Annotated in this window: 103 protein-coding genes, 1 tRNA gene and 4 pseudogenes (1 of these 108 running past the window's edge); 48 read left to right on the top strand and 60 right to left on the bottom strand. The window is 59.1% G+C overall.

Translation table 11 applies throughout. The annotated features are described in order from the left end of the window. Window positions 1-47 precede the first annotated feature (47 nt). Entirely contained in the window at window positions 48-863 is an 816-nt protein-coding gene (locus ACQAYK_RS12685) for an SDR family oxidoreductase (RefSeq protein ID WP_215872162.1), read from the top strand. A gap of 213 nt (window positions 864-1,076) precedes the next feature. Here the strand turns inward: ACQAYK_RS12685 and ACQAYK_RS12680 are convergent, their stop codons facing one another. Further along, a complete protein-coding gene (locus ACQAYK_RS12680; protein ID WP_215872163.1) occupies window positions 1,077-1,808 on the bottom strand; it encodes a hypothetical protein in 732 nt (243 codons plus the stop codon). A 62-nt stretch (window positions 1,809-1,870) separates the two neighbouring features. Here ACQAYK_RS12680 and thiD point away from each other — a divergent pair, with 62 nt between their 5' ends. Genes thiD through ACQAYK_RS12655 form a run of 5 tightly spaced genes read left to right on the top strand, consistent with a single transcriptional unit; the run spans window position 1,871 to window position 5,252 of the window. Next, window positions 1,871-2,656, top strand: a complete 786-nt coding sequence (gene thiD / locus ACQAYK_RS12675; RefSeq protein WP_215872164.1) for a bifunctional hydroxymethylpyrimidine kinase/phosphomethylpyrimidine kinase — start codon at window positions 1,871-1,873, stop codon at window positions 2,654-2,656. After that, window positions 2,653-3,306 (top strand): thiamine phosphate synthase, encoded by a 654-nt coding sequence (thiE, locus tag ACQAYK_RS12670; RefSeq protein WP_215872165.1) that lies wholly within the window; start codon window positions 2,653-2,655, stop codon window positions 3,304-3,306. The genes thiD and thiE overlap by 4 nt, the downstream gene beginning before the upstream one ends. Further along, window positions 3,296-4,573 carry a glutamate-1-semialdehyde 2,1-aminomutase gene (gene hemL / locus ACQAYK_RS12665; protein ID WP_215872166.1) on the top strand — a complete coding sequence of 426 codons (1,278 nt, stop codon included), beginning with the start codon at window positions 3,296-3,298 and terminating at the stop codon, window positions 4,571-4,573. The genes thiE and hemL overlap by 11 nt, the downstream gene beginning before the upstream one ends. 9 nt (window positions 4,574-4,582) lie before the next feature. Beyond that, window positions 4,583-4,972 carry an HIT family protein gene (locus tag ACQAYK_RS12660; RefSeq protein ID WP_215872167.1) on the top strand — a complete coding sequence of 130 codons (390 nt, stop codon included), beginning with the start codon at window positions 4,583-4,585 and terminating at the stop codon, window positions 4,970-4,972. Between the two features lie 7 nt (window positions 4,973-4,979). Continuing rightward, window positions 4,980-5,252: a ComEA family DNA-binding protein gene (locus ACQAYK_RS12655; protein ID WP_215872168.1), complete on the top strand. Its 273-nt coding sequence runs from the start codon at window positions 4,980-4,982 to the stop codon at window positions 5,250-5,252. On the opposite strand, the gene rng is transcribed toward ACQAYK_RS12655, so the two are convergent. Genes rng through nadD form a run of 7 tightly spaced genes read right to left on the bottom strand, consistent with a single transcriptional unit; the run spans window position 5,249 to window position 10,166 of the window. Beyond that, on the bottom strand, window positions 5,249-6,754 hold the full coding sequence (gene rng, locus ACQAYK_RS12650; RefSeq protein ID WP_215872169.1) for a ribonuclease G: 1,506 nt from the start codon (window positions 6,752-6,754) through the stop codon (window positions 5,249-5,251). The two genes, ACQAYK_RS12655 and rng, sit on opposite strands and share 4 nt — an antisense overlap. Beyond that, complete coding sequence (locus tag ACQAYK_RS12645; protein WP_483167679.1) at window positions 6,747-7,337, bottom strand: Maf family protein; 591 nt, start codon at window positions 7,335-7,337, stop codon at window positions 6,747-6,749. Before ACQAYK_RS12645 ends, rng begins: the two co-directional genes overlap by 8 nt. Before the next feature lie 4 nt (window positions 7,338-7,341). Further along, the gene (locus ACQAYK_RS12640) at window positions 7,342-8,235 is read right to left on the bottom strand and encodes a hypothetical protein (protein ID WP_483167678.1); all 894 of its coding nucleotides are present in this window, start codon (window positions 8,233-8,235) and stop codon (window positions 7,342-7,344) included. Then, window positions 8,232-8,666, bottom strand: coding sequence for a hypothetical protein (locus ACQAYK_RS12635; RefSeq protein ID WP_215872172.1), 435 nt, complete (start codon window positions 8,664-8,666; stop codon window positions 8,232-8,234). Before ACQAYK_RS12635 ends, ACQAYK_RS12640 begins: the two co-directional genes overlap by 4 nt. Beyond that, a complete protein-coding gene (rlmH, locus tag ACQAYK_RS12630) occupies window positions 8,660-9,142 on the bottom strand; it encodes a 23S rRNA (pseudouridine(1915)-N(3))-methyltransferase RlmH (RefSeq protein ID WP_483167677.1) in 483 nt (160 codons plus the stop codon). Before rlmH ends, ACQAYK_RS12635 begins: the two co-directional genes overlap by 7 nt. 1 nt (window position 9,143) lies before the next feature. Continuing rightward, entirely contained in the window at window positions 9,144-9,503 is a 360-nt protein-coding gene (gene rsfS / locus ACQAYK_RS12625; RefSeq protein WP_483167676.1) for a ribosome silencing factor, read from the bottom strand. Window positions 9,504-9,521: 18 nt separating this feature from the next. Next, window positions 9,522-10,166, bottom strand: a complete 645-nt coding sequence (gene nadD / locus ACQAYK_RS12620) for a nicotinate-nucleotide adenylyltransferase (RefSeq protein ID WP_483167675.1) — start codon at window positions 10,164-10,166, stop codon at window positions 9,522-9,524. 185 nt (window positions 10,167-10,351) lie between these two features. On the opposite strand from nadD, the gene ACQAYK_RS12615 reads away from it, so the two are divergent. The 6 genes from ACQAYK_RS12615 to ACQAYK_RS12590 all read left to right on the top strand — a co-directional run bounded on the left by ACQAYK_RS12615 (window position 10,352) and on the right by ACQAYK_RS12590 (window position 15,208). Further along, window positions 10,352-11,590: a carbohydrate porin gene (locus ACQAYK_RS12615; protein WP_483167674.1), complete on the top strand. Its 1,239-nt coding sequence runs from the start codon at window positions 10,352-10,354 to the stop codon at window positions 11,588-11,590. Next, a complete protein-coding gene (locus ACQAYK_RS12610; protein ID WP_483167673.1) occupies window positions 11,590-11,823 on the top strand; it encodes a hypothetical protein in 234 nt (77 codons plus the stop codon). Before ACQAYK_RS12615 ends, ACQAYK_RS12610 begins: the two co-directional genes overlap by 1 nt. Window positions 11,824-11,967: 144 nt before the next feature. Continuing rightward, window positions 11,968-12,888: a metal ABC transporter solute-binding protein, Zn/Mn family gene (locus ACQAYK_RS12605; protein ID WP_483167672.1), complete on the top strand. Its 921-nt coding sequence runs from the start codon at window positions 11,968-11,970 to the stop codon at window positions 12,886-12,888. Between the two features lie 77 nt (window positions 12,889-12,965). After that, entirely contained in the window at window positions 12,966-13,787 is an 822-nt protein-coding gene (locus ACQAYK_RS12600; RefSeq protein WP_215872178.1) for a mechanosensitive ion channel family protein, read from the top strand. Next, complete coding sequence (locus ACQAYK_RS12595) at window positions 13,787-14,686, top strand: lysophospholipid acyltransferase family protein (RefSeq protein WP_483167671.1); 900 nt, start codon at window positions 13,787-13,789, stop codon at window positions 14,684-14,686. Before ACQAYK_RS12600 ends, ACQAYK_RS12595 begins: the two co-directional genes overlap by 1 nt. A 78-nt stretch (window positions 14,687-14,764) precedes the next feature. Then, complete coding sequence (locus ACQAYK_RS12590; protein ID WP_215872180.1) at window positions 14,765-15,208, top strand: Hsp20/alpha crystallin family protein; 444 nt, start codon at window positions 14,765-14,767, stop codon at window positions 15,206-15,208. 48 nt (window positions 15,209-15,256) lie between these two features. Here the strand turns inward: ACQAYK_RS12590 and ACQAYK_RS12585 are convergent, their stop codons facing one another. From ACQAYK_RS12585 to ACQAYK_RS12540, 10 genes are all read right to left on the bottom strand, one after another. Beyond that, the gene (locus ACQAYK_RS12585) at window positions 15,257-15,595 is read right to left on the bottom strand and encodes a thiosulfate oxidation carrier complex protein SoxZ (RefSeq protein ID WP_483167670.1); all 339 of its coding nucleotides are present in this window, start codon (window positions 15,593-15,595) and stop codon (window positions 15,257-15,259) included. Further along, entirely contained in the window at window positions 15,592-16,089 is a 498-nt protein-coding gene (locus tag ACQAYK_RS12580; RefSeq protein ID WP_215872182.1) for a thiosulfate oxidation carrier protein SoxY, read from the bottom strand. Before ACQAYK_RS12580 ends, ACQAYK_RS12585 begins: the two co-directional genes overlap by 4 nt. Before the next feature lie 67 nt (window positions 16,090-16,156). Further along, on the bottom strand, window positions 16,157-17,521 hold the full coding sequence (gene mnmE / locus ACQAYK_RS12575) for a tRNA uridine-5-carboxymethylaminomethyl(34) synthesis GTPase MnmE (RefSeq protein WP_483167669.1): 1,365 nt from the start codon (window positions 17,519-17,521) through the stop codon (window positions 16,157-16,159). A 1-nt stretch (window position 17,522) separates the two neighbouring features. Continuing rightward, complete coding sequence (yidC, locus tag ACQAYK_RS12570) at window positions 17,523-19,130, bottom strand: membrane protein insertase YidC (RefSeq protein WP_483167668.1); 1,608 nt, start codon at window positions 19,128-19,130, stop codon at window positions 17,523-17,525. Between the two features lie 14 nt (window positions 19,131-19,144). Then, the gene (gene yidD / locus ACQAYK_RS12565; protein WP_483166279.1) at window positions 19,145-19,363 is read right to left on the bottom strand and encodes a membrane protein insertion efficiency factor YidD; all 219 of its coding nucleotides are present in this window, start codon (window positions 19,361-19,363) and stop codon (window positions 19,145-19,147) included. Further along, complete coding sequence (rnpA, locus tag ACQAYK_RS12560; RefSeq protein ID WP_215872186.1) at window positions 19,363-19,692, bottom strand: ribonuclease P protein component; 330 nt, start codon at window positions 19,690-19,692, stop codon at window positions 19,363-19,365. Before rnpA ends, yidD begins: the two co-directional genes overlap by 1 nt. A gap of 3 nt (window positions 19,693-19,695) precedes the next feature. Next, window positions 19,696-19,830, bottom strand: a complete 135-nt coding sequence (rpmH, locus tag ACQAYK_RS12555) for a 50S ribosomal protein L34 (protein WP_215872187.1) — start codon at window positions 19,828-19,830, stop codon at window positions 19,696-19,698. 89 nt (window positions 19,831-19,919) lie between these two features. After that, window positions 19,920-20,297, bottom strand: coding sequence for a hypothetical protein (locus ACQAYK_RS12550; protein WP_483167667.1), 378 nt, complete (start codon window positions 20,295-20,297; stop codon window positions 19,920-19,922). A gap of 4 nt (window positions 20,298-20,301) precedes the next feature. Further along, a complete protein-coding gene (locus ACQAYK_RS12545) occupies window positions 20,302-20,436 on the bottom strand; it encodes a hypothetical protein (protein WP_255789860.1) in 135 nt (44 codons plus the stop codon). Window positions 20,437-20,468: 32 nt separating this feature from the next. After that, window positions 20,469-22,094: an ABC-F family ATPase gene (locus ACQAYK_RS12540; protein WP_215872189.1), complete on the bottom strand. Its 1,626-nt coding sequence runs from the start codon at window positions 22,092-22,094 to the stop codon at window positions 20,469-20,471. A gap of 130 nt (window positions 22,095-22,224) precedes the next feature. Here ACQAYK_RS12540 and ACQAYK_RS12535 point away from each other — a divergent pair, with 130 nt between their 5' ends. The 3 genes from ACQAYK_RS12535 to ACQAYK_RS12525 all read left to right on the top strand — a co-directional run bounded on the left by ACQAYK_RS12535 (window position 22,225) and on the right by ACQAYK_RS12525 (window position 25,058). After that, complete coding sequence (locus ACQAYK_RS12535) at window positions 22,225-22,479, top strand: hypothetical protein (protein ID WP_215872190.1); 255 nt, start codon at window positions 22,225-22,227, stop codon at window positions 22,477-22,479. A gap of 181 nt (window positions 22,480-22,660) precedes the next feature. Continuing rightward, window positions 22,661-23,542: an OmpA family protein gene (locus ACQAYK_RS12530; RefSeq protein WP_483167666.1), complete on the top strand. Its 882-nt coding sequence runs from the start codon at window positions 22,661-22,663 to the stop codon at window positions 23,540-23,542. 55 nt (window positions 23,543-23,597) lie between these two features. Continuing rightward, on the top strand, window positions 23,598-25,058 hold the full coding sequence (locus ACQAYK_RS12525; protein WP_483167665.1) for a helicase HerA-like domain-containing protein: 1,461 nt from the start codon (window positions 23,598-23,600) through the stop codon (window positions 25,056-25,058). A gap of 23 nt (window positions 25,059-25,081) precedes the next feature. On the opposite strand, the gene ACQAYK_RS12520 is transcribed toward ACQAYK_RS12525, so the two are convergent. Continuing rightward, entirely contained in the window at window positions 25,082-27,148 is a 2,067-nt protein-coding gene (locus tag ACQAYK_RS12520; protein WP_215872193.1) for a flagellin N-terminal helical domain-containing protein, read from the bottom strand. Between the two features lie 1,380 nt (window positions 27,149-28,528). Here ACQAYK_RS12520 and ACQAYK_RS12515 point away from each other — a divergent pair. The 3 genes from ACQAYK_RS12515 to ACQAYK_RS12505 all read left to right on the top strand — a co-directional run bounded on the left by ACQAYK_RS12515 (window position 28,529) and on the right by ACQAYK_RS12505 (window position 31,498). Then, complete coding sequence (locus ACQAYK_RS12515) at window positions 28,529-29,425, top strand: toprim domain-containing protein (protein ID WP_483166616.1); 897 nt, start codon at window positions 28,529-28,531, stop codon at window positions 29,423-29,425. Next, window positions 29,418-30,797 carry an AAA family ATPase gene (locus tag ACQAYK_RS12510; RefSeq protein WP_483166617.1) on the top strand — a complete coding sequence of 460 codons (1,380 nt, stop codon included), beginning with the start codon at window positions 29,418-29,420 and terminating at the stop codon, window positions 30,795-30,797. The genes ACQAYK_RS12515 and ACQAYK_RS12510 overlap by 8 nt, the downstream gene beginning before the upstream one ends. A gap of 227 nt (window positions 30,798-31,024) precedes the next feature. Then, a complete protein-coding gene (locus ACQAYK_RS12505) occupies window positions 31,025-31,498 on the top strand; it encodes an AsnC family protein (RefSeq protein ID WP_483166618.1) in 474 nt (157 codons plus the stop codon). Window positions 31,499-31,567: 69 nt separating this feature from the next. On the opposite strand, the gene ACQAYK_RS12500 is transcribed toward ACQAYK_RS12505, so the two are convergent. The 3 genes from ACQAYK_RS12500 to ACQAYK_RS12490 are packed head-to-tail and all read right to left on the bottom strand — an operon-like array spanning window position 31,568 to window position 33,399. Then, window positions 31,568-32,353: a hypothetical protein gene (locus tag ACQAYK_RS12500; RefSeq protein ID WP_483167664.1), complete on the bottom strand. Its 786-nt coding sequence runs from the start codon at window positions 32,351-32,353 to the stop codon at window positions 31,568-31,570. A 3-nt stretch (window positions 32,354-32,356) separates the two neighbouring features. Beyond that, entirely contained in the window at window positions 32,357-33,073 is a 717-nt protein-coding gene (locus ACQAYK_RS12495; protein ID WP_483166620.1) for a hypothetical protein, read from the bottom strand. Between the two features lie 14 nt (window positions 33,074-33,087). After that, a complete protein-coding gene (locus tag ACQAYK_RS12490; protein ID WP_483166621.1) occupies window positions 33,088-33,399 on the bottom strand; it encodes a hypothetical protein in 312 nt (103 codons plus the stop codon). Window positions 33,400-33,761: 362 nt separating this feature from the next. Here ACQAYK_RS12490 and ACQAYK_RS12485 point away from each other — a divergent pair, with 362 nt between their 5' ends. Next, the gene (locus ACQAYK_RS12485; RefSeq protein WP_483166622.1) at window positions 33,762-34,877 is read left to right on the top strand and encodes a metallophosphoesterase family protein; all 1,116 of its coding nucleotides are present in this window, start codon (window positions 33,762-33,764) and stop codon (window positions 34,875-34,877) included. Next, complete coding sequence (locus ACQAYK_RS12480) at window positions 34,877-37,489, top strand: ATP-binding protein (RefSeq protein ID WP_483167663.1); 2,613 nt, start codon at window positions 34,877-34,879, stop codon at window positions 37,487-37,489. Before ACQAYK_RS12485 ends, ACQAYK_RS12480 begins: the two co-directional genes overlap by 1 nt. Window positions 37,490-37,864: 375 nt before the next feature. Here the strand turns inward: ACQAYK_RS12480 and ACQAYK_RS12475 are convergent, their stop codons facing one another. Then, window positions 37,865-38,476, bottom strand: a complete 612-nt coding sequence (locus tag ACQAYK_RS12475; RefSeq protein WP_483167662.1) for an SIR2 family protein — start codon at window positions 38,474-38,476, stop codon at window positions 37,865-37,867. A gap of 101 nt (window positions 38,477-38,577) precedes the next feature. On the opposite strand from ACQAYK_RS12475, the gene istA (ACQAYK_RS12470) reads away from it, so the two are divergent. Next, on the top strand, window positions 38,578-40,116 hold the full coding sequence (gene istA / locus ACQAYK_RS12470) for an IS21 family transposase (protein WP_483165846.1): 1,539 nt from the start codon (window positions 38,578-38,580) through the stop codon (window positions 40,114-40,116). A gap of 14 nt (window positions 40,117-40,130) precedes the next feature. Continuing rightward, window positions 40,131-40,886 (top strand): IS21-like element helper ATPase IstB, encoded by a 756-nt coding sequence (istB, locus tag ACQAYK_RS12465; protein WP_483167356.1) that lies wholly within the window; start codon window positions 40,131-40,133, stop codon window positions 40,884-40,886. A gap of 182 nt (window positions 40,887-41,068) precedes the next feature. On the opposite strand, the gene ACQAYK_RS12460 is transcribed toward istB (ACQAYK_RS12465), so the two are convergent. Next, window positions 41,069-41,392, bottom strand: coding sequence for an SIR2 family protein (locus ACQAYK_RS12460; RefSeq protein ID WP_483167661.1), 324 nt, complete (start codon window positions 41,390-41,392; stop codon window positions 41,069-41,071). Next, window positions 41,392-41,946: a non-canonical purine NTP pyrophosphatase gene (locus tag ACQAYK_RS12455; RefSeq protein WP_483167660.1), complete on the bottom strand. Its 555-nt coding sequence runs from the start codon at window positions 41,944-41,946 to the stop codon at window positions 41,392-41,394. Before ACQAYK_RS12455 ends, ACQAYK_RS12460 begins: the two co-directional genes overlap by 1 nt. Between ACQAYK_RS12455 and ACQAYK_RS12450 the strand changes: the two are divergent. Next, window positions 41,930-42,106: pseudogene (locus ACQAYK_RS12450) on the top strand (IS256 family transposase); the annotation flags it as partial. The gene ACQAYK_RS12455 and the pseudogene ACQAYK_RS12450 overlap by 17 nt on opposite strands. A gap of 11 nt (window positions 42,107-42,117) precedes the next feature. Here ACQAYK_RS12450 and ACQAYK_RS12445 read toward each other — a convergent pair. The 3 genes from ACQAYK_RS12445 to mobF all read right to left on the bottom strand — a co-directional run bounded on the left by ACQAYK_RS12445 (window position 42,118) and on the right by mobF (window position 47,741). Further along, a complete protein-coding gene (locus ACQAYK_RS12445) occupies window positions 42,118-43,254 on the bottom strand; it encodes a hypothetical protein (RefSeq protein ID WP_483167659.1) in 1,137 nt (378 codons plus the stop codon). A gap of 65 nt (window positions 43,255-43,319) precedes the next feature. Continuing rightward, window positions 43,320-44,339, bottom strand: a complete 1,020-nt coding sequence (locus ACQAYK_RS12440; RefSeq protein ID WP_483167658.1) for a nucleoid-associated protein — start codon at window positions 44,337-44,339, stop codon at window positions 43,320-43,322. Window positions 44,340-44,825: 486 nt separating this feature from the next. Further along, window positions 44,826-47,741 (bottom strand): MobF family relaxase, encoded by a 2,916-nt coding sequence (gene mobF, locus ACQAYK_RS12435; RefSeq protein ID WP_483167657.1) that lies wholly within the window; start codon window positions 47,739-47,741, stop codon window positions 44,826-44,828. A 147-nt stretch (window positions 47,742-47,888) separates the two neighbouring features. Here mobF and hsdR point away from each other — a divergent pair, with 147 nt between their 5' ends. The 6 genes from hsdR to ACQAYK_RS12405 all read left to right on the top strand — a co-directional run bounded on the left by hsdR (window position 47,889) and on the right by ACQAYK_RS12405 (window position 58,769). Next, on the top strand, window positions 47,889-50,282 hold the full coding sequence (gene hsdR / locus ACQAYK_RS12430) for an EcoAI/FtnUII family type I restriction enzme subunit R (protein WP_483168031.1): 2,394 nt from the start codon (window positions 47,889-47,891) through the stop codon (window positions 50,280-50,282). A gap of 15 nt (window positions 50,283-50,297) precedes the next feature. Further along, window positions 50,298-52,127: a class I SAM-dependent DNA methyltransferase gene (locus ACQAYK_RS12425; RefSeq protein WP_483166631.1), complete on the top strand. Its 1,830-nt coding sequence runs from the start codon at window positions 50,298-50,300 to the stop codon at window positions 52,125-52,127. After that, the gene (locus ACQAYK_RS12420) at window positions 52,124-53,239 is read left to right on the top strand and encodes a PDDEXK nuclease domain-containing protein (protein WP_483166632.1); all 1,116 of its coding nucleotides are present in this window, start codon (window positions 52,124-52,126) and stop codon (window positions 53,237-53,239) included. Before ACQAYK_RS12425 ends, ACQAYK_RS12420 begins: the two co-directional genes overlap by 4 nt. Further along, window positions 53,236-54,375, top strand: coding sequence for a restriction endonuclease subunit S (locus ACQAYK_RS12415; protein ID WP_483167656.1), 1,140 nt, complete (start codon window positions 53,236-53,238; stop codon window positions 54,373-54,375). Before ACQAYK_RS12420 ends, ACQAYK_RS12415 begins: the two co-directional genes overlap by 4 nt. Next, window positions 54,376-58,203, top strand: coding sequence for an anti-phage defense-associated sirtuin Dsr1 (gene dsr1 / locus ACQAYK_RS12410; RefSeq protein WP_483167655.1), 3,828 nt, complete (start codon window positions 54,376-54,378; stop codon window positions 58,201-58,203). 107 nt (window positions 58,204-58,310) lie between these two features. Further along, window positions 58,311-58,769: a transposase domain-containing protein gene (locus ACQAYK_RS12405; RefSeq protein WP_483166640.1), complete on the top strand. Its 459-nt coding sequence runs from the start codon at window positions 58,311-58,313 to the stop codon at window positions 58,767-58,769. Between the two features lie 115 nt (window positions 58,770-58,884). Here ACQAYK_RS12405 and ACQAYK_RS12400 read toward each other — a convergent pair. Next, a pseudogene (locus ACQAYK_RS12400) lies at window positions 58,885-59,547 on the bottom strand (aldolase); the annotation flags it as partial. Window positions 59,548-59,669: 122 nt separating this feature from the next. Between ACQAYK_RS12400 and istA (ACQAYK_RS12395) the strand changes: the two are divergent. Both istA (ACQAYK_RS12395) and istB (ACQAYK_RS12390) read left to right on the top strand, forming a co-directional pair. After that, window positions 59,670-61,154, top strand: a complete 1,485-nt coding sequence (istA, locus tag ACQAYK_RS12395; protein WP_483167654.1) for an IS21 family transposase — start codon at window positions 59,670-59,672, stop codon at window positions 61,152-61,154. Then, window positions 61,144-61,875 carry an IS21-like element helper ATPase IstB gene (gene istB / locus ACQAYK_RS12390; RefSeq protein WP_483167653.1) on the top strand — a complete coding sequence of 244 codons (732 nt, stop codon included), beginning with the start codon at window positions 61,144-61,146 and terminating at the stop codon, window positions 61,873-61,875. Before istA (ACQAYK_RS12395) ends, istB (ACQAYK_RS12390) begins: the two co-directional genes overlap by 11 nt. A 178-nt stretch (window positions 61,876-62,053) precedes the next feature. On the opposite strand, the gene ACQAYK_RS12385 is transcribed toward istB (ACQAYK_RS12390), so the two are convergent. From ACQAYK_RS12385 to ACQAYK_RS12370, 4 genes are all read right to left on the bottom strand, one after another. After that, window positions 62,054-62,692 carry a thermostable hemolysin gene (locus ACQAYK_RS12385; RefSeq protein WP_483166637.1) on the bottom strand — a complete coding sequence of 213 codons (639 nt, stop codon included), beginning with the start codon at window positions 62,690-62,692 and terminating at the stop codon, window positions 62,054-62,056. Between the two features lie 117 nt (window positions 62,693-62,809). After that, window positions 62,810-63,727, bottom strand: a complete 918-nt coding sequence (locus ACQAYK_RS12380) for a HesA/MoeB/ThiF family protein (protein WP_483166638.1) — start codon at window positions 63,725-63,727, stop codon at window positions 62,810-62,812. Next, window positions 63,724-64,545: a DNA-3-methyladenine glycosylase family protein gene (locus ACQAYK_RS12375; protein ID WP_483167652.1), complete on the bottom strand. Its 822-nt coding sequence runs from the start codon at window positions 64,543-64,545 to the stop codon at window positions 63,724-63,726. Before ACQAYK_RS12375 ends, ACQAYK_RS12380 begins: the two co-directional genes overlap by 4 nt. A gap of 136 nt (window positions 64,546-64,681) precedes the next feature. Next, complete coding sequence (locus tag ACQAYK_RS12370) at window positions 64,682-65,059, bottom strand: methylated-DNA--[protein]-cysteine S-methyltransferase (protein WP_483168030.1); 378 nt, start codon at window positions 65,057-65,059, stop codon at window positions 64,682-64,684. Between the two features lie 263 nt (window positions 65,060-65,322). Between ACQAYK_RS12370 and ACQAYK_RS12365 the strand changes: the two genes are divergently transcribed. After that, window positions 65,323-66,009 carry an ArsR/SmtB family transcription factor gene (locus tag ACQAYK_RS12365; protein ID WP_483165125.1) on the top strand — a complete coding sequence of 229 codons (687 nt, stop codon included), beginning with the start codon at window positions 65,323-65,325 and terminating at the stop codon, window positions 66,007-66,009. Here the strand turns inward: ACQAYK_RS12365 and ACQAYK_RS12360 are convergent. From ACQAYK_RS12360 to ACQAYK_RS12345, 4 genes and pseudogenes are all read right to left on the bottom strand, one after another. Beyond that, window positions 65,954-67,519 carry a DHA2 family efflux MFS transporter permease subunit gene (locus tag ACQAYK_RS12360; RefSeq protein ID WP_483165126.1) on the bottom strand — a complete coding sequence of 522 codons (1,566 nt, stop codon included), beginning with the start codon at window positions 67,517-67,519 and terminating at the stop codon, window positions 65,954-65,956. The genes ACQAYK_RS12365 and ACQAYK_RS12360 overlap by 56 nt on opposite strands. A 107-nt stretch (window positions 67,520-67,626) precedes the next feature. After that, complete coding sequence (locus ACQAYK_RS12355) at window positions 67,627-67,830, bottom strand: hypothetical protein (RefSeq protein WP_483165127.1); 204 nt, start codon at window positions 67,828-67,830, stop codon at window positions 67,627-67,629. Beyond that, on the bottom strand, window positions 67,827-68,621 hold the full coding sequence (locus ACQAYK_RS12350; protein ID WP_483165128.1) for an ExeA family protein: 795 nt from the start codon (window positions 68,619-68,621) through the stop codon (window positions 67,827-67,829). The genes ACQAYK_RS12355 and ACQAYK_RS12350 overlap by 4 nt, the downstream gene beginning before the upstream one ends. Further along, window positions 68,618-69,934, bottom strand: a pseudogene (locus tag ACQAYK_RS12345) (DDE-type integrase/transposase/recombinase). The gene ACQAYK_RS12350 and the pseudogene ACQAYK_RS12345 overlap by 4 nt, the downstream one beginning before the upstream one ends. An 868-nt stretch (window positions 69,935-70,802) precedes the next feature. Here ACQAYK_RS12345 and ACQAYK_RS12340 point away from each other — a divergent pair. Beyond that, window positions 70,803-71,507: pseudogene (locus tag ACQAYK_RS12340) on the top strand (IS4 family transposase); the annotation flags it as partial. A gap of 264 nt (window positions 71,508-71,771) precedes the next feature. Here the strand turns inward: ACQAYK_RS12340 and ACQAYK_RS12335 are convergent. The 3 genes from ACQAYK_RS12335 to rsmI all read right to left on the bottom strand — a co-directional run bounded on the left by ACQAYK_RS12335 (window position 71,772) and on the right by rsmI (window position 73,881). Then, the gene (locus tag ACQAYK_RS12335) at window positions 71,772-72,824 is read right to left on the bottom strand and encodes a site-specific integrase (RefSeq protein ID WP_483167651.1); all 1,053 of its coding nucleotides are present in this window, start codon (window positions 72,822-72,824) and stop codon (window positions 71,772-71,774) included. Between the two features lie 99 nt (window positions 72,825-72,923). After that, a tRNA-Phe gene (locus ACQAYK_RS12330) sits at window positions 72,924-72,999 on the bottom strand. 15 nt (window positions 73,000-73,014) lie between these two features. Beyond that, complete coding sequence (rsmI, locus tag ACQAYK_RS12325; protein ID WP_226827300.1) at window positions 73,015-73,881, bottom strand: 16S rRNA (cytidine(1402)-2'-O)-methyltransferase; 867 nt, start codon at window positions 73,879-73,881, stop codon at window positions 73,015-73,017. 139 nt (window positions 73,882-74,020) lie between these two features. Between rsmI and ACQAYK_RS12320 the strand changes: the two genes are divergently transcribed. The 7 genes from ACQAYK_RS12320 to ACQAYK_RS12290 are packed head-to-tail and all read left to right on the top strand — an operon-like array spanning window position 74,021 to window position 83,114. After that, entirely contained in the window at window positions 74,021-75,754 is a 1,734-nt protein-coding gene (locus ACQAYK_RS12320) for a penicillin-binding protein activator (RefSeq protein WP_215872195.1), read from the top strand. Between the two features lie 2 nt (window positions 75,755-75,756). Continuing rightward, window positions 75,757-76,122, top strand: coding sequence for a YraN family protein (locus ACQAYK_RS12315; RefSeq protein WP_215872196.1), 366 nt, complete (start codon window positions 75,757-75,759; stop codon window positions 76,120-76,122). Then, window positions 76,119-77,189 (top strand): D-glycero-beta-D-manno-heptose 1-phosphate adenylyltransferase, encoded by a 1,071-nt coding sequence (gene rfaE2, locus ACQAYK_RS12310; RefSeq protein ID WP_215872197.1) that lies wholly within the window; start codon window positions 76,119-76,121, stop codon window positions 77,187-77,189. Before ACQAYK_RS12315 ends, rfaE2 begins: the two co-directional genes overlap by 4 nt. Next, complete coding sequence (locus tag ACQAYK_RS12305) at window positions 77,186-78,568, top strand: FAD-binding oxidoreductase (protein ID WP_215872198.1); 1,383 nt, start codon at window positions 77,186-77,188, stop codon at window positions 78,566-78,568. Before rfaE2 ends, ACQAYK_RS12305 begins: the two co-directional genes overlap by 4 nt. Window positions 78,569-78,574: 6 nt before the next feature. Then, window positions 78,575-79,345 carry an RMD1 family protein gene (locus ACQAYK_RS12300; protein ID WP_215872199.1) on the top strand — a complete coding sequence of 257 codons (771 nt, stop codon included), beginning with the start codon at window positions 78,575-78,577 and terminating at the stop codon, window positions 79,343-79,345. Further along, on the top strand, window positions 79,339-80,418 hold the full coding sequence (gene waaF, locus ACQAYK_RS12295; RefSeq protein ID WP_255789778.1) for a lipopolysaccharide heptosyltransferase II: 1,080 nt from the start codon (window positions 79,339-79,341) through the stop codon (window positions 80,416-80,418). The genes ACQAYK_RS12300 and waaF overlap by 7 nt, the downstream gene beginning before the upstream one ends. 17 nt (window positions 80,419-80,435) lie before the next feature. Continuing rightward, a complete protein-coding gene (locus ACQAYK_RS12290; RefSeq protein ID WP_215872200.1) occupies window positions 80,436-83,114 on the top strand; it encodes a cation-translocating P-type ATPase in 2,679 nt (892 codons plus the stop codon). Between the two features lie 85 nt (window positions 83,115-83,199). Here the strand turns inward: ACQAYK_RS12290 and ACQAYK_RS12285 are convergent, their stop codons facing one another. From ACQAYK_RS12285 to ACQAYK_RS12270, 4 genes are all read right to left on the bottom strand, one after another. Further along, window positions 83,200-83,748 (bottom strand): OmpA family protein, encoded by a 549-nt coding sequence (locus ACQAYK_RS12285; RefSeq protein WP_215872201.1) that lies wholly within the window; start codon window positions 83,746-83,748, stop codon window positions 83,200-83,202. A gap of 51 nt (window positions 83,749-83,799) precedes the next feature. Further along, window positions 83,800-85,143: an OprD family outer membrane porin gene (locus ACQAYK_RS12280; RefSeq protein WP_215872202.1), complete on the bottom strand. Its 1,344-nt coding sequence runs from the start codon at window positions 85,141-85,143 to the stop codon at window positions 83,800-83,802. 142 nt (window positions 85,144-85,285) lie between these two features. Next, window positions 85,286-86,563, bottom strand: coding sequence for an esterase-like activity of phytase family protein (locus ACQAYK_RS12275; protein WP_215872203.1), 1,278 nt, complete (start codon window positions 86,561-86,563; stop codon window positions 85,286-85,288). Window positions 86,564-86,605: 42 nt separating this feature from the next. Beyond that, window positions 86,606-87,916 (bottom strand): OprO/OprP family phosphate-selective porin, encoded by a 1,311-nt coding sequence (locus ACQAYK_RS12270; protein ID WP_215872204.1) that lies wholly within the window; start codon window positions 87,914-87,916, stop codon window positions 86,606-86,608. Between the two features lie 244 nt (window positions 87,917-88,160). On the opposite strand from ACQAYK_RS12270, the gene ACQAYK_RS12265 reads away from it, so the two are divergent. Next, window positions 88,161-89,084 carry a LysR family transcriptional regulator gene (locus ACQAYK_RS12265; protein ID WP_215872205.1) on the top strand — a complete coding sequence of 308 codons (924 nt, stop codon included), beginning with the start codon at window positions 88,161-88,163 and terminating at the stop codon, window positions 89,082-89,084. A gap of 30 nt (window positions 89,085-89,114) precedes the next feature. Beyond that, window positions 89,115-90,497, top strand: a complete 1,383-nt coding sequence (hemN, locus tag ACQAYK_RS12260; protein WP_215872206.1) for an oxygen-independent coproporphyrinogen III oxidase — start codon at window positions 89,115-89,117, stop codon at window positions 90,495-90,497. Here hemN and ACQAYK_RS12255 read toward each other — a convergent pair. Beyond that, window positions 90,494-90,847 (bottom strand): Spx/MgsR family RNA polymerase-binding regulatory protein, encoded by a 354-nt coding sequence (locus ACQAYK_RS12255; RefSeq protein ID WP_215872207.1) that lies wholly within the window; start codon window positions 90,845-90,847, stop codon window positions 90,494-90,496. The two genes, hemN and ACQAYK_RS12255, sit on opposite strands and share 4 nt — an antisense overlap. Next, complete coding sequence (locus ACQAYK_RS12250; protein ID WP_215872208.1) at window positions 90,844-91,974, bottom strand: class I SAM-dependent methyltransferase; 1,131 nt, start codon at window positions 91,972-91,974, stop codon at window positions 90,844-90,846. The genes ACQAYK_RS12255 and ACQAYK_RS12250 overlap by 4 nt, the downstream gene beginning before the upstream one ends. Before the next feature lie 10 nt (window positions 91,975-91,984). Between ACQAYK_RS12250 and ACQAYK_RS12245 the strand changes: the two genes are divergently transcribed. From ACQAYK_RS12245 to ACQAYK_RS12220, 6 genes are all read left to right on the top strand, one after another. Next, on the top strand, window positions 91,985-92,725 hold the full coding sequence (locus tag ACQAYK_RS12245) for a pteridine reductase (protein WP_215872209.1): 741 nt from the start codon (window positions 91,985-91,987) through the stop codon (window positions 92,723-92,725). 13 nt (window positions 92,726-92,738) lie between these two features. Further along, window positions 92,739-93,113, top strand: a complete 375-nt coding sequence (locus ACQAYK_RS12240; protein WP_226826903.1) for a NifU family protein — start codon at window positions 92,739-92,741, stop codon at window positions 93,111-93,113. Then, entirely contained in the window at window positions 93,110-94,441 is a 1,332-nt protein-coding gene (gene rimO / locus ACQAYK_RS12235; protein WP_215872211.1) for a 30S ribosomal protein S12 methylthiotransferase RimO, read from the top strand. The genes ACQAYK_RS12240 and rimO overlap by 4 nt, the downstream gene beginning before the upstream one ends. Window positions 94,442-94,518: 77 nt before the next feature. Beyond that, on the top strand, window positions 94,519-94,788 hold the full coding sequence (locus ACQAYK_RS12230) for a FeoA family protein (protein ID WP_215872212.1): 270 nt from the start codon (window positions 94,519-94,521) through the stop codon (window positions 94,786-94,788). 3 nt (window positions 94,789-94,791) lie between these two features. Then, on the top strand, window positions 94,792-97,116 hold the full coding sequence (gene feoB, locus ACQAYK_RS12225; protein ID WP_215872213.1) for a Fe(2+) transporter permease subunit FeoB: 2,325 nt from the start codon (window positions 94,792-94,794) through the stop codon (window positions 97,114-97,116). Further along, window positions 97,113-97,406, top strand: coding sequence for a FeoC-like transcriptional regulator (locus ACQAYK_RS12220; RefSeq protein WP_215872214.1), 294 nt, complete (start codon window positions 97,113-97,115; stop codon window positions 97,404-97,406). The genes feoB and ACQAYK_RS12220 overlap by 4 nt, the downstream gene beginning before the upstream one ends. Before the next feature lie 85 nt (window positions 97,407-97,491). Here ACQAYK_RS12220 and ACQAYK_RS12215 read toward each other — a convergent pair whose 3' ends face one another. From ACQAYK_RS12215 to ACQAYK_RS12150, 14 genes are all read right to left on the bottom strand, one after another. Next, complete coding sequence (locus ACQAYK_RS12215) at window positions 97,492-98,016, bottom strand: hypothetical protein (RefSeq protein WP_215881473.1); 525 nt, start codon at window positions 98,014-98,016, stop codon at window positions 97,492-97,494. 56 nt (window positions 98,017-98,072) lie between these two features. Beyond that, window positions 98,073-98,690 (bottom strand): hypothetical protein, encoded by a 618-nt coding sequence (locus ACQAYK_RS12210; RefSeq protein WP_480082193.1) that lies wholly within the window; start codon window positions 98,688-98,690, stop codon window positions 98,073-98,075. A gap of 16 nt (window positions 98,691-98,706) precedes the next feature. Next, the gene (locus ACQAYK_RS12205; protein ID WP_480082199.1) at window positions 98,707-99,231 is read right to left on the bottom strand and encodes a hypothetical protein; all 525 of its coding nucleotides are present in this window, start codon (window positions 99,229-99,231) and stop codon (window positions 98,707-98,709) included. Window positions 99,232-99,308: 77 nt separating this feature from the next. Further along, window positions 99,309-99,833, bottom strand: a complete 525-nt coding sequence (locus ACQAYK_RS12200; protein WP_480082198.1) for a hypothetical protein — start codon at window positions 99,831-99,833, stop codon at window positions 99,309-99,311. 77 nt (window positions 99,834-99,910) lie between these two features. Beyond that, window positions 99,911-100,435 (bottom strand): hypothetical protein, encoded by a 525-nt coding sequence (locus tag ACQAYK_RS12195; protein WP_480082197.1) that lies wholly within the window; start codon window positions 100,433-100,435, stop codon window positions 99,911-99,913. Window positions 100,436-100,512: 77 nt separating this feature from the next. Then, window positions 100,513-101,034, bottom strand: a complete 522-nt coding sequence (locus tag ACQAYK_RS12190) for a hypothetical protein (protein WP_483167650.1) — start codon at window positions 101,032-101,034, stop codon at window positions 100,513-100,515. Between the two features lie 178 nt (window positions 101,035-101,212). Further along, a complete protein-coding gene (gene istB, locus ACQAYK_RS12185; RefSeq protein ID WP_483167356.1) occupies window positions 101,213-101,968 on the bottom strand; it encodes an IS21-like element helper ATPase IstB in 756 nt (251 codons plus the stop codon). A 14-nt stretch (window positions 101,969-101,982) separates the two neighbouring features. Next, on the bottom strand, window positions 101,983-103,521 hold the full coding sequence (gene istA, locus ACQAYK_RS12180; protein WP_483165846.1) for an IS21 family transposase: 1,539 nt from the start codon (window positions 103,519-103,521) through the stop codon (window positions 101,983-101,985). A 333-nt stretch (window positions 103,522-103,854) separates the two neighbouring features. Further along, entirely contained in the window at window positions 103,855-104,379 is a 525-nt protein-coding gene (locus ACQAYK_RS12175; RefSeq protein ID WP_480082195.1) for a hypothetical protein, read from the bottom strand. A 77-nt stretch (window positions 104,380-104,456) separates the two neighbouring features. Further along, window positions 104,457-104,981 carry a hypothetical protein gene (locus ACQAYK_RS12170; protein WP_483167649.1) on the bottom strand — a complete coding sequence of 175 codons (525 nt, stop codon included), beginning with the start codon at window positions 104,979-104,981 and terminating at the stop codon, window positions 104,457-104,459. A gap of 56 nt (window positions 104,982-105,037) precedes the next feature. Then, window positions 105,038-105,655 (bottom strand): hypothetical protein, encoded by a 618-nt coding sequence (locus ACQAYK_RS12165; protein WP_480082193.1) that lies wholly within the window; start codon window positions 105,653-105,655, stop codon window positions 105,038-105,040. Between the two features lie 16 nt (window positions 105,656-105,671). After that, window positions 105,672-106,196 carry a hypothetical protein gene (locus ACQAYK_RS12160; protein WP_215873476.1) on the bottom strand — a complete coding sequence of 175 codons (525 nt, stop codon included), beginning with the start codon at window positions 106,194-106,196 and terminating at the stop codon, window positions 105,672-105,674. 78 nt (window positions 106,197-106,274) lie between these two features. Continuing rightward, window positions 106,275-106,799, bottom strand: a complete 525-nt coding sequence (locus ACQAYK_RS12155; RefSeq protein ID WP_480082192.1) for a hypothetical protein — start codon at window positions 106,797-106,799, stop codon at window positions 106,275-106,277. A gap of 56 nt (window positions 106,800-106,855) precedes the next feature. Beyond that, on the bottom strand, window positions 106,856-106,868 hold the 3' portion of the coding sequence (locus tag ACQAYK_RS12150) for a hypothetical protein (protein ID WP_480082191.1). The gene runs 599 nt beyond the window's last position; the window shows 13 of its 612 coding nt (coding positions 600-612); its start codon lies beyond the right edge, outside the window — the gene reads right to left on this strand; the stop codon is at window positions 106,856-106,858.

Below are 106,868 nucleotides of genomic sequence, written 5' to 3'. Positions count from 1 at the left end.
TTGGCTGCCAGTGAAGCGCCGGAAGACCGCACTTAGGAGATTGTTTCATGAACCCTTTTTCTGCGTCCCGGCGACCTGACGGTGCCATCGTCATCAGTGGCGCCGGTAGCGGTATCGGCGCCGCGTTGGCACGCTGCTACGCCCAGCCTGGGCAACTATTTTTGCTTCTGGGCCGACGCCAGGCAGCGCTGGCGCAAGTCGCCAGCGAGCTGCGCCAGGCGGGAGCAGAGGTCGAGTTGGCAACGGTCGATGTGCGCGATAGCGCGGCCTTGCAGCGCATTGCCAGCGATTTTGCGCGGCGGCGTGGCCCCGTCGCGCTGCTGATCGCCAATGCCGGCATCAGTGTGGGGAGCGCCGCTGAGTTGCCGGAAGATTGCGCGATATTTGCCGAGGTCATTAGCACCAACCTTCTCGGCATGCACTACAGTATCAGCGCCTTTTTGCCGTATCTGCCTGCACTGGCGCAGGTGGTGGGCATCGGCAGCGTGGCGGGCTTTCGCGGCTTGCCCGGTGCTGCCGCGTATGCGGCGTCCAAGGCCGGGGTGGCGGTCTATCTGGAGAGCCTGCGCTTAGATTTGCGCGCGCGGCGGATTTCGGTCACTTGCATTGCGCCGGGCTTCATTGACACCCCGATGACCGCCGAAAATCCCTATCCCATGCCTTGGCTCATGGATGTACAACGCGCTGCACAACAGATGCGGCGCAGTATCGACCGGCGGCGGCGCTTCGTCGTGTTGCCTTGGCAGATGGCTTGCTTGAGCCTGCTCTTACGGATCATGCCGAGCTTCCTCTACGAGCGGCTATGGCCGCAGCGCCTGGCATCCAAGCCACGCCGTTCGGATTCGTTTTCCACAAAGGAATAATGGCTGGCTTGCGAAACATTCTTTGAGACATTTCTGCGAGATGTTTTATATCTAATTGTTATAAATAGAAATATTTATGACAAACTGGTAACATGAAGACGCTCGGTCAAAAAACCATCGTTGACAGCCTCTCCATACAGATTTCATCCACAAAGTTATCCACAAGAAAAAGCCCTCCCAGAGGAGGGCGAGGTAAGAAAGATACGTCGTGTGTCAGGCCGCAAGTCTGGGCTTGAGCAGCCAGAGCTGGATCAGGCTCAAGAACATCTCCAGCAGCGCGATGGGGCAGGAGAGAGCACCGCCTATCAATACCAACCAGACGAAAGCGGGGTTCTGATGGGTGAGAAACCAGCCGGCGAAATCGACGGTCATGGCAATGAAGGGCAGGATGATCAGCACGTATTTCGGTGCTGCCGGAAAACGGGCCTTGCTGAAGATCCAGCCGGCAATCCAGAAGATCACTCCCAGCATAGTGAGATGGATCATGCCGTTGAGCAGCATGGTATTGATGCTCATGCCGGTATCGACCTGCGCTACTTTCTTCACGTCGTCATAGCTCGCCAGCGGCGGGTTGTGCAGGACCTTACTCATCGCAACACTGTGGCATTTCAGGCAGTTGCCGTCGATCAGAGGCTTGACGCTGCTTACGTACTCCTGCTGGCTCTCGCCATTGGCAATCCAGTGATTGATGGCCTCAGTCATCTTCGGCTGTTCGCTGGCCGGCATCCCGGCAAAGCCCATCATCCGCGGTAAAACCGACTGTATGGTCGAAGAGCTGCGGTTGCCATAATAGTGCTGGGTCACCGCCTGGACGGTCAGTCCCTGCTTGCCACCTACCGTAACGTAGACGTAGGCCTCCGCTACCAGTAGTCCCAAACCGACCAAAAATATGAAGCCGGTATGGACCAATTTTTCTGCTATACTCAGTTCCGGCAATTGCCGCATCGTGAAACCCTCCCTTTTTTGCTTTTCACCAACGATGGCTAGCAAATATCCTGCCGAGGCCCATGTCCTGTCCAGCCCCTCCCTCTCGCCCCGTTGTCCTCAGTATTGCTGGCGCTGACCCGAGCTCGGGAGCAGGCTTGCAGGCAGACCTGCTGACGGGGGCGGCCCTGGGCGTGCACGTCTGTACCGCCCTGACAGCCTGGACGGTACAGGACTCGCACGGCGTGCTGCGGGTGCAGACCCTGGATGCTGCCGACACGCGTGCCCAACTGGAGACCCTGCTGGCAGACTTTTCTGTTGCCGTGGTCAAGATCGGCCTCATTGGCTCATTACCTATGGCGAAAATGCTGCGCGATTTTCTTCTCGTTCGGTGTGATCTGCCCCTGGTGATCGATCCGATCTGGCGTGCCGGTGGCGGCCAGGAGCTGGCCGACGCTGCCTTGCGGGATTTCCTGCGCGAAGAACTCCTGCCCTTGGCGCGGATTGCCACCCCCAACCTTCCCGAGGCATTGCAGTTGACCGGAGCGGACACGGCGGACGGGGCCGCGTGCGCATGGCCGGGCGACTGGCTTCTGATCAGCGATGGTCACGGTGCCGCCGCGCAGCTCGACAATCGCCTGTATCAGCGCGGCACGCTCGCCGGCCGCTACCCCCAGCCGCGACTGCCAGGTAGCTATCATGGCACGGGTTGCACCCTCTCTACCGCAATCGCTGCGGGCCTGGCCTACGGGCAGTCGGTACCCGACGCCGTGGCCAGCAGCCTCGCCTTTACCCATGCGGCGGTCGCAAAGGCCTATCGGGCAGGACACGGCCAATTCTTCCTCGACCGCTGGGCGGCGCGACCATGAAGCGGCAACGGGAGCGGATATGCGGCCTCTACGGCATTACCGATGGCCGTCTGCAGGGCGAAGCGCTACTGGAAACGACGGAGATCGCCCTGCGTGCGGGACTACGCCTGCTGCAGTATCGGGACAAGACGCAGGAGGATGGGCGGCGGGTACAGGAGGCTGCCGCCCTGCTGGCGCTTTGTCGCTCCTACGACGCATTGCTGGTCATCAATGACGATCCCGAGCTCACGCGAAAGATTGGCGCGAGCGCGATCCATGTGGGGGAGGAGGACCCAGGGATAAACGACTTGCGTACCTTGCTGGGGCCGGAGGTCCTGATTGGCGTGTCCTGTTACAACGATCTGGAGCGTGCTCGCAGGCTCGTTGCCGCCGGCGCCGACTATCTCGCCTTTGGCTCGGTGTATCCCTCTCCGACCAAGCCCAAGGCGCGCCGCGCCGATCTTTCTCTATTTCGTGCCGCGCGGCCCCTGGGCCTGCCCCTGGTAGCCATTGGCGGCATCACGCAGGATACTATGGCGGAGGTTGCGGCAGCCGGTGCCGATGCCGCCGCCGTCATCTCTGCCCTCTTTGGGGCAGGCGATGTTGCGGCCGCTACCCAGCGTCTGCAAGGCCTTTTCTCAGGCAAAGCGAGGAGACATCATGACCAGTAACGCCGAGCTTTTTTCCGCTTCGCAACGCCGCATCCCCGGCGGAGTCAATTCGCCCGTGCGCGCCTTTCGTGGCGTGGGTGGCGATCCCCTGTTCATCGAGCGCGCCGAAGGCGCCTACCTTTGGGACGTGGAGGGGCGGCGCTACATCGACTACGTCGGTTCGTGGGGACCGATGATCCATGGTCACGCGCACCCGGAAATCCTGGCTGCAGTGGCCGCAGAGATGCAGAAAGGCCTGAGTTTCGGGGCACCGACGGCGATCGAGCTGGAACTGGCGGAAACCGTCTGCACCCTGATGCCCAATATCGAGATGCTGCGCATGACCTGCAGCGGCACCGAGGCGGTGATGACGGCCATTCGTCTGGCACGCGGGTATACCGGACGGGAACGGATCATCAAGTTCGAGGGCAATTACCACGGGCACAGCGACAGTCTGTTGGTGAAGGCGGGATCCGGGGCCCTTACCCTGGGGCAACCCTCCAGCGCCGGCGTGCCGGTAGAGTTGACCCGCGCGACGCTGGTCCTGCCCTACAACGACCTCGATGCCGTCGCGGCGGTGATGCGCGAGCAGGGGGACCAGATTGCCACGATCATCGTCGAGCCGATTGCTGGCAACATGGGCTGTGTGCCGCCGCTGCCAGGTTTCCTGGAGGGTCTGCGCAGCCTCTGCGATACCCATGGTAGCCTGTTGATTCTGGATGAGGTAATGACGGGCTTCCGCGTCGCCCCCGGTGGCGCGCAGGAGCTCTACGGCATTCGGCCGGACATCACCACCCTTGGCAAGATCATCGGCGGCGGCTTGCCAGTAGGCGCCGTGGGTGGCAGTCGCAAGATCATGGAGACCTTGGCGCCCAATGGGCCGGTCTATCAGGCCGGGACCTTGGCTGGCAATCCGCTGGCGATGGCGGCCGGCTTGCGTACCCTGCAACTGCTGCAGGAGCCAGGTTTCCACCAGCGTCTGGCGCAGCAGACGGAAAAGTTCTGCAGTGGCTTGGCACGCGTGGCAGCGGAGGCGGAAGTCCCTCTTTTCATTACCCAGGTACCGGGTATGCTGGGACTGTTCTTTAGGGAAGGGCCAGTGCAATCTTTCCAAGATGTCATGGGTGCTGACAAGGAGCGCTATGGGCGTTTCTTCCACTTCCTCCTGGCGGAAGGCGTCTATCTTGCCCCCAGCGCCTACGAGGCGGGTTTTCTCTCCGCCGCGCATGACGACGCCATTATCGACACCACCATCAGCGCCGCACGCAAGGCGCTGCAGCAACTATAGGAGCCCTCCATGACCACCTTGTTTACCAAGATCATCCGTGGCGAGATTCCCGCCGAAAAAATCTTCGAAGACGATCAGTACCTGGCCTTTCTCGATATTCGTCCGATCCGTCCCGGCCATACCTTGGTGATTCCCAAGATCGAGCACGACTATATCTTCACTCTGGACGACGCCACCCTGGCCGGTCTTTTGCCGTTTGCCAAGCGGATTGTGCCGGCCCTGGAACAGGCTACCGGCTGTCTGCGCGTGGGGGTGATGGTGGCTGGTCTGGAGGTGCCGCATACGCATGTGCACCTGATCCCGATGACCGCCATCAGCGATCTCAACTTTGCCCTCGCGCGCGAGAGCAGCGCGGAAGAGCGTACCGCCATGGGGGCCAAGATCCGCGCCGCTCTCTGAGTTCGGCATGCGCTCGCCCTTCGTCTTTCTGCTCTTGAGCCTGTGCTTCCTCGGTTCTGCCGAGGCGCGGGAAAAACTGGACTGCCCAGAGCAGATCAACATCAACACGGCGGATTTCGATGGCTTCCGCTGCCTCAAGGGCGTGGGCAAGAAGCGCGCCGAGGCCCTGCTCCAATACCGCGCGGAGCATGGCCCTTTCGTCAGTCCCATGGGCGTTGCGGCAGTGCTGGGCGAAAAGCTGGCGCTACGGTTGCGTTACCGTTTGCAAGTCGGCAACTAGAGAAAAACGATGTCGTACTGTTCCTGGGTGTAGGTGCTCTCGGCCTGGACCTTGATCGGCCGGCCGATGAACTCCTCCAGGGCGGCGAGGCTGGTGCTCTCTTCGTCTAGCAGTTTATCGACCACCTGCGGTGAGGCCAGGACGATGAAGCGCTCGGCGGGATAGGCACGGGTCTCGCGTACGATCTCGCGCAGAATTTCGTAGCAGAGCGTTTCGGCAGTCTTGAGGAAACCACGTCCCTGGCAGTAGGGACAGGGCTCACAGAGGATCTGCCGCAGGCTCTCGCGGGTCCGTTTGCGCGTCATCTCCACCAGTCCCAAGGCAGAAATCTGGGTAATGGTGCAGCGCGTGCGGTCAGCCTGCAGGGCCTTTTCCAGGGTGCGATGGACGCGGCGCTTGTGCTCCTCATTGTCCATATCGATGAAATCGATGATCACCATACCACCGATATTGCGCAGCCGCAGTTGGCGGGCAATGGCGGCCGCGGCCTCCAGGTTGGTCTTGAGAATGGTTTCTTCCTGATTGCGCCGACCGACAAAAGCGCCGGTATTCACGTCGACGGTGGTCAGTGCCTCGGTCTGATCGATGATCAGATAGGCACCGGACTTCAGGGTCACGCGACTTTCCAGGGCGTGTTCGATCTCATCCTCGACATTATAGAGGTCAAAGATGGGCCGCTCGCCAGCGTAATGCTCGATGCGATCGGTAACCTCGGGGATGACTTCCCGGCAAAATTGCCGCGCCGCTTCATAGGCCTCGCGGCTGTCGATGCGTACCCGCTGGATGTTGTCGGACATGACGTCGCGCATGACGCGCAAAGCAAGGTTGAGGTCGGCGTGGATGAGCTGCGGTGCGCGACTCTGCCCGAGGTCCTCGCGGACGTTTTGCCAGAGTCGCTGCAAGAATTTGAGATCGCTCTCAAAATCTTCGGCACCCACGCCCTCGGCGAGGGTGCGGATGATAAAACCTCCGGCCTCCTCTTCCGGCAGCAGGGATTTTAGCAACTCCTTCAGACGACTCCGCTCCTCCGGTGACTCGATGCGGCTCGAGACACCAATGCGCGGTGAGTAAGGCATGTACACCAGATAGCGCCCAGGCAGGGTTATGCGGGTCGACAGACGCGCCCCCTTGCTGCCGAGGGGATCCTTGATTACCTGCACGAGGATTTCCTGGCCCTCATGCAGGAGGGTCGAAACGCTGCGCAAATCATGGGCATGGATGTTTCGCGTTTCGATATCCGTCTCCCCTTCCTGTTGCAGTTCCTCCTCGCTTTCTGCTCCCTGGATATCGGCAGCGTGTAAAAAGGCGGTGCGTTCCAGGCCGACATCGATGAACGCCGCTTGCATGCCGGGCAGCACCCGCCGCACGATGCCCTTGTAGATGTTCCCCACCAGACCGCGATGGCCGCTGCGTTCTACCTGCAGTTCCTGCAGCACGCCGTTGTCGACCAGGGCAACACGAATTTCCTGTGGGGTGACGTTGATCAGTAATTCTTCACTCATGCCGTGCCTGCAAGTGGGGTGGGGGGAGGCCGAGCTGGCTGAGCAGCGCCGCCGTTTCCGCCAGTGGGAGGCCCATCACTCCCGAATAGGAACCGCGCAGACTGCGCACGAAGACCGCTCCCAGGCCCTGGATGGCGTAGCCGCCGGCTTTGTCTTGGGGCTCGCCACTGACCCAGTAGGCGTGTGCCTCGGCCGGCGAGATCGGCCGCAGGAAGACGGCATTGCGTGACAGGGTCTGCCATACGCGCTGGCCGTTGGTGATGGCTACGGCGGTAAGCACCTGATGCCAGCGCCCGCCGAGGACCGCATAGTTTTGTTGCCCCTCCGCAGCATCCGCAGGCTTGCTGAACACCCGGTCCCCCAGGCAGACCAGGGTGTCGGCCCCGAGTACCAGGGCATTTTCATCGCTGCGTACGGCAGCGCGGGCCTTTTCCCGCGCCAGACGTCGAACGAGCTGCGCCGGCGGCTCGCCGTTACGCCGGGACTCGTCGATGCTTGTCGGCCGGAGTTCCGGCGTGTAGCCCAACTGCGCGAGAAGCTCGCGTCGGCGCGGCGAAGCCGACGCGAGGATCAATTGCGGCATGCGCTCAGGAGCCGCTCGGCAAGAGGATCTGGGCCATGCCGCTGGCCACTCCGGCACCTGAGGCCAGAGCCAGGCGGGAATCGGGAATCCCGGCCTGGCGCAGACCTTGTAGAATGGCCTCGGCGCGTTGGGTGGCCAGATTGAGGCCTCCTGGTTGCCCGGAGACCCGCACCAGGATCTGTGCTGCTGAGATTCCTTTCAGCGTCCCAGCAACAGCACGCAGACGCTGCTTGCCGTTGGCGGATAGTCCCTGGTCTGAACTGAACAGAGCGGATACCGGCATGTTCAGCTCCGTGCCATATTTTCCCTGCCGCAGGTCACCGTAGGCGGCCAGGGCCTGCAACGGGGCCGGAGCGGCGGCAGGCGCCGCAACCGTGGGGCTGACGCTCGTCGAGCTACTCGTACTCGGCGCAGAACTCGGTTGCATCGTCGCCAGACTCTGTTCTTCCTGCTGCAGTATTTCCTTTTGCTGCAGTATTTCCTGCTTCAGGCGGGCGCTGCGGGCACCCTGCATGGTCTGCGTCGCCAACTGCTGGCGCAGCTGGGCATATTCTGCCTGCAAGGCCTGATATTTCTGGTTGAGGCTGGCCAGTTCCCGGCTCAGACGCTCCTTCTCCTGGCCACCGTTCGCGGCCGCCTGGGCTTCCCGCAGTCCCTGCAGGCGGGCCTCAAAGATGGCCCGGTCGACGGCAAAGAGAGGCGGATTGACCTGATCGGCGGTCATCTGCTGCAGATCTCGCTGCAGACTGGCGGATTGCTGCGGGGTGAGATGTGTGGATTTCTGCAGGTTTTGGAACTGTCCATAGGCCCGTTGCAGGGCGGCTGTGGTAGTAGCATCGGCCCAGGCGAGGGCAGGCAGTAGAAGTAAGGTGCTGGCGAGCAGGCTACGGCGAATCATGGGTTCGTCTCCTGAAGCTGCTGACGGGTAGCGGCAATTTTTTCCTGCAGACTGGCGATTCTCCCTTGCAGCTCGCGAATCTGTCCTTTGATCTCCTGGTTGCTGTCCGTCGCCGGGCTCTGATCGAGACGCTGCTGAATGTTATCGAGGCGAAGGCGGGCCAATTCGGTTTCGCGATCGGCGTAAAGATAGTCCCCCCGCTGCTGCGCGGCCTGTGCTGCGGCGAGGGCTTGGCGCGCGGGCTCCAGTTGCCGCGCCTGCACCTGCGGGGACAGCGAAAAGATATGGATGCGCGCCGCTTGTACGGCAATGGCATTGCTGCTGCTCTCTTGCGGTGTGGGTACGACCATCTGCGCGCAGGCACTCAATCCCAAAGCCAGGGCTGCGACCACCCCCAGTCGGGGCAAGACTCGTTGATAACACTTCACCATCCATTCTCCTCTCCGCCACGATGATAGGGCAGGCCCACACGGATACTCCAGGCACGATACAGTTGCTCGGCAAGGACCACGCGCACTACGGGGTGCGCCAGAGTCAATGCGGAAAGGGACCAGCGCCAGTGCGGCCGCAACGCCGGGTCGATACCATCGGGGCCGCCAATCCACAGGGTGACGTCCTGATGATCGTTGATCCAAGTATCCATTTTCTGCGCCAGCTCTTCACTGCGCAAGCTCCGCCCGGTCACCTCCAGGGCTACGATCTCACTGTCTTTGCGGGTGCTGGCGAGAAGACGTTCGCCTTCCTCCCGACGCCAACGTGCCGGATCGTTCTGCCGCCCCCGCTGGGCCAGGGGCAGGCTGCGCCACTCCAGTTGCACCGGGGCAGAGATTCTGCGGCGGTATTCCTCCACCGCTGCTTCCACCCAGTTTGGCATGCGGGTCCCCAGCGCGAGGACCAACAGGCGCATGCTAGCCCTCGTTACCCTGGCTACGCACCTTGGGCAGCTCGCCCCACAGTCGCTCGATCTGATAGAAATCGCGGGTTTCCGGTCGCATCAGATGGACCACGACGTCCCCCAGATCCACCAGCATCCAGTCGCTGCCGGACGCCCCTTCCTTGCCGAGAGGCCGCACCCCCTGGGCGCGCGCCTTGTCGATCACGGCGTCGGCAAGGGCGCGTAGCTGGCGGTCGGAATTGCCAGAGGCAACGATCAGGTAATCGGTGATGTCGGTTTGTTGACGAACGTCAATGCTTTGGATGTCGATGGCCTTGTGTTCATCGAGGGCGGCGATACTCAGATCGCGTAGCATTTCGGGCGTGATGGGCAAGGTGGGTGTTCCTCCAGGTTACGTTTCGTGGTAAAGCCGTTGCCGGGCAATATAATCCAAGACCGCGTCGGGTAACAGAAAGCGCGCACTGCGCCCGGCGGCAAGAAGGCTGCGGATCTGGGTTGCGGAGATTTCCAGGGCGGTGACCGTGTGAAAGGCGATCTTGCCGCGAGAATGCCCGTGCAGTGCGGCCAGATCCTCTACCCGCCGCTCATAGAGCACCTGGCGCAGGGCCTCGGGCAGTTCCGCCATCGGCCAGCCGGGCCGGCCGATGACCACCAGATGGGCCAGATCAAGGATTTCCTGCCAGTCTTTCCAGGTATCGAAGCGCAGAAAGGCATCCATTCCGATCACCATTGCCAGAAAGCCATCGGAATCGTCGGCGCGGAGGTGTCGCAGGGTATCGACGGTGTAGGAACGACTGCTTTTTTCGACCTCGTAAGCCAGCACCGCCAAGCCTGGGGCCTGTTGCGCGGCAATGCGGGTCATCGCCAAACGGTGCTCCGCGGGCGCCCAGGGGCTCTGCCGGTGCGGCGGATGCCCGGCGGGAACGAGTGTCGCCTCCGCCATGCCCAGCGCCTCGCGTACCTCTTCCAGCGCTCGCAGATGCCCGTAATGAATGGGATCGAAGGTGCCACCCAGAATCAGCCGTTTTTTCTGCATGGATTCAGTGTAGAGGATGAATCTGCGGGAAGAAAGCAGTTTCATGGCTTGGCGACTTGTGTCCCCGGAGTGCCGAGCTGTGGGGAAAAACCGAAGCCATGACAATATATGCAAATGAGAATCGTTATTGACTGAGAGAAGAGGCTGGGGCATAGTAGCGCCGTCTTTCCTGATCTGAGCGTATCATGAAGTGCAAGTCGCTTTCTTTTCTGATGCTTCTGTGGAGTGGCGCAAGTGTTGCGGCGGGATTGCCGGGGCCTGCGGCCGAATCGCCGATCCCGAATCAAAATGGTCTGGCGCCCCGCTATCTGACCGAGTTCCAGCATATCGGCCAGGGTTTCTCCTGGTCGGCGCATATAGATACAGAGCTCTTCGCCAATCTGGCGGGAGGGATTCGTCAGGGCACGGCCAACACCACGGCGGGCCAGTTGGGGCTGCAATGGGACAGCGGCAAGGCTGGCGCCTGGCGCGGCGGGCTCTTCACCACCTCCGTGTTCGGCATCTACAGCTCGGCCGAAGACACGGCCTACAGCGGCGATCTGCAGACTGCGAGCAATATCTATGCACCTTCTGCCGTGCGGCTCTACGAGGCCAACTACCGGCAGCAATGGACGGACTGGCTGGCTACTCGGGTCGGCTACACCGATTTCAATCTCTATTTCGACGTGGCCAGCAATGCGCTGCAACTCTTGAATGGCTCCTTTGGTCTCGACCCCAGCCTGTCCGGCAATGTACCGGCGCTGCCGACCTATCCCTATTCCGGCCTGGGTTTCATCGTCCATAGCTATGGGGCGAACTGGAGCAGCAAGGCCGGCGTGTTTCAGGGAGATGCCGTTCATCCGTATCGCGGTGTCTTTGACCGCGGTTATCTGGCGATCTGGGAGGGGGCTTTGCACTGGGGGCAGGAGGAGGGCGAAGACCCCGATGATGATACGGATGAATATGGCAAGTATGTCTTTAAAGTTGGCGCCTGGCACTACGCTCAGCCACGTGCCCCCGACTTCGACCTCAGTCCGACAACGAGTGGCATCTACGGCATTGTCGAGGCGCACTGGCAGCTTGCCGACGCGGAGCTGGCGCCCTTTATCCAGTGGGGCAAGGCCTTTGGGCAGGAGAATCTGATTCCCTGGTACCTCGGGGTAGGGGCGCGGCTTAGTCATTTTCTTGCCGCCCGACCAGACGACGCGCTCTCCTTTGGCATGGCGCGGGCAGCCCTGCGTCCGGGCGTGGTGGCGGCGGGATATGAAGATGAGGAACTACCAGCAGCCATTTATCCCGCCGAAACCAGTTACGAAATCACCTATGTCGCCAAATTGAATGACTATCTGAGCCTGCAGCCCGATCTGCAATACATTACCCGTCCCAATGGGGTGTACCGTAACGCTACGGTCGGGTTACTGCGTTTGCACCTGGAGTTTTTCTGATGACAGAGATTGCTCATCATGCATTGCACTTTGTTGCCCGGCATCCGGGTTGTCGTCTCGAACAATTGCTGCAACATCTTGCGCGGGCCGGTCCGGAACGTCTGGGACAGGCCCTGGTCGAGTTGCAGCAGCGTGGGGTTTTACAAATCTGGAAACTGACCCGCTGCGCCGGGCGCATGGAACAGGTCTGTTTTCTGGGTACAGGAAGCCCTGCACGGCAAGCTGTGCACTGAATTTATCCCATCCTCTTCTCCTGTAGCACCGTAGCCGATTGCGCGCCCCCGGGCGCGCCTTTTTGTATTGTGCGACGAGATTGACATGAGCAGGATGACGCGAGAGCATAATGCAACAAAGTTGCATTTACGGAGAGTGCCGCAATGTCCCTTCTACCTTCTGTCTTATCCTCTCACCGTTTCCTTGGTATTGCGCTAGCCTGCAGTGCCCTCTTTGCTGGCACTGCCCAGGCTGCCGACGTGCTGCGCGCCGTTGGCGTAGAAAATGAGTATGCCAATGTCATTTCCCAAATTGGTGGCCCGTACGTGCAGGTACAGGCCATCGAGAGCAATCCCAATACCGATCCGCACACCTTTCAGGCGAGCCCCGCAATTGCGCGTGAGGTAGCGCAGGCGCAATTGGTGGTCCGCAACGGGCTGGGTTACGACTCTTGGGCGAAGAAAATTCTGGCGGCCAATCCGAACCGGGCAAGGAAGGTCATCGTGGTGCAGGATCTCCTGGGTCTGCCGGAGAGTACGCCCAACCCGCACCTATGGTACAAGCCGGAAACCATGCCCAAGGTGGCGGCAGCGGTGGCCGATGCCCTCAGCGCCATGTTGCCAGAGCATCGCGGGTATTTTGCCGCGCAGGTGAAAAAGTTCGATGCCTCCCTGCAGCCCTGGTACCAGGGCCTTGCCGCTTTCCGCAAGGACTATCCGCATACCCCCGTCGCGGTGACGGAGCCGGTGGCAGACTACATGCTTGAGGCTGCCGGCTGCGAGATCAAGACCCCTTGGTCCTTGCAGGCGGCGATCATGAATGGCACCGACCCAGCGCCTCAGGATGTCAGCCTGCAGAGTGAGCTGCTGGGCAAACGTCGGGTGAAGTTCTTTCTGTACAATCAGCAGGTCACCAGCAGCCTGACCCAGTCCTTCCTGGCCCAGGCGAAACAGGCCCAAGTTCCGGTAGTAGGGGTCTATGAGACCATGCCTGCGGGCTATGACTACCAACGCTGGATGATGGCCGAGCTGAATGCCCTGCGCGCGGCGGTCGTCCACGGAGCCTCTACGACGGTATTGCACTGACATCTCGCTCCTGGCGCCTTGCCAGGGGCGCCAACAGCCTCTAGGCTCTCCGAATCGAATTCCGCGGGGGCATTTTCATGTCCATTTCTCAAATTGCGTGGCTTCCCTCTTGGTCGGCAGCGCTCCACGACCGTCTGTGGACCTGGGCTGGGCACATTGCTGCGGCGCTGCTGGTGTTGCTGGTCGGCGTGTGGCTGGCGCGCTGGATAGGACGTCTCAGTGCCCGTACGCTGGAGCGTGTCCATTACAACCTGACGGTGGCGCGTTTTCTCGAATCCCTGATCAAAATCGCGCTGTACATCGTGGTAGTGGTCGCAGCCCTCGGACAGTTGGGGGTGCAGACCACTTCGCTCCTGGCGATGCTTGGCGCCGCCGGTCTTGCCATTGGCCTGGCGTTGCAGAAGTCCTTGGCGGACTTTGCCGCCGGCGTCCTGTTGCTGATCTTGCGCCCCTACCAGGTGGGCGACAGCGTCGAGGTGGCAGGTGTCTCAGGTACGGTCGAGCGCATCCATCTCTTTCAGAGCGTCATCAACAGTTTCGACAACCGCCAAATATTCGTGCCCAACAGCAAGGTCCTCAGTGATGTGCTCATTAATACCTCCGTCCTTGGCCAACGCCGTATCGATCTGCTGATTACTCTCGCTCCGCACGCGGATCTGCTGCGCGCCAAGCAGCTTTTAGCAGAGCTCTGCGAGGCCGATGAGCGGATTCTATCCGAACCTGCGCCGGCGATTGGCGTGCAGGATCTCACCGACCTGGGTGTTCAGCTCTACCTACGCCCGTGGGTACGGGCGACGGATTACGGTGCCACGCGCAGTACTCTTCTGGAGACTATCAAGATTCGTTTCGATGCCGAGGGCATCGAACTTGCCCGGCGTCTTGCGTTTGGAGCCGCCTGATGGCGGCTGGGCGTTTCAACTCCTGGCTCGCCGCCATGATAGCAGGGCTCTTGCGGCTCTTGGCGCGTGCGCCGCGTCCGCTTCGAGTATGGGTGGGTAATCGCCTGGGCGACCTTGCCCGTCTTCTCGTAGCGCGTGGCCGACGGGTGGCGCGCAGGAATCTGGAGATCGCCTATCCCGAACTGGATGATCGGCGGCGGCGGAATCTGCTCGCCCAGCATTTCCGCCAGCTCGGGCAGGCCTTCGTGGAGCTGGGGCCGCTCTGGTTGTGGCCGCTACCGCGAAGCCTGCAGTTGATTCGTTCCGTGCGCGGTGCGGAAGCGGTGGATGCCGCCCTGGAGAAGGGACAAGGGGTAGTACTCTTCACCGCGCACCTGGGGGCCTGGGAGGCCGCGGTGCAGTATATCGGCCAGCGCTGGCCGGTGACGGTGCTCTACATGCCGACTCGCAACGCCGCCATCAATGCACAGATGGTCGCCGGCCGCGGACGCAGTGGTGCTCGCCTGGTGGCCAAGGATGGTGGTATTCGCGGGTTGCTGCAGGCTTTGCAACGGGGCGAGGTGGTGGGCGTCCTCCCCGATCAAAATGTGGATCCGAGTGAGGGTGTCTTTGCGCCCTTCTTTGCACGCCCGGCCTGCACCACGCCGTTGCTGGCACGTTTGGCGCAACGACGCGGCAGCCCGACCTTTGGGCTCTTCGCCTATCGCTTGCCGGCTGGGCGTGGCTTCGAGATCGAGATCGTGCCCCTGCCGGAAGGGTTCCCCAGCGGTGATGACGTGGCCGATGCGGCGACCATGAATGCTGCCCTCGAGGCCGCCATTCGTCGGGCACCAGAACAATACTGGTGGGTGCACCGCCGGTATAAGGATCCGGCTCCCGGTTGGGATTACCCCTATTGACAAGCCCTTGAAAAGCGCAAAACCGACCCCAGATTTGGGACAGGTCAGCGAGGACCATTGGTCAAGAGGAGAGTCATCATGAGTGAAAAGGCTGTCAGTAACCCATCCGTACGGGTTGCCGATCCCGTCGAGCAGATCTTTGATGCGGTGCTTCCCGGCTTCTTCCGGCCCCTGCAGGGCAGCACTGCAGCAGCGCGACCAAACGTCGCACATCTCGATGTTATCGACCGCGACAACGAAATCGTCGTCAAAGCGGAGATTGCTGGTGTCGACAAGGACAAGCTCGACATCCAGGTGCATGGCAATCAGGTATATATCAGTGGGAGCAAGGAAGAGGACAGCAGTAAGGAAGAGGGCAAGTACATTTACCGAGAGCGACGCTACGGTGAGTTCGCCCGCACCATCCAGCTACCGGTGGATGTCGACGCCAGTCAAAGCAAGGCGGCCTACAAGGACGGGGTGCTGGAGCTGACCCTGCCCAAGGCGGAGTCGGCCAAGCGGCGCAAGATTGCCGTCGAATAGGCGGTATTGCGTCAGCTGCGGAGCAAGGGGGGCGTGACCCCCCTTTTCTTACTCGGCGATGGACAGGAATTTCTGCCCTGATCCCGTCTGCCCCTGGTTGTTGCGCCAGTGTGCGGAGATCATTCCGCTTTTTTCGGCGCGCAGGGGAACGGCAAGATAGGGATTCGCGCTGCTCATACTGGAAAGATCGAAGTGGCAGAACGTCTTGCCACCCAGGGCAAAGGCCACCTCTTCGATGAACAGCGTCTTGCCCTCGCTTTGCGATGGATGCAGGATCAGCGCCCGGATCTCGATGATCTCTCCCTGTTTCGCGTTTTCTGGCAGGCTAATCTGCACCTCCCCGAGCCGCCGTGACAGCCGGCCTCCCAAAGTACTCAGTGCGCTCATTCTGCAGCTCCTTTGCTTTTGACGACATGCACCCACGCGGGTTTGGCTGCAAAGATATCACCGCGGTTGCTTTGGGCGATGACCCGCAGCGGACTGTCGTGTAACACTTTGACTCTCTGGTAACACGCCGCCTTGCCATTGGCCGGACTGCAGTGAAAGATGCTCGCTAACGGCGTGGGGTTGTGATCGACCAGCACATAGATTCGCGCAATGTAATCGTCATCCGTCATGGGGTGATTCACGGACACCGATACGGGTACGCTGAGCGCATCATCGACTTCTTTGCCGACCAGCACATGTACACGATCGGACTCCGTCAGTGTACGCATCTGAAATAGATCCTGCAGTACCTGATCGACGCTGCTGGCAGCAAAGGACTGCGCTGGCCAGCCCTCGGCATTTGCCGCCCTGGCGATGCGGGTGCCGATCAGCGAGGCTCCCAAGGCAAGGCTGGTACCAAGGGCGCTCAGGCGCAGGAAATCCCTTTTATGCATGCTCTGCTCCGCAATGTAGGTGTAAGACTACAGGATAGTCGAGATGGACATCTCTGACAAAAAGACTCTACTTGCCGATACAAAAGCGCGAAAAGATCTCTCCCAGGATTTCCTCCACATCCACGACTCCGGTGATCTGACCGAGGGCGTTGGCGCTTTCCCGCAACGTTTGCGCCAGGAGTTCTTCGCCGGCCTCCAGCTCCAGAAACTGTGCTGCCTCAGCAAGATGCCCCTGAGCCTCTTCCAGCGCCAGCACATGGCGCTGACGCGCCGACCAGGCGCTCTCGTTGTTGCCACCCAGGCGTTGGCGCAGATAGGAGCGTAATTCTGCCAGACCGGCGCCGCTATGGGCAGAGATACAGAGGGCTGGCACCCCCAGATCCGGAGCGACGAAGTCCGAGCAGAGATCGATCTTGTTCCACAGCACCGTACAGCGTTGGCGATCGAGCTCCGCCAGCAACTTGGCGTCTTCCGACGAGCAGCCACGACTGGCATCGAGCAGGAGGAGGATTTCTTCGGCGCTTTCGAGCAGGGCGCGGCTGCGGCGGATGCCTTCCTGTTCCACCGGGTCGGTGCTGTCGCGCAATCCGGCGGTGTCCAGGAGCTCGAGGGGTAGTCCCTCGAGTTCGAGCTCTTCACGCAGGACATCACGGGTGGTTCCGGGAATCGCGGTGACGATGGCACTGTCGCGACCCGACAGGGCATTGAGCAGGCTGGATTTACCGACATTGGGGGCGCCGACCAGAAGGATCCGGGCCCCGCGCGCCAGCCGCGCGCTGGAGCGACTCTGCTGCAGAATCCGGGCTAGCTGCTTTTGCAATTGCTGGAGTTGCGTGGCCAGCGTCTGCAGGTGTTCGTCACCGAGATCTTCTTCGCTGAAATCGAGACCGGCCTCGGCGAGTGCCAGGGAGTGGAGAATCTCCTGGCGTAGGCCGCTAATGGTGGCAGAAAACTGCCCCTCCAGGCTGGCCAGAGCCGCGCGCGCTTGGGACTGGCTACGGGCATGGATGAGATCGGCAACCGCCTCCGCCTGCGCCAGGTCCAGACGGTCATTGAGAAACGCGCGCTCGCTGAACTCGCCGGCACGCGCTGGCCGCGCCCCCAGGCGCACGGCGTATTCGAGGAGCGCGCTGAGGATGATCGGACTGCCATGGCCCTGCAGCTCCACCACGTCTTCGCCGGTATAGCTGTGCGGCGCGGGAAAATACAGCGCGATACCGTGGTCGATGCGCTCCCCGGGCGCTAGAAAAAACTGTCGCAGGTAGGCATGGCGTGGACGCCATTGTTTGCGCTGGGGCAGGCCGCACAGGGTATTGGCAATCTCCAGGGCCTCGGGGCCAGACAGGCGGAGAATACCAACGCCGCCGATTCCGGGGGGGGTGGCGACGGCGACGATGCTGTCGCCCAGCTGGTAGCGCCCTTGGCGCGACACCCTAGCTCTCTTTCATGACGTGGCGGGTGATCAGGTACTGCTGGATGATGCCAAAGACGTTGTTGGTCAGCCAGTACAGCACCAGACCCGCGGGGAAGAAGGAGAAGAAGATGGCGAAGGCCACGGGCAGGATCGACATGATCTTTTTCTGCACCGGATCCATGGGTGCCGGGTTCAGGCGCTGCTGCAGGAACATACTGATGCCCATGAGCAGGGGCAGGATGTAGTACGGGTCGGGAAGTGCCAGATCATGAATCCAAAGAATGAACGGCGCCTGCCGCAACGATACGCTCTCCACCAGCACCCAGTAGAGGGCAATGAAGACGGGCATTTGGATGACGATGGGCAGACAACCCGCCATCGGGTTGACCTTTTCCGTGCGGTAGAGCTCCATCATCTTGGCGCCCATTTGCTGCCGGTCGCCATTGGTCTCCTTCTTGATCTGCTCCAGTTTGGGCTGCAGCTTGCGCATGTTGGCCATGGAGCGATAACTGATCGCGGAGGGGTAGAAGAAGATGATCTTTACCGCCACGACCAGAAGGATGATGGCGAGGCCCCAGTTGCCGGCCCAGGAATGGAACCAGGTCAGCACCCCGTGCATGGGCTCGGCCACGATGGAGAACCAGCCGTAATCGACCGTCTGCTCCAGGCCACGTCCCAGCGCCGCGAGCTGGTCCTGCAGCTTCGGGCCCAGGAACAGTTGCTGGCGCAGGGTATAGCTCTGCCCCGGTTGCAGGGTGGGCAGGGCCTGCTGCACACCCGCCACATAGTTGCTGCCCGCCGGGCGCGCATAGAGTTGCACGCTGGCATGGGGTTCAGGGAGTACCGCCTGCAGGAAATAGTGATCCGTCATGCCAGCCCAACCGGGACCGCCATGCTCCTCGGGATGGTCGCGGAGATCGGAAAAGGCCTTCTCACTCAGACTGCCGTTGTGCATCAGGACCGAGCCCGTAAAGATCGACATGAACCAATGGCTCTGGGTTCGGTCATTGCGCAGAATCTGGTCGAAATAGCTTCCTTTCCAGGGCTCCTTGCCGGTATTGGTGATGCGGATGTCTTCGTTGATCAGATAGGTATGTGGATCAAACGAGAAGATCTTTTCGATTTTCAGAGGACCGGCCTGGCCGCTCAGGGTGATGGGCCCACCGTCAGTGATCGTCTGCGGGGCGCTGAAGTCGGCGCGCAGGGTCTGTCCGTCGGTAGCAATGAAGCCGCTTTGCTGTGCCGTCAAGCGCGCGGCGCTGCTGTCCAGAATGGGATAGGGAGCCTTGTCATCCACGGCGATGGGATATTTGCGCAGACCGAGATTCTGGATATCACCGCCTTGCAGATAGATCTTTCCGGTATAGAGATCCGTCTGGAAGCTGACGCTGGGTCCCTCGCCCACCGCGCTGCTGCTCGTCACTACCGGAACGGTGCTGGGCGCCGCTGGTACGCTGCTTGTGGGCGCGGGTGATTGGGTCGCCGCCGTTGGCTGGACGGCGGCGGACTGGGTGGCCGCTGTTGGTGTTGCCTTCGGGCTGGACTTGGGATGGGGTGCCAGCCACTCGAAGAGTACCAGGACGATGATCGAGAGGACGACGGCAAGGATGGTACGTTTGCTATCCATGGGGCTCCGAAAACTCAGGGGACGGGGTCGTACCCCCCCGGGTGAAAAGGATGACAGCGAGCGATACGTTTGACACCCATCCAGGCACCGCGCAGGACACCATAGCGTTCAATAGCCTCACAGGTGTAATGCGAGCAGGTTGGATGGTAGCGGCAATTCTGCCCGAGAAAGGGGCTCAGGACGAGCTGGTAGGTATGGATCAAGGCGATGGCGCCGCGACGTAGCATGGCCATCAGCGCAGCACGCTGTCGAGGCGCCCGCGCAGCACGGAATAGGCCGCATCGCGTGCGGCAGGCCGCGCCACGACCATGAGATCGTACGGCAGGTAGCGGCCGGCACTCAGACGAAAGGCCTCGCGCAACCGGCGCTTCAGTCGGTTGCGGTACACCGCCTTACCGACCTTCCGGCTGACGGCAAAGCCAATGCGCGCATGCCCCAGGTCATTGTCCAGGCGATAGAATACCAGTTCGGGAAAACTACGCTTCTTCCCCTCGCGCAAGGCAAGGCGGATTTCGGCTTGATTGCGCAGGCGGTCGTTACGCGTGAACGACTGTTGGCTCATCCCTCAGGGACAGAGCTTGTACCGACCCTTGGCGCGCCGCCGCTTGAGGACCAGGCGGCCAGACTTGGTCGCCATGCGGGCGCGGAAACCGTGAGTGCGCTTGCGATGCACGACGCTAGGCTGAAAAGTGCGCTTCATGATGATCTACCCCAAAATTTCGTAAGGGCACAGAAGATAAGGAGAAGAGAGGTCAAAGTCAAGGTGGGGAGGCGGATCGCGCCGGGTCTTCAGCCTGTGCTGTGCCAGCGCTCGATGGCCTGCAGTACCTCTTCATCGAAACGCTCGGGAGGCGCGTGGCGCACCCATTCCTTGGCCTGCTGAATGCGCTGCGCCCGGGTGAAGGTGTAATACAATTGCTGAAACAGAGGATCTTCACCCACATAACAGTGGATGTGCTCGGCCTGACGCCGCAGTTTCCAGGGTTTGCGTTGCCCCTGCACCTGACAGTGCAGGGTTTTGTCGTCGACGCTCAGGACCTCCGCCGCTTCGATTGCTGCCACCACGTCACTGTAGGGTTGATGGCGAAGGTGAAAGAAGTGATCCCCTGGCTCGGCTTCGCGCATATCCAGATACCGGTAGTGCGCATCTCCGCAAGTTTTCAGCATTGTTTCATCCATGGCCTCCGGCAGCATACAGCCACCAGAGTACGACAATAACCGCCGCACTCGCCAGGGTGATGGCACCGCTGATCAGGAGCAGTTTGAGCAGGGCTCGCGCCTCGGCATACGCGGGATCTTTTGGCATGATCTCTATGGAGTATCATTTCTCGCCAGAGTTCACCGACCTTTCCCAACCTTTTTCGGAGGGACTTTGGCAGCTTGCTGACTGCGCAGATAGTCTTCGTAGCTGCCCTTGAAATCCTCGATGCCGTGGGCGGTAAATTCGATGATGCGGGTGGCCAGCGACGAGACGAATTCCCGGTCATGACTGACAAAAATCAGGGTACCGTCAAATTTTTCCAGGGCCGTGTTCAGCGATTCGATGGACTCCATGTCCAGATGATTGGTCGGTTCATCGAGAATCAAGACGTTGGGTCTTTGCAGGGTCAGTTTGCCAAAGAGCATGCGCCCCTTTTCGCCGCCGGAAAGTACCTGTACCGGTCGGTCCACCTGATCCTGACCAAAGAGGAGGCGGCCCAATATGCCACGGATGATCTGATCATCGTCCTTTTCGCTGCGCCATTGGCTCATCCATGCAAAAAGACTCCGCTCCTCGGCAAACTCCGCGGCATAATCCTGGGGAAAATAACCGATCCTGGCGTTCTCGGCCCATTTGACGGTCCCGGTATCCAGCTCGATTTCGCCCAGCAGGCAGCGCAGCAGAGTGGTTTTGCCCAGACCATTGGCGCCAATGATCGCCACCCGTTCCCCCGCCTCTATCTGCAGGCGCAACTTGTGGAACAGGCGCAATTCGCCAAAACTCTTGCCCAAATCCTTGCTGTCTACGGCGTGGCGATACAACTTTCGCTCTTGTTGAAACACGAGATAAGGATTCTGCCGGCTAGAGGGCTTCACCTCCTCCAGCTGGATTTTTTCGAGCTGGCGCGCCCGCGAGGTCGCCTGTTTGGCTTTTGAGGCATTGGCCGAAAAACGGCTGACGAAGGTCTGTAACTCCGCCATTTTTTCCCGCTTTTTATCATTTTCGGCCAGTAATTGTTCCCGTACCAGCGTTGAGGCACGCATGTACTCGTCGTAATTTCCCGGATAGATGCGCAGCTCACCGTAGTCCAGATCCGCCATGTGGGTGCAGACGCTGTTCAGAAAATGGCGGTCATGAGAAATGATAATGATGGTGCTGTTGATGGTGCTCAGCAGTTCTTCCAGCCACTGAATCGTATGGATATCCAGATTGTTGGTAGGCTCGTCGAGCAGCAGGATGTCCGGGTCAGCAAAGAGTGCCTGGGCGAGGAGTACCCGCAGTTTCCAGCCGGGGGCTACGGCCGACATCAATCCTGTATGTTGTTCCAGGGGAATGCCCACCCCAATCAGTAGTTCCCCCGCCCGTGCCTCGGCAGAATAGCCGTCGAGTTCCGCATACTCTCCCTCGATCTGGGCAATCGCCATGCCCTCTTCTTCCGTCAGCTCCGCCAGGGCGTAGAGACGATCACGTTCCTGTTTGACCCGCCAGAACTCCGCATGACCCATCATTACCGTATCCAGAACCGTGTACTCTTCAAACGCAAACTGGTCCTGACGCAGTTTACCGAGGCGCTCGCCACTACTGAGGCTGACGTTGCCGGAGCTGGGTTCTAGATCGCCGCCGAGGATTTTCATCAGGGTTGTCTTGCCGCTGCCGTTGGCGCCAATCAGGCCGTAGCGGTTGCCATCGCCAAACTCGACGCTGACATTCTCAAAGAGCGGTTTGGAAGCAAATTGCATGGTCAATTGATGGGTGCTGAGCAAGGCAGACTCCAAGGGGGTAAGGAGAGCGAAAGCCGAGATGATAGCATCGAAAGGGCGAGAACCTGGACCTCCGACATGCCCGAAGGCAGACGAGGCCCGGTTGGACTAAACTTACAAAGGAGGTGTACGTATGAACGCATTGTATACACGTAAAATAGCTGTGGCGACGGTCGTCGTCTGCGTGCTGGCGCTGGGTGGTTGTGCCAACATGAGTCCGACGGGACAACGAGCCTTGAGTGGTGGCGCGATTGGTGCTGCGGGTGGCGCGGTGGTTGGCGCTGCGGTAGCCGGCAGTCCCGCTGCCGGAGCAGCGGTCGGTGGTGCTGCGGGCGCCGGTGTCGGCGCGGCGCTACCGCAAATTGAGCACAGTCTTAACGGGAACTAGTCGCATAGATACCGTGCGCTAGTCGACGCGAGAAAACGAGCTGCTGCGCTCGGTAATCGCGGGGAGTTTTGCAGTTGCTGATCGCACCCGTAAGTTGGAGAGATTGACGCATTTTTTCTGGTGATTCGGGTGAGTGCTCATGCTAGGATTTTCCCAGTACCGACTCTCCAGATCAGAGCCCATGAGCACCCTCTCCAGTAAAGAACTCCGCACTTTGGCAGCAGTGGCCAAAGAAAAGGGCGATGGACGCCTGGCACAATTCACTGTGGCTTTTCCCAAAGGACAGCCAGTACAGATCGAGGCCACGGTGGTCACCCAGGATCCGCAGTCCAACCTGCAAGCGACGGCAGAGGAGCAGCTGCAGCGTCAGCTGCACCATCCCGTAGCCCTGCAACTGACGCAACTCCCCTCCTGGCATGCACCGCTCCCGGCAAGTTCCGTGCTGGCTGCGCCGGTGGCGCCGAACGCGGATATGGCCGCCCAAAGCCAGCAACGCAGTCAGATGATCGAGCAGCTGCGGCGGGATTTTCCGCTTCCGCTGCAAGTACTGGATGTAGACCCGGAGCAAAAACGGATCACCATACTGCCCTCCCCTGCTGTTCCCGCCAATTTGTTCACCTTGCACGCCATGGATCTGCAGTTGCAGGCCAATCACCCGGGCTGGCAGATCCATCTAATTCCCCCGCCCCAAAGCCTGCCACTGATCCTTTTTCCCATTGGGCTGAGTACTATTGCTCCGGCACAACAGGAACGGCTGACAGCATCGATCTGGGCGCTGGAAAATTGGGGAAGCAAGGAGGTGGTCGTCATCGGTCGGGCGAGTACCGTGGGTAATCGCGCCTTCAATCTTGCGCTGGCCAAGGCGCGCGCCGAAGCGGTGGCGCAAGAATTGCGGCAGCACGGTATCGAGGCGAAGACGCTTGCGGAATTTACCGCGCCGGAGCAGATGCGGCGGGAGACGGAACTTGGATTGATGAGCTTTCAAAGTGCCGAAATAGTCCTTCCTGCCACGACCTCGGTTCGTTCGGAGATGGAGCAGATCGTTTCGCGAGCACAATCGTAGTATTGCTGGCCAATCAGCGTCACAGGCGGAATCCAGATCGAAAAAGGGGGCGAAGATGTCAGATGAAATACTGGTTGGCGGTGCCGATGGCAAGCCCGTGCTGCAGCTTGCGCGCATGGGAAACCGACATGGGCTGATTGCTGGAGCGACGGGTACCGGCAAGACCGTCAGCCTGCAGATTCTGGCGGAGGCCTTTTCTCGCCTTGGAGTACCGGTCTTCGCGGCGGACATCAAGGGGGACCTGTCCGGGTTGGCCGCGGCCGCGCAGCCCAACCCCAAGATTCAGGAGCGCGTCGAGAAAATCCCGGTACCCGATTACCGTCCGGAGGCGTCGCCAGTATTGCTCTGGGACCTGTTTGGGAAGAGCGGTCATCCGATCCGCACGACCGTCTCGGAAATGGGGCCACTCTTGTTAGCCAGCCTGTTGGAATTGAACGATACCCAGGAAGGTGCTCTGTATGCCGCGTTTCGCATTGCGGATGAACAGGGATTGCTCTTGCTGGATCTCAAGGACCTGCGTGCGCTGCTTAACTGGATAAGCGAAAACCGCGCTGAGTTGTCGCAGGCGTATGGCAACTTTGCCCCCGCCAGTATCGCAGCGATCCAGCGTCGTTTGTTGGTGCTGGAAGAGCAGGGCGGTGACGGATTTTTCGGTGAGCCGGCGCTGGAGCTGAGCGATCTGCTGCGGCGCGATTTTTCCGGGCGTGGCGTGATCAGTCTGCTCGATGCGACGCGGCTGTATAGTCAGGCGCCGCGGCTTTACAGTGCCTTCCTGCTCTGGTTGTTGGCTGAACTGTTTGAACAATTGCCGGAGGCTGGTGATAGCGACCGGCCAAAGCTGGTGTTTTTCTTCGATGAGGCACACCTGCTCTTCGACAATGCACCGCGTGCGTTGCTGGACAAGATCAAGCAGGTGGTACGTCTCATCCGTTCCAAGGGCGTTGGCGTGTTCTTCGTTACCCAGAGCCCCACGGATGTGCCCGACGATGTCCTCGGGCAACTGGGTCTCAAGTTGCAACATGCCCTGCGCGCCTTCACCCCCAAGGATCGCAAGGCCATTCTCACCGCTGCGGAAAACTTCCCCAGTAATCCGCAAATCGATGTTGCGGTGACCCTGAAGGATCTCGGTATTGGCGAGGCGCTGGTTTCTGCTCTGGATCATAAAGGACGGCCGTTGCCGGTGGAGCGTACCCTGATCGTTCCGCCACGCTCGCGGATCGGGCCCTTGACCGAGGAGGAGCGGCGCGACCTGTTGGCGCGTTCCCCCCTGGCCGGGCGCTACGATCAGGCGCAGGATCGTCATTCTGCCTACGAAGAACTGGCCCGGCGCGCCGAGCGGAGCCTCGCGGAACGGGTCCCCACAGCGGCGGAACATGATCGATCATCCAGGAGCGAGCGGAGTAGCGGACGCCAATCCATTGGCGAGGCATTTTTCAAAAGTGCGGCACGGAGTATCGGCAGCCAGTTGGGCCAGCAGATCATCCGTGGCGTACTGGGGGCGCTGCTCAAGCGCTGAGCAAAGCGTTGTGCGGTGTCGCTTTATGGCAGGAGCTTGAGATAGGCTTTCTGCAGGCTTCCTTCCTGTACCAATGTGGAGATACCCGCCTTTTGCAGGATCTGATACATGGTCAGCTGGGAGGTCGCCTTGGCCAGGTTGGCGTCCTCGACCACGGACCTCGCGGACTCGAGGTTGGCATTTTCTGTTTGTGCATTCAAAGAGCTTTTCTGTATGCGAGTCTGAACCGCGCCCAGGGTACCGGATTGCTCGGTAAGGTACTGGATGGCTTGATCGATGGTCAGGATGCTGCGTTGCGCATTCTCCGCCGTCCCTACGTCGATGGTAGACAGGGCACCTTGTTCTACCCCGGTTGCCTGACTGGAATAGCCAAGGATGTGGGCATTGGTGATCGTATAGGATTGCGGCGAGGCGAACTGCACTACGCCCTGAATGAGTGCGGCTCCCGAGTTGCTGTTGATCGGGTTCCCCACGGGATAGCCGCTGACATTGAGTGCCTGCAATGAACCCGTACTGCCGGCTGTCAGACCAGCTTGGGCAGTAGTTGCTCCCCCGGCTATCACGATATTCTCCCCCTGCGATTGCGTCAGCACCAAACGCGCTACGCCATCGCGCATCACCGTCGACGCAGCGATGCCGGTCACTGCTGTCTTTTGGTTGATGGCGCCTACCAACTGACTGAAGTCGAGAGGATTGCCTCCCCCACCGCTGACCGTTGCCTGAATATTGACCTGATGAACAGGATTACTTTTGCTGCCATTACTCAATACAAAGCTGTAGGACCCAGAACTTACGGAAAACATCACGCTGGTATTGGCCTGGGCCTTGACTCCAGTTTGCCCCGCGACGGCATTGATCGATTGGGCAATGGATGCGGCAGATTCCGACGGGGAAGTAATGTTCACCTTCGCTGCCCCGATCCCACTGCGGATCTCGATGCTGGAAGGAGCGGGCACGAAATTTCCGTCTCCCTCACCGGCGCTGGAGTTGAGGAGGATGCCACCGGACGTGGCATAAGCACCACCGCGTCCCGACACGATCCCACCTGAAGCGGTCATCACCGCATTGGCAGTTGAGGCGTAAGCTTCTATGTATCCGGGCGCACCGGAGACGATTTGTACCGTCGCTCCGGATGCCGGGTATGGAACCACACTGACCACTTCGCCCGGTTGGTATAACGTCGGCGGAGCTACGAGCACTTGCCCACTCGTTATATATGTCCCACTGGTCGTCTCGCTAATCCCGGGATTGCTGCTGCCGTGGGGATAAATAACAGTACCGCTGACATAGTGGATAGTCGCACCGCTGGAAACCACATATTTGGTATTGTTATCGATGGGGTAAGTCTGATTGAGAAGGGTGGTAGCGCTGAGGAGAGCGCCGCTACCCTCATTCAGGCCCACGACTGTCTCTGGAGAAACTGTCGTGAGCGTACCTCCCGAGGCGATCAGGATCCCACCAGACAGCGTGGCGTAGCTTTTGTGTGCCCCGACACTGATGGTGAAGGCCTGGCCGACGGCAAAGCCCTGCTTGGCAATGGCACCGCTCAAGGTATAGGTCCCCGCACCGGAAGAGGGTTGCGCCGGATAATTCCCCATGGCCGCACTTCGGGTGTCGGCGATACTCACAGGAATGATCTGGTGGGCGTTAGGACCGACCTGGAAACTTTTCCCGGCAAAGGCTCCGGTCAAGAGGTCTTGTCCGTTGAACTGGGTTTGCCCGGCGATGGTGTTCAGTTGGGATAGCAATTGGCTGACGCTAGCTTGCAAGGCCTCTCGATCACTGGTGGTGTTACTGGCATTGGCGGCCTGGACAGCGATGCTACGGATCTGCTGTAGCATAGCGATCTGATTCGTCATGGCCCCCATGGCCGTTTGTGTGACCGAGCTGGCCTGATTGGCATTTTCGATGTTCTGCTGCAGGGCATCGATCTGCGTCGTCATTCGCTGAGAAATACTGTAACCCGCTGGGTTATCCTGCGGCCCATTGATCTGCTTGCCGGTGGATAATTGCGCAAGAGAAGTGTTGGTTCCTGAACGTAGCTTGCCCAGGCTGTCTATTGTCCGTAGAGCAGAAACGTCAGTGTTCACAATTCCAGCGATTGTCACCTCAATACCCCCCAAGTTCGTCAATTTTTCGGCAGCTACGGTGAGGTCTTGCCAGCGCGTGGCAAGAAAGTGCCGATTTCAGCGCCGGCAAGTCGTCTTCTGCTTGACAAAAGCAGGTTCCATGCCAGAGAAGATGGCTGCCGGTCGGCGGGGGAGGCTTTTCGGGGTGCGGGGATATTGTAGGTTACAGAGAGGTGGTGCCCAGGGGCGGAATCGAACCACCGACACGAGGATTTTCAGTCCCAAAAGTATTCAAATGCTAATCACCCGAGAAATCATCAGAATAATACACGTTTACTATCAACACATTACAATATACATATCCCGATGCCTACCAGATTATCCCTGTCTATAATTTTCTGATTGTCGCGCTAGTGTCGCGCAGATGGTGCGCGTTCAGTTTGCGTCATACACTATATGTTGTTCTAGATAGTATGCAGAAACACAACATGATCCAGATTATACTTGATCGAGCAAACAGACCGAAGTACAGTATGGGAGTGGTCAGTAGGGCTGGCCAATCTCATGAGCGTGGGGGTGATTTATGTTTAAGTCTGTTCAAAGCGTGAATTCTGTGTTGCGCGCGCCTAAGCGCCAGATCCGAGACTGGCTGTGGTGGTTGGTCTTGCTAGCTGTTATCGATGTGTTAACCGTCTGGATCATAACTCCGTTTGTCAATCTTCGGGCATGGCTGACCCCAGATGAAGCAGATGCCCTGGCGGCAGTGACCATGCTGCTTCTTGCAGGCGCCGTTACTGCCTTGGGAGCCTCCTGCTACCTAGGCATTTTTGCTGCCCTTGCGAAATGGTTGCACATCGAGAAAAAAGCGGTCGGCAAGGCTATAATTGCCGCTGCAGATGCACTAGATATCAGCAGTTCCCATGACGCCGCCAAATTCATCGGTCGATGCCGGTCCGCGATTCGCAGAGCAAGCACGCGCTCTCCATATACAGAACTCGGAGCGGTCGGGAATCTTAAAGCGGCTCTTGCCAATGCCCGGAGCGTTACTAAAGGGCATCGCGGCCAGGGTCGGCAGGCCGGAGCAGCCCCTGCGACACGCAGTAAGTCGGGAAGCAAATCGGCTGACGACGATGGTGCCGATGGAGATGGTGAACCGCCCCGACGACCGTCCCTATATACATACTCTGCATTTTCCGAACTTTTTGGGATAGCCCCCCAAACTCTCCGCAACAGGGTAAGTTCGGGCCAGTTTCCCGCCCCGGTCCAAACCGCCTTCGGGCCACGATTCACACAACAACACCTCGATTACGCGTTAAATCCTCCTAGACAGACCGACGATTCTCTTTCCAGGGAAAGAGGCCGCCCCCGGATTGCCCGGCGCCACGGGAAAGGGGGTGCCCAATGAGCGCCTCTAGTTTGGATCTCATTGATCAATTCCTCGCCACTCTTGCCGCTGCTGGCATTGAGCTTGCCCCAGGCCAGAGCATAACCCCAGACGGCACACTACACCGGGTGCGTCTAGCCAGTGACAAGCCGGGACAAAAGACAGGCTGGTATCGCCTGCACCTCGACAACCCGCCCGCTGGTGTTGGTGGAGACTGGCGAACCGGGGTAAAGGTGAACTGGTGCGCCAAGCGCCCGGAACGCCTCAGCCCAGCCGAGCGAGAAGCCCTGCGCCGCCGAATCAAGCGCGAACAGGCCGAGCGAGAGGCCGAGGAACGGGCACGGCACAGAGAAGCCGCCCAGCGTGGCGCGTGGGTTTGGAGTCATGCCGAGCCTGCCAGCCCTTCCCATGAGTACCTACAGCGCAAGCACCTTGCCCCCGGTATCGCCCGGCAGCGTGGGGCATCCTTGGTCTTGCCTGTGGTGGACTTTACTGGGCACCTGCGTGGGGTGCAATTCATTCAGAGGGACGGAACAAAGCGTTTCATTGGCGGCATGAAAAAGGCCGGCGCGTGGATACCTGCGGGCCCAAGGCCGGACGGCACCCGCCCGCTTTGGATTTGTGAGGGCTGGGGCACCGCCTGTGCTTTGCAGGCCATGAGGCCCGAAGTCTGCTGCATTGCTGGCCTCGACGCTGGGAACCTTGCAAGCGTTGCCATAGTAGCCCGCAACCTCTGGCCTGTGCTGGATATCGTGATCTGCCCGGATTTCGATAAGGTGGGCCGCCAAAAAGGCCAGGAAGCAGCCAAGAAAGCCCGTGCCCGTATCCTGCCCCCGCCCGCCGAGATTCCTGAGGGCGCAACGGATTGGCTGGACGTGCTGAACGCCAAGCGGCAGGGAGTGGCCCATGCTTGAAAGCGACTGGACGCAAAATGTCCCGCCTTACGGAGATGAGTGCCAACCCTGCCGCGAGTGCGTAGCTGAGCCCCTTGGTGTGGATGGCGGTTTTCCCGAACCGCAGCCACTGTTGGATCTGCCGCGCGTGGATGTAGCCGGTGTAATCGATATTCCTTCGCCGTCGCCAGATTTTGTCTGGGATGGCATGGTGCCCCGTGGTCACATCTGTCTGCTGTCTGGGCATGGCGGGAGCGGCAAGAGTACCCTCGCGCTGCAACTGGCCGTTGCGGTCGCAATGGGCTTGCCCCTCCTGGGAGTGCCGACAACGCGCGGCCGCGTGCTGGTTTTCTCTGGCGAGGACGCGGAGCCTTTGTTACGCCATCGATTGGCCACCCTCTGCCACGCTCTGGACGTGAACCCGCATATCCTGGCCGAGAGCCTGCTAGTGCTGGATGCCACGGAAAATCCAGCACTTGGCGAATCGGTTCGCGATAGGGAAACGGGTCGCGATTTTATCGCGCCGACCACCGTATATGGGCGACTGTGGGAAATCCTTACCGAGCACCGGCCCGTCTTAATCGTTGTGGACAATGCCAGCGATGTTTTCGAGGGCAACGAAAACGATCGGTCACAGGTCCGTGGTTTTGTGCGCTCCCTGGCGAAGATATGCCGACAAGTGGGCAGCCGCCCAGCGATCCTGCTGTTGACCCATACGCCCAAACAGGCCGTTAACGGTCGGGGGGAAAGCTACAGCGGAAGCACGGCTTGGCACAATTCCGCACGCGCGCGCCTATCGCTCACGCCCGCCAAGGATGACGACAGCCGCCTGACCCTGAGCCTCGACAAATTGAACATTGGCCCGCGAACTGCAGCGCCGCTGCATCTGGTACGCTCTCATGGCGGAGTGCTGGAGCTCGATGAGGACGCACACGACGCAGAGGACGCGCCCAGTGAGCCCCCGCCCAATACCCTGCTGCGCCTGCTGGCGGATTTCGTTAGACGGGGGGAGCGTGTCAGCCCGGAGCCCAAGGCCCACACCAACGCATGGGCCATGCTGCGAGAGGAAACGGGCTTCCCGCGCAAAAGGTACCGCAACGCCGGCGCCCTATTCACCGCCATGAGGCAACTGGAGCGGGACGGACTTATCGGCCGGGAAGACTACCGCGATGCCCACCGCAAGCCCAGAACAGCATGGGCTTTGACCGCCAAAGGATGGGAGGCCATCGGAGAAAGTGCGCCTTCTGCGCCCTCTGCGCCTTCATACGATGAGAGCACACCTGTCGCAGCCCCTTATGAGAGTGCGCCCTCTGCGCCCTCATATAGGGCAGGGGGTGTGGGGGATAGAGCGCGCACCCATGAAGGCGCACAAGGAGGCGTAACCAATGGGTAATAACTCCTCTTTCTCTTTGGTGGAATCATCCGGCGTGGGCTCGCCTGCCCGCGTCTCTTGTAGCTCCTGTGCCCACTTCCAACCCGACACCATCAACCCGCCGCAAGGGATGGGCCGCTGCACGCGCACGCTCTCCGGCTTGCCACCAAAGGGCGGATCTGGATATGGCGTCTGCTATCCCTTCAGCCTGCGCGTTTGCAAGCATTATGAACCCATTGAGGAGTGAGATGATGTCCGCAAGATCCTCTCATCTTGACGATGCTGATCGGTGGCTGCTCCAGCATGACCCACTGCTCTCCAAGGCTTCGCCAAACTCCCTGGCGAATCGTCGAATCCGTCAGTACCACCGGCAAGGTGGGGAATACCTCAACGATGTGGTAGTAGCGGAAGAGGAATGTTTACCGCTTTTGGAGGACGGACCCACCACCGATCGCCTAGTGCGCTTGGCTCCACCTGGCATCCGCAAGCTGGTGGCCTTACGCATGGAGTTCCCGAGCGCAAGCCAGGCAGAGTTGGGACGGATGCTTGGCTGTTCAAGGCAGGCAGTGCACAAAAAACGTCAAAAACTCATCGCTTACTTGCGTGCCATGGCGACACCCCCAGCGCCAACTACGCTCGGTTCGGGATCAGGCCCGGGAATACCTGTTTTTGTCCGACCCGGTGGGCAGCTTGCGTGGGATTTTGAAGAAGATAAGAAATGATCCAACCCAATAGCCTGCAAAAAAACCCGGCAAGGAGCCGGGCCACAAATATTACCTTATCATGCCATTTCAGGGCGCTGCGGGGGGCGCCTTGGTGAGCACGCACACATAGTCTGGCCCTGCCTGGTGACAATAGCGCTGACCATTGGTGTAACGCTGGATGGGTTCCGGTGTGATCCGGTCAGTAGCGTGCAGGTACACGTCGTTGGCAATCCAGCCGCCCATCATCAGCACCAGAATCACCGTCCCGCTGACTGCGTAAGACCAAGCGAGATCTGTCCGCACGGCCGCCTGAGCGGCTTTCTTCGCCTCTTCGGTGAAGGTGGCCAGTGCATCCTGTTTTGCACCCTGGATGTATTGTCCTATGGTATTGCTAGAAAGCTCAGCCAGCAGAGCTTTCTCGGCTTTTTCCAGCTTGAGGCTACCGTCAAGTAGGGCCTTTTCCAGCGTGCCTCTGCCTTTTTCCATCGATTGGTTGAGTAAGGGCTGCACCTCCGCATAAAAGTTTCGGGCGAATTTGCCACCCCCAGCCTCAAGTCGCGCTACAAACGCGTTAGACTGTCCTGCGATGCTAGTCGCCACTTCGTTGGCCGCCTGCCTAGCTCCTTGATAGATGACCTCGGGAATTTTGTCCACGTGGGCAGATAAATCGGTCGCTGCTTCCATGGATGCTGCCGCGGCCTGGTAGGAGAGCCTGGTCGCAAGCACCGCCCCCCACATCGGGTCCTCCGGGCCGATGCGAAAACGGGCTGACCAGTCGATGAACCCACTAAGATCGTTCGCATCGATGCCCTTTAAAGCCTGTACCGTGGGCTTGGAGCTTGGTGTTTCTTTTTCAGGTATGACGACCTTCATGATTCATGCCTCTTCAATCAAGGGAATGACGGATTGCTGCCAGGATTTGCGCAGCCAGTTCTTGATGATCTGTCGTTCGACGATGAACAACGGGCTTTCCGTTCCAGCCAGTGAGGCAAAGGATTGTCCCTGGTACTCCTTTACCTTGGCCCCGACCCGCGACGCCAACTCGGGGATTTCCCCGGTCAGACCGCCGGATGCGATCCACTCCTCCCGATACTGCGGAGCCGTGAACCAGTAGTAATCCCGGTCGAAATCAGATTCGTGACGGTTGACCACGGCCATTTTGCGGTCGGCCAGCTTGCATATTGCGGATTCGCTCGCGAGGGTCGCGCTGCTGGACTCCCGCCCGATCATCCACGCCACACAGACTTGCAATCCCAACTCTTGCGCTACGGGCGCGATAATCTCCGCATAAGCATCAATTGCCTTGTGAGAATTCGCAGGGAGGTTCATTACTACAAAATCACTCTGCAGGGTTTCCAGGTGACTAAATAGGGTAGCTATTGCATTTTCTGCATCCTTTCCGCTTTTATCCAAGTTCACCGACAAGATAGGAACGACATTTTCGTATCGTGCCTTGACATCGCCGATTTTTGTATCGCCCTCCACAATCGCAACGTTTCGTCCGGAGAATAAACCGAATTCCACGGCAAGCATGGAATAAATACTTTTTCCGACGCCGCCTTTGTCGCCATGACTAATCACTAGATGTTTCATTGAGATCTCCTGTATTACAATTTATCCAAATCAATGGAGAAGGACTTGTGCTGCTCTTTAGTCACTGCGGTTTTGTGATTCAAGGGCAGAGCCGCAGGCTTTTGGCTTTTGCCGGGCAATGGCTTCTGTTCCGTCCAAAGCCGTCCATCATTCACCCCTTTGCGTGCCCGCCGGACCGCATTACCGAAGCAAATCGGAGATCCAAAACTAGAATCAATGACCGCCTCGACTAGCACGCAAATATCCTTCCACGATTCACCGGCCCGATGTGCCGCCTCGATGGCTTCGAGGTAGGGAAGCACCTTTGCCGTGAGCGTTCGTGCCATAACATTCCCCTCCTGAAAGAGGCATCAGCGCCCTTTGCCTGATTTGTGCCTCTTGCTCATAGCTGACGGTATGTCAACCAAAAACACGTTTTCCTTTTTGATTGACACGGAACGACACGGGAATACCGCACGATAGGGATCTGAATACACGGTTTTCCGTGTAAAGCGTGCTTATTACGATGTAACAGCGTGTTTTTTACGCCCACCCTGCGGGTAGGCTTTTATCCGCACAAACGCACCCTGCCGGGCTGCTTCACTCGCTTTTGTGCTGCCGTACTCCGCAGCGCGAGGCTTCTTTCCCTCAGGAAGATCGACGGCTATGCTTAGCCAGTATCTTTTCGGCCCATCGAATGGAGTCCCGGATGCGCATCCTCCATACCGCCGATTGGCAAATTGGTCGCCGCTACCCCTTCTTTGAGGAGGCGGACGGGGCACTGTTGGCGGAGTCGCGGTTCACTATGGTAGAGCGTTTGCGAGATTTGGCCCGTGCGGAGTCCGTCGATCTCATGGTGGTCGCCGGTGATGTGTTCGATGCCCAGACGGTAGACGAGCGCAGCCTGCGCCGGGTTTTTCGGGCACTGGCGGATTTTTCCTGTCCATGTTGCCTCCTCCCCGGCAATCATGATGCGGCGCTGGCGGAGAGCGTCTGGACCCGGGCACAGCGTCTGAACCTCGTGCCGGAGACGGTCGCGCTCTTGCTGGTTCCCGAGCCCCGACACTTCCACGACTTGGGGGTATCCATCCTCCCCGCACCCCTCACCCAGCGCCACACCCTGCGCGATGCGACCGAAGATTTCGCTAGCATGGAGTCTCCGCCAGGATTTTTTCGGATCGGCGTTGCCCACGGTGCCGTGACCAGTGTGCTGGCGGACGGGGCGGATGCAAATAACCCCATCAACCCCAACTGTGTGGAGCAGGCGCACTTGGATTATCTGGCTTTGGGCGATTGGCACGGTACTCGGGAGATTAGCCCGCGCGCCTGGTATTCCGGAACCCCAGAGCCGGACCGCTTTACCAACAATCTGCGCGGGCAGGTGCTTATGGTGGAGATCGCTGCCCCCGGCGAGCTGCCGGTCGTCCGCCCGATAGCCGTGGCCCAGTACCGCTGGCAGGAATGGCGTCACGAGTTTCGTGTTGCGGAGGACGTGGAACGCTTGCAAGAGCGTCTGGCCCCTTTGGGTGCCCAGGATGTAATCCGCCTGCACCTTTCTGGAACCCTGGACCTGGCTGCTCAGCGTCGGCTTGACGAGGTCCTGGCCGAAGTCCGTGCCCGGCTGCGGGTATTGGACCTAGCGGATCCCCAGGTTCGGTTGCAGGCAAGCGATGCCGACATTGCCGAGTTGCGGGTAGATGGTTACCTCACGGAGGTGGTCCAAGAGTTGCGGCAGCGCAGTGCGCACCCCGAGGAGGGCGCTTTCGCCTCCGAAGCCCTGGGTATCCTGGCTACGCTGCTGCAGGAATCGGAGGGCACCCGCTGATGCAGATCGAGCGCCTAGAAATCTCAGAATTCCGCAAGTTCCGTGATCCGTTGGTCATTGATGGTCTACAACCGGGGATCAATCTCTTTGTCGGCCCCAACGAGGTGGGCAAAAGCACCATTCTACGTGCATTACGGGCGGCCTTTTTGGAGCGCCACCGAAGCAAGATCGATGATATCCTGCCCTGGAATGCAGGCTCCGCCAGCCCCGCCGTGCGGGTGCATTTCCGTTGGCAGGGCGAAGTCGGGTACTTGGAAAAATGCTTTCCCCCGCGGAAATCCTGCGTCCTGCGACTGGGCGACCAGAGTTGGGAGGGCGAGGCTGCGGAAGAGCGGCTGGCCGAGATCCTCGGTTTTACCCTCTCTGGTCGTGGCGCCATCCGCGACGAACTCCTGGGTATACCGGGGCTCTTGTGGGTGGAGCAGGGTAAGGGTCAGGAGATCTCAGATGCCGTACAGGCCTCGACGGAACACCTGCGTTCGGCCTTACCCGACGGCGTGCACGCCCTCACCAGTACCCAGGGGGATCGGGTGCATGAGGCAGTAGAAGCCGAAATAGCACTACTCGTGACCTCTACGGGTCGCCCTCGCGGCGACTATCTCACCCTCCAGAGCGATATCGGTGCGATCCGTGACCGTATCCAGGAGATCCGTGCGGCGATTCGCCAGTACGAAACACAGGTCGATACCCTCGCGCGTTTACAGACCGAGGATCGGGAGGCCCGTCGCCGCCTGCCCTGGCAAGCCCTGCGCCAACAGGCCGAGGCCTGTGCCGCCCAACTGCAACAAGCCCGGGAGGTGCAACAGCAGCAGGCGGTGCTGACCGGGGAGTTGCGCTTCTTGGAATCGCAACGGCAACAGCGGGACCGGGCACGGCATCGCCTGTCCAATATGCAGCAGACCCTTGCCGAGGTACACAAGGCAGCACAAGACTGCCGGACGGAAGCGCAGGAGCGCCAGGCTGAGATCGCTGCCTTACGGGAGGCCGAAGCCCGGGCGCGTGCGGAATTACAACAGGCCAAGGAGCTGGAGGTGCAGGCCCAGGAACAGCAGCGCCTTCTCCAGGAGCAACACGAGGCGGCACGCCTGCAGGAAACCGAACGACGCCAAGGTGAGCGGCTCGCCCAGGCCCGCGAGACGATGGACGCACTCCTACGCTTGCGAGCCTTTCTCGCAGAGCAGGTCCTGGATGAGAGCGGTTTGCGTGCCGTCCGGGAGACCGATCGTCAGCTGCATGAGGCGCAGGTTCGCCTGGACGCCTTATCCACCCGCCTTTCTTACCGATGGGCTACCGGTATCGCCGTCCAGATGGGCGATGGGGAGCTGAGTGGGGAAGGGCAGATCGTCGTTGCGGAGCGGGTCACCCTGCGTATTCCGAATGTGGGTGAAATGGAGATCGCTCCGGGCCAGCAGGATCTCGCCGAGGTCCTCGCTGAGCGCGATTCCGCGCAACACCGCCTGCGGCTCCATCTGGCCAATATATCCTGCGCGATACCGGCTGAGGCTGAGGGCCTCTGGGAGCGTATTCGTTCCCAGCGCGAAGAGGCCGCGCGTCTGGAGCAGAGAATTGGGGATCTCGCCCCCGAAGGCGTAGACGCATTGGAGCGGGAGATCCAGGAATGCCGTCAGCGACGGCAGGCCATTGCCGAGCGAAGCGCTCAGTCATCGGAACTGCCGGACCCTCTGCCCCATCCGGAGGAGGCCGCCCTCGCGCGTCAGGAGGCAGAAGCCCGGTGGGAATCGCAGCGACGGCTGCTGCAAGAGCGAGAGGGAGAGATCCTGCGTTTGGAAGAACGCCAACGGGGTCTCGAGCAACAACACGCGGCCATGTCGGCAGAGCTACAGGCTGCGGAAGCCGAGGTACGGGATCTGGACGCGCGATCGCCAGAGATCGACGCTCAGTACGACCGGAAAGTTCGTCTTCTGGGTGAGTTACGCTCCCAACTCGCCGCCTTCGATCCCGACCTCCTGCAGACGGATCGGGAGCGCTTCCTGCGCAGCGCCGACGCCCTGGAACAGGCCTTCCACGCGCGGCAAAACCAGATGGCGGCCCTTCACGCCACCCTGGAGGGCCAGGGGGCCCAAGGGTTGGAGAGCCACCTGGCCCAGCTCGAGGAGGACCTCGCGGCCAAGGAGCGTCGTTTCGCTGCCCTCGATCGGCGGCTGCGAGCGCTGATGCTCTTGCGCGAACTCTTGCTTGCGCAGCGTGAAGCGGTGCTACAGCGCCTACAGGCCCCCTTGCAGGCGCGCATCGATCACCTCCTACGCTTCTGGTCCCCCGGCGCCCGCTTGCGCTTGGGGGATGCGCTGGAGCCCAGCGAGGTGCAGCGCGCTAACGAGAACCTACCGGAACCCTTTACCGCGCTCAGTTTCGGTGCTCGGGAGCAGGTCGCGCTCCTGTTGCGTCTGGCTTATGCCGATGCGCTCAAGGAGGCAGGTCGACCGACCCTCATTCTTCTGGACGACGCGCTGAATCACTCAGACCGCGAACGCTTGTCCGCCATGAAACGGATGCTGGCCGACGCGGCGCGTCGCCACCAAATCTGGATCATGACCTGTCACCCCGAGGATTGGGAGGATATGGGGGTTCCGGCACGCTCTCTCATAGGATAGATTGTTGGAGAAATGGATTGCAGTGTTGTGCGTCAGGGATTCCATGGTCACGAGGACAAAATGATGGGGTGGGGCAAGTTACTGCTGCTCGCGGCAGGCGCCGAAGGGTAAGATGCGAGCATTGGGTGGCTGCCAGGAAAATGACCTTGACCGAAGCCGAACAGGAGTACCGGAATCTGGATCGATCATTTGGGCTGCAAAAGACTGGGAGCGGACGTTCGTTACCGATCGTCAGGTGGCAACTTCCGACCCACTGCTGCCAGTCAAGTATCGGTGACACCCTGTCCGCTCCAGCCTCGACAGCAGCCGATCAACGCCCGCGTAATAGGCGCGAGCTTGCGAGCGTCCTAATTGACGCGTTTGTTAGCTGCTTAGTCACCGAAACTTCTCCAGAAACTCTTGCAATGCCTTCTGGGGATCATCTTCTTTTGATGTGATCATATTTATACCCCACTGATCCAAGATTGCTTCTTGGATGGGATTTGGCCTATGAGTGAAAACATATGATCGAGGCTGGACACCGCCGCCATTGTTTGTTTTCCAGAGCTTGGCTAACTTATAAAACAGGAATCGCAAGTTTACATCCGTCAAGCTATACCCGATAAACAACACGGATTTACCAAGAACATCGGACCTAAGTTTTATATCCAAAGGCGTTTCGAATTCAAGCCTTTCGTAGTAGCTTGATTCATCCAATACGATTGTATCGTCGTTATCGAAGTCGCCATGAAACTTAATAACCTGCGTAACTCCATCTTTGATAAGGGGGATATCGGAGACACCAGCTATTTTAGTAAATCGCTTTTGATAAAGTTCAAACGACTTTTCAATCCATCGGTCGTAGTTAGTTGTGTAGATAATTGCATATTCTGGACCATCGTGGGCACCGATTCTGATGCATCGTGGGCGGTCATTCTGATCGATCGTGGGCACTGATTCTGGTGTGATCGTGGGCACTTTTGCGGGTTTTTCAGAATCAGTGCCCACGATTCCAGAATCTGTTCGGATTTACCCTCTGGCGAATTGAAATCTTTCTGGTCATTCATTGGCTTAGCAAGCATTCTTGGCTCTTTTACAGGAGATCGAGGATGCCTACACCGAGGATGACGATGAAAGCGATTTACGAAGTGCTCCGTTTACACGCCGCAGGGTTCAGCCAGCGGCAAATTGCCCGATCTTGTGGGCTCTCCAAGGGAGTCGTCGGGAAGTATTTACAGAAAGCCGAACAGGCAGGTATCTCTTGGCCTCTGCCAGAGGGGCAAGAAGTAGCCCTGGAAGCGGCATGGTTCTCCAGTCCCTCACGGCACACCGTCTCTGGCAAGGTGCAGCCGGATTTTGCCCGGATCCATGCCGAGCTGCGGCGCAAAGGCGTGACCCTGCAGTTGCTCTGGGAGGAATATTCCGCCGCGTACCCGCAAGAAGCGGTGTATCAGTATGCCCAGTTCTGCGTCCTGTACCGACGCTGGCGGGCGGGGCTCAAACGCAGCATGTGGCAAAACCACAAGGCTGGTGAGAAGCTGTTCATCGACTACGCTGGTCCCATCGTGCCGGTGGTTGATCCCCAGACCGGGGAGATCCGCCCGGCGCAGATCTTCGTCGCGGTGTTGGGTGCCTCCAACTACACCTATTGCGAGGCTACCTGGACCCAGAGTCTGCCGGATTTCCTCGGCGCGCATGTACGCGCCCTGGAGTTCTTTGGCGGGGCACCGCGTCTGTTCGTGCCAGATAATTTGAAGGCGGCGGTAACCAAGGCCTCGCGCTACGAGCCCGAAATCCATCGAAGTTATCAGGATCTCGCCCGGCATTATGCTGCGGTGGTACTGCCCACCCGCCCTTATAAACCGAAAGACAAGGCCAAGGTCGAGGTCGGGGTGCAAGTGGTGGAGCGCTGGATTCTGGCGCGCCTGCGCCACTTCCAGTTCTTCTCGCTAGCGGAACTGAATCAGACTCTCCACAGCCTACTGGAAGACCTGAACGGACGCCCCTTCAAACAGCTACCAGGCTGCCGCCGCAGCGCTTTTGCGGAGTTGGACGCTCCTGCCCTGCAGCCACTACCAGAACAGCCCTACGAGTATGCTGACTGGAAGTCCGCCAAAGTCAGTATCGATTACCATGTTGCCTACCAAGGACGCTTCTACTCCGTACCGCATCGCCTCGTCGGACAGCGGGTGGAGCTACGCATCAGCGCGCAAACCGTGGAGATCTTCCAGGGGCAACAGCGCGTCGCTTGCCATCTGCGTGAGGGCGTCCAGGCGCGCTACAGCACCTTGACCGAACACATGCCCAAGGCTCACCAGCGGCACCTGGAATGGAGTCCGGGGCGCCTGTTGCATTGGGGGCTCTCCATCGGTCCATCGACTCGGGACGTGGTGCGCTGGCAACTGGAGAACAAGCCCCATCCGGAGCAGGGATATCGCTCCTGTCTCGGCCTACTCCATCTCTGTCGCCGCTACGGGAAGGAGCGTCTGGAACACGCCTGTCACCGTGCTCTACGCCACGGCTCCCCCACGACCCGCAGTGTCCGCTCCATCCTGGAGCGGGGACTGGACCACAGCCCACACGATCCCGTTCCTGCCAAACCGTTACCGCAGCACGGCAATATCCGCGGCCCTCGCTACTATCACTAAACCGGAGTCTTCCCATGTCTTTGCAACCGACCATTCAGACCTTACAGCAACTCAACCTACACGCCATGGCAGAGGCCCTGGCCGAGCAGTCCACCTCGCCGCAACTGCAAGAACTTCCCTTCGTAGATCGCCTGGCACTGCTTCTCGACCGAGAACTCTGTGCGCGCGACAACCGCCGGCGAAAGCGCCTGTTGCAGCTGGCCAAACTCAAGGTACATGCCGCCGTCGAAGACCTCGATCATCGCGCCTCCCGTGGTCTGGACCGTACCAAAATGGCGGCCTTGATACAGTGTGACTGGATACGGCGAGGACAAAACCTGCTGATCACCGGTGCCACCGGTACCGGCAAGACCTGGATTGCCTGCGCCCTGGGGCACCAGGCCTGCCGTCAGGGCCTGAGTGTGCGCTACTTCCGTTTGCCGCGCTTACTGGAAGAGCTTCATATCCGTCACGGTGACGGCAGTTTCGGCCGCTTTCTCACGACTCTTGCCAAGGTGCACCTGTTGCTCCTGGACGATTGGGGCCTCGCCCCGATGAACAGCGAGGATGCCCGGGATCTGCTGGAAATCCTTGATGATCGCGTCGCCCAGCAGGCCACCCTAATCACCAGCCAATTGCCGGTCTCGCATTGGCATGAAATCCTCGGAGAACCCACCGTCGCCGATGCCGTCCTCGACCGTCTGCTGCACAGTGCCCACCGCCTGGAGCTCAAAGGCGAATCGATGCGCCGCCAACGGGTACAGACCGGCGATGGAGAGGCAGGATCATGAGTAAATTTACCGTTTACATGGTAAAGGTAAATGAAGAAATTTACACCGATGATCGGCCACCACGGCCGGGTGCTCATGACGCCACTGATTTGACCGATCGTGGGCACCTATGCCTAGAATTTACGTGACCAGAAAGTTCGCTGATTGGGGGTGCCCACGATCAGCAGAATCACCGCCCATGATCAACAGAATACGCAGATAATAGGAAACTTAGAGTTTGCAATTAACTTGTGGATCTCGGAGCCTGCAAGATCCACTTTTTCGGAGTGCCAGTTTGTATCCATCCAGCTCCTGAGAGGGCCGATACTTCCTTTTTTTACACGATAGTATTCGGCTAACGCCAAGCTTTCGCCAAAAGATTTATATATTTCTGGATCATATCCAAGCTCTTTCGCGATGTGATCAATTAACTCTGACCATGTTGGAAGCCCAAGATTCTTTGATACGCCAGCACCAACGAACAAAATTACATTTCTTTCTCGATAGGAGGAAATCAACTCATCCATTACAAGACCTCCTTCTGCAAGAATTCTCGAAACCGATCAAAGGCAATTTTTCTCATGGATACTTTATTCTTCTCCTCGCCAAGTTCTGCGAAGGTCTTGTCATAGCCTTTGGGTATAAAAACACAATCCCATTGAAAATCTCGATTACCTCTCGGTTCTTTAGAAATATTTCCTTCTACCTCGCCTTCAAATACATGGATTTTTTTAGAATCACAGAAGGCGATAACGGTTTTCGCTGTTAATTCAGTATTTTCAAGACTACCAAGTAATTTGGAAAAATTATCCGCCTTTAACTTATCCCAGAAAACTTGCGTCAGACCGCCAGGAAAACCTTGCAAGCTATTAATATAAAGCCCCGTGTGCTCTATAAAAACAGGCCGCCCTATCATATTAAAAGCCTTCAGAACCTTATCTCTGACTATATCCTGAATATCTTCGGTTTGAATCTCATGGATTTTTAAAGGTACATCGACGATCGAAACACCTATATCACCTAGAATCGCTTCAACCTCTCTCGCTTTATGAGGGTTTTTGGTTACAAATCTTATTTCCATTTTCTCGCTCGATATGCGACGGAGTGATGACGCCTTATTGAAACTATTTTATTTGGCTCTGCAGAACATCAGCCAGAAGTGGACCATGCCGATCCGGGATTGGAAAGCCGCCCTAAACCGCTTTATCATCCAGTTCGATGACCGGATGCCACAACGTTAAATGAACGCCGTTTACACAAAATTCAGGACACCCTCGTGCATCAATGCCTTAATGGCAACCGAACTTAGCAACCAGTACGCGACACAACTCAGCAAGAGCCCTACACATACCCCTATAACTACTGCACACAAGATCATGCCTTGGTGACGGATGCGTGTTTCCAGCAAATTGAAGGGCTCATCGAATCTATCAGCGGCTTCATTCAATTCTGATTTCAGTTGCAGCCTTTGTCGATTTACTTCTGTCTTAATCACATCCAGCGTATCGCCCTGGTTCCTGAGCAGCAATATCAGAAAAAGGCCGAATATGAAGGCCCCCGCCAACACAGCCGAATTGGCAACAAATACGGTGCCAACCACACCGGTCTTCTTCATTTGGGTCGCGACGACCACGGTAGCCACAGGAATGCCAAGCAGTTGCCCTTGAATGTCTGAAAGGACCTTGTGGATTCTCGATGTGTACTCGACCTTTAGCGCCTCGACTTCGTCTCGGACTTTCTCGTAGGAAAAGGCCGAAAGAAACACCGCGTGCTGGACTTTAACGTCAGACAACACGGAATCAAGATTACGCAAGATATTACGGAGCCTATCGTTCGCTCCAACCCCCCGAGCATGTCGGATCACGATTTTTGCAACCGCTTCTAGACGATGTTTCCTGTGGAGTGTATCAGTGCAGAAGTTAACGAATGCTGCGGCACTTTCAGGCGTCACGGTCGTGAGGTCATCCCGTGAAATATCAATGGGCAGTTCAACAAGACCTGCGCTATCCGCGAAGAACAATGATCCTTTCTCTTTATCAACCACTGTGGCTGCATCGGACATCTGCGCCAAAGCTTGCTGCAAGGCATTCAACCCCTCAACTTCGGCAGGTAGTTCAGGGTCTTCCGAAAAACAGTTTTCTTCGACGAAGAAAAAATCACCGATCGGTTTAAGAAGCCGCGTACCTTTTCCTAGAAATGAAGCAAGGCTGGTGTAGATCGGCAAGCCAGTACGCTGAAATAGACGAATACGTATCGTGGCTCCAACTTGAACGTCTCGAACCTCTGAAAGAATCGACAGGCCTATTTCAGTTGCGCGCTTATCGTCCTCTACGCCCAACAAAAATGTGCGCATAGACTCGTCTTCGATAACTAGGTCGCCTTCCATCACGCCGTCCCCTATCCAATTGGAGTTGGCGATAGAACGGTAAATTTTGACTAGTCGCGAGAGATCGTTCACGGCTCAGGAAAATCGTTCATAAAACGTTGAATGACCTCGTCAGGGACATTCTTTATCAGCATTTCCTTGGTTTCAACGTTCAGACTTATGTTGCCTTCGGTAACAGCTTCTCGATCGAACTTCACCTGCCAATGCGGACCTTTCCCCTCAAAGCGTACAAGCCCCCTCAGGGCAGCCTTGTGAGGCACAAAGCCGTCCGATATTCCATTATCCGAATCGGTCAAAGGGTCACGTAGCGCGCCCGGATTGTCAGGCCATGCACGGTTACAGAGAGAATCGATGCTCAGGGGGGTATCAGTTCTTGCACACTCGTCCAGGTATTGAAAAATCTGAAGCCGTACAGCTTCCCGTTGCTCGTCAGTTGCATCGAGACCACTCACCGCATTGCGGACGATTTCTACCAGACGATTCGTTTCCCGGCGGATAGCCTGCGGGTGGGTGCATCCAAGGAATCGTTGAAAATAGTCCGAGACATCGCCTGACGCACCTTTTAGGAAACTGACATAGCGGTCTTCGCCATTCAGCCAGCGCGTAACATCAACCCGCCCAGCGAAACGCATGCTATTGAGATCAAGGTGTACGCTATCGACAAGATTCAGGTTGTCGTCGATCGCAGCACTCACTTTGTCGGTGAGTATCGTGACGATGAACCACCGCGACGCGCCATTGGTTACATGCATCATCAGCACACTGCCGCCAGTGGCCAAACTTGAACTGGCCTCATTGGCTTTCGCCAGCAGAGTATTCATTAGCGCACGACTGGTTGCGACAAAATCGACCGCATTCTCCTCGAAGTGCCTACGCAAGTTAGTTGCTGTGGGATAGTTTTGCTCGTCCGCCTCGAAGTCCCCATGCGATTTCCCTGATCGTTTCTGATACGCGGTATGAATCTCCTCGATTAGTCGACTTAAAGCGCCAGATTGCGGAAGAACAGAATCCCGTAACTGCAAGGTGCCTTCGGCATGTTTCTCCTTAATAACCTTATGGGCGATTGCAGCAGTAGCAGTCAGTTCCATCCTGCGTCCTCCTCACTTGTAAGTAGCGTAAGTGCCTAATAATACTCCCTTCAGGTGTAGATGGGAACGTCCGCTATCGCTGCATACCTGCCGATGAAGCTCACCGTGGAACTGCTTCCCTAACCTTATTGGCTCATGCCAAGGTTTTGGAAGCGTGCTGTATGCCACCATGAAACAATTGATTCCGGTGTTCATAGATTCATCCGTGCTTATCCGGTTAGCTCCCAATGGTACATTCTGTTGGGTTCCCGCAGCATCGTGACCACAAGTTGTGGTATGCGAGGCGCCCATTTGGGAGACAACCGGATAAGCACGGATGAATCTTTATTGGCCGCAAGCACAAGCTTCGGCCGACGAGCCTATTCCGAGACCGGTAAGCATGAGCAACCGTGTGATTTCAACCGACTCGCTGGTTGCAGATTGGTTGGCGGTCCAGCGCTCACGGACACTTCGTGATCCCTTCGTTTGCGTTTGCTCGTGGGCTTGTTACCAGCCCACGCCCTTGTCGTGAGCTGGACTGCGTTTGGGCCTCTGATTGGCGATCGGGATGTTACGCTCCTTTTCTTTTCCCACGGTTTCGCACCGGCCTTTCTCCTTTGTATGTGCCTGTGCGATCCGGGATGCTACGTTCGCAAAGGCCTGCTGCCTGGCGGCTTGAGCTGTACCGCGTATCGCCGCTTCACGGGCGGATTCCTGCACAATATATTTCCCCCAGCTCTCTGCGAGCTTGTTCTTATTGTCAGTGATGATTTCCAGATGATGCTTTTCCCGGCTGAGCGCGACATACCCGAGATTCGCCCCGGCCTTGGACCCTTCGGCAATGACAATGGCTCGATCCACCGTGGCACCTTGCGAGGCGTGTACCGTTCTGCAGTATCCGTAATCTATGACCTCACTGGCCTGGAGTGGCACCGATGTCCCGTTATTCAAGAGGGCAAACGCCTTACCGTCACGAATCTCAATCACCGCATCATCCCCATTCCGCAGATCGATATCGCGGCTCTTGTCATTCTTTCGGAACATCACCTGGTCGCCGTCCCGTAGCTCTAGTTGCCGCGTATTGTACAATTGCAACTTGGTGGAAGGCGTGAGGTTCACGGGTTCTTTTTCATCACCGTGTAGCGGCACGACTTGCAACTTTCCCTTTTCGGTGCCCACGATCCGCCAGTGCGTGCCTCGAGCACCGATACCTTTCTCCTCCCTGCACAGATCTACCACCTGGCCAGGTTGGTAGAATGCGGCTTGGCCTTGGTGGGCTGTACTCAGGCTGGCCTTGTCCAAGGCCGTAATCGTGACAGATTCGCAGCCGAGGTCTCCACGTTCAATGAGGCCCTGCCGGATTTGGGTATTGGTGGCCTGCCTAGTGCCGTTGGTGGCAGCGAGAACCAGCGTTTGCGAGCGGTCTTCGGGGGACAGCCGCAGGTAGGACTCCGTTGCCGCCCTGGCCAGGATCTCTTGTTTGATGGCTTTATCGAGTTTCTTTTGATCGGGTTCAGGATCAGGCAGGGAAATTTCCCGCATATACGGATCGGCGAGCCGCAGTCCTTTCTCTGCATCGCCGTTGGCGAAGGCCTCGGCAACGGCCAGTAGTGCCTTGTCCTTCTGCCGATTGATTTTGCTGATGCTGGCCTGCCGGAATCCGTTACACTGTAACAATTGTTCGAAGGGGTTGCCGGCCTGCACGGCCTGTAATTGCAGGGGGTCGCCAACGGCCAGAGTCCGCGCCCCGTCTTGTTCTGCACGCCGGTAGAGTCGCAGCAGGTCTCGGCGAGATATCATGCCCGCCTCATCCATAACGTAGAGGATCTTGCCGGGGGCTTCTGTCGGCTTGCTGCGGAGAAAGGATTCCAAGGTCTGGGTTGCGCAGCCTGCCGATTGCAGCTCTGCCGCCGCCTTGGCCGAGGGGGCAAGTCCGATGACCTCGTATCCAGCCTGTCGGAACTGTTCCACGATGACGGCCATGCTGGTGGTTTTTCCTGCCCCCGCCGCGCCTACAATGCCCTGATGCTGCTCCCTGCCGGTCAAGGCCATGTGAATCGCTTCAACCTGTCCATCGGAATAGTTCCAGCCCTGCGCCTTCTGTCTCTGCTCCAGCAGTGCCGACACCGATTCCGGGGAGTGGAGGGCTTCGGTCTTACCTTGGGTGGCAATGGTCTGGATCGCTAACTCTTCCTGCACGGCGTGTTGAGTCGTGTGCATCTGGCGCAACTTGCCGGTTCCATCTCGATCTACCTGCCCAGCATCCAACAGTTCGGCGCTTGCCTGCAGGGAAGCGTCGATGGCCCTGATGGAAATGCCCTCTGCCATACCCTGCCGTAGCGCCTCGGCGCGGATGGCCGATACCGAAAACACCGTATCTTGCTCGCTGCAATGTTCGAGTGCCACTTGCACGGCCCGCACTGCCGCTTCAGGCTCTTGCTCTTGCTCTTGCTCTTGCTCTTGCTCTTGCTCTTGCTCTTGCTCTTTGGCTTTGCGTTTTTTGCTTCTTTCGAGTATCTCGTGCACCGGTACCTGGGTCTCGCGCAAACGTTGGCGCCACTCCCAGCGTTGCTCCGACTGGCTTAACTGATGCTTGTCTGCCCGCGTGGCAGACCAAGCTGCGTCTCTTTGTGCCACAGTGGCGTTCTCGATGCCGCCCTTGTCGGATAGGTCGGTCTGGATTTGCCCCCGTCGCCGGCTGAATGCCGCGATCTGGTCGCGAGTAATGCCCGCCACTTCGAAACCGGTGGCGCCTTGCTCCAGTTCATAGCCATGCGCTACGGCCAGTCGGGCCATGGTGGATAGGTAGATGGCGTCGGTCTCTTTCTGGAGTTCGCAATCGACACCCTGGTCGTTGTTTATGCTGGTCCATTGCCCATCGGAGCGGCGCATGGCATTGATGACCGTCACATGGCTATGCAAATCCATATCCACCAGGCCGTCGACCGGGCGGGCATCTTCGTGGCGATGCACGGCGGCGATGATGTCCCCGTCGTACTCTGACACCATGCCGCCTTTGCCAAGGCGGGCAAAGATCATGCGTTTCTGCATATAAGATACGGCCGCTTTGACGCCTTCATCGTGCCACACTTTCCAGCGCTCATCCTCGCAGGCCATCATCGACACCGACTTGGGCGCACTGATGACGTAGCCGTCTCCCATGCGACGATTTTGATGTCTGCCGGCCAGATGGGTGCCATTCGGTAACCTGCCTTCCAGGAGATCTTTGAACTGGTCAGTGTCGACTGGTCCCGACAGACCGAGCGCTTCCGCGCCACGGCCCACCCAGAAGGAAGGTGCTCCGCTGCCCTCGCTGTAATAGCCAACCGTCTGTTTTGCCAACTCGCCAGCGTGTTCATTGCGCAGATAGTTCGCCAACCCCGCTGCTCCGCCGCGACTCTTGATAGGTTTGACCCGAATCATTGTCCACCCCCAACCATCCGATGTTTCCCATGGATAGCTGGCGCGGTGTCAACAAGAATCGGGCATGTTGGGCATATTGACTGTTGCTGCTCCCATTGAACTGCTAGACTTTCCGACAAAGTCAAAGGAGCCCGAGCATTGCGAGAAATGGTGCTGACAGAGGCAGATACCTGCCGTGAATTCGTCACCCCCCGTTTGGTCGAGGCCGGCTGGGGATCAGCCCCATACGCGATCGGTGAGCAGCGCAGCTTCACCAATGGCCGCATCATCGTGGCGGGCGGCAAGGTCCGCCGTGGCAAACAGAAGCGCGCCGACTATCTGCTGTACTACCGTCGGGACTATCCCTTGGCAGTGGTCGAAGCCAAGGAAGTTGGGCTGCCCGCAGAAACCGGCGTACAGCAGGCACGCGAGTATGCGGAAATCCTTGGCCTCAAGTTTGCCTACGCGACCAACGGCCACTGCATCATCGAAATCGATTACATCTCCGGCACGGAGCGTGAGGTGGATCGCTACGCCACACCAGATGAACTGTTCGCGCGGCTGTCGGCCGCCACGCAGTTACCACAGGACGCGTCCTCCTATCTGCTCGAGCCATTCAACCTCGTTTCAGGCAAAGTGCCGCGCTATTACCAACAGATCGCGATTCATCGCGTCATTGAAGCCATTCTCTTGGGACAAAAGCGCATCCTTGCCACGCTGGCCACCGGCACCGGCAAGACTTGTGTGGCCTTCCAGATCTGCTGGAAATTGTGGAACAGCCGCTGGAACCGTACCGGCGAGCATCGTCGTCCCAAGATCCTGTTCCTGGCCGACCGCAACATTCTGGTCGATGACCCGATGGCCAAGATGTTCGCGCCCTTTGGTGACGCGCGGCACAAGATCGCTGGCAGTGACATCAGCCAGAGCCGGGATATGTACTTCGGCATTTATCAGGCGCTGACCACCTCGAGCACGGATGTGTTTCGCCAATATCGACCGGATTTTTTTGACCTGATCATTATCGACGAATGCCATCGTGGCTCCAGCCGGGAGGAGAGCGCCTGGCGTGCGATACTGGATTATTTCCAACCTGCCGTGCAGTTTGGCATGACCGCCACACCACTGCGCGAGGAATCCCGCGACAGCTACGAATACTTCGGTAACCCGGTCTATACCTATAGCTTGCGCCAAGGCATCGAAGACGGCTTCTTGGCGCCGTATCGTGTCCACCGCGTTATCACCACCGTGGATGCCGCAGGCTGGCGGCCCAGCAAGGACGAGTTGGACCGCTATGGTCGCGAAGTGCCGGACGACGAATATCAGACCAAGGATTTTGAACGCATCGTTGCGCTGCGGTCACGCACCCGAGCCATGGCGCGACACCTAACCGACCTCCTAAAAGGCACCGATCGCCTCGCCAAGACACTGGTGTTTTGCGTCGATCAAGAACACGCCGCCGAGATGCGCCAAGAATTACTTAACCTCAACAGCGATCTGATCCAGCAGTACCCCGACTATGTCTGTCGGGTCACCGCCGATGAAGGGGCCATTGGCATCACTCATCTGTCGCATTTCCAGGACGTGGACAAACCCACGCCGGTCATCCTGACCACTTCCCAGCTGCTGACCACCGGAGTTGATGCCGAAATGGTCAAAAACGTAGTGCTGGCACGAGTTGTAGGTTCCCGCGCCGAATTCAAGCAGATCATCGGGCGTGGCACGCGGTTGAATGTGGACTACGGCAAAGAATACTTCAATATCATCGACTTTACTGGCACCGCTACGCGCCACTTTGCGGACGCGGATTTCGATGGTGATCCAGCCCGCATCGAGGAGGTAACCGTTGATGAGTTTGGCGACGTCGTCTCCACCATCGCAGACGAAATTACTACCGTGGAGGATGCCGAAGGCGATTACGCAGTCGAGTCGGAACATGACGATGACTCCCGCGGCAAAGTCGAAATCATCACGGAGCCGCCGGAAGAGCCCCGCAAGTTTTACATCGACGGGGGCGAGGTCGAAGTGATCGGCCACCTGATTTACGACCTTGATACCGACGGCAAGAAGCTGCAGGTGGTCAAATATACCGAATATTCTGGCCGCGCCGTGCGTACCCTCTACCCGACGCGCGATGCGCTACAATCGGCATGGGTCAGTCCCGACACCCGCGCCGAGGTACTGCGCGAACTGACCGAACGCGGCATCAGCTTCGAAGAACTGGCTGCCAGCAGTGAGCAGCCCGATGTCGACCCGTTCGACCTGCTGTGCCATCTGGGCTGGAATGCGCCGCTGCTGACCCGCCGTCAACGCGCGGAAGCCGCCAAGCGTCAGGCTCAAGACCTGTTCGCCCAACACGGCGATACCGCCCGCGAAATTCTGTCGCTGTTGCTCGACCGTTATGTCGAGCGCGGCATTTTGCAATTCAACGCGCTGTCCGAGCTGATGAAGGTGAAACCCTTCGACCGTTACGGCAGTCCTTCCGAAATCGCCACCCGCCACTTCGGCGGCGTGCGTGGCATGAAAGACGCTGTATCCCGGTTGCAGACGGCGCTGTACCAATAACGAGAACCCGATCCGATGGCCAAAGCCACTACAACCGCCGAAAAGAAAACCCGCGCGCCACGCAAAGCAAAAGCGCCACTCACCACGCGAGAAAACCTGTCTGCGCTGATCGGCACCGCGCGCAAGATTCTTCGCAAGGACAAAGGACTCAATGGTGATGTGGATCGCCTGCCGCTGCTCACCTGGGTGATGTTCCTCAAGTTTCTCGACGACCTAGAAATCGTCCACGAGGAAGAGGCCGAACTGGATGGCAAGCGCTATCAGCCCATCATCGAGTCTCCCTATCGCTGGCGCGACTGGGCGTCTCGCGAAGACGGCATTACCGGCGACGAACTGCTCGCTTTCATCAGCCAGGAATTCACCGTGCGTGCTGACGGCAGCACCGGCAAAGGTCTGTTCGCTTATCTGCGCAGTCTGGCGGGCGAAGGCGAGAAAGGCAGCCAACGCGAAGTCATCGCCAATGTGTTCAAAGGCATACAAAACCGCATGGTCAGCGGCTACTTGCTGCGCGACATCGTCAACAAGATCAACGGCATTCACTTCTCGGCCAGCGAAGAAATTCACACACTCTCGCACCTGTATGAATCCATGCTGCGCGAAATGCGCGACGCGGCAGGCGACGCGGGCGAGTTCTACACCCCGCGTCCGGTGGTTCGCTTCATGGTGCAGGTTACCGACCCTCGTCTGGGCGAAACGGTGCTCGACCCTGCCTGCGGCACGGGCGGCTTTCTGGTCGAAGCCTACGACCACATCGCCCCGCAGGTGAGCACGCCCGATCAGCGGCGCAGCCTGCAACGCGACACCCTTTATGGCCAGGAAGCCAAGCCGCTGCCCTACATGCTGGCGCAGATGAATCTGCTGCTGCACGGGCTGGAAGCCCCGCAAATCGCCTACGGCAACACGCTGGATCGCCGGATCAACGAGATCGGTCATGGCGAGCGTGTGGATGTCATCCTCACCAACCCGCCCTTCGGCGGCGAGGAAGAGGCCGGTATCAAGGCCAACTTCCCACCCAACATGCAGACGGCGGAAACCGCGTTGCTGTTTCTGCAGCACATCATGCGCAAGCTGCGCGTGGCGGGTGCACCCGTACCCGGCGGCAAACCTGCCGCACGCGGTGGCCGTGCCGCCGTGGTCGTGCCCAATGGCACCCTGTTTGGCGACGGCGTGTGCGCCATCATCAAGGAGGAGATGCTCAAGGAGTTCAAGCTCCACACCATCGTGCGCCTGCCGCAAGGCGTGTTTGCGCCTTACACCGACATCCCGGCCAACCTGCTGTTCTTTGAACGTGGTGGCCCCACCGACACCATCTGGTACTACGAACTGCCGCTGCCGGAAGGGCGCAAGAAGTACAGCAAGACGGCGCCCCTGCAGTTTGAGGAGTTCGCCCCCGCCCTGGCGTGGTGGAACGCCCGCGAGGAAGGTCCGCAGGCATGGAAGGTGGACTTTGCCGCCAAGCGCGCTGCCGCCGTTGAGGCCGCCACGCCGCACTGGCAACGGGCGGAAAGCGAACGCAATGCCGCCATCGCGCTGGGCAAGCCTATTCGTGAGCTGGAGCAGGCCATCCAGGCCGCCGCTAACGGCCAGAAGATTGAGCTGCAAGACCGCCTGAAGGCGCTCAAGGGCGAGCAATTGGCCCATGAGCAGGCAGCCAAATCGGCGCAGTCTGAAGGCGATGCACTGTACTGGCCGATTTTCAACTTGGACCTCAAGAACCCCAATGCCAAAGCCGGGCTGGAACATGCCGACCCGAAAGACCTGATCGCCTCAATGCGCAGCCACGAAGCCGAAGTCATTCGTCTGTTGGGCGAAATCGAAGCCTTGGTCGCCGAGGTGCAGACATGACCGATCGCAGCACGCTAGCCCTGCAGGATCAGGCCGACTACGCCACCGTTCACACCGACATTGTCGCCCTGCTGGAATCGGCCCGCCGCGCTGCCGCACGTAGCGTCAATGCGCTGATGACGGCCAGCTATTGGGAAATTGGGCGGCGCATTGTCGAGTTTGAACAGGGCGGGCAAGAGCGCGCCGAATACGGCGAGGCTTTGCTACTGCGCCTTGCTTCAGATCTGTCTGCCCGTTTTGGCTCAGGGTTCAGCAGGCGCAATTTGCAGCAAATGCGCCTGTTCTACCTGGCTTGGCCGCCTGAAAAGATTTGGCAGACACCGTCTGCCAAATTTCCGGATCTGTCAGCCCTGGCCCAAGCCTTTCCGCTGCCTTGGTCGGCCTACGTGCGCCTGCTTTCGGTCAAAAACCCGCAGGCCCGCGCCTTTTATGAGACCGAAACGCTGCGTTGCGGCTGGTCGGTGCGCCAGCTCGACCGGCAGGTGAACAGCCAGTTTTACGAACGCATTGCGCTGTCACACAACAAGGCAGCGATGCTCGAAAAAGGCGAACTGGCCGAGCCCGGCGACGCTATCACACCCGAGCAGGCCATCAAGGACCCCTTCGTACTGGAGTTCCTCAACCTCAAGGATGAGTACTCCGAATCCGATCTTGAGGACGCGCTGATCCAGCACCTGGCCGACTTCCTGCTGGAACTGGGCGACGACTTCGCCTTTCTGGGCCGCCAGCGTCGCCTGCGGCTGGACGATAGCTGGTTTCGTATCGACCTGCTGTTCTTTCATCGCAGCCTGAAGTGCCTGCTGGTCATCGACCTCAAGGTAGGCCAATTCAGTTACGCCGACGCGGGGCAAATGCACATGTATTTGAACTACGCCCGCCAGCACTGGATGAAGCCCGGCGAGAACCCGCCCATCGGACTGATTCTGTGTTCAAGCCAAGGCAGCAACGAAGCCCACTACACGCTGGAGGGGTTATCCAACAAGGTGTTGACGGCTGAATACCGGACGGCGCTGCCGGATGAAAAACTGCTGGCCGACGAGTTGGAGAAAACGCGGCGTGAGCTGGAAGCGCGAAGGATCGGGCGTGGTGGCGATGCGGGGGGCAGCGTATGAAGGCCTGGCCCGTTGTTCCTCTAGTGGCCGTTTTGCAGCATCGCAAGGAATTCATCACGATTGATGACACCCAGCATTACAAGCGATGTCGTGTTCAACTTCACGCCAAGGGGGTCTTGCTGCGCGACAACGTATCTGGCGCTGATATCAAAACCAAAAAACAGCAGGTGTGCCGGACCGGAGATTTTTTGGTTGCTGAAATTGACGCAAAGGTGGGTGGCTTCGGGCTGGTTCCCGCAGAACTCGATGGCGCGGTAGTCAGCAGCCACTACTTCCTTTTTGAAATCGATGAATCGTGCCTCGACGCGCGGTATCTCGATCACTATTGCCGTACCGAACGATTCAGAAAACAGGTTGAGGCACAAGGGTCAACAAACTACGCTGCAATTCGGCCTGCGGACGTGTTGGCTTACACCATTCCGCTTCCCCCGCTGACCGAACAACAAGTCCTTGTCGCCCGCCTCGACGCACTAGCCGAGAAAACCCGGCAGGTCGAAGCGCATCTGGATGCCGTCGAGCGCACTTCATCATCGCTGCTGTTGAGCCTGCACCAAAAGCTGGCGGCCGAGAGGCGTGTGCAACTCAGCGATGTACTGGAACTCAGGGAGTTTTCCGAAGCCGTGACGCCTGCCGGAAGTTACCCGCAGGTTGGCGTCCGGGGGTTCGGTGGCGGCCTGTTTTCGAAGGCGGCCATCGGCGGCACGGAAACTTCCTACAAGGCATTCAACCGTCTTTATGCAGGGGCCATCGTGCTCAGTCAGGTCAAGGGATGGGAGGGCGCGATTGCCCGTTGCCCGGAAGACCTCGAAGGCTGGTTCGTATCCCCGGAGTACCGTACTTTCCGGTGCAAGCCGGGCCTTGCCAGCGATGAATATTTCGGGGAATTGGTACGGACGGAGTGGTTTTGGTCACAACTCCAAGATGCGACGCGGGGCGTAGGTGCTAGACGGGAGCGCACCCGTCCTGAGCAATTTCTGAACATCGAACTGCCGATGCCGCATTTCGACGATCAACTGCGAATCGTCGAAATTTTGAAGCGACAGACACCACTCAAGGCCAAACACACCGCCATCCGCGAAGCCAACGCCGCCCTGCTGCCCGCGACGCTGGAGCGGGTGTTCGCCGGGAGCCAGTGAGTGCAATTCATCACCGACGGCCCTGACATTCCGGATGCGCTCTTGCAGGCGCACGAGGAAGGCCGCGTGGTGTTTTTCTGTGGTGCGGGCATTTCCTATCCCGCAGGCCTGCCGGGCTTCAAGGGCTTGGTGGACGAGATCTACCGGCTGAACGGCACGACACTTTCGGACATTGAGCGCGAGGCCTTCGAGCGCGGGCAGTTCGACGCCACACTGGATTTACTCGAACGGCGCTTGCCGGGGCAGCGTCTGGCCGTCCGCCGCGCACTGGCACAAGCCCTGAAACCAAAGCGCCGTCGCAAGGGCGCCACTGATACGCAGACGGCGCTATTGCGCCTGGCGCGTAGCCGCGAGGGCGCAGTTCGGTTGGTCACTACCAACTTTGACCGCATCTTTCATGTGGCAGCCAAACGCACGGACCAAGCCTTCCAAGCCTACGCCGCCCCGATGCTGCCCATCCCCAAGAACAGCCGCTGGGACGGACTGGTCTACCTGCATGGCCTGCTGCCTGAAAAGTCGGACGATACCGCCCTGAACCGGCTGGTGGTCACCAGCGGCGACTTTGGCTTGGCCTACCTTACCGAACGCTGGGCGGCTCGCTTCGTGAGCGAGTTGTTCCGTAACTACGTGGTCTGCTTCGTGGGCTACAGCATCAACGACCCGGTACTGCGCTACATGATGGATGCGCTGGCAGCCGACCGGATGCTGGGCGAGATCACGCCACAGGCCTGGGCATTGGGTGATTGTGAACCGGGGCAGGAACACCGGAAAACCATCGAGTGGGAGGCCAAGGGCGTCACCCCCATTCTTTACACCGTACCAGCAGACACCAACGACCATTCAGCGCTGCACCAGACTTTGCACGCTTGGGCAGATACATATCGTGACGGCGTGCAGGGCAAAGAAGCGATCGTCGTCAAACATGCTCTGGCTCGTCCACAGGACAGCACGCGGCAGGACGATTTCGTTGGCCGGATGCTGTGGGCCTTGTCAGATAAATCAGGTTTACCGGCAAAGCGCTTTGCAGACTTCAATCCCGCCCCGCCACTGGACTGGCTGTTGGAAGCATTCTCGGATGATCGCTTTCAGCACAGCGATCTGCCGCGCTTCCATGTGCCGCCTCACGTAGAGGTAGACACCAAACTTCGATTCAGCCTGATTCGTCGACCAGCGCCCTATGACCGCGCCCCGCCGATGCTACTGGCTTCTGGAGGCATCAGTGGTAGCCAGTGGGATGACGTGATGTTCCATCTGGCCCACTGGCTGGTTCGCCATCTGGATGATCCCAGGCTGATTATCTGGATTGCAGAACGCGGCGGGCAAATGCACGACCGTTGGCCTTGGCTGATTGAACACGAGCTGGATCGCTTTGCAGCGCTGGAACGTGATGGCAAGACCTCCGAGCGGGATGAAATTCTCTTGCACGCTCCCAAGGCGATTCCCGGCCCCTTGATGCGTACCTTGTGGCATCTGCTGCTCAGTGGCCGGGTGAAATCACCATGGCGTGACCCCGATCTGTATCGCTGGCAAGGTCGTCTGAAGCGCGAGGGATTGACCACCACATTGCGTCTGGAGTTACGCGAGCTGCTTGCCCCCAAGGTGGTTTTGAAGAAGACGTTTCGCCGGAGCGACGACGACTCGAGTAGTATCGACGAGCCCACAAAAATCAAGCAAATGGTTGACTGGGAACTCGTGCTGGCCGCCGATCATGTGCATTCGGCCCTGCGCGACCTTACCGATGAGCCATGGAAATCTGCTTTGCCGCACCTGCTGGAAGATTTTCAACAGCTATTGCGTGATGCACTGGACCTGTTGCAGGAGCTGGGCGAGGCCGACGACCGTAGTGACCGCTCGCATTGGGATCTACCCTCCATCACGCCGCACTGGCAGAACCGGGGCTTTCGCGACTGGGTGAGCATGATCGAATTGCTGCGCGATGCCTGGCTGGCAGTTCGCATGAACGAAAGCGCACGCGCCACACGCACCGCCCAAGCATGGTTTGAGTTGCCTTACCCCACCTTTAAACGTCTGGCCCTGTTTGCCGCAAGTCAGGATGGTTGCATCCCGCCTGAGCAATGGGTGGATTGGCTGCTGATCGAAGACGCTTGGTGGCTATGGTCCACAGATACGGGGCGGGAAGTGTTCAGGCTCTTTGTTCTGCAGGGGCAGCAGTTGGCAGGGGGTGCTCAGGAGCGCTTGGAGGCTGCCATCTTGGCTGGCCCACCGCGCAAGATGTACCGGGATGATATAGAACCGGAGCGGTGGCAAGACTTGGTTGATCACTCGGTTTGGCTGCATCTGGCCAAGCTCAACACATCGGGCCTCGTTTTGGGAGCATCTGCGGCGGCACGCTTAGCGGAAATTTCCACTGCCTACCCGCAATGGCAGTTGGCGCCCAACGAGCGTGACGAGTTCTCCCACTGGATGAGTGGCACCGGCGACCCGGACTACGAGGGCAGTCGGGACGTCGACATTGCACCCCGCAAGCGGCAGGAACTGGTGCAATGGCTCAGAAAGCCGATGCCCGAGCGGCGGCCTTTCTACGAAGACACCTGGCGTGATGTTTGCCGCACGCGCTTTTTTCACAGTCTGTCCGCGTTACGTGATCTTGCACAATATGGTTTGTGGCCTGCGGGCCGGTGGCGCGAAGCTCTGCAGACTTGGGCCGAAGAAGGGATGGTGTTGCGATCTTGGCGGTACGCCGCACCACTGGTACAGACCATGCCGGATGCTGTGCTGCTTGAAATTGATCACGCCGTGACTTGGTGGATGGAGGCAACCTCCAAGGCTATTAGCCGCCATGAGGACATCCTGCTGAACCTGTGCCGCCGTGTTCTGGACTTGCCGCTAGAAGCAGGCTCAGGTTATCGCATTATTCGAAACGGTGTCGAGACCTACGACCCTGTCGGCTCGGCGATCAATCATCCCATCGGGCACGCCACGCAGGCACTGATCAACCTGTGGTTCAAGCAGAACCCGAACGACAACGATCTGCTTCCTGCTGAATTGAAGCCCATCTTCACCACACTGTGCGACGTGCAGGTAGATCGATTCCGCCACGGTCGGGTGCTGATGGGTTCGCGTCTGATCGCATTTTTCCGTGTGGATCGCCCTTGGACCGAACAGCACCTTTTACCCTTGTTTGACTGGAGCAATCCCGTCGAAGCGAAGGCCGCGTGGGAAGGTTTCCTCTGGTCACCGCGCTTGTACCAGCCGTTGCTGACAGCCTTCAAGTCACAGTTTCTGGACTGTGCAAACCACTATGCTGATCTTGGCGAGCACCGCCAGCAATTTGCGACCTTCCTGACTTACGCAGCATTGGGCCCGACCGAGGGATACTCCGTGGAGGAGTTCCGAACTGCGATTGGTGCTCTTCCACAAGAGGGCCTAGAGGAATCCGCGCAGGCGCTAAACCAGGCGCTAAAGGGTGCGGCTGAACAATGTGAGGCGTATTGGAAAAACCGTACCCAACCTTTTTTGCAAAAAATTTGGCCTAAATCCAGAGAGCGCATTACACCTCGCATCGCTGAACATTTCGCCTTGCTGTGCATTGCTGCTAGAAATGAATTCCCAAATGCACTTTCAGTGTTAGGAGACTGGCTGATGCCAACCAGTGAATTTTCCATCGTTATTCCCGTATTGTCGGAGTCAGGATTATGCAGCCGATTTCCTGCTGAGGCATTGCAACTGTTAAGCAAAGTAATTTCCGAACAGCGTTGGCTTCTTCAAACGTTAGGTCAGTGTCTGAACCAGATCGAACAAGCCAGCCCATCGATTACCAATAGTGCAACTTACCAGAGAGTCTTAAACTCAATACTGTTTAGATAGATAATTTTGTGTCATGATTCTCCTAGGCTTTTTGGGGGGGGGATGGCTATGGCACGAACGAAGGCGTAATTCCCGGCTGGGGCTCGCCTGGCGGACTATCTGACGGTGTGGGGTATCTCGCCCTGCGCTGCCCACTTGGAAAAGTGCGGGAAATCTTGTCGCAACAAGGCGTAGAGAGCCAGCGGCGACGAGGACTCCCCCACGAGGTTCTGGTGTATTTTGTTCTCGCGATGGTGCTCTATGCCAACGTGGCCTACGAGGAAGTGTTGCAACTGGTACTGGAGGGGCTACGGCCGCTACTGGGGGATGCAAAGCTGACGCAGAACACCGTGAGCAAGGGGGCCATTTCTCAGGCGCGAGCTCGGGTGGGCGTGGGTCCTCTTCAGTCTCTGTACCAAGAGCAAGTACGACCGCATGCTCCCGCGGGGATGGCCGGGGTCTGGTATCAAGGGCTCCGACTCATGGCGATCGATGGCTCCACCCTTGATATGCCGGACGAAGCAGCCAATGCAGAGTACTTTGGTTATCCTGCTTCGGCACGTGGTGTTACGTCCCGCATAAATTAAGTGCCGTGTCCCGATCTATTTGAGGTTGAAACGGCAGGGGCGTCCCACAGTTATTTCGGGAGCACACGCTCCAGGAGAAGCACGGGACAGCAGATGGCTACCCCGTGCATGGAGATTACCGCCAGAAGGGCTCTTTCTGCGGTTGAGGAGGTTGGATCTGTTTTAGCATCTGTCGGGCCAAATATGAGAATCCAGCATCGCTTCGAGCAGGCTGGAGAATCCAGTCGTGCGCCTCCCGTGCGTGGGCTGGGTCAATTTCATGGATAGTTCCTGCAGAGAGTGCCATGAGCTGCAGGCGGGCGGTGCGCTCCATCTGAACCGCCATAACACAGGCCTCCTGAACCGTGCGCCCGGCCACCACCAAGCCATGATGAGCTAGAAGCACTGCCCGCCTGGAGCCCAGAGCCTCTGAGATCAGCGCTCCTTCCTCGTTTCCTGCTGGGACACCTGGCCAATGGGCCAGAAATCCAACATCTTCATACAGCATGCAGCTATCCATGTGCGCGATGCAAAGCGGCTGCTCCAGAAGCGACAACGCCGAGATATTTGGCGCATGGGTGTGAATAATGCACTGCACGTCTGGCCGGGTCCGGTAAATCCAGGAATGGAACCGATTCGCTGGGTTAGCCATTCCATTTCCTTCAAGCACTTCTAGATCTGCGTTAACGCGAATCAGGTTAGACGAAGTTATTTCATCAAACCCTAATCCCATTGCCTGGGTCCAATAACTGTCGGTATCGCCGTTACGCGCGGTTATCTGCCCTGCTAATCCAGAGTCATGACCCTGGGCATGTTAATCAGCGTGCAAAAGTGAACAGGTGCAGGTAGGAATCAGCGTCGAAAACTGAACACCTGCTACCCTCTCGGGATTTGGCCCGGGAGGTACCTGGAGTGCTTTGCATGGAAACGATTGCCAAGATTCGCCTGCTGTACCACGTTAAGAAGAAGTCCATCAGCGAGATAGCCCGGCAGTTTCGCTTGTCGCGGAACACGGTCTACAAGTACCTGCACCACGATGGAGATGTCCCCAAGTACACCCGCCGGTCCTCGGCGAAGCCCCAACTCGGGCCTCATGAGGCCATTCTGCAGAAGTGGGTGGAGACCGAATCGCATCTGCCCCGCAAGCAGCGTCGGACGGCGCGCCGACTCTTTGAGGATCTGCGCAAGGAGGGCTATACCGGGGCCTACGATAGCGTCCAGCGCTGGGTGAAGCACTGGAAGGTCGTTGAGCATCCGGGCGTGCAGAAGGCCTATATCCCTCTAGTCTTTCGCCCTGGCGAGGCCTATCAGTTCGACTGGAGCACCGAGACGGTCGTTTTGGGCGGCGTAACGCACACCGTGAAGGTGGCGCAATTTCGGCTCACCCATAGCCGGATGCCTTTCGTTCGGGCCTATCCCAGGGAGACCCAGGAAATGGTCTTTGCCGCCTTTGGCGGGGTGCCCGAGCGGGGGATTTACGACAACCCCAAGACCATTGTCGACGTGGTCTACCGCAAGCTCGTTGAGGGACAAGATCGGGAGTTCAATCCCCGGTTCCTGGCGATGATGAACCACTATCTCATCGACCCCACCGCCTGCACGGTGGCGGCCGGCTGGGAGAAGGGGCAGGTCGAGAACCAGGTGGATACGCTGCGCAAGTGGTTCTTCACCCCCACGCCGCGCTTCGATGACATCGATCAGCTCAATGCCTGGCTCTGGCAACAGTGCGTGGAACGCGCGCAGAGCGAGGCTCACCCCGAGCAGAAGGACCGCAGCATCTGGGAAGTCTTCCAGGAGGAGCAGTCCTCCCTGCGCGCCTTTCGGGCAACCTTCGATGGATACGTCGAGGTGCGGGCGCGGGTGTCCAAGACCTGCCTGGTGACGGTGGATCGGAACCAGTACAGCGTGCCGGCCCAATACGCGGGCCAGTACCTGCAGGTACGCCGCTATGTGGACCGTATCCTGGTCCTGCACGAAGGCCAGGCGGTGGCCAGCCATCGGCGGCATATGGGGCGCGGCCAGGTCTTCACGGATGTCATCCACTACCTGGATGTCCTGGAGCGCAAGCCCGGTGCCCTGCGCAACGGGCGCCCCTTCCAGGAGCTGCCTCGCGCCATCACCTCAGTGCGTCAACGGCTGCAAAGCAAGCCCTTGGGGGATCGGGAGTTCGTCACCGTACTCCTGATGGCACGGGAATACGGCATCGACAATCTGGAAACCGCCTGCGCCATGGCCCTGGAGCAGGGTGCCGTGAATGCCGCGGTGGTACTGAACCTCATGCATCGTTTGGCGAATCCGCTGCCCCCGGCCCCGGTGTGTACGCCGGAGGCTCTGCGTTTGCAGGATGAGCCCCGTGCGGACTGTGCCCGCTACGACTTGCTGCGGGGGAATGCCTATGTCCACTGAGCTGCTGCAATCCCTGCGTGCTCTGCATCTCTATGGCATGGCCCTGGCGGTGGAGGATTGGATGGACCAGCGCCTACCTCAGGATCCCGAGACGTGGTTGGGGCAACTCATCGCCGCCGAGCGCCAGGAGCGTGCCAATCGTAGCCTCCTCTACCAGATGCGTACCGCACGTTTCCCCGCCCAGCGCGGCCTGGAAGACTTCGACTTTACCGAGAGTCCCGTGGACCAGAAGGCGCTACAGCGACTTGCCGAGGGCCACAATCTGGGCGCCGCCCACAACATCATCTTCGTCGGTGGTACTGGGACCGGGAAAACCCATCTCGCACTGGCTCTCGGACACGCTGCCATCTACCAGGGCCATCGTGTGCGCTGGTTCAACGTCGTCGATCTGGTCAATCAATTGGAGCAGGAAAAGACCCGTGGCCAGAGTGGCCGCCTGGTCAAAACCCTGCTGAACATGAACCTCGTCGTCCTCGATGAGCTGGGCTACTTACCCTTCTCCGAATCCGGTGGCGCCTTGCTCTTTCACCTGATCAGCAAGCTCTACGAGCACACCGCGCTGATCGTCACCACGAACCTCTCCTTCGGGGAATGGGTCCAGGTCTTCGGCGACGCCAAGATGACCACCGCCATGCTCGATCGCCTCACCCACCACTGCGACATCATCGAGACAGGGAACGACTCCTACCGCTACAAACAGCGCCGCTCTCTCCCCCTCTGAAACCGTTCAAAATTGGACGCTGACACCTGTTCAAATTTCGACGCTGATTGACACATAATCATATCTCCCGTAAATTGATAGGAACAAATTACGCAACTTCATGATTCTCAGGTTGGTGGATCCGGTGGATCAACCACGCAGAATCCATCAGACCCCAGACACTGGAAGACCATCATTGCTAAACCATATATCTGGTTTTATTCTGTAAGCCATTTTGCACGAAGTCCCAGAATGGAAGGATACTTATGAGAAGAGTCGGTGGTTTTTCACGGATAAAAAAACCAACTGGCGGATTTATCCAATCTCTGTCGTTGTAGACTGCTTCCTTGTTTACAGGCACATCGACTACCCAGAAAGGAACCCCAATCCGCGAAGCCACATGGGAATATATTGAGGGGTTTGCCCAAGCAAAAAGATAAGTGAACGCATTTTTCTCAAGGTAGTCGATGGCAGAGCTGAAAATAGCTTGCCCCGCCGTCCTGTGTGATGATGAAAACCTGCCAAATTCAGCAATATGCTGCCGATTTTTACTAATAAAGTCCATCATCCTTGGTGAAAGATGAAAATACTTTTCGGCCCCGATATGGATGTGCTGCCTCCCAATTTCAAGGCCACCAGTACCTACAATCCTACCATTTTTCCTGGCAACAAATAGTACATCCGGCGCGACCGCCCATCTGGTGCCATAGCTGGAGTGGTACATTTTTCCGCAAAAATCCATGGCTTCATCTATGTCACCATTTGATCTTGCTATATCAACAACCATATCCCCGTCTTTCTCAATGGAATATGACCACCTGTCGATCGTATGATCCATTTTTACTCCTTATAATAACTGTCAACCAACCTGCCACGATTGTCCTACAATAGAAGGCAATCGTGGCGCAGAGAAGCGTGTGCCTATGGGGCAGATCGGCAGGTTTAAGGCCCTTATTTAAGCGTGTAGAGCACCTGTAAAATTATCTTGTATAAATGGCAACGGATTGATCATGTGGCCTTCTAAGGTAGATGCATCGTACATGTAATAGGCTGGTGCTGGCGGCAGGTAGGTTGCATAAGGTTCCCGTTCCATATCTGTCAGGATGAGTGCTGCCCGCTGTATTGCCAGCGCCTCAGCTACCGGTGGAGTACCAGCAAAAAGTGGCACCGTTTTTCTGTTGATGAACCAGTCATAGAGAACATCCATTCCCGGGAATCGTGGTTTTTCTGGCATAAATTTCTGAAGCAGGATTTTAATTACCTCTGGGGTTATTTCCGCACTTTTATCAACCCCAAAATATTCTTCAATCGGCATGCTGTCATGGGTATATTTCAGCATCGAACTACCCCATCCTATGCACCAGGCCGATATGATCGCCTTAGCATGCCGCAATTTGCGGAATTCTTGATGGAGGGCGTATCTCTCGCGAAGCAGATAAAAATCCATTTGGTCTAGAATCAAATCACAACCATCGACAAACTGGGCCGCAGACTCTTCCGTGATGCCCCCTGTAAAGATTTCGACGGTCACATCACCTGCCAGTTCATGCACCAGATGACCAACCACCTCGGCTTTGTTCTGGCCTACAGTCTCTCTGCTCGACCCAAACTGACGATTGAGATTCGTCCAGTCAAAGGTATCTGGATCAGCGACCTTGATATGACGGACACCAAGCCTTGCTAGTCGCATGGCTATGGCTCCACCAATACCCCCACAGCCCGCCACCCCTACCGTCGATTTGGAAATCGCCTTCTGTGCTGCATGTTGCTCTTTTTCACTGTTTCCTAGCCACGCCTGGCTTCGGTTTACGCGTTGCCAATATATCTCATCGTTGTAAATTCCTTCTAGCTTTTTCACTTTGATATCACTCATAACATGACCCTCCTATCTTGCGGATTTGCTGTTTGCTGTAACGTCATCCACCAATAAAACGCGATCCAACTTCTCCACCCATGGAACTGTTCCGTGATGTCACGCACCTCCTTTTCTGTTGCCGTTCGCCCTAGCCCATAGAGATCTCCAGCCACCTTCCGTAGCCCTATATCGGCTGCAGGTATGCAGTCTGGATATCCCAACCCACGCATCAGGACATACTCCGCGGTCCACCGACCCACTCCCCGGAATTGCATAAGATGACTGATCGCCTGCTCCGGTGGCAGAGCGCGGATTGCATCAAAATTGAGCCGATCGTCGACCACGGCTGAGGAAACGGCGGCGATGTATCCCGATTTCTGGCGGCTGAACTGCAACGCTGCCAACTCCTGCTGACCGGCACGGATAACCTGCGCTGGCTCTGGGAATACGGGATATAGCTGATCACCCATAAGTATCTGATCCCCGTAGTGTTCCAGAAAGCGGCATTTGAGACGGCGCGCGAACGCAACATGAACCTGCTGACCGATAATGGCCCAGATGAGAGATTCATATGGGGATGCTATGCGTACAGGGCGCATGCCACGGAACCGCTCCTGAAGTAGACGCAGGGGTGCATCCTGTTTTCCGAGCGCGAGGAAATCGCGCGGATTTTGGTCAAGATTCAGCGTGTTTCTTGCCCAATTCAGTCCGGCATCGCGAATGACCCGGGAAATTTTCCGGTCACTTCGTATTTCCACGAAAAGTGCCGGGTGTTCGACATCTTCTGACTCGCTACGCAATACTAGGCGAACTGGAATTCCGTCCAGACGCAGCACCCGCTGTAAACCTACATTGGGATCCGCTTTTTCGAGAATGGTGGAGGGAGAACTCCGTAGATACTCCATCGCCCAGCGGAAGCTGTAAGGCGGATCCACGGGCAGCGGGAGAGTGACGTGATTTCCTGTCATATGGTCAGCCACCTTGGCCTTCCTGTACTCTCCAAGTGCCGTCTTTCCCCTGTCCAATGGAAACGCCCTCATACGCCAGCAGTCTGGCCTTCATGTTGTCGCCACCACCGGAATATTTCCCCAGGCGGCCATCTGCACGGATGACCCGATGACAGGGAATAACGAAAGGGAAAGGATTCCAGGCCAAGGCGTTCCCGACGGCTCGACTGGCGCGTGGGTGTTCCAGTCTCTTCGCCAACCATCCGTAACTGCGCACTTCTCCTCTCGGAATTTCCTGCAACTTCTTTAAAACTTGCCGCTGGAATGGCGTATGGGACGGGAACAAGAGTGGACCGCGATAAGCCCTATCTCCCAGTACAGATGTGAGTATGTCGGCGATCATCCGTGCGCTCATAGCATCGTTTCTGGCCGGAAATCTGCCATAGAGCCGATAGATATCCAGGAGTAATGTCAGTTCGTCGCCGGAGAGTAGACAAAGATATTTTTCGGCATATGCGACGTACAGTTTCCCGAAAGGGGTTTCCAGTACAGTGTGATACAAACTCTTCGGTACTAATGTTTGGGTCTGCATGGAGATGCCTCGTCACCTGCGATGGGTGAATGGTATGCTAGCGACCGGCTAAATGTTTCATGAGCGGTGGAAATATGATTGAAGATCCGGACGTCGCTTCTGTGGCGGTGCTGATGGCTGTTCCCGCCAGAGCAGAGATTCTGCTTGCACTCATGCACGGCCAGTCTCGACCAGCCGGTGAATTGGCCCGCTTTGCTGGACTGTCTCCCCAGGCAGCGACCGCGCATCTCAAAAAATTGGTTTCCGGAGGCTTTCTGGCCATGGTGACGTCAGGAAGACATCGGTACTACCGGCTGGCCAGTCCGGAGGTGGCGCAGGCGATCGAAGCCCTCATGCCGCTGGCCCGATCTGCGAGATCTTCCCCGTATCCGAAACCTGCCCAGCCCCTTCAAAAAGCTCGGTCCTGCTATGATCACGTGGCCGGGCAGCTTGGTGTTGCCATGACGGACGCTCTGGTCCGGAAGGGATACCTTATCGAAAACGAGCGCGACTATAAGGTCACGACATCAGGCGCAAGCTGGTTCAGCGATTTCGGTGTAGATCTTCAGCCCGATCCCCGGTGCCGGCGGGCAGTTGCCCGTAAATGTCTGGACTGGAGTGAACGGCGTTACCACCTCGGAGGTATGCTAGGTGCGGCCATGCTGGAAATTTTTCTTGATGCTGGATGGTTGACCCGTAGCAGTTCGCATCGTCGGGCTTTGCGCATTACACACGTTGGTCAGACCGAGTTGTGGCGCCAGCTCGGAATCGAACTGCGATGAGCAAAATTCCGCTACTGAGCAGAAATATCGCCGCAAGCGCGTAGAATCCGTTGAGATAAGCCTGCATTTCCGCATGCCGCAGCAGAAATTGCTGAAGCAATGTGAACTGTGCTGGAAGCGATGACGTTGGGAGGGCACCGAGATAAGCACGGAGAGCAGGATTGAAGGAAGTCACAAATCCTCCCAGATGATTCCAGGCGTTTTGTGTGCAATGGCTCAACAGCGTTGACATCAGGGAAACACCAATGGCACCGCCCAATACTCGCATCACGCCGAAGAGTCCAGCGGCATCTGCAGTTGCGGTTTTGGGGAGAGAGCGAAAGGCAAGCGTGGCGATGGCAGTAAAAGCCATTCCCAAACCAATCCCTTGAAGGACACCGGGCCATACTGCAGCCCATAACCCAATGTGCAGATCATACCCGGTCATGGCATATCCTCCGACGGCACTCACCATGCACCCTGTTACCCCCCAGACCAAAGGCCCTGTGCGATGGATGATGCGTCCGGTCAGCAGCATCCCCAGCATTGCTGTAATCCCGCGGGCTGCTGAAATCCATCCCGCCGTTTCCGGCGGATAGCCGAGAAGGTGTTCCAGAAATATCGGTTGATAGGTCACAATGCCATAGAAACCAGCGCCAAAGGTGACCGATGCCAGGGAGGCGATCCCAAAATCTCGATTCCCCAGCAAACGCAGATGAACGATGCTGTCGCCACGAGTCAGTGCCCGCCAGAGAAAAAAGCCGAGCGTCAACACGGCTAGAATGGTCAGAATCACGATCCGTTGCGAACTGAACCAGCCCATCGTATTGCCTTGGTCCAGCACTACCTGTAGGGCACCTAGGCCGATCACCATGCCAGCGAAACCTGACAGATCAATAGGGCGTTTCCCGGTTGCGGGGGATGGGTTACTGAAAAGATAGGCCAGTATCCAGGCCAGCAAGCCAGCGGGCAGGTTCACGTAAAACACCCAACGCCAGCCCAGATGGACAACGAGGATACCGCCGATCACTGGTCCCAGAATCGGACCCGCCACAACGGCAAGGCTCCAGCGCGCTGTGATCCGTCCGCGCATTTCCTGGGGATAGGCATCTATCAGCATGGCCTGTGCCAGAGAAGGAAGAGGTGCCCCAACCAAACCCTGGAGTAAACGCAGGGAAACGATTTCCGCCAGGTCCTGACTGACTCCACAAAGCGCGGAAACCACAACGAATCCGCCGAGACTGCCTAATAGCAATTGCCGGCGCCCCAATCGCGCCGCCAGGTATCCGGTCATTGGGGTTGAAATGGCTGCCGCGACCAGGTAACTGGTCACTACCCAGCTGATCTGGGTGGTGTTGGCAGAGAGACCCCCCGCCATATAGGGCAGAGCCACGCTGACGATGGTGATGTCCAGCACCTGCATGACGGTGGCGGCCAACAGTGCCACGCTGAGCCAAAATCGATGATGCGCAGAAGCCGATGGGGCCTGCGCTACGGTGTCGCTGTTTGCTGGAGGAACATTTGTTGACATGCCCACATGCTAGCAACCACATTGGGTCGATGTTTCATTTGTTAGTGAACAAACTCCCTTCTCCTCGTGCGGGACAGTGATGGCTCTCCCGCGCGGGGTGGTTACCCTCAGAAGGGCTCTTTCTGCGCTTGCGGGCTGCAGTGCCGGTGGTGGCTTATTTGCCGCCCATAACGACTCTCCACCAGGCTGGCCAGTGCGGTGACGAACTGACTCAGGGCCGCCGCCGCTTCATCGGAGGGATCCGGCGGGAACAGCAGCGTCCAGTCCTCCAGCAGCGCGTCGGCCTCATCCGCTGGTTCATGGGCTTTCATCGCAAGGCCTCGATAGCCGCCTGCAGCAGATCATCGGGCAGATGGTTGAGTCCCTTGGGTACGGCCAGACGCAGGGCGGTATGGAGGATGTTGCCGGCCTGCCGGGGACAGCCCTTCGATGCCTGGTGGAGCAGCTCCAGGCCGGAGTCGGACAGCAGGGTATGCTGGCAGCCGGCGGATTTGAAGGCGTGGGAGATCAAGGCGGCGAAGCGCTCTCGTTCGAGGACCGGGCGCAGGTGGTAGCGAACGCGGATTCTACTGGCCAGGGCGGCATAGGGAACGCGATCGAGGGTCTGGGCGAGGCTGGGGTGGCCTACCAGCCAGACGGTCAGCAGGTCCCGGGAGTCGAAGGCGAAGTTGAGGAAGGCCGGGAAGTCCCGGAAGAAGTCCGGGGGCAGATTCTGGGCTTCGTCCAGGATCCAGACCGGCAGGACCTGCTTGTTCTCGACCAGGTCCTGGATGCGCTCTTTGAGATCCTTCCAGAGATGGGCGCGGCGGTAGTGGGGCTCGACGCCCAAGGCGCGGCCCAGGGCGCGGTAGATATCGACTCGGCCAAAGTCGGTATCGGACTGATAGATGATGCGGTAGCGATGGGGATTGAGTGGCTCGGTGAGCAGGCGCAGGGTGGCCGTCTTGCCCACGCCAGGGTCGCCGGTGAACAGGCCTATGCCGGGGGTGTGCAAGAGCCACTGGAAGGATTCGCGCAGGCTGGACAGGCCGCCATCGTCCCAGAGTTCCGGGGACTCTTTGCCCAGGGGCAGATGCTTCAGGCCGAAGTGCTGGAGAATCATCGTCCATCCTCCTTTCCGTAATACTGGCGATGGGCGATTTCGACCAGGCTGCCGCTGGTGTTTTCGGGAGCGCTCGTCGTGGGGCTGGGCTTGTGGCGGGGACGATGAAGATTCGCTTCCAGGTCCAGGGGAGTTGCCTGCCCGAGATCCTCGCCCGCATCATTCTCCACCCGCAGGGCTTGCCCGGTGTGGGGATCGACGACGAGGGTCACGGACTTGCCCGCCAGGGCAAAAGGCACTTCGAAGCGGCGGCCCAGATAGGATACCGTGCCATCCTTGCGCTACTTGCGGGAGAGGCGATGGTGGAAGAGGTCATCGATGCGGGTGGCCTGGATGCCCAGACTGCGGATATGGGGCAGGTCCTGCTGGTAGCGCCGCAACGGCGACAATCCGGCCAGTCCGCCATGGGGTCGTTGGTGATAGACCTGTTCCAGCCAGGCCCAGAGCCGGGCGTTGAGGTCGTCGAGACCGCGAATGGCGCGTAGATCCAGTTCGCTGAGGAACTGGTCACGGAAGGTGCGGTGCCAGCGCTCGAGTTTGCCCTTGCCTTTGGGCGCATAGGGGCGGCAGTAGATCAACGCGATGCCCAGGCGAACACAGATGCCCTGCAAGGAGCCAGAGCGGTAGGCGGCGCCGTTATCCACCACCAGTTTCCGAGGGATGCCGCGCTTGAGCAGGGCCTGCTGGAGGACGCCTTCGATATCGAGGGCCGTCTCGCCCAGACAGAAGGCGCTGTGGGTGAGGAGCCGGGAGGCATCATCCATGAGGGAAACCAGGTAGACCTTGCGCTGCTTCCCATGGAGGGAGATCCGGGGACCATGCATCACATCGCCATACCAAAGGTCCCCGGCATGACTGGCGACGAAGCTGCGCCTTTCCTCGGGCTCCTGGGTGCCGGGCCGGGACAGGCCATGATGTTGCAACAGGCGGTGGATGGCCGATCGGGAGACGGTACCCCGGGCGATCTGGCCGCTGGCCTCCAGGAGATAACGAATCTGCCCCAGAGACCGGCGAGGATTCTCCCGCTTGAGCACCAGGATCTGTTCCTGAACCTCGGCGGCAATCTGAGATTGGCCGCGGTCCCGACGGGGGTGCGGCGTCAGGCCATCGATCCCGTGGTCACGGTAGGCGTAAAACCAGGCGGCGATGGTCTTGGCGCTGAGATGGGTCCGGCGGGAGCCAGGAATCTCGTAGCGGCGCTCGGCCAACTCCTGGATCAGGCGTTGGAGCTCTCCCCGATGCAGAGAGCGGTGCAACAAGGGGCCGAGCACCGAAAGGCGGAACAGGGCCAACGGGTCGATGGGTTGGGTCATGGCAATTCCTCATAGGGCAAAACGAAGCCCCATGCCAACAGAACGCCCAGCCCTTGAGTAGATAGCAAAGTGTGTGGGTTCGGCTGGTGGGCGAGATTTCCTCCGTTTCGCCAGGATCAGAGAGCCAAAGATCAGGGGACGGTCACGCCGCAGTGATCGAGCCAAGCCGCGAGTTCCGAGAGGGGGTGTTCTTCCAAGACCCGCGACCAGAACTGGGGCCATTCAGGAGTACGGCCCCAGTCCGGATGATTGGTGCACAAGTGGAATTGCCAAACGGCATGCCGGTTCTGCAGCCAGCGCAACCAGCGGCGACAGGTGTCTCGGCTCGGTCCAAGGCGGAGCTTGGTGAAAGAAAGGGAAAAGCACAGCCACAGGTACAGCAAGACGCACTGCTGAACTGCCCAGGAATACCAGCGCCGTGGTGCTACACAGGAAGGCAGACGGGAGCAGGTATGATGGCAGTGGGGGCGCAATAAAAACGAGGGATCCAGATGGGGTTTTCCGGCGCCCCAGGGGAACGGTCTGCCTTGCGCTCATAGTGGCCATGATGCCAAGGGTGGCCGAACCCACAATGAGGGCAACACTCTGGGCGATATCGTTCCGGATCTTGCTCAAGGGTCTCCCGATGTTGTTGCAGGGACAAAATACCGGCTACGATGCGTTTCAAGGGCAGGTCCTCCGTCAGGTTGAGCAGGTTGGAAAGTCTCGAAAGCTTCCTACCATACCCGAGGGGAATCTGCCCTTCCTATCCCCTACCTGTCCCACTCTATCCAGGAACCCGTTCTCCCAACCTATCCAACGGACCGTGGGATAAATCTCTCCGCTGAATCCCAAATAACGAAAGACGTAACAACGGGGATCCACCGCGTTTCCCCGGCTTCGCTTTGTGGCCATGGCCGAGTGTGGAACCCACACCTTGTGCTATGCCCAGCCAGGGCCCTACCACAGCAGCGAGCGGGAGTTGGCCCGTTCCGTTCTGGCCCACGCGGACGCCACGATGCTGATCACCGCAGACCGCGGATTTTACAGTTATGACTTGTGGCAGGAGGCCCGAGCTACTGGCGCGAAGCTACTCTTTCGTCTAAGTCGTTCTCTACGCTTACCGCGGGAGGAAGAGTTACCCGACGGTTCCTATCTCAGCACCGTATACTCCAATGCCGAAGACCGGAAACATCGCCGTAATGGGATCCGGGTGCGGGTCATCGAGTATCGCTTGCAAGGGATTCCAGAGGCAGACACCCACTATCGGCTCCTCACCAACTGGCTGGACCCTTGCGCTGCACCGGCGGCAGAGTTGGCCGCCCTCTATCCCCAACGCTGGACGATCGAATCCAGTTTCGATGAACTAAAAACCCATTTGGCCGATCGGCGCGTGCTGTTGCGCAGCAAGCGACCGGAATTGGTCATGCAGGAGTTCTATGCCCTGCTGCTGGTCCACGCGGCCATTCGCCACCTGATGACCGAAGCGGCGGCGCAGACCGATAGGGCTGCCCAGGATTTGTCTTTCCTCCACGCAGTGCGCGTACTCCATCGTCGTTTGCCAGCAGTGGGCGCTATTCCCCCCTCAGGGTAGGCTAGCGTGGATGCAAAGTGTATTGGGGGAAATCGCATCCGGGCTCGCGGTAAGCAGCCGAGGAAAACGCAACCCGAGGGGGGTCAGAAAAAAGATGAGCAAATATCCGATTCGAGATCGAGGAGACCCCACTCACATCCCTTGTATACCAGTACCCGTAGTGATCTAAGTAAACAGTATTGACTTTAAAGAGCCCTGTTACCTGCATGAAAAAAGCGATAATTGTAATAACACCAACAATGATATCAAAAAGATACATTATGGCTAACCCAACAATCTCGCCAAGTCCTCCGCTCGCAAGTGAGTGTAGCGCTTGAGCATCTGCAAGGTCTTGTGTCCGGTGATGGCCGCTACCTGCATCGGATTCAGTTCTTTCTCAAACAGGCGGCTGGTGGCCTCGTGGCGCAAGTCGTGAAAGCGTAGGTCCTCAATGTTGGCCCGCTTGCAGGCCCGAATGAAAGCAAGATGAATCGCTTCGTAGGTAGTACCGAAAACTTTGCCCTCCAGTGAGCGAGGTAGATCGCGCAAAACTTCGGCGGCGGTAGAGGACAGCGGCACGGTTCTGGCCGTGCCATTCTTGGTTTCTGGGAGTAGTGCGATCCGCTTGTTCAAGTCCACATGTTTCCAGAGCAATCCAGTGGACTGGATGGGCCGTTCGCCGTCGTCATCGCTCTTGCCCTTGGTTTCCAGAATTTCCCCCGCTCTCATTGCGGTTTCGATGGCTAACCGGACCACGGGCAGGAGCCACGGGTTCTGCGCCTTTGCACACTCGGCAAAAAGGCGTTCCTCCTCGTTACCCTGTAACCGTCGATCTCGACCTTGGGGGAGCTTGGGCTTGCGGACTAGTTCTGCTGGATTGGCAAGAGACGACATGCCCCATTCCGTGCGGGCCACCTTGAACAGATGGGATAGAACAGCCAGGTGCAGGCGGATGGTGTTAGGGCTTTTGCCCTCCTGCTCCATATCTCTAATGACAGCTGCGACTTCTTTGCCTCCGACTCGGGCCAAAGCAATCCTGGCGATAGGGCGAGATTGCCAATTTCGAATTTTCGACAACTCCGGCCCAGGCGTGCGCTTTGAGGATGTGACCTCAGATGCGTACCGCTCGAAAGCATCGCACAGCGTGGTTGCCTCGGCTTCTGTTGTGTCGCGCCAAGCTCCGCGCTCCATCTCTGCCTCAACGGTCTTTGCCCACCCCTCGGCTTCCGCTTTCTTTCTGAAGGTTTTGACTTGTTGAGGATACCCCTTCTTGCGAATCCGCACTTGCCAACCAATGCGAACTCCTTGGTCATCGAATCTTGGGGAAACAGTTGCCATGCGCCACCCTCCGCGACAGCCTTTCTCGCCTGAGTGTCGCGCCAGTGGAGCGGAAAATCAATAGAAGCTTGAGATTTCTTTATAAGTTTTTGTTTTATATGGTGCCCAGGGACGGAATCGAACCGCCGACACGAGGATTTTCAGTCCTCTGCTCTACCGACTGAGCTACCTGGGCTGTGAGAGTCGCGATTTAATCCGACTCCGCTGCGGAAGTCAAGGCAAGGGCGCGCTGATAGAGGCGCCGGTGGGGGGCGCCGCTTTGGGCCTCGGCAAGTCGCACGGCTTGCGCCAGGGGGAGTTCCTGCAACAATGGGCGGAGCAGGCGATCGAGGTCTGCCTCGCCGCTTTCGCGTTCTGGCGCGCCAGCGAGCACCAGGCACATCTCGCCGCGTTGGCGCTCCGGGGAGGCAGTCAGGGAGGCATGGATTGCTGCCAGGCTCTCGCCTATGGCTTCTTCGTGCAACTTGGTGATTTCACGGGCCAAAATGGCGCCGCGAGCGCCAGACAGCAGCGCAATCATGTCCTCCAGGGTCGCCAAAATGCGGTGTGGTGCTTCGTAGAAGATCATGCTGCGAGTTTCCGCCTCGAGTTCGCGCAGGCGCTGCTGCCGTGCCGCGCTTTTGGCTGGCAAAAAGCCCTCAAAGCAGAAGCGGTCCGTAGGCAGGCCGGCCAGGGCCAGGGCGGCCAGGGCCGCAGAGGGGCCGGGGACGACGGTGATCGCAACTCCGGCACGGCGCAGTTCGCGGACCAGCGGGTAGCCGGGGTCGGAGATCAGCGGCATGCCGGCATCCGAAATCAAGGCAAGGCGCTCGCCGGCCTGCAGGTAGCCGAGGATGCGGGGGATCTGGCTGCGCTCGTTGTGCTCGTGGAGCGGTTCGGTGCGCGGCTGGATACCGATGCTTTGAAAAAGGCGCTGGGCATGGCGGCGGTCCTCGACGAGGATCCGGTCGGCCTCGCTGAGCACTCGCCGTGCCCGGGGTGAGAGATCCTCCAGATTGCCGATGGGCGTACCGACGATTGCCAAGCGGCCGGGATAGTTTTCTCGTCCAATTGACATCTCCATCCTCTCATTGCGCACCTGCGGTCTTCTCCCTACACTTTGCCCCATGCAGCAGCTCTCCAGACTCTTCGCGCCCGCATCGTGGCGCCTCGGAAGCACGGCGCTTCTCACCGTGTTGTTGAGCGCTTGCGCCAGTATGCCACATTCACCGTCGCCAACCCCCACTCCCGCGCCGGTGGCGGTGACGCCGGCGGCAACGGAAATCAGTCAGGCACAAGAGGCTGACCGCCTGCTGGCGGAAGGAAAGGACCTTGCGGCTGCCAAGGAGTACATCCAGGCCGCTGCCGCGAGCGGGGCCGATAAACAACTCGAGTACCTGCTCAAGGCAGCGCAGGCTTCTTTGGATGGCAATCGCGCGCAGGTGGCGAGTCTGCTCAGTGCCGAGGTGCTGCGCCTGAGTCAGGATCCGTCCCAACGTGCCAAGGCACTGTGGATTCAGGCACAGGCTTATCAGCGCGATGGGCAGGACAAGCTGGCGCGCGGCGCCCTTGCCGAGCTCCTCAGCATCAGTGCTGTCTCTCCCGAGCAACGGGCCATCGCGATGAAAGAGCTGGCGGATATCTATCAGCGCGAAAACCACGATCTCACGGCCCTCGATTTTCTGGTGAAGCGGGATGCACTTCTCTCTGGTGCCGCCAAGGCGGAAAACCGGCAGCATATTCATTCGCTATTGGATGCGCAAAGCTCGGCAAAACTGAAAAACTGGCAGGGGCGCAGCGGCGATCCGATCGTACAGGAATGGCTGGCCTTTGCCTTGATCGCTCGGGAACATGTCGACCCCGCGAGCCGTGCGGCAGCGTTTGCCGCTTGGCTGCAGGCGCACCCGGGTCATCCCAACATTCATTACGAACATGCAGCGGCAACCCCAGCGAGTGGAGCCAAGGGTGCGATTTGCACCCTGCTTCCCACCACGGGCCGCTTTGCCGACGATACCCTGGCCTTCACGGCGGGTCTGCAAGTGGCGGCGCGGCAGGCCTCGGGGTCAGCCATTCACGAACTAAGTGACAGCAGCGACCCGGCACTGAATGCTACCCAGTATGCTGCGGGGGTTCAGGCCGGCTGCGCGGCTTTTGTCGGTCCCGCTTTGCCACAGGATATCAATGCCGTGCTCGGTGCGCGCCACCCGCAGGATCCGCCCATCCTGCTGCTTGGCGACGTCGCCAGCGATCCTGGCAAAGGCATCTACGACTTTGACATCAGTTTGCAGGTGGTTGCCCGACGCGTCGCGGAAGATGCGTTTCAGGCCGGCTATCGCCAGGCCGCGGTACTGTATCCTTTGGATGCCCAGGGGGCCGCCATGCAGGCGGCCTTTCTGGAAAACTGGAAGCGGCTTGGTGGCGACGTTGCGGGCGTCGCCCACTACCGAGTGGGAAATGGCGATACTGCAGGCGCTGTGCGGGAGGCGTTGGGCTCTGTCAGTGGACAAAGGGCTTTCTTTTTCCTAGTCGCGCCAGAGCAAAATCTAGCGACGATCGTTGGCGATATCCGCGCGCAGAGTTCCGGTCCGATCCTTTTGGCGGGCATTCCCACTTTTACCAGTGAGAATTCTGGCGGACTGAGTGGCGCCAAGATCTATGCCCTGGGCATGCCCTGGGTGTTCGACCCGCAGATGGCCAATGGTCCTGCCGCCGAAGCAGTCAAGCAGAGTCTGCCGCAGGCAACGGCGCAACAGTGGCGTATGGCGGGGCTCGGGGTGGAGGCCTATGGCTTGCTGGCGAAGATCCTTGGCTCGACGGCATCGGCCCAGCAGGAGAACAGGCAGTTGATGGGGATTGCCGCAGATCCGGTGCGACACGGCCAACGCCATCTGCAATGGGTAACCTGGCAGAATGGTACCCTGCAGGTCTTGCCGCAGTTGCCGAGGCCCTGACGATGCCTTCTCCCACGCAGCGCATTGGCCAGTGGCATGAAGATCGCGCGCAGGGGCTGTTGCGTGAACGAGGAATGCGCGTGCTGGAGCGCAACTTTCGCTGCCGCCTTGGCGAGATCGACCTCATTGCCCAGGACCGGGACAGTCTCGTCTTTATCGAGGTCCGCAGCCGCAGCCACGACCGCCAGGGGAACGCTGCCGCCAGCATCGGACCGCGCAAACAACAACGGATCATCCGCGCCGCCCAATTTTTTCTGTTGCGCCATGTCCAATATCAGTCCTGGCCCTGTCGCTTCGATGTCGTGAGCTTTGATGGCGAGGAAGAGGGCGAGTGGATTCGTGATGCCTTTCAGGTGCCCAGCCCATGAATGATTCGCTATTTTGGCCAGTGCAACTGGCTGAGCATCGCACCCTTTTGCGTGCGCTGGAGGAGCTGGCAGGGCCCTGTCGGCACGCAGAGGAGAGCATCCTGCGCAGCCTGCGGCGCGGCGGCAAGCTCTTGAGCTGTGGCAATGGCGGCTCCGCCGGAGATGCCGCCCATATTGCCTCGGAACTGGTCAATCGCTTCGAGGGTTGGCGCCGACCCTTGCCGGCTATCGCCCTCAGTACCGACGGGGCGGTGTTGACCTCCATTGCCAATGATCTCGACTACGAGCAGGTTTTCGCTCGCCAGGTGGCGGCCTTGGGCAACGCCGGAGATGGCCTGCTCGTATTCAGCACCTCCGGCAATTCCGCCAACATTCTCGCTGCGGTGCGTGCGGCGCAGGCTCGGGGTCTGTGGGTGCTTGCCTTTACCGGCCGGGACGGCGGCGCCCTGGCGCGGGAGCTGCGTCCCGGAGATATCGAGTTGCGCGTACCCCATGAACGCACGGCCCGTATTCAGGAAGTCCACCTGCTGCTGATTCATAGCCTCTGTGCTGCCGTCGATGCCCACGCGGCGGAGTTGGAACAGCCGCAAACCCTGGACGATAAAATCATCAACGATTGGGGCGAGCTGGCGGTGCGGATACAGGGCCAGCGTCCGCTGGTGTTCACCAACGGCGTTTTCGACATTCTCCACCGTGGCCATGTGCAGTACCTCGCGGAGGCGAAAGCCGAAGGCGCTACTCTGGTGCTGGCGGTGAACAGTGATGCTTCAGTGCGGCGCCTGGGCAAGGGTGCCGATCGCCCGATCAATCCCCTCGCCGATCGCCAAGGGGTCCTTGCCGGCCTGGCCGCGGTGGACTATGTCACGGCTTTCGATGATGACACCCCTCTGCGACTGATTCAAAGGCTGCGGCCCGAAATCCTGGTCAAGGGGGGCGACTGGCCCGTCGAAAAAATTGTTGGCGCGACCGAGGTACAGGGCTGGGGCGGCCGGGTGTTGAGCATTTCCTTTCGTCATCAGCGCAGTACCACCGGCCTGTTGCAGAAAATTCGGGACACCCGGTCATGAGCCAGGGGGCCATTGCCGGATTCAAGGCCAGCCTGGGTGCCGAGCGTGCCCGCGATGATCAGTACACGCGCGAGCTGTATAGCCGTGATGATACCCCCGAGGCACGGCTGCCCGCCATCGTGCTCTTCCCCCACAGCCATGAAGAGGTACAGGCCATCGTCCGTCTGGCAGGGCGTCATCGCATTCCTCTAACGGCGCGCGGGGCGGGCTCCGGCAACGTCGGCGGCGCCTTGCCGGTGGAGGGCGGGGCGGTGCTCTCATTCGAGTGCATGACGCAGGTGCTGGAATATGCCCCGCAGGAACGCCTCATCCGCGTGCAAAGCGGCTGCATCACCGGCGAGATCGATCGCATCGCCAGCCGCGATGGACTGGCGTATCTCCCGGATCCCGGTAGCAGTCCCTACTGCCGCATCGGCGGCAATCTGGCGATGAATGCCGGGGGGCCGCATGCCGTCAAATACGGTGTGACCCGAGACTATGTTCTGGGCCTGCGGGCCGTGACCGGGCGTGGCGAAACCCTGGAAACCGGCGTGCGCACCAGCAAGGGCGTGGTGGGCTATGATCTCACCCGGCTGTTGGTGGGCAGTGAAGGTACCCTGGCCCTGATTACCGAGGCGACGCTGCGGCTGGCACCGCGTCCTGCCGCGCGAGCCTTGTTGCGCGCCGCCTATGCGCAGAGCAAAGATGCCTGTGCCGCGGTGAATCGGGTCATGCAGCAGGGTTTTCTGCCCAGCGCGGTGGAGTTCATGGACGCCCACGCCCTGGCGGCGGTGCGCGGCATGGGCGCCGCGAACAGCCTGCCCGACAGCAGTCGCGCTCTGCTTATGGTCGAGGTGGATGGTGAAGCGGCGGATCTCCCGCGTCAGTTGGAGTTGATGGCTGTCGCGCTCTCCGGGGCGGGGCTGCTGCAGATCGAACACGGTCAGGACGAGGCGGCCATTGCTGCCCTGTGGGCGGCGCGCAAGTCGCTGTCTCCGGCGACCAAGGCCATGGCCCCGCGCAAGATCAATGAAGATGTGGTGGTGCCGGTGCCGCGCCTTTGTGATCTTCTGGCCGAGATCGAAGACATCGCCAGCGCCGAACGCTTGCGGATCGTCAGCTTTGGTCATGCCGGCAATGGCAATCTCCACGTCAATTTCCTCGTCGACCCCGCCAACCCGGACGAGATGCGACGCGCCGAGCGGGGTCTGGATCGTCTGTTCAGCAGCGTGCTGGCGCTGGGCGGTACGCTTTCCGGAGAACATGGCATCGGCAGCGTCAAGCGCGCCTTCGTGGGCCGCGAACTGGACCCCGTCAGCCTGCACCTGCAGCGGCAAATCAAAGGGCTCTTCGATCCCCTGGGCGTCCTCAACCCTGGCAAGCTGTTTCCCGACGACTAAGCCCCCATGCAGCCCCTTCTCCATGCCATTCAACCGGTGCGCCAGATCCAGCTCAAGACCTGGAGCGAATGCTTTGACATGGAGCGCGTCTTCGAGGGACCAGCGCACCGCATGCTGCGCGATGGCGAGACCCGGGTGGTCTTGTTTCGCTCGGGGGTGATCTGCTTCTATGAAGCGGGGCCGGCCTTGCAAGCGCGGATCATGGCGGGTGTACAGGCGGCGTTTCCGGCGGTCAGTAAGGTGAACGTGGAAGAACTCCAGCTCCGTCTGAGTGATCGCGATGGTGTCGGCAAAGAAGCGGTACAGCTTCGCCAGATGGATGATGAGCGCCTCTTTCTGGTGGCCCTGCGTCTGGCCCAGAGTCTGGCTTTGGAACTCCATGAGGAGGCGGTCGAAAGCCTCCTCGAAACTACCCTGAATCTGCTTTCCGAGGTCACCAGAAGCGGACGTTTGCCAGGGCGTAGAGGTGGATACCTGCGTTTTCTGGCGTCGACCTCGGCTACCCGCACCGAGATCCTCTCGCGGCTGGCGGTACTCGACAACCCGGATATCGTCTGGGAAACCCCGGGCCTTGAGCTCCTGTCCCGGGAGCTGTCTGCCGATCTCGAACTCACCAGCCGCTTTCGCGCCCTCGACGAAAAACTCGACGCCATCCGCGAGGGTCTGGAGGTCATCGTCGTCGCCAGCCGCCACGAGCGCGAGACCATTCTGGAATGGATCATCATCGTACTGATTGCCGTGGAACTGGTGGTCATGCTGCTGGGAAACCTGTGGTAGCCGACGCGCAGGGCGCGGAGCTTTTGCCGCGGGTACAGCGCATGACACGCCTGGCGCGCAGTAACGATCCGGCGCAGGTGTTGGTCATCGGTCCATCCTGGGTGGGGGACATGGTGATGGCACAGGTCCTGTTTCAAGTAATGCGCCGGCGTTGGCCGCAGGTGCAGATCGATCTTCTGGCACCGCCGGCCAGTGCGCCCGTGGGGTTGCGCATGGCCGAGCTGCGGCGGGTGATCTCGCTGGAAATTCCGCATGGGAGGCTAGCAATCAAGGCGCGGCGTGGCCTCGCCCGGGAGCTCCAGCCCACCGACTACGACTGGGCCATCTGCCTGCCCAACAGTTTCAAATCGGCGTTGATTCCGTATTGGATGAAGGTTCCGGTGCGCAGTGGTTTTCGTCGCGAGATGCGTGCGTGGCTACTTTCTGATCCCCATCGATTGAATCGCCGCAAACTCCCACGTACCGTGGATCAGTACGTCGCTCTCGGCCTGCCCCCACGTCTGCCGCAGCCGCACAGCTTGCCCGCGCCGCGCTTGCAGATCGACGCAGCGGCCCGATCCCTGGCCTGGCAGGAATTTGGTCTTGATCCCGGGACGCGCGTGGTTGCCCTGGCCCCGGGCGCCGAATTTGGGCCGGCCAAACGCTGGCCGGTCGGTCACTGGACGCGTCTGGCCCAGGCCCTCCTGCAAAGTGGTCACGCGGTCTGGCTCTTTGGTAGTCCCAAGGATGCCGCCATTACCCAAGAAATCGCTGCCCAGGCACCCGGGGCTATCGATCTGGGCGGTCGTACCACCCTGCTGCAGGCCATCGATCTGCTTTCTCTGGCGCCGATCACCGTCAGCAATGACTCCGGCCTGATGCATGTCGCTGGTGCCGTGGGCAGTCGCGTCATTGCCATCTACGGCCCGACTTCGCTGGCAATGACGCCGCCACTGTCGGAAAATGCCCAGGTATTGCGTCGGGATCTACCCTGCAGTCCCTGCGGCAAGCGGGTCTGTCCGCTCAAGCATCACCGTTGTATGGAGGAGATCGAGGTCAGTCAGGTACTGGCAAAGGTATTGGAAAACGCATAGAGGGAGCCTGAAGAGCGATGAACGAGCCGGAGATCCTGTCCGCAACCCCGCATGCTGTCGCTGCCGATAGCGTACTGAGACAACTGGCCAGCCGCTCCGAAGGACTGGGCCACGAGGAAATCGCGGCGCGGCGACAACAGTATGGTGCCAATCGTCTCCCCACCCAGGCTCCCCCAAACTGGGCCCAGCGCTTTCTGCGACAGTTTCGCGATCCCCTCATCTATGTCCTGCTTGCCGCCTTCGTGGTCACTTTGCTCCTCGGGCACCTGCTCGATAGTGCCGTGATCCTGGCGGTGCTGTTGATCAACGCCCTGATCGGTACCCTGCAAGAGGGTAAGGCCGAGAACGCCCTGGCGGCGATCCGCAAGATCCTGCGCCTGCAGGCCAAGGTGCGGCGGGCGGGGGAATGGCAGAACGTCGACGCCGAGAAGCTCGTCCCCGGCGATATCGTGCAGCTGCGCTCCGGCGACCGGGTGCCCGCCGATCTGCGCATCCTCTCGGCCCAGGGGCTGCGCGTCGATGAATCGCTGCTCACCGGCGAATCGTTGCCCAGCGACAAATCGCCGGTGCCGGTAGAAGCCGACGCTGCCCTTGGTGATCGCCACAGCATGCTGTACGCCGGTACCTTTGTGCAGGCGGGACGCGCCGTGGCGGTGGTCACGGCCATCGCCGCGCAGACGGAGCTTGGCAAGATTCAGGGCCTGTTGCAGGAGACGAATACCCTGCAGACGCCGTTGATCCGCCAGATGCAACGCTTCAGCAAAACCCTGGCGCTGCTGGTGCTGGTACTCAGTACGGTGATGGCGGGTATCGGCCTGGCACGACAACTGCTGCCCCCCTTTGAGGTTTTTTTGGCGGTCATCAGTTTTGCCGTGGCGGCCATCCCCGAGGGCTTGCCTGCCATCCTCAGCATCACCCTGGCGATTGGCGTGGAGCGCATGGCGCGCCGGCAGGTCATCGCCCGCCATCTCCACGCTATTGAGACCTTGGGTGCGGTAACTGTCATCTGCACCGATAAAACGGGCACGCTGACCCGCAATGAGATGTTTGCCCGTGGGCTGCGCACCCACGCATCCTGGTATGAGGCTAGCGGTACGGGATATGCGCCGCAGGGCGAGCTTGCCGGCGCAGAGGCGGGCGACAAGGCGCGTTTCGCTGCCCTGGAAGTCGCCAGCGTCGCCAACGATACGCAGCTACGGCAAGAAGGTGGAAATTGGCAGATCATTGGTGAGCCAACAGAGGGTGCCCTGCGTGCCCTGAGCGCCAAGGCCGGTTTTCCCGGCGAGGGGTATCGGCGTCTGGCCAGTATTCCCTTTGAATCGGCGCACAAGCTCATGGCGGTGCTGACAGAGCGGCCCGATGGGCAGCGGCGGATCTTGCTGAAAGGTGCCCCTGACCGGGTTCTGGCGCGTTGTGGGAGCATGCTGGATGCCGATGGCAGCTCGCTGCCCATCGACATCCCTTTCTGGGAACGGGAAAATCAATACTTGGCCAGTCAGGGCTTGCGGGTTTTGGCCTTGGCGCGACGTGATGTCGATGGACAGCAACAGGAAAGCCTGGATCTCGATAGTCTGGGGCAGAACTTCACGCTGCTGGCCTTGGTCGGCATTGTTGATCCGCCTCGTCCGGAGGCCATCACTGCCATCAGCGACTGTCGTCGCGCCGGCATCCAGGTAAAGATGATCACCGGCGATCATGCCGGTACCGCGTTGGCCATTGCCCGGGAAATGGGCCTTGTTGCAGGTGGAGAGTCACAGGTACTTACCGGCACGGAGCTCGATCGCATCGCCCCCGACGATCTCCCGGCGGTAGCCCTGCGGACGCAGGTCTTCGCCCGCACCAGCCCGGAACATAAATTGCGTCTGGTCGAGGCATTGCAGACGCGCGGTCAGGTGGTGGCGATGACTGGAGATGGGGTCAACGACGCCCCGGCTCTGAAACGTGCTGATGTTGGTATCGCCATGGGGGCGCGCGGCAGTGAAGCCGCCAAGGAGGCTGCCGACCTCGTGCTCGTGGATGACAACTTTGCCAGTATTGCCCGAGCGGTCGCTGAGGGTAGGGCGATTTATGACAATCTGCGCAAGGCCATCCTCTTCATCCTGCCCACCAATGGTGCGCAGGGTCTGGTGCTGCTCGCAGCGATCATCGCCGGCCTGCAACTGCCGCTCACGCCGCTGCAAATCCTGTGGGTCAATCTGGTCATCGCCGTCACCCTGGCCCTCGCGCTGGCCTTCGAGCCGGCGGAGCCCGCAATCATGGAGCGTCCGCCGCGTAACCCGGCGGAGAGTTTCCTCGATTGGCGTTTTCTGCTCCGGGTCGCCCTCGTATCCGTAAGTATCGGCGGCGCTACCATGGCCACCTTTTACGCGGAACTGTCCGCGGGAATGCCTGCAGAGTTGGCACGCAGCATGGCGGTGACCACCCTGGTGCTGAGTCAAGCGCTATATCTTTTCAATGTGCGTCACCTGCAGGGCTCGGCGTGGCGGAGATCGACACTGTTCAGCAACCCCATCGCGTGGATTGCCTTGGGAGTGCTGTTGCTGCTGCAGCTCGCCCTTCTCTACTTGCCCCCCCTGCAGCGGGTGTTTCAGACCGTGCCACTGCAACCTCGTCACTGGGGCCTGGCCCTGCTCATTGCCGTAGCGGTGTTTTTCCTGGTGGAGCTGGAAAAGCGCCTGCTCCGCAAGGTGGCATAAAAAAGCCCCGACGAAGCGGGGCGAGGCAGAGGAGGAGCAATGCCGAAGCACTGCAGGGTTGAAATCGTTTGCGCTGGTGCGCGAATTACTCGGTAACGGTCTTTTCCACCTTGATCGTGGAATTGATCTCCACGCGTTGGTTCTGGAAGCGACCCTGCGGCGTGGTATTGCTGGCGATGGGGTCCTCGTAGGAGTGTCCCTTGAGCACCATGCGATCGCGGGCCACGCCATGCTGCTCCAGGTACTGTGCCACACTCTCGGCACGCTGCTGCGAGAGTTTCAGGTTGTAGGCGTAGGAGCCAACCTTGCTGCAGTAGCCATTGACGTTCAGAACCGCATCCGGATGCTTTTCGGCAAAGGCGGCCACTTCATCCAGAACCTGGATGTCATGGCTGAGCAATTTGTAGGAGTTGAGTTTGAAGTTGATGCCGGTGATGGTGATCGGCTTGCTCTCCAGAATTGTTTTCTGCACCGGCGCAATGGGGGCCGGCATCGGAGCAGGAGTGGGTGCGGGCGCCGGTGCGGGGGTGGCGACCGGCGCCGTCTTCGCCGGACAGCCAGAGAAGGGGGCCTCGGCACAGCCGGCGGCAGAAACGAGGACGGCAGCGAGTAGCAGGGTATGGGTAATGCGCATGGTTCTTTTCTCCCGGTAAGCCCTGCGACCACGGTCGCAGGGCATAAAGTCTTAGAAGTCGTAGGTCAGCATGACGCGGTTATAGATGAAATAACCCGTCGACAGATCTCCGTGCGCCACTTCCACGCGATCGCGGATGGACAGACCCTTGATCCAGCCCTGCGGGAAGTAGGTGAGGTCGCCGTAGATGTCGTTGGCGTAGCCTGCCGTCTGCAGGTGATATTGGGCATAGGCGGTCATGAAGAGAAACTGGTTGCTCAGGAAGTGCTGCGTCCACTTGATCTTGAAGCCGTGCCCGGGCCCCATTTCCACCAGACCGCGGATCATGGAAGTGGTGTAGAGCGGATCGGTGGCGTAACCGACGGTGTAAGGCGAGACGATAGCGCCACCACCCACGGCTCCCTGATGGTAGAGGATTTCATTATAGGCAGCGGAGAGCTGACCCTTGCCGAGCAGCGCACTGCCACCGTCGTAGTCGATACCGCCGATCACACCCCAGGCGGTGCTGTTGACCCCATTGCCCTTGAAGCCGTCGATGGGCTTGGTTCCGGGGGCATAGCTGTTGTTCAGCAGACTATTACTTTCCCACTCGCGGTTGATCTGTGCGCCCAGGAAGGGATCCACGCCGCTGCCGGTCTTCAGCGTATATTGGGCATCACCATAAACCGTCTGGGTGAACTGATAGAAGTTGTAGTACCAAGCCTGGGCATCGATGCCATAGCGCTTGTAGCTGGTGCCGAAGGCGAGAATGCCATTGGCGGCAGTATCGGTATTGGGAACGACAGCTGATCCACCGTAAATGGGATCACCGTCAAAGCCCGTGTTGTAGTAGAGGTTATCCCGGTAGTAGTCGGCGGAGGTACGGCTCTTCCAGCGGAAGATGCGCATGCCATAGAGATTCCATCCGCAGTAGGGAGAGACCTGGGCAAAGACGCCTTGGTAAGTGGCGGGAATGACGCGCGAGTCGGAGCCGTTCACCCAAGGGGTGTTAACGATTTGGTTCCCGGCGCGAATCAGCAGGGCGTGCGGAATTTCGTATTGCAGGTAGGCCTGGCCCAGGGCATTGATGGACGTACCCTTACCCATCAGGGTGACATCGGGGTTCACCCGGTTGGCGCCGAGGCTGTTGGCGGTGTAGAAACCCACATCGGCACTGAAACCGGCGAGGGAGGCGGTGTGGGCATTGATATAGCCGCCCAGCGAGAAGGCGCTGAGATTGGTGGCGTTCTTGCCAAAGAAGCGATCGAAGTAGTAGGCGCGGACCTGGCCATCGACCTTGCTATCCATGATGAAGCTTTTCAGAGAGTCATGGCTGCTGGCAGCGTGGGCGACAGCGCTGAAGCCGGTCAGGGCCATCAGCACTGCCAGGGTGTTGGCGCGGTGCTTGAACAACATGGGCATTCTCCTCTTCGGTGTGTTTACTACAACGGCATGATAACAACGGAATGTGACAGCATGATGACAGTTCCGTGAATCTTTTGTGACGTTGTATCCGAAAAGACATTTCGATGCCAGAGGAGAGCTTCGCCCCGCGGTCTCAGTGCAATAGACGCTGGGCCTCGTCGCTCAGGGGATATTCCCAGACCGTGCTTTTTTCGCCCGTGATGCCAAAGTCATTATCGCTGATGAAGAGCAGACTCTTGCCGTCCACTAGGCTCATGCCTTCGACCTTGCCCAGACCCTTGCCAAAGGCATCGTCGCTTTCCCAGAGCAGCTGCAGGGCAAGCGGCTGGATACCGACTTTGGCCAGATCATTTTGCTCTTCCAGGCTGGGGTGGGTATCCGGCCGGGCCCAAGCGGTGCCGATCAGCCGAGTGGCACCGTCAAGGTTGGCTAGGTAGACCGCGACCTTGTTGCCAGCGCGCAGCATCAGCAGCACGCGATGATCATCCACCGCACTCATGGCCGAGAGTTTGAGATCTTTCTGCTTTTCCCCTGGAGCAAAATCTTCAATCCTGGGAAATTCCACGGCATAGCCACCGGCCATTCCGGCAAAGTTGCCCTCGGCATCGAGATGCAGGGTAATCAGCCGATCGATCCGGGAGTTTTTCGCCGTATCGTCATCGGGATTAGCCAGGGGACTTTGCAGGGCCACGAAGAGCAGCTTCTGGTCCGGCGCCAGGGCCATCCCTTCAAAACCGCGGTTGAGCTTGCGCCGGGCCAGTAACGGCGGCAGGACAGCGCGCACCGGGACACTGCTCCCCTGATAGTAGGCTGCCGTGCCCTTGGGTACCAAACGTTCCAGTACGACGCCATTGGCTGCTACCCGCAGCAGGCTGGGCCCATATTCCTCGCCGATCCAGAAACCGCCCTGGGCCAGCGCGGAAATACATTCGGTATCGACCCCGTTGGGGGAGAATGGCAGGGGCTGGAGTTGCCCATTCAGCGGCTTCTCGCCCTTAGGGAGCTCCGGCGGCAGGCCGCTGAAGTTCTGGCCATTAGCCGCGTGCAGCGGAATCGGCTCGCCGCGCAGGGTTACCTGACCTGCTTGCACCAGCAGGGGATAGATGCTGGGAGTATAACCGGGAATGGGGAAGATCACCTCAGATTTGCTACAGACTTCTTTGCCGAGCACCTTGCCACTCTCGTCACAGGGGATGTTCGGACCCCGATCGCTGACGGCATAGAAGTCAGTCCACGCTGAGCCGTGGGCATGGGTCAGTCCACTGCCTGGACCGATGCTCAGATGCAGCTCCCGACCAGCCACGGTGACGGTATCGAGGGGCGCGCGCAGGGCTTCGCCCGCGAGCTCCTGGGCGCTGGCGTGCATGCCATACAGGGCGAGGCAGGCCGCAAACAGGGAAGATTTACGCATGAATTCTCCTTCGGGGAGGGATCCCCCTCCCCATGCACGGCATCAGAACAGGAACTGCCCGCGGAACTGCAGAATGTTCAGGTCGCTGTTATAGCGCGGATCGTTCCACCAGGTGGCGCCAACCGGCTGGGTGCTGGGGATACCGTCCACATGACCGTGGCTGTAGTCGAGCATCAGCCGGACGTGCTCGTTGGCATACCAGTTGATGCCGGCGGTGATGGCATCCCCTCGGCCACCATAGATGCCGGCATTGGCATCATTGAGGTTGAGGCGGTCATAGCGCAGAGCGACTTCCCAGGCACCACCAGGGCCGATGTCCTTCAGATAATGGAACTCGCCGAGCTTCGGCTTGAAATTGCGCGGCTGGCCGGTGAGGGTGTAGCTCGCCTGCACGTAGTAGCCATTGAAGCTGGCGGTGGGCAGCCCGAGGCTGCGGGAGACATTCATGCCGACATAGGCGCCTTCGAGCGAGAAGGGACCGGCCACGGCCGCAGTTTCCAGGGTATAGTTGAACTGGCTGCTGGGATTGCTGACGTAGGCTTCCAGGAGCTTGGTGCCGGCCACGCTGGTTTCCGGGCGGGTGCCGTAGAAGGCGGCGGCGTTTTTGTCACCAAAGCCGGTATAGTTCAGGTTGGCGCCAAAATAGAGGTCGTTGCCGTAGCTGTGCAACGGGGCATAGGTGGCACGCCCGGAGATGGTGTAGATGCCACTCTGGTTGCTGGTGCTGTTGCTGATGCTGGCGACGGTCTCCGTTTTGGTATAGGCAGTTCGGGCGACACCACTGTATTTGGTGTAGACCTTTTCATCCAGGGCGTTCATGAAGCCGCCCAGACCCAACATCCAGTTCTCGCCACTCTGAGTGATCTTGAGGCCCATGCGCCGGTCGCCGTAGGTATCGAGGCCTTCCAGCAGCGGCCGCTCCATGAAGACGTTGTCGTTGGAGCTGTTCAACTGGTCCATGGTGAAGAAGGTCTTGGCCTGGCCTAGGGTGATGGTGTTGCCGGGCATCAGGCCGGTGTAGGCAAAGTAGGCATCCCGGAAACCTGCCGCACCGCCCCCCGTCTGGGTGAATTCGTACTGGAACTTGAATTTCCAGTCTTCGCCGATCTTGCCGGCGGTAAAGATGCGCGCCCGGCGCAGAATGGCGCCGGCGGCGCCCATGTCGGTGACCGAACCATTTGGGGCAAGGAAGGACTTGTTGAAGTAGGTGGCGTAATCGGCCTGGATACGTCCGCCCAACATCAGGCTGTAATCGTCGTTTTTGGCGTGCAGAACCGTGGATTCATCGGCCTGGGCCAGGACGGGAATGGCAGAAATGGTGGCGATTGCCACCAGAATGAAGCGCTTCTTCATGGTTAACTCCCTCTACAGTTGGTGGATACTGCAAAGAGGTCCATCGAATCCCCTCTCCGACAGGAGAAGGTATTCTTGATAGTTGCATACGCTCTTTACACTATCGACTTGTGCATCGAATCATAGCAGGGAATTGTGACACTTTTATGAACCTTTGATGACACTTTTGTGACAGCGGTCGGTGGCTGCCCTCCTGCGACAAGCTGGCGTATGATCTGCAAATAGCTTGACCAAAAGGTCGTCCATGCCCATCGAGATTCGCCAGCTGCGTACCATCGAAGCCGTTCTGCAACACGGCAGCATTGCCGCGGCGGCGCAGCGCCTGCACCTGACCCAGTCGGCCCTCTCGCACCAGCTCCGGGGCCTGGAAAATGAATTCGAGATCAAGATCTTTGACCGCGACAGTGGCAACAACCTGCGTCTCAGCCCGGCAGGGGAACGGCTTTATGCCCTGGCGCGGGAGGTCCTGCCAGCCCTGCGGCGGACCCAGGAGGAGCTGCGCCGGCTCGCCTCGGGGCGGGGGGGACGATTGCGTATCGCCGTGGAGTGCCATACCTGTTTCGACTGGCTGACCCCCGCGATGGACCAGTTTCGTGCCAGTTGGCCCGACGTGGAGATGGATATCGCCTCCGGATTCCAGCAGGATCCGGTGCAACTGCTGCGCGCTTATCAGGCCGACCTGGCCATTCTCAGTGCCCCCGAGGCCCTGCCTGGCGAAATCGAGCGCCATGCCCTGTTCAGTTACGAGGTGGTGGCGCTGCTGAGCCCGCGTCATCCCCTGGCCGAACGCCCCTTTCTGCTGCCCGAGGATTTCCTCGAGGAGACTGTCATCACCTACCCGGTGGAAGACCGGCGCCTGGACTTGTTTCGGGAATTTTTGCACCCCGCCGGTGTACAGCCGTGGCGACGGCGGCAGGCGGAATTGACGGTCATCATCCTGCAGCTGGTGGCCTCCGGGCAGGGGATTGCCGCCTTGCCTGCCTGGGCGGTGAGCAGCTACGGTGATCGCGGTTATGTACGAGCCCTGCCCCTGGGTCCGCGGGGACTCTGGCAGAATCTGGAAGCAGCCACTTTGCAGGGGCAAAGTGAACAGCCCCATCTACAGGCCTTTCTGAGCGAGATTCGCGCCAGTGCGAGCAGCGAACTGCGCGGCATTCGCCGCTTGTAGGACAGGGGCGCCAGTAGAGGAGAAAAAGGGATGGGCACGGAAACGGTACTTTTCGATATCGATCTGATCCAACGCTATGACCGGCCAGGGCCGCGCTATACCTCCTATCCTACGGCACCGCAATTCGCCGCGGAGTTCGATGAAAGCGCCTTGCGGGCGGAGCTGCGCGCGAGTAATGCCAGCGGCAAACCCTTGTCATTGTATTTTCACATTCCCTTTTGCGAGCATCTGTGTTTTTACTGCGCCTGTACCAAGGTGGTGACGCGGCATCGGGAATGGGGTCAGCCTTACGTGGAGCGCCTGCTGCGGGAAATGGCGCTGATCCGGCGCGATATCGATGCGCAGCGCCCGGTCACCCAACTGCATTTTGGTGGTGGTACCCCCACCTTTCTCTTGCGTGCGGACCTGGAGCGTCTGGTGAACGGCATCCAGGCGCAGTTCCGTCTGCTCGATGATGATACCGGCGAGTATGGGATCGAGGTCGACCCGCGCGCCATCGAACCGGGAGTACTGGCCCTGTTGCGTAACCGCGGCTGGAATCGTCTGAGCATGGGGGTGCAGGATCTCGATCCGGCGGTGCAGAAGGCGGTACATCGTGAGCAAAGCCTGGATCTGCTGGCAGAGCTGATACAGGAGGCGCGCAGCCTGGGCTATCGCTCTATCAGTCTCGATCTGATCTACGGACTGCCCTTGCAAAGCCCGCAGAGTTTTGCCGAAACCCTGGCGCAAATCATCTCCTTGCGCCCGGATCGTCTGTCTCTGTTCAATTATGCCCATCTGCCCGAGCGCTTCCCGCCGCAGCGGCGCATTCGTGCCGAGGAGCTGCCCAGCCCGGCGCAGAAACTGGAGATTCTGCAGCAGAGCATCGGCGCTCTGGAGGCTGCCGGGTACGTCTATATCGGTATGGATCATTTTGCTCTGCCCGAGGACGAGCTCACCCGGGCGCAACTACAAGGCCATCTCTACCGGAATTTTCAGGGGTATTCTACCCACTCCAATGCCGACCTGCTGGCCTTTGGCATGAGCGCCATTGCCATGGTTGGCCCGAGTTACAGCCAAAACCGCAAGGATCTGGAGGCCTGGGGAGCGGCAGTGGATGCCGGACGGCTGCCGGTGGAGCGGGGGCTACGCCTGACGGCTGACGACCTGCTGCGCCGGGAGGTGATCACCCGCCTGATCTGTGATTTTCGCCTTGATGTCGCGGTTGTCGAGGCGCGGCATGGTATCGATTTCTGGCGCTATTTTGCCGAGAGTCGCGGGACCCTGGAGGCTCTGGCACGGGATGGGCTGATTACCCTGAACGAAGGTGGCGTCACTGTACTTCCGGCAGGACGTCTGCTGGTGCGCCACGTGTGCATGGCCTTCGATGCCTACCTGGGGCGCAGCCAGACGCAGTTCTCGCGGGTGATTTAGCGGCCTTGTAGGCGTGCCGCCCACTCTTCGGGGTCGAAGCCGAGCAAGAGATCGTCATCCCTCTGTACGATGGGGCGGCGAATCAGGCTGGGGTTGGCCAGCACCAAGGCGACCGCGGCATCCAAATCGGCGACTGCGCGCTGTGCTTCGCTCAGGCGGCGCCAGGTAGTGCCGCGGCGATTGATCAACGCCTCCCAGCCGCGTTCCGCCGCCCAATGCCGCAAGGCTGTTTCTGGTACCCCAGCCTTCTTGTAGTCGTGGAATACATAGGCCACCCCGTGCTCATGCAACCAGGCAAAGGCCTTTTTCATGGTGCTGCAGTTGGCAATGCCATAGACGGTAATGCTCATGCTGGCGCTCCTTTCTCGAGAATCAATACCTGAAAACGCTCTCCCATCTCCTGCGGCAGGGTGAGGATCTTGACTTCGTTGTTCAACGCAAGGCGCTGCTCTGGGCTGGCCTGGGCCTCGAGCCCGGCATAGACCTCCGGCAGACCGTGGGTGACGAGAAAGCGCGCGAGGGGGCCATACCAAGCAATTTGCAGACCTGCCGCCACGGCCGCTGCCATGATGGCGGAAAAATTGACGTCGGCGGTCAGATCACAAAGCCCCGGCCAGTAGAAGGGATCCTCCAGAAGGTGGTGACGATGGTAGGCGCGCAGGCTGCCCAGGTAGCGCTGCGGCTGGTAATAGGCCGCCGCCTCCTGGCCGTAGTCGATGAGGAGGATGCGGCCCTGCTGTAGGCGCGCGGCCAGACTGTGCATCCACGCCGTCGCTGCCGGACAGACTTCGCTGCGGTAGCCGACGGGCCATTTGGCGCCATATGGTTGCAGAGGCTCCAGCAAGGGCCTGGGGAGAGGTTGAGACGCGGGAGCCCAGGCAAAGTCGTTGGCATCTGTCACCACTCCCATCTCGCGCAGGGTGCCATCTGCCATCTTTTCGACGACGGCGACGGGCATGGCATCGAGCACCTCATTGGCGAGGAAGACGCCATGCCACTCGGCTGGGAGCCGCTGCAGATGCTGCACCGCCGGACAGCGAGCGCGCTGTTGCGCCTGCAGATCGGGACTGGGTTCCAGGATATGGTACGGGACTTGCGGCAGAACCTCATGGATCTGTGCCGCGAGGGCGCCACTCCCGCCACCCAGTTCGAGGATGCCGTCGCGCCCGGCATGGGGCGCGAGGGTGCGGGCGAGGACGCGTCCTAGCACCGCACCCAGCTCGGGCGCGGTGACGAAGTCTCCGGCTGGGCCAAAACGCCGTTGACCGGCCATGTAATAGCCTTTCCCCGGGGCATAGAGGGCCATTTCCATATACTCGGCGAAGGAAATCCACCCCCCTGCAGCGGCGATGCGGGCGCGAATTTCCGCTTGCAGGGTCAGGCTGTGGGCCTGGGCGGCGGGATCCGGTGCCGGCAAGGTGGATGCCTTGCGCCCTGCAGGCGATTGGGTTACAACCCCATTTCGTTTTGGTTGCATGGAACTCCTGGTGCAGGCTTCGGGAAAGGTGGTTCTCCTCACGGGTGGCGCACGTCGCGTGGGGGCGGCCATTGCCCGCGAACTCGCCGTGCAAGGCTGCCAGTTGGCCCTTCACTATAGACGATCGCGGCCGGAGGCCGAAGCCCTGGCGAGCGCCTTGCGGCAGGAATTCTCGACAACTGTGGAACTGTTCTGCGCCGATCTCAGCGAAGCGAATGCCCCCGACCGTCTGCTGCAGCAGGTGCACGACCGCTTCGGCCGCCTCGACGGATTGGTCAACAACGCCTCTCTGTATCGTCCGGCGCCCTTCTCCGAATTGCGTCTGGAGGACTGGCAGGAGATGGAGGCGATCCACATTCGTGCACCGCTGTTCTTGAGTCGCGCCGCTTGGCCCCTGCTGCGTGCGCAAGCCGGCGCCATCGTCAATATTGGCGATGTGCATGGCGAGATTCCTTTGCGTGGCTATCTTCCCTACAGCGTCAGCAAGGCCGGTCTGTTGGCGCTGACTCGCGCCTTGGCCAAGGAGCTGGGGCCAGAGGTACGCGTCAATAGTGTCTCCCCGGGGGTAGTCCTTTGGGCGGAGGGCAAAGATCCGCCGGATGGTGACCGCGCCGGACTTCTCGCCCGCACCGCCCTGAAGCGTGAGGGAGAACCTGCCGACATTGCCCGGGCAGTCGCCTGGCTGCTATTCGATGCGCCCTATGTAACGGGGCAGAACATCGTCGTGGACGGCGGGCGCATGTTATATTGAGGCGATGAGCCCTATGGAAAGAACCCCCGTCCAGTTTTACACCGAAGAGGAACTGGATATCCTCGAAGAAAGCGATCCCGTCGCCGCGGCCAAGATCGCCCACGCCCAGGCGATGGCACAGCGCCTTATCGGTCGCAAGCGCGAATTTGGTCCCAACGATCCCCTGCCGAACCCGCAAGCAGTGGCGGAAGCAGTCGCTGCGGTGCGGCGCATTCTCAACCGCGATGGCGGCGATATCGAGCTGGTGGAAATCGCCGGGCGTGATGTGCGGGTGCGCATGAAAGGGGCCTGTGCCGGTTGCCCCAACGCCGTCATCGACCTGCAACAGGTGGTGGAGAAGATTGTCGGGGCGGTCCCCGGCGTCGCCAGCGTGAGCAACACCTTTTGAAGGCGGCGAGAGCGGTCCCCAAAGTCGGCTTCGTCAGCCTTGGCTGTCCGAAAGCAACGGTGGACAGCGAGCGCATCCTCACCCAATTGCGTGCCGAGGGCTATCAGATGGTCGGCGACTATGCCGGCGCCGATCTGGTGGTGGTCAACACCTGCGGCTTCATCGACGCGGCGGTAGAGGAGTCCCTGGAGGCGATTGCTGAGGCCCTGCAGGAGAATGGTCGGGTGGTCGTCACCGGCTGTCTGGGGGCAAAGGACCAGGGCGACTTTGTGCGCAAGGTCCATCCCAGGGTGCTGGCGGTCACCGGGCCGCAGGAAAACAGCGCAGTGCTGGAGGCGATCCACGAAGCGCTGCCGCCGGCCCACGATCCTTTCGATGATTTGGTGCCACCCCAGGGGCTGCGCCTGACGCCCTCCCACTACGCCTATTTGAAGATCTCCGAGGGCTGCAATCAGTCCTGCAGTTTCTGCATCATCCCCAGCATGCGCGGCAAACTCGTAAGCCGCGATCCCGACGCCATTCTGCGTGAAGCGGAGGCTCTGGTAGCGAGTGGGGTGCAGGAGTTGCTGGTGATCTCCCAGGACACCGGCGCCTATGGCGTGGACCGCAAATACCGTACGGCCTTTCACCAGGGTCGCCCGCTCAAGGCCCGAATCACGGACCTCTGTGCCGCTCTCGGTGAACTGGGGGTCTGGGTACGGCTGCATTACGTCTATCCCTATCCGCACATCGACGAGCTGCTCCCCCTGATGGCATCGGGCAAGATCCTTCCTTACCTGGATGTGCCCCTGCAGCATGGCAGCCCGCGCATCCTCAAGGCCATGCGGCGGCCGGCGGCCGCCGAGCGTACCCTGGAGCGAATTCAGGGCTGGCGAGCCGCAGTGCCGGACTTGACCATCCGCAGTACCTTCATTGTCGGATTTCCCGGCGAGACGGAGACGGAGTTTGCGGAACTGCTCGATTTTCTGCGCGCCGCGCAACTCGACCGGGTCGGCTGCTTTGCCTATTCTCCAGTGGACGGCGCTGCTGCGAATGCCTTGCCGGATTCCGTTCCCGAGTCCGAGCGTGAGGAACGTCGCGCCCGCTTCATGGCGGTACAACAGGAGATCAGCGCTGCTCGTCTGCGCCAACAGGTGGGCCAATTGCGCGAAGTGCTCATCGACGCGATCCACCCCGACGGCAGCGCCGTGGCCCGTAGCCATGCCGACGCCCCGGAAATCGACGGTGTGGTGCATCTACAGAACGCCCAGGGGCGACGGGTGGGAGAGCGCCTGCACGTGCGCATCTGCGATGCCGATGAATACGACCTGTTTGCCGTCATCGACTGACCTCGCGTTGAGAGACATTGCAAGAACGATTCTCATTTAATACAATCGCACGCAGAGGGATTTAACTGGGAGCGATCATGGAGCAGAGGCAGTGCACGCAGGAACTTCGAACCTTGGGACAACTGTCGCGCGGCGCGCGCGGCATCATCCACGCGGTTCGGGGTACCAGCAACGAGAGCAAGCGCTTGCTGGTGATGGGTCTGCGTCCCGGCACGGCTTTTATCCTGCTGTTGGGACCAGACCGTCGCGGCGTGGTACTCGATAGCGCCGGCACCCGCATTGCCTTGGGCCGCGAGTGGCTGGAGCAGATCCAGATCCGCCCCCTGTCCTCCTTCGGGGAGGACTGATCCATGGTCAAGCACTGTCATGCGGCCGCGGAGACCAAGCGCGCAGAGGGCCTGCCGCGCATCGCTCTGGTTGGCAATCCCAATTGTGGCAAGACGACCATTTACAATCTCCTCACTGGCACCCATCAGACGGTGGGTAACTGGCCCGGGGTCACCGTCGAGCGCCGCTCTGGCAGCGCGCGCCTGGGGGACGAGAAGATCGAAGTGATCGATCTGCCGGGTATTTACAGCCTGCTCGGTGGAGGTGGCGAGGATCAGGCGGTTGCGCGCCACTTTCTGCGCGACGAGGAGGTCGAGCTCATTGTCCAGGTCCTCGATGCCAGTACCCTGGAGCGACAGCTCCTGCTCACCGCCGAGCTGGTGGAGCTGCAGCGGCCTTTGCTCCTCATTCTGAACATGGTGGACGAGGCCGAGGATCGCGGTCTGCGGGTGGATGCCCAGGCCCTGTCGCTGCAGCTTGGGGTGCCGGTGGTCCCTATGGTGGCGCGCAAGGGCAGGGGGTTGCGCGAACTGCGCATGGCCTTGCGCAGCGCGTTGCGAAGCCTGTCTCTGCCGCAGCGGCCGGCCTGGCCTGCAGATCTGGAAGCTGCCCTGCACGGCTTTGCCGCCCAGATTGACGGAGCGCGCGGCCGCTTTCTCGCCTGGCAGTACCTGGAACTACCCGAGAGCACGCCGCAGGCGCTGCTTGCCGCGCGCGCCTCTGCGGCGCAGCATCTGCAGGCAGACAGTGCCGAGGATGTTGCCGATCTGTTGCCTGCTGCGCGTTTCACCTGGGCTGCACAACTTGCCGCGCAGGTGATCGTGTCCAGTGGCAAGGCGGGATGGCGTCAGCACCTGACCCGTCATCTCGATCGCTGGATCTTGCATGACTGGCTCGGCGTGCCGATCTTTCTTGCGGTGTTGTATCTGGTTTTTGTGGTCAGCTTCAGCGGTGGCAATGTCTTCCTGGACTTCTTCGATCAGGCTTCTGCTGCCCTGCTGATGCATGGTTTCGGTCACCTGCTGCTCCTCTCCGGCGCCCCGGACTGGATGGTGAGTTCTCTGGCCGGCGGTATTGGCGGTGGGCTGAATCTGGTGATCAGCTTCATTCCTCCCATCGGACTCACCTTTCTCTTCCTCGCCTTTCTCGAAGATTCCGGCTACATGGCGCGGGCGGCCTATGTGATGGATCGCCTGATGCGCCGGGTGGGGTTGCCCGGCAATGCCCTGGTGCCGATGGTTATCGGCTTTGGTTGCAATGTGCCGGCGATCATGGGAGCACGAATCATCGACGATCCTCGTGGTCGGGTGCTTACGGTGTTGATGCAACCTTTCATGTCCTGCTCGGCCCGGCTGACCATTTACATGGCCTTTGCCGTGGTCTTTTTCCGCGGCAACGGTGGGCAGGTGGTTTTTCTGTTGTATTTGACGGGCGTTGTCATGGCCCTGTTCACTGCCTGGCTGCTGGGAAAAACCGCGCTACGGGGAGAGGCCCGACCCTTCGTCATGGAGCTCCCGCCCTATCGTTTGCCTAGCCTGCGCAGCGTGGTGCTGCAGGCCTGGCAGCGCCTGCGCATCTTTATCCTGCGCGTCGGTAAGGTGATTGCCGCCATCGGCTTCATTCTCTTCCTCTTGCCGGGAATTGGCTGGACCAGTCAGGGCCTGCGCGCCACCGATATCGACCACTCCCTGCTGGCGCAGGGTAGCGAGGCGCTGGTTCCCGTTTTTGCGCCCATGGGCATCGAGCGAGACAACTGGCCCGCCGTTGCTGGACTGGTGGCGGGCGCGGCCGCCAAGGAGGTCGTCATCGGTACCCTCAACGGCATCTATCAGCGGCAGGCGGGTGGGGATCTGATGGCAGAGTATCGGCAGGTGGATCTGCTGCAGGAGCTTCGCGACGCCCTGGCCACCATCCCGGAGAATGCCGGCAAGCTGTTCAGCAGCCTGGGAGATCCTTTGGGACTGGGCGATCTGGCCAACCGGGACGCGAGTATCGCCGCTTCGGGAGCGAGTTCTGAGACCCTTGGCTCCCTGGCACAAAGCTTTACACCGCTAACGGCCCTGGCATATCTCCTCTTTGTGCTGCTCTACGTGCCCTGTGCCAGCACCATGGGGGCCCTGCGGCGCGAGGTTGGCTGGGGTTGGATGCTCTTCTCCGTCGGCTATGGTATTGGCATGGCCTGGGCGGTGGCAACGCTGGTCTATCAGTGGGGGACCTATGCCGCCCATCCGCAGGCGACATGGCTGTGGACCGCCGGTATTGCCGTGGCCCTTGGCATCTTGCTCTTGGCTTTGCGCCGACAAGGGCAGCACCAGCAAAACCCGTTGCGGCTTCTGGAGCAGGGATGATGGAGAGCCCCCTTTTTCGGATTCGCGATCTGTTACGCGATAGGGAAAGCCTGAGCGCCGCTGAGATCGCCCAGCGCCTGGACTTGCCGCAAGATCTGGTCGATGCCGGCCTGCAGCATTGGCAGAGGCGTGGAACGATCGTTCGGGTGCAGACGTTGGTGCAAGCCCAAAGCTCAGAGGGTAGCTGTCAGAGTGCTTGTGCCGGCGCCTGCGCCGCCTGTGTGCGACCGCAGCCGCCAGCCTTGGTGGGTGCACGCTATCGGTGGCGCGCCAAAGCGGCCGCCGCCTGAGAACTGAAAAGAACAATTGCGATTGTGGAGGCAATGGTCTCCTGCTGCGCGAGTGAGGCCGTTCCCGGGATTGTGGCGACTCCGTCTAGATACGGACATATCTGGGTTTGGGAACGGGATCCAGATGGACCCATTTCCATTCTGAGGCTCGAGCAATGCAGAATCCGTCTGTCCAGATGCTCATGGGATGTTCGTACTGATCATACCCAAGTTCCAGATCCTTGGTGGCTCCCCGTCCCAGCCAGGCGGTTACGGGAAAGTATTCATACGAACCAGCGTCGCGGCGATTGTAGGAGGGGGCGTGGGGATCGGGTAAATACGCGCGCAGGTACTGGAGGATGGTAGGGATCTCGGCACACCATACCCGACACAGGCCATCCTCCCCCTCAGACCAGCCTGATTGATCCTCTGGCGTGTCGAAGACCAGACGCTTTTCGCGCAGCAGGCGCTCGATGATGGTGATATAGAGCTCAAAGTGCTCTATATTGCTCATTTCGACGTTGGTGAGAGAATCCCATATATGATGCGTTTGCACTCCCCAACTCGCATCACAAAATTCTTCCCAGTTTTCATAATAGGGTGAAAGAAAAAGAAACTCTTCAATTTCCATGGCTAGTTCTGCTCCTGGGAAAGCTTTCCAATTCTCCGGATAGTTGGGAACGGTCGCTACGCCTGCGAGGGGCTTTGTTGGTGATAGATCCATTCCCAATCCGTCACTTCGGCAAAGCGCTCCCCATTGGCGGACAGAGTCATGAGTGTTTCCGCATCGGCGGGAGTGAAAGCCCCCTTACGCGCCCCGCGACCGAGCCAGGCAACGGGAGGGTAGGGGTGCTCCTGATTCTTGTTCTCGACATACTCCCGAAAGTACGCCATAGCCTCGGGGGCGTTGACGCACCAGACGCGATATTTTCCGTTTGCATCGCGCTGCCAACCCGGCCGCTGGGGATCTGGCACAGCGAGGACCAGACGTTTATCCCGCAGGAGGATTTCGATCAAGGCCAAGAAAAGGGAGTGTCGCTCTGCATCGCTGTTGGCAACAGGCCGATGCAGTAGCTCGAGGAAGGCTCTTCGGATTTTTACCTCGCCGCCACCAGAATTTACTGTTTTTTCGTCGGGAATCGCTTCTTCTGGTATCGACTGGGCCAACTTCAGGAAGCGGTGATGCAAGACGCCGGCATCGAATAGTGACCAGATCTCTGGCAGCCCTGCGGGGGCTACGGAGGTACAAAATACATCATAGTTTCGGAAGTAGGGGATTTGGGTGTAGAGCTCTATTGGTTCCATGCGTTCTCCTTTTCGTCTAGATACGGACATATCTGGGTTTGGGAACGGGATCCAGATGGACCCATTTCCACTCTGCTGGTGAGGCAACGCAGGTTCCGTCGGTCCAGAGGCTCATGGGATGATCATACTGATCATACCCAAGTTCCAGATCTTTGGTGGCTCCCCGTCCCAGCCAGGCGGTTACCGGAAAGTATTGATACGAACCAGCGTCGCGGCGATTGTAGGAGGGGGCGTGGGGATCGGGTAAATACGCGCGCAGGTACTGGAGGATGGTAGGGATCTCGGCACACCATACCCGACACAGGCCATCCTCATTTCTATGCCAGCCTGATTGATCCTCTGGGGTGCCGAAGACCAGGCGCTTTTCGCGCAGCAGGCGCTCGATGATGGTGATATAGAGCTCAAAGTGCTCTATATTGCTCATTTCGACATTGCTGAGAGATTTCCATATATGATGCGTTTGCACTCCCCAATTTACGTCACAAAATTCGTCCCAGCTTTCATAATAGGGTGAACGGAAAAGAAACTCTTCAATTTCCATGGCTAGTTCTGCTCCTGGGAAAGCTTTCAAATTCTCCGGATAGTTGGGAACGGTCGCTACGCCTGAGATGGTTTTGCCTAGATACGGACATATCTGGGTTTGGGGACGGGATCCAGATGGACCCATTTCCATTCTGAGGCTCGAGCAATGCAGGTTCCGTCGGTCCAGAGGCTCATGGGATGATCATACTGATCATACCCAAGTTCCAGATCTTTGGTGGCTCCCCGTCCCAGCCAGGCGGTTACCGGAAAATAGGGATACAAGCCCGCTTCTTTGCGATCGTAGGAGGGAGCGTGGGGATCGGGTAAATACTCGCGCAGGTACTGGAGTATGGTGGGGATTTCGGCACACCACACTCGCTGCAGGCCATCCTCATCTCTATGCCAGCCTGATTGATCCTCTGGGGTGCCGAAGACCAGACGCTTTTCGCGCAGGAGGCGCTCGATGATGGTGATATAGAGTTCAAAGTGCTCTACATTCCTCATTTCGACATAGTTGAGAGCATTCCATACCTCGTGCGTTTGCGCTCCCCAGCTTACATCACAAAATCTTTCCCAAGTATCCTCATACGGTGAAATAAAAAGAAACTCTTCAATTTCCATGGCTAGTTCTGCTCCTGGGAAAGCTTTCCAATTCTCCGGATAGTTGGGAACAATCGCTACACCTGAGATGGTTTTGCCTAGATACGGACATATCTGGGTTTGGGGACAGGATCCAGGTGGACCCATTTCCATTCTGCTGGTGAGGCAACGCAGGTTCCGTCGGTCCAGAGGCTCATGGGATGATCATACTGATCATACCCAAGTTCCAGATTCTTGGTGGCTCCCCGCCCCAGCCAGGCGGTTACCGGAAAGTATTCATACGAACCAGCGTCGCTGCGATTGTAGGAGGGGGCGTGGGGATCGGGTAAGTACTCGCGCAGGTACTGGAGGATAGTGGGGATTTCGGCACACCATACCCGAGACAGGTCATCCTCATCTCTATGCCAGCCTGATTGATCCTCCGGCGAGCCGAAGACCAGGCGTTTTTCGCGCAGCAGGCGCTCGATGATGGTGATATAGAGCTCAAAGTGCTCTATATTGCTCATTTCGACGTTGGTGAGAGAATCCCATATATGATGCGTTTGCACTCCCCAACTCGCATCACAAAATTCTTCCCAGTTTTCATAATAGGGTGAAAGAAAAAGAAACTCTTCAATTTCCATGGCTAGTTCTGCTCCTGGGAAAGCTTTCCAATTCTCCGGATAGTTGGGAACGGTCGCTACGCCTGAGATGGTTTTGCCTAGATACGGACATATCTGGGTTTGGGGACGGGATCCAGATGGACCCATTTCCATTCTGAGGCTCGAGCAATGCAGAATCCGTCTGTCCAGATGCTCATGGGATGTTCGTACTGATCATACCCAAGTTCCAGATCCTTGGTGGCTCCCCGTCCCAGCCAGGCGGTTACCGGAAAATAGGGATACAAGCCCGCTTCTTTGCGATCGTAGGAGGGAGCGTGGGGATCGGGTAAATACTCGCGCAGGTACTGGAGTATGGTGGGGATTTCGGCACACCACACTCGCTGCAGGCCATCCTCATCTCTATGCCAGCCTGATTGATCCTCTGGGGTGCCGAAGACCAGACGCTTTTCGCGCAGGAGGCGCTCGATGATGGTGATATAGAGTTCAAAGTGCTCTACATTCCTCATTTCGACATAGTTGAGAGCATTCCATACCTCGTGCGTTTGCGCTCCCCAGCTTACATCACAAAATCTTTCCCAAGTATCCTCATACGGTGAAATAATGCGTATTCTGTTGATCATGGGCGGTGATTCTGCTGATCGTGGGCACCCCCAATCAGCGAACTTTCTGGTCACGTAAATTCTAGGCATAGGTGCCCACGATCGGTCAAATCAGTGGCGTCATGAGCACCCGGCCGTGGTGGCCGATCATCGGTGTAAATTTCTTCATTTACCTTTACCATGTAAACGGTAAATTTACTCATGATCCTGCCTCTCCATCGCCGGTCTGTACCCGTTGGCGGCGCATCGATTCGCCTTTGAGCTCCAGGCGGTGGGCACTGTGCAGCAGACGGTCGAGGACGGCATCGGCGACGGTGGGTTCTCCGAGGATTTCATGCCAATGCGAGACCGGCAATTGGCTGGTGATTAGGGTGGCCTGCTGGGCGACGCGATCATCAAGGATTTCCAGCAGATCCCGGGCATCCTCGCTGTTCATCGGGGCGAGGCCCCAATCGTCCAGGAGCAACAGGTGCACCTTGGCAAGAGTCGTGAGAAAGCGGCCGAAACTGCCGTCACCGTGACGGATATGAAGCTCTTCCAGTAAGCGCGGCAAACGGAAGTAGCGCACACTCAGGCCCTGACGGCAGGCCTGGTGCCCCAGGGCGCAGGCAATCCAGGTCTTGCCGGTACCGGTGGCACCGGTGATCAGCAGGTTTTGTCCTCGCCGTATCCAGTCACACTGTATCAAGGCCGCCATTTTGGTACGGTCCAGACCACGGGAGGCGCGATGATCGAGGTCTTCGACGGCGGCATGTACCTTGAGTTTGGCCAGCTGCAACAGGCGCTTTCGCCGGCGGTTGTCGCGCGCACAGAGTTCTCGGTCGAGAAGCAGTGCCAGGCGATCTACGAAGGGAAGTTCTTGCAGTTGCGGCGAGGTGGACTGCTCGGCCAGGGCCTCTGCCATGGCGTGTAGGTTGAGTTGCTGTAAGGTCTGAATGGTCGGTTGCAAAGACATGGGAAGACTCCGGTTTAGTGATAGTAGCGAGGGCCGCGGATATTGCCGTGCTGCGGTAACGGTTTGGCAGGAACGGGATCGTGTGGGCTGTGGTCCAGTCCCCGCTCCAGGATGGAGCGGACACTGCGGGTCGTGGGGGAGCCGTGGCGTAGAGCACGGTGACAGGCGTGTTCCAGACGCTCCTTCCCGTAGCGGCGACAGAGATGGAGTAGGCCGAGACAGGAGCGATATCCCTGCTCCGGATGGGGCTTGTTCTCCAGTTGCCAGCGCACCACGTCCCGAGTCGATGGACCGATGGAGAGCCCCCAATGCAACAGGCGCCCCGGACTCCATTCCAGGTGCCGCTGGTGAGCCTTGGGCATGTGTTCGGTCAAGGTGCTGTAGCGCGCCTGGACGCCCTCACGCAGATGGCAAGCGACGCGCTGTTGCCCCTGGAAGATCTCCACGGTTTGCGCGCTGATGCGTAGCTCCACCCGCTGTCCGACGAGGCGATGCGGTACGGAGTAGAAGCGTCCTTGGTAGGCAACATGGTAATCGATACTGACTTTGGCGGACTTCCAGTCAGCATACTCGTAGGGCTGTTCTGGTAGTGGCTGCAGGGCAGGAGCGTCCAACTCCGCAAAAGCGCTGCGGCGGCAGCCTGGTAGCTGTTTGAAGGGGCGTCCGTTCAGGTCTTCCAGTAGGCTGTGGAGAGTCTGATTCAGTTCCGCTAGCGAGAAGAACTGGAAGTGGCGCAGGCGCGCCAGAATCCAGCGCTCCACCACTTGCACCCCGACCTCGACCTTGGCCTTGTCTTTCGGTTTATAAGGGCGGGTGGGCAGTACCACCGCAGCATAATGCCGGGCGAGATCCTGATAACTTCGATGGATTTCGGGCTCGTAGCGCGAGGCCTTGGTTACCGCCGCCTTCAAATTATCTGGCACGAACAGACGCGGTGCCCCGCCAAAGAACTCCAGGGCGCGTACATGCGCGCCGAGGAAATCCGGCAGACTCTGGGTCCAGGTAGCCTCGCAATAGGTGTAGTTGGAGGCACCCAACACCGCGACGAAGATCTGCGCCGGGCGGATCTCCCCGGTCTGGGGATCAACCACCGGCACGATGGGACCAGCGTAGTCGATGAACAGCTTCTCACCAGCCTTGTGGTTTTGCCACATGCTGCGTTTGAGCCCCGCCCGCCAGCGTCGGTACAGGACGCAGAACTGGGCATACTGATACACCGCTTCTTGCGGGTACGCGGCGGAATATTCCTCCCAGAGCAACTGCAGGGTCACGCCTTTGCGCCGCAGCTCGGCATGGATCCGGGCAAAATCCGGCTGCACCTTGCCAGAGACGGTGTGCCGTGAGGGACTGGAGAACCATGCCGCTTCCAGGGCTACTTCTTGCCCCTCTGGCAGAGGCCAAGAGATACCTGCCTGTTCGGCTTTCTGTAAATACTTCCCGACGACTCCCTTGGAGAGCCCACAAGATCGGGCAATTTGCCGCTGGCTGAACCCTGCGGCGTGTAAACGGAGCACTTCGTAAATCGCTTTCATCGTCATCCTCGGTGTAGGCATCCTCGATCTCCTGTAAAAGAGCCAAGAATGCTTGCTAAGCCAATGAATGACCAGAAAGATTTCAATTCGCCAGAGGGTAAATCCGAACAGATTCTGGAATCGTGGGCACTGATTCTGAAAAACCCGCAAAAGTGCCCACGATCACACCAGAATCAGTGCCCACGATCGATCAGAATGACCGCCCACGATGCATCAGAATCGGTGCCCACGATGGTCCAGAATATGCAGAAATAAAAAGAAACTCTTCAATTTCCATGGCTAGTTCTGCTCCTGGGAAAGCTTTCCAATTCTCCGGATAGTTGGGAACAATCGCTACACCTGAGATGGTTTTGCCTAGATACGGACATATCTGGGTTTGGGGACAGGATCCAGGTGGACCCATTTCCATTCTGCTGGTGAGGCAACGCAGGTTCCGTCGGTCCAGAGGCTCATGGGATGATCATACTGATCATACCCAAGTTCCAGATTCTTGGTGGCTCCCCGCCCCAGCCAGGCGGTTACCGGAAAGTATTCATACGAACCAGCGTCGCTGCGATTGTAGGAGGGGGCGTGGGGATCGGGTAAGTACTCGCGCAGGTACTGGAGGATAGTGGGGATTTCGGCACACCATACCCGAGACAGGTCATCCTCATCTCTATGCCAGCCTGATTGATCCTCCGGCGAGCCGAAGACCAGGCGTTTTTCGTGCAGCAGGCGCTCGATGATGGTGATATAGAGCTCAAAGTGCTCTATATTGCTCATTTCGACGTTGGTGAGAGAATCCCATATATGATGCGTTTGCACTCCCCAACTCGCATCACAAAATTCTTCCCAGTTTTCATAATAGGGTGAAAGAAAAAGAAACTCTTCAATTTCCATGGCTAGTTCTGCTCCTGGGAAAGCTTTCCAATTCTCCGGATAGTTGGGAACGGTCGCTACGCCTGAGATGGTTTTGCCTAGATACGGACATATCTGGGTTTGGGAACGGGATCCAGATGGACCCATTTCCATTCTGAGGCTCGAGCAATGCAGAATCCGTCTGTCCAGATGCTCATGGGATGTTCGTACTGATCATACCCAAGTTCCAGATCCTTGGTGGCTCCCCGTCCCAGCCAGGCGGTTACGGGAAAGTATTCATACGAACCAGCGTCGCGGCGATTGTAGGAAGGGGCGTGGGGATCGGGTAAATACGCGCGCAGGTACTGGAGGATGATGGGGATCTCGGTACACCACACTAGCTGCAGGCCATCCTCATCTCTATGCCAGCCTGATTGATCCTCTGGGGTGCCGAAGACCAGGCGCTTTTCGCGCAGCAGGCGCTCGATGATGGTGATATAGAGCTCAAAGTGCTCTATATTGCTCATTTCGACATTGCTGAGAGATTTCCATATATGATGCGTTTGTACTCCCCAATTCACATCACAAAATTCTTCCCAGCTTTCATAATAGGGTGAACGAAAAAGAAACTCTTCAATTTCCATGGCTAGTTCTGCTCCTGGGAAAGCTTTCCAATTCTCCGGATAGTTGGGAACGGTCGCTACGCCTGCGAGGGGCTTTGTTGGTGATAGATCCATTCCCAATCCGTCACTTCGGCAAAGCGCTCCCCATTGGCGGACAGAGTCATGAGTGTTTCCGCATCGGCGGGAGTGAAAGCCCCCTTACGCGCCCCGCGACCGAGCCAGGCAACGGGAGGGTAGGGGTGTTCCTGATTCTTGTTCTCGACATACTCCCGAAAGTACGCCATAGCCTCGGGGGCATTGACGCACCAGACGCGATATTTTCCGTTTGCATCGCGCTGCCAACCCGGCCGCTGCGGATCTGGCACAGCGAGGACCAGACGTTTATCCCGCAGGAGGATTTCGATCAAGGCCAAGAAAAGGGAGTGTCGCTCTGCATCGCTGTTGGCAACAGGCCGATGCAGTAGCTCGAGGAAGGCTCTTCGGATTTTTACCTCGCCGCCACCAGAATTTACTGTTTTTTCGTCGGGAATCGCTTCTTCTGGTATCGACTGGGCCAACTTCAGGAAGCGGTGATGCAAGACGCCGGCATCGAATAGTGACCAGATCTCTGGCAGCCCTGCGGGGGCTACGGAGGTACAAAATACATCATAGTTTCGGAAGTAGGGGATTTGGGTGTAGAGCTCTATTGGTTCCATGCGTTCTCCTTTTCGTCTAGATACGGACATATCTGGGTTTGGGAACGGGATCCAGATGGACCCATTTCCAGTCTGAGGCTCGAGCAATGCAGGTTCCGTCGGTCCAGAGGCTCATGGGATGATCATACTGATCATCCCCAAGTTCCAGATCTTTGGTGGCTCCCCGCCCCAGCCAGGCGGTTACCGGAAAGTATTGATACGAACCAGCGTCGCTGTGATTGTAGGAGGGGGCGTGGGGATCGGGTAAATACTCGCGCAGGTAGTGGAGGATGGTGGGGATCTCGGCACACCAAACCAGCTTCAGGCCGTCTTCCCCCTTAGGCCAGCTTGATTGATCCTCCGGCGAGCCGAAGACCAGGCGCTTTTCGCGCAGCAGGCGCTCGATGATGGCGATATAGAGCTCAAAGTGCTCTATATTGCTCATTTCGACGTTGGTGAGAGAATCCCATATATGATGCGTTTGCACTCCCCAACTTGCATCACAAAATTCTTCCCAGCTTTCATAATAGGGTGAACGGACAAGAAACTCTTCAATCTCCATGGCTATTTTTTGCTCCTGTGAAAGCTTTCAAGTTCTCCGGATAGTTGGGAACAATCGCTACGCCTGAGATGGTTTTGCCTAGATACGGACATATCTGGGTTTGGGGACAGGATCCAGATGGACCCATTTCCAGTCTGAGGCTCGAGCAATGCAGGTTCCGTCGGTCCAGAGGCTCACGGGATGATCATACTGATCATACCCAAGTTCCAGATCTTTGGTGGCTCCCCGTCCTAGCCAGGCGGTTACCGGAAAATAGGGATACAGGCCCGCCTCTTTGCGATCGTAGGAGGAGGCGTGGGGGTCGGGTAAATACGCGCGCAGGTACTGGAGGATGGTGGAGATCTCGGCACACCACACTCGCTGCAGGCCATCCTCATCTCTATGCCAGCCTGATTGATCCTCCGGCGAGCCGAAGACCAGGCGCTTTTCGCGCAGGAGGCGCTCGATGATGGTGATATAGAGCTCAAAGTGCTCTACATTGCTCATTTCGACATAGTTGAGAGCATTCCATACCTCGTCAGTTTGCGCTCCCCAGCTTACATCACAAAATCTTTCCCAAGTATCCTCATAGGGTGAAAGAAAAAGAAACTCTTCAATCTCCATGGCTATTTCTGCTCCTGTGAAAGCTTTCAAGTTCTCCGGATAGTTGGGAACGATCGCTACACCTGCGAG

It is taken from the genome of Acidithiobacillus sp. AC3 (assembly GCF_050261095.1).
Taxonomy (GTDB): domain Bacteria; phylum Pseudomonadota; class Gammaproteobacteria; order Acidithiobacillales; family Acidithiobacillaceae; genus Igneacidithiobacillus; species Igneacidithiobacillus copahuensis.
This window is presented reverse-complemented; position numbering and strand designations above follow the sequence as displayed.

What these genes read in the sequence shown, in the direction of transcription:
- ACQAYK_RS12580 (WP_215872182.1), bottom strand. Translation starts at nt 16,089, where the DNA reads ATGCATAAAAGGGATTTCCTGCGCCTGAGCGCCCTTGGTACCAGCCTT.
- ACQAYK_RS12195 (WP_480082197.1), bottom strand. Translation starts at nt 100,435, where the DNA reads ATGGAAATTGAAGAGTTTCTTTTTCTTTCACCCTATTATGAAAACTGG.
- istB (WP_483167653.1), top strand. Translation starts at nt 61,144, where the DNA reads ATGTCCACTGAGCTGCTGCAATCCCTGCGTGCTCTGCATCTCTATGGC.
- ACQAYK_RS12590 (WP_215872180.1), top strand. Translation starts at nt 14,765, where the DNA reads ATGAGTGAAAAGGCTGTCAGTAACCCATCCGTACGGGTTGCCGATCCC.
- ACQAYK_RS12550 (WP_483167667.1), bottom strand. Translation starts at nt 20,297, where the DNA reads ATGCTGAAAACTTGCGGAGATGCGCACTACCGGTATCTGGATATGCGC.
- ACQAYK_RS12265 (WP_215872205.1), top strand. Translation starts at nt 88,161, where the DNA reads ATGCCCATCGAGATTCGCCAGCTGCGTACCATCGAAGCCGTTCTGCAA.
- istA (WP_483165846.1), top strand. Translation starts at nt 38,578, where the DNA reads ATGCCTACACCGAGGATGACGATGAAAGCGATTTACGAAGTGCTCCGT.
- ACQAYK_RS12640 (WP_483167678.1), bottom strand. Translation starts at nt 8,235, where the DNA reads ATGATTCGCCGTAGCCTGCTCGCCAGCACCTTACTTCTACTGCCTGCC.
- ACQAYK_RS12160 (WP_215873476.1), bottom strand. Translation starts at nt 106,196, where the DNA reads ATGGAGATTGAAGAGTTTCTTGTCCGTTCACCCTATTATGAAAGCTGG.
- hemL (WP_215872166.1), top strand. Translation starts at nt 3,296, where the DNA reads ATGACCAGTAACGCCGAGCTTTTTTCCGCTTCGCAACGCCGCATCCCC.
- ACQAYK_RS12220 (WP_215872214.1), top strand. Translation starts at nt 97,113, where the DNA reads ATGATGGAGAGCCCCCTTTTTCGGATTCGCGATCTGTTACGCGATAGG.
- ACQAYK_RS12645 (WP_483167679.1), bottom strand. Translation starts at nt 7,337, where the DNA reads ATGCCGCAATTGATCCTCGCGTCGGCTTCGCCGCGCCGACGCGAGCTT.
- ACQAYK_RS12170 (WP_483167649.1), bottom strand. Translation starts at nt 104,981, where the DNA reads ATGGAAATTGAAGAGTTTCTTTTTCGTTCACCCTATTATGAAAGCTGG.
- ACQAYK_RS12530 (WP_483167666.1), top strand. Translation starts at nt 22,661, where the DNA reads ATGAGCACCCTCTCCAGTAAAGAACTCCGCACTTTGGCAGCAGTGGCC.
- ACQAYK_RS12355 (WP_483165127.1), bottom strand. Translation starts at nt 67,830, where the DNA reads ATGAAAGCCCATGAACCAGCGGATGAGGCCGACGCGCTGCTGGAGGAC.
- rlmH (WP_483167677.1), bottom strand. Translation starts at nt 9,142, where the DNA reads ATGCGCCTGTTGGTCCTCGCGCTGGGGACCCGCATGCCAAACTGGGTG.
- ACQAYK_RS12210 (WP_480082193.1), bottom strand. Translation starts at nt 98,690, where the DNA reads ATGGAACCAATAGAGCTCTACACCCAAATCCCCTACTTCCGAAACTAT.
- ACQAYK_RS12505 (WP_483166618.1), top strand. Translation starts at nt 31,025, where the DNA reads ATGATGTCCGCAAGATCCTCTCATCTTGACGATGCTGATCGGTGGCTG.
- ACQAYK_RS12215 (WP_215881473.1), bottom strand. Translation starts at nt 98,016, where the DNA reads ATGGAAATTGAAGAGTTTCTTTTTCTTTCACCCTATTATGAAAACTGG.
- ACQAYK_RS12380 (WP_483166638.1), bottom strand. Translation starts at nt 63,727, where the DNA reads ATGAGTGATATCAAAGTGAAAAAGCTAGAAGGAATTTACAACGATGAG.
- ACQAYK_RS12205 (WP_480082199.1), bottom strand. Translation starts at nt 99,231, where the DNA reads ATGGAAATTGAAGAGTTTCTTTTCCGTTCACCCTATTATGAAAGCTGG.
- ACQAYK_RS12240 (WP_226826903.1), top strand. Translation starts at nt 92,739, where the DNA reads ATGGAAAGAACCCCCGTCCAGTTTTACACCGAAGAGGAACTGGATATC.
- ACQAYK_RS12535 (WP_215872190.1), top strand. Translation starts at nt 22,225, where the DNA reads ATGAACGCATTGTATACACGTAAAATAGCTGTGGCGACGGTCGTCGTC.
- ACQAYK_RS12420 (WP_483166632.1), top strand. Translation starts at nt 52,124, where the DNA reads ATGACCGATCGCAGCACGCTAGCCCTGCAGGATCAGGCCGACTACGCC.
- ACQAYK_RS12300 (WP_215872199.1), top strand. Translation starts at nt 78,575, where the DNA reads ATGCAGCCCCTTCTCCATGCCATTCAACCGGTGCGCCAGATCCAGCTC.
- ACQAYK_RS12460 (WP_483167661.1), bottom strand. Translation starts at nt 41,392, where the DNA reads ATGGATGAGTTGATTTCCTCCTATCGAGAAAGAAATGTAATTTTGTTC.
- ACQAYK_RS12250 (WP_215872208.1), bottom strand. Translation starts at nt 91,974, where the DNA reads ATGCAACCAAAACGAAATGGGGTTGTAACCCAATCGCCTGCAGGGCGC.
- hemN (WP_215872206.1), top strand. Translation starts at nt 89,115, where the DNA reads ATGGGCACGGAAACGGTACTTTTCGATATCGATCTGATCCAACGCTAT.
- ACQAYK_RS12155 (WP_480082192.1), bottom strand. Translation starts at nt 106,799, where the DNA reads ATGGAGATTGAAGAGTTTCTTTTTCTTTCACCCTATGAGGATACTTGG.
- ACQAYK_RS12165 (WP_480082193.1), bottom strand. Translation starts at nt 105,655, where the DNA reads ATGGAACCAATAGAGCTCTACACCCAAATCCCCTACTTCCGAAACTAT.
- ACQAYK_RS12605 (WP_483167672.1), top strand. Translation starts at nt 11,968, where the DNA reads ATGTCCCTTCTACCTTCTGTCTTATCCTCTCACCGTTTCCTTGGTATT.
- hsdR (WP_483168031.1), top strand. Translation starts at nt 47,889, where the DNA reads ATGGTGCTGACAGAGGCAGATACCTGCCGTGAATTCGTCACCCCCCGT.
- ACQAYK_RS12495 (WP_483166620.1), bottom strand. Translation starts at nt 33,073, where the DNA reads ATGAAACATCTAGTGATTAGTCATGGCGACAAAGGCGGCGTCGGAAAA.
- mobF (WP_483167657.1), bottom strand. Translation starts at nt 47,741, where the DNA reads ATGATTCGGGTCAAACCTATCAAGAGTCGCGGCGGAGCAGCGGGGTTG.
- ACQAYK_RS12480 (WP_483167663.1), top strand. Translation starts at nt 34,877, where the DNA reads ATGCAGATCGAGCGCCTAGAAATCTCAGAATTCCGCAAGTTCCGTGAT.
- ACQAYK_RS12230 (WP_215872212.1), top strand. Translation starts at nt 94,519, where the DNA reads ATGGAGCAGAGGCAGTGCACGCAGGAACTTCGAACCTTGGGACAACTG.
- ACQAYK_RS12370 (WP_483168030.1), bottom strand. Translation starts at nt 65,059, where the DNA reads ATGATCGCCGACATACTCACATCTGTACTGGGAGATAGGGCTTATCGC.
- ACQAYK_RS12270 (WP_215872204.1), bottom strand. Translation starts at nt 87,916, where the DNA reads ATGAAGAAGCGCTTCATTCTGGTGGCAATCGCCACCATTTCTGCCATT.
- ACQAYK_RS12305 (WP_215872198.1), top strand. Translation starts at nt 77,186, where the DNA reads ATGAGCCAGGGGGCCATTGCCGGATTCAAGGCCAGCCTGGGTGCCGAG.
- ACQAYK_RS12545 (WP_255789860.1), bottom strand. Translation starts at nt 20,436, where the DNA reads ATGCCAAAAGATCCCGCGTATGCCGAGGCGCGAGCCCTGCTCAAACTG.
- ACQAYK_RS12655 (WP_215872168.1), top strand. Translation starts at nt 4,980, where the DNA reads ATGCGCTCGCCCTTCGTCTTTCTGCTCTTGAGCCTGTGCTTCCTCGGT.
- ACQAYK_RS12595 (WP_483167671.1), top strand. Translation starts at nt 13,787, where the DNA reads ATGGCGGCTGGGCGTTTCAACTCCTGGCTCGCCGCCATGATAGCAGGG.
- ACQAYK_RS12385 (WP_483166637.1), bottom strand. Translation starts at nt 62,692, where the DNA reads ATGGATCATACGATCGACAGGTGGTCATATTCCATTGAGAAAGACGGG.
- ACQAYK_RS12510 (WP_483166617.1), top strand. Translation starts at nt 29,418, where the DNA reads ATGCTTGAAAGCGACTGGACGCAAAATGTCCCGCCTTACGGAGATGAG.
- rpmH (WP_215872187.1), bottom strand. Translation starts at nt 19,830, where the DNA reads ATGAAGCGCACTTTTCAGCCTAGCGTCGTGCATCGCAAGCGCACTCAC.
- yidD (WP_483166279.1), bottom strand. Translation starts at nt 19,363, where the DNA reads ATGGCCATGCTACGTCGCGGCGCCATCGCCTTGATCCATACCTACCAG.
- ACQAYK_RS12425 (WP_483166631.1), top strand. Translation starts at nt 50,298, where the DNA reads ATGGCCAAAGCCACTACAACCGCCGAAAAGAAAACCCGCGCGCCACGC.
- ACQAYK_RS12525 (WP_483167665.1), top strand. Translation starts at nt 23,598, where the DNA reads ATGTCAGATGAAATACTGGTTGGCGGTGCCGATGGCAAGCCCGTGCTG.
- ACQAYK_RS12515 (WP_483166616.1), top strand. Translation starts at nt 28,529, where the DNA reads ATGAGCGCCTCTAGTTTGGATCTCATTGATCAATTCCTCGCCACTCTT.
- nadD (WP_483167675.1), bottom strand. Translation starts at nt 10,166, where the DNA reads ATGCAGAAAAAACGGCTGATTCTGGGTGGCACCTTCGATCCCATTCAT.
- ACQAYK_RS12315 (WP_215872196.1), top strand. Translation starts at nt 75,757, where the DNA reads ATGCCTTCTCCCACGCAGCGCATTGGCCAGTGGCATGAAGATCGCGCG.
- ACQAYK_RS12490 (WP_483166621.1), bottom strand. Translation starts at nt 33,399, where the DNA reads ATGGCACGAACGCTCACGGCAAAGGTGCTTCCCTACCTCGAAGCCATC.
- ACQAYK_RS12285 (WP_215872201.1), bottom strand. Translation starts at nt 83,748, where the DNA reads ATGCGCATTACCCATACCCTGCTACTCGCTGCCGTCCTCGTTTCTGCC.
- ACQAYK_RS12335 (WP_483167651.1), bottom strand. Translation starts at nt 72,824, where the DNA reads ATGGCAACTGTTTCCCCAAGATTCGATGACCAAGGAGTTCGCATTGGT.
- ACQAYK_RS12350 (WP_483165128.1), bottom strand. Translation starts at nt 68,621, where the DNA reads ATGATTCTCCAGCACTTCGGCCTGAAGCATCTGCCCCTGGGCAAAGAG.
- istA (WP_483165846.1), bottom strand. Translation starts at nt 103,521, where the DNA reads ATGCCTACACCGAGGATGACGATGAAAGCGATTTACGAAGTGCTCCGT.
- ACQAYK_RS12290 (WP_215872200.1), top strand. Translation starts at nt 80,436, where the DNA reads ATGAACGAGCCGGAGATCCTGTCCGCAACCCCGCATGCTGTCGCTGCC.
- rnpA (WP_215872186.1), bottom strand. Translation starts at nt 19,692, where the DNA reads ATGAGCCAACAGTCGTTCACGCGTAACGACCGCCTGCGCAATCAAGCC.
- thiE (WP_215872165.1), top strand. Translation starts at nt 2,653, where the DNA reads ATGAAGCGGCAACGGGAGCGGATATGCGGCCTCTACGGCATTACCGAT.
- ACQAYK_RS12600 (WP_215872178.1), top strand. Translation starts at nt 12,966, where the DNA reads ATGTCCATTTCTCAAATTGCGTGGCTTCCCTCTTGGTCGGCAGCGCTC.
- ACQAYK_RS12175 (WP_480082195.1), bottom strand. Translation starts at nt 104,379, where the DNA reads ATGGAAATTGAAGAGTTTCTTTTTCTTTCACCCTATTATGAAAACTGG.
- istA (WP_483167654.1), top strand. Translation starts at nt 59,670, where the DNA reads ATGGAAACGATTGCCAAGATTCGCCTGCTGTACCACGTTAAGAAGAAG.
- ACQAYK_RS12680 (WP_215872163.1), bottom strand. Translation starts at nt 1,808, where the DNA reads ATGCGGCAATTGCCGGAACTGAGTATAGCAGAAAAATTGGTCCATACC.
- ACQAYK_RS12585 (WP_483167670.1), bottom strand. Translation starts at nt 15,595, where the DNA reads ATGAGCGCACTGAGTACTTTGGGAGGCCGGCTGTCACGGCGGCTCGGG.
- ACQAYK_RS12500 (WP_483167664.1), bottom strand. Translation starts at nt 32,353, where the DNA reads ATGAAGGTCGTCATACCTGAAAAAGAAACACCAAGCTCCAAGCCCACG.
- ACQAYK_RS12320 (WP_215872195.1), top strand. Translation starts at nt 74,021, where the DNA reads ATGCCACATTCACCGTCGCCAACCCCCACTCCCGCGCCGGTGGCGGTG.
- ACQAYK_RS12615 (WP_483167674.1), top strand. Translation starts at nt 10,352, where the DNA reads ATGAAGTGCAAGTCGCTTTCTTTTCTGATGCTTCTGTGGAGTGGCGCA.
- rsmI (WP_226827300.1), bottom strand. Translation starts at nt 73,881, where the DNA reads ATGTCAATTGGACGAGAAAACTATCCCGGCCGCTTGGCAATCGTCGGT.
- ACQAYK_RS12455 (WP_483167660.1), bottom strand. Translation starts at nt 41,946, where the DNA reads ATGGAAATAAGATTTGTAACCAAAAACCCTCATAAAGCGAGAGAGGTT.
- ACQAYK_RS12365 (WP_483165125.1), top strand. Translation starts at nt 65,323, where the DNA reads ATGATTGAAGATCCGGACGTCGCTTCTGTGGCGGTGCTGATGGCTGTT.
- ACQAYK_RS12440 (WP_483167658.1), bottom strand. Translation starts at nt 44,339, where the DNA reads ATGGAACTGACTGCTACTGCTGCAATCGCCCATAAGGTTATTAAGGAG.
- istB (WP_483167356.1), bottom strand. Translation starts at nt 101,968, where the DNA reads ATGTCTTTGCAACCGACCATTCAGACCTTACAGCAACTCAACCTACAC.
- yidC (WP_483167668.1), bottom strand. Translation starts at nt 19,130, where the DNA reads ATGGATAGCAAACGTACCATCCTTGCCGTCGTCCTCTCGATCATCGTC.
- ACQAYK_RS12635 (WP_215872172.1), bottom strand. Translation starts at nt 8,666, where the DNA reads ATGGTGAAGTGTTATCAACGAGTCTTGCCCCGACTGGGGGTGGTCGCA.
- ACQAYK_RS12360 (WP_483165126.1), bottom strand. Translation starts at nt 67,519, where the DNA reads ATGTCAACAAATGTTCCTCCAGCAAACAGCGACACCGTAGCGCAGGCC.
- ACQAYK_RS12685 (WP_215872162.1), top strand. Translation starts at nt 48, where the DNA reads ATGAACCCTTTTTCTGCGTCCCGGCGACCTGACGGTGCCATCGTCATC.
- ACQAYK_RS12190 (WP_483167650.1), bottom strand. Translation starts at nt 101,034, where the DNA reads ATGATCAACAGAATACGCATTATTTCACCGTATGAGGATACTTGGGAA.
- ACQAYK_RS12255 (WP_215872207.1), bottom strand. Translation starts at nt 90,847, where the DNA reads ATGAGCATTACCGTCTATGGCATTGCCAACTGCAGCACCATGAAAAAG.
- istB (WP_483167356.1), top strand. Translation starts at nt 40,131, where the DNA reads ATGTCTTTGCAACCGACCATTCAGACCTTACAGCAACTCAACCTACAC.
- rng (WP_215872169.1), bottom strand. Translation starts at nt 6,754, where the DNA reads ATGAGTGAAGAATTACTGATCAACGTCACCCCACAGGAAATTCGTGTT.
- ACQAYK_RS12485 (WP_483166622.1), top strand. Translation starts at nt 33,762, where the DNA reads ATGCGCATCCTCCATACCGCCGATTGGCAAATTGGTCGCCGCTACCCC.
- ACQAYK_RS12660 (WP_215872167.1), top strand. Translation starts at nt 4,583, where the DNA reads ATGACCACCTTGTTTACCAAGATCATCCGTGGCGAGATTCCCGCCGAA.
- feoB (WP_215872213.1), top strand. Translation starts at nt 94,792, where the DNA reads ATGGTCAAGCACTGTCATGCGGCCGCGGAGACCAAGCGCGCAGAGGGC.
- rfaE2 (WP_215872197.1), top strand. Translation starts at nt 76,119, where the DNA reads ATGAATGATTCGCTATTTTGGCCAGTGCAACTGGCTGAGCATCGCACC.
- ACQAYK_RS12275 (WP_215872203.1), bottom strand. Translation starts at nt 86,563, where the DNA reads ATGCGTAAATCTTCCCTGTTTGCGGCCTGCCTCGCCCTGTATGGCATG.
- ACQAYK_RS12280 (WP_215872202.1), bottom strand. Translation starts at nt 85,143, where the DNA reads ATGTTGTTCAAGCACCGCGCCAACACCCTGGCAGTGCTGATGGCCCTG.
- ACQAYK_RS12415 (WP_483167656.1), top strand. Translation starts at nt 53,236, where the DNA reads ATGAAGGCCTGGCCCGTTGTTCCTCTAGTGGCCGTTTTGCAGCATCGC.
- ACQAYK_RS12610 (WP_483167673.1), top strand. Translation starts at nt 11,590, where the DNA reads ATGACAGAGATTGCTCATCATGCATTGCACTTTGTTGCCCGGCATCCG.
- thiD (WP_215872164.1), top strand. Translation starts at nt 1,871, where the DNA reads ATGTCCTGTCCAGCCCCTCCCTCTCGCCCCGTTGTCCTCAGTATTGCT.
- ACQAYK_RS12200 (WP_480082198.1), bottom strand. Translation starts at nt 99,833, where the DNA reads ATGGAAATTGAAGAGTTTCTTTTTATTTCACCGTATGAGGATACTTGG.